The organism is [Clostridium] symbiosum (assembly GCA_036419695.1).
Classification (GTDB): Bacteria; Bacillota; Clostridia; order Lachnospirales; family Lachnospiraceae; genus Otoolea; species Otoolea symbiosa_A.
In genome coordinates this window covers 2,883,433-2,998,775 of sequence record CP143946.1, presented here as the reverse complement: position 1 = coordinate 2,998,775, position 115,343 = coordinate 2,883,433, and the positions used below count along the sequence as shown (strand labels likewise).

The window sequence follows — 115,343 nt, the reverse complement described above, 5'->3', positions numbered from 1 at the left end:
ACGAGTTGGATGAGGGAGAACTTTCCATTCTGCACAGCGAAATCACGAAAATGATGCTGCGCATCCGGGAACAGAACGATGCCCTGAAAAAAGACAAGATCCATCTGGCCGATTCTCTGGCCGATATTGCCCATCAGCTCCGCACGCCGCTGACATCCGCCAATCTCACCCTGTCTTTGATGGAAAACTGCAGGGATGAGGAGGAACGGAAATCCTTTGTGCGCGAAACCGAGGAATTGCTTACACGGATGGACTGGCTGATTACTGCCCTGTTAAAAATATCACGTCTGGATGCGGGAGTCGTAGAATTCCAGAGTGAACCGGTCGATGTAAAAGCCATGCTCAATACCGCGCTCCGGCCGTTTCTCATCTATATGGAGCTGCATGAAATAGAAGTGGAGATGGAGGTACAGACGGGATTATCCATCCGGGGAGATTCCGGCTGGCTTTCGGAAGCAGTCCTGAACCTTCTTAAAAACTGTTTGGAAAGTGTGGGAGATCACGGTAAACTGCAGATTACCTGCACGGAGAATCTATTGTATACCGAAATAACCATCCACGACAGCGGCGCAGGTTTTAAAACGGAAGAGCTGCCCCGTCTGTTTGACCGGTTTTATCGTGGAAAGAGTACAAATAAGGCGGGGTATGGGATTGGCCTGGCTCTTTCCAGGATGATTATCATACGGCAGGGCGGGACAATTACCGCAAAGAACCATCCGCAGGGCGGCGCGGTATTTGCCATCCGTTTTCCTAAGGAATAAATCGAATTCTCATTACCTGTCCAGGAACATAAAATCCCGCCGGCGGGATTCTTGCGCCGCCGCGCGGCGGCAAAAAACAGGCGCTTCCTCCAAAAGGGAAACGCCTGTTTTTTTCGCAAAATCCGGCGTGCCGGATAGATTTGTCCCATCAGCCGGGAGAGGAGCAGGCATAGCGTTGTACAATCAGGTTGCGTACGCGTTGTACGGCCGGGGTGAGGGGCCGGTTCCGATCCCAGGAGAGATAAACGGTCCGGAGGAACTCTTTTCCCTTATCGTCAATCGGAATCGCCCTGACTCGCTCTGTCTTCATGGCTGGTACCTCGGGCAGAATCGATACGCCGAATTTCAGGGCCACATACTGGAGGGCGGCATTACATTCCCGGACCTCGAAAACGACATTGGGGATTACGCCGCGCTGGGTGAATACGTGGTCGAGCTGTTTGCGCAGACTGCTGGCCTTATCGAGCATCACAAGCGGTTCCCTGGCAAAGTCTTCAAAGGTGACATAGGAGCGGTCGGACAGAGGGTGCTCTAAAGGAACGGCGAGGTACAGGGGCTGTTTCATAATCGTGATCGAATCAGCCCATTCATCGCGGTGGGTGCAGAATGCCAGATCCAGTTTTCCGTTCTTTAGCAGGCTGAAAATATCAAAAGAAGTGTCCTCGGTAAAATGAAAACGGATCTGCTGGTTCTCGGGAAGGCGGTATACCTCCTCAACCATGGATGGAATCAGGGAGGACGAGATGGAATGGAAATATCCGAGGCGCACCACAAGCGGTGCGGTGCCGGCCATCTGCTTTAAGGTATTGGTTCCCTCCTCCATCAGCATCAGGGATTTCTGTACATAGGGCAGAAAACGTTCGCCGTAGTCGGTCAGGCAGATTTTCCGGTTCTGCTTCTCAAACAGCTTGACGCCCAGTTCTTTCTCCAGTTCGCTTATGGAGTAGCTGAGGCTTGGCTGAGCGATATGAAGTTCCTCCGCCGCATGTGTATAATGTAGCACACGGGCCAGAGTTTCAAAATATTGTAATTGCAGCAAAGTCATGATGACACCGTCCTTTTTTATGTATCACGCTTATCTCAAAATTCAGAAATTAAATCCAATAAGCGCAGGTTTCTCATTGGATTATATCATAAGCTACATCGGATTTCTACAAAAACCGCCGCCGTCATAGAACCCGTCATAGAACCTCTCTATCAACATGAAAGAATACTGGTATTAGACATGCCCGAATGGAATGGTTATACTGAAAATGATAAAAATGGGGATAATGCGGCCAAAATGCAGAAAAATATCGGCAGATAACGGCCAGGGGAGAAGAGTATATGAGACATTTTAGTGTTTCAGGCTGTTTCCGTAAAATAAAAAACAGCCTGTTTGCGAGGATTTTTATGGGACTGATTCTGCTGTCCCTGGGAATGGTACTGTTTATGGGGTTCTGGATGAATAATATAATCAGCCAGAATTACAGGAAGCAGGCGGCGCTGTCAGGGGTGAGCCGCCTGAAGCAGACGGATGAGGCAATGGAACTGATCATCAATATGCTGGGGCAGAACATGGCCCAGATGATGTGGAGCAATGATTTTATTACCTATATGGTATCTCCCGGGCGTGTCGCTCCGGAACGCGATTACCGGATTGGGCGCCAGCTTAAGTCTATCGGAAGCGGAAGTGAGCTGGTGCAGAGCGCCTGCCTGTATTCGCCCCTGACCGGTGAAATCCGGGACAGTGAATCGATTTTTCAGGCAGAGGAGTTTGTGGACTGGCCCATTCTCAGGGAGCATCTGGAGGAACAGGCGCCGGAATGGCAGAAAATCAGGAGAAAGACCGGTACGATGACCACGACCACGGTGATGTCCAGGGAAGGACGGATCCTGGTTATGCAGGATTTGAACATTGCCTCCCATATCGGGACGCTGGTGTATGAACTGAATGTACAGGCGCTCGGCAGTACGCTGGGGCTTACGGGAGTATCGGGGGAGACGGAAGTTTATATTTATGATGAGAACCGGGAGGCATTTTTTGAGGATCTGCTTTCTTATGACACGATAAACCCGGATTGGGAAAATGACGGGATGTTTATTAACCAGGAAAATCTGGCGGAGGTGGCAGGGCACAGTACCAGGGGATTTTACCGCTATGATTCGCCGGAGGACGGCCGGGTTTATCTGATGCCGCTCGATACGGGAAATCTCTCCGTGAGGGTTATGGATGTCCTGCCCATGTATCTGGTGGCATCGATCGTTTTTCTGGCGCTGAGCATTGTGTTTGATTACTATATCAGCTATTTCATTTATCGTCCCATCAACCGGCTGATGAAGCTGGTGACCCAGGCCGACGGCAGGGAAAAACAGTCGGGAGATACGGAGATCGATTTCCTGGAGGGAGCTTACTGCGATGCGATGGACCAGCAGAGCCAGCTTAAGGGAGTGATTGCCAATATTGCCCCGGAAATCCTGGACTCCATGCTTAAAAACCTGATGGTGGGAAAGGCGATTGAGGAAGAGCGGGTCCGCGAAATTCTGGAAGGAGTGGGCAATCCGATCCTGGTAAACAGCCGCTACCTGGTTCTGGCCTGTAAACTGAGCGAACCCAGGGAGAGAAAAGGAACCGATGTGGAGCTGAACCTGCATCTGCTGTCCATCAAAAAACTGGTAGAAGGGATTGAGATTTCGGATTACCATATTTACGATATCCGCACCGATAAAATGGTCGTGGTGATTGTCATGGGATTTCCGCCGGAGTACCCTGTGGTGGCAATCAAGCGGGAATGTGCGAAGCTGTCCCGGCTTTTGCAGCAGCTCGGGGAGAAGATTCCCTACGGGCTCCAGCTGGAGCGGGGCAGTATTTACCAGAATATCATGGACATCCGTTACGCCTACAAAGAGGCGGTGGGGAAACTTCAGTACCAGCAGTATCTCGACAGCAGTGAGACAGAACAGGAGGAAGAAAACGACGGGGATACAGATCGGATTGTCAACCGCCGTTATTGCCAGGAGAGGACCAAGGCGCTGGTGGAGCAGGCCTCCCAGGGCAACCGGGCGGAGACGGAAAACCTGCTCGGCCAGATTCTGTCCGATTTGAAACGCGATATCACGGATTTAGCGGAATTCAGAAATATGGCCCAGCTTTTTCTGGACGAGCTGACGGAGAAAGTCATAACACTGCCGCTAAATGAGGAGGAGCAGGAACTTCTGGAATCGGTTCATGCGGTGACGGCGCTGAGGGAGCTTTCAACCAGGGAAGAGCTGTCGGCGCGCGTCCTTGAAAATGCCAGGATCGCCGTCGGTCTTCTGCACACCTATAACAAAAAGAACAGCTACCGGTATGTGAAGCTGGCAAAAGAATATATTGCACAAAATTACGCCGACAGCAATCTGTCGCTAAATGACGTATGTGAACATATTGGAATCAGCGCTTCCTATCTGAGTGAACTTTTTAACGAAATCAGCGGGGAGAAATTTTCATCTTATCTGGCCTCCTTCCGGGTAGAAAAGGCCAGACAGCTTCTTCGGACCACCAATGTCACGATCAAGGAGATCGGCTTTTGCTGCGGTTTCAACTCTGTACAGAACTTTATCCGCGTATTTAAAAAATATACGGACCAGACTCCGGGAAATTACCGGGGAGGACAGGATTCATAACCGCAAAGCAACGGTCCGGTACCCTGATATTCACCGAAAATAACAATTCTTCGAATTGGTAACATTTCCCCGGAAACCGTGAAAAATGTGTGCTCTCTACAAAAAAAGTCCGTATACCAGCGGACTTTTTCCTGTTATTCTGACTTTACGGACGGCGGGGACGGGAAAGTTTCAGCCCATCCATCCGCAGAAGGAGCGGCAGCGCCGCAGACCGTAAATAATATAAGGGGAAGTGGAAAGGAGGGTTTCCAAAGTGAAAAAATTTTGGAAATGGTTCGATGAGAATTTTGAAGAATGTCTCTTAATGGTTCTTCTGATTCTCATGACGGCAGTTATGTTTGCACAGATTATCATGCGTTTTGTCTATCGGGAGTCGATGTCGTGGCCGGAGGAATTCTGCAGATTCTCATTTGTTATCTCGGGATTTTTATCAATCGGCTACTGCATACGCAGGGATAAGATGCTGAAGGTGGATATCCTGGTGGGATTTTTCCCGGATTCGGTCAAGAAGATATTTGATCTGGCCGGACGCGTTGTCACCTTGATTTTCTTTACGTATTTTTCTTATTACGGCTATTTTGCAATGATGAATTCTGTGCGGGGCGGTATGAAGAGTCCGGCTATGGAAGTGCCGATGTACGTGCTTTACGGTTCCGTCTTTGTCGGTTCCGTGATAGGCGTCATCCGTCAGATTCAGGATTTGGTGAAATGGTTCTGGAAGAAAGAGAAAAAAGAAAATAAGGAGGTGGCAGAATAATGTTAGGTTTAGTTTTTGGGGCATTTCTGGTTGCCATGGTCCTGGCCCTGCCGATGGCGGTTGCCATGGGGCTGGCGACAGTGATTCCGCAGCTTATTAACAGCAGCTTTCCGGGAAATATGAACTATATTATCCAGGCAATGATTTCCGGGCTTAATACAACTCCGATCCTGGCGGTACCGCTCTTTATGTTGTCGGGAGCCCTCATGACGAGGGGAGGAATCTCAAAGCGTTTATTTGATATTTTTGCAATTATTGTTGGAAAAAGGACGGCCGGCATTCCATGTGCCGTTGTCATCACCTGCCTGTTTTACGGTGCAATTTCCGGTTCCGGCCCGGCTACGGCGTCGGCGGTTGGAACCATGTGTATCCCGATTCTGGTCAGTCTGGGATATGACAAGGTATTTTCGGCGGCTATCGTGGCGACGGCCGGAGGACTGGGCGTAATTATTCCTCCCAGCATTCCGTTTATCATGTTCGGACTGTTCACGGGAGCATCCGTTGGAAACCTGTTTAAGGCGGGAGTCCTTCCGGGCTGCCTGATCGCTTTCGTCATCATGTTTTACTGCTGGTTATACTGCAAAAGAAAGGGTGAGGACAAGGAGAAAATTGCCGCCAATTATGAAGCGCTGAAGGCAAGAGGTTTCCTGAACATCTTTATGGAAGGTTTCTGGGCTCTTCTGACTCCTGTCATTATTCTGGGCGGTATTTACGGAGGCTTCGTCACCCCCACGGAGGCGGCATGTATTTCCGTTATCTATGCACTGATTGTATGCCTGTTTATCTATAAGAGCATCACGTTCAGGGATATTCCGCAGCTGTTTAAGGACGCCATTGCTTCCTATGCGCCGATCCTTATGATGATAGCACTGGCACAGGGATTCAGCCGCGTGCTGATTCTTTTAAAGGCATCCAACGTGATACAGACGCTGATCGGGACGACGATTTCTAATAAATATATGCTGTTTGTCGTTTTACTTTTACTTTTACTGCTCATCGGCATGTTTATGGACGTAGGCCCGGCAGTCATGATTATTGCACCGATTATCATGCCGGTTGCCACTGGATTCGGAATTGACCCGATTCATCTGGGCGTTGTTATGGTTACGGCTCTGGCTGTGGGATTTGTCACTCCGCCTTTTGGAATGAACCTCTTTGTCACCGCTCCGCTGGTGGAAATCCCGGTTGTGCGCCTGGGCGTCAAGACCGTGCCGTTTATCGGCTGTTTCCTGCTGGCGCTGCTTCTGATTACATTTATTCCGGCTATCAGTCTGTGCCTTATATAAAACAATATAAAATTAAATATTCATTTCAGGAGGAATCATAATGAAAAAGAAAATTATTGCAATCACATTATCTGTATCAATGGCGCTGTCCATGGCAGGCTGCGGTGGTTCTGGCAAAGAGAGCTCTGTTACGGCCGGACCGGAGACAGCTGCAAAAGCCGCCAGAGAGAATACGGATTCCGTCACCGCTTCTTCGGGAAATGCTGAGCTTATCGCGATTGCATCGGAAGGACTGAATACAAGCATTGCCTGCGATCCGATTGAACTCTCGCTCGGCTGTTCCGGCACGGTGGACGGTACGGTTATGGGAGACGCCATTTATGCGGCGATCGAGGCGGCAAAATCATGGACGGACGGGAATTTTGTTGTGAACTTCTATCCGGGCGGCCAGCTTGGCGGCGATGTGGAACTGATTGAGGGGGCGCAGATGGGAAGCGTGGATATGTTTACGGGAGCTCCCACCTCCCAGGTCGGCCTGATTCCCGAACTGGCGGTGCTGGATATCGGCGGCCTGTACACGGACGTGGACTCTGCCAATCAGGTTTTATCCAGTTTTAAGGATCAGCTGGAACCATATTACAATAAGGCAGGCCTGCATCTGGCTACAATGTATGCTCCGGACTTCCGTATCCTGTCCAGCAACAAGCCGATTACGAAGGCAGCAGACCTTCAGGGACTTAACATCCGTACCCAGGAGAATAAATATCATATGGCGTTCTGGAAAGAACTGGGAACCAACCCGACGCCTCTGGCCTTTGGAGAATTATATATTGCCCTTCAGCAGGGAATGCTGGATGCGGAGGAAAATCCGTGGGCCTCTATCGTGGGAGCAAAGCTCTGTGAAGTTCAGAAATACATTGTAGAGACAAACCATATTCCATTTGTCAGCACCTACGTAATGAACAAGTCCAAATATGACGGTATGAGCGAGGAGCAGAAGCTTGCCTGCGACCAGTTCGTGCTGTTCTGTGAGAGATATCAGTTAGCAGGAACTGCTGATGACGACGCCAGAATGTCCAAACTGTGCCAGACGGATTACGGCATTGAGGTTACGCCGGTAACTGATGAGATCAGGGAGCTGTACGGTAAGGCATCCCAGGTGGTAATCGACATGATGAAAGAAAACATTGATCCGGCTTTTGTGGACAGCTACGTTGAGGCTGCCAAAGCCGCTGCAAAATAATACATAATTGAGATAAGAGTCCGGTCCGGGGCGGGCAGACGACGGAAATGTTTTAAGATATGCCCAGGGCTGGGCTCTTACTGTGGAAGGCAGGTCAGACAGATGAGAGAAGTAACGGTTGAAAATGGAAAAATCCTTGGAGTGCCCTGCGGGTGGCCAAGCATCACGGCCTTTTACGGAATCCCGTATGCGGCGCCGCCGACAGGGAAGCTTAGATGGAGAGCGCCCGAACCGGCGGCTGACTGGAAGGGGGTTAGGGACTGCGCCAGGGCATCGGCCAGGTGTTATCAGCTAGGAGTTGGAAAAGGAAGCTTTTATGAGAAGGAATTTTATCCCTGTGAGGAGGAGATGAGCGAGGACTGTCTGTATCTGAATGTATGGACGCCTGCGCAGTCTGCCGATGAAAAGCTTCCCGTCCTGTTTTGGATCCATGGCGGGGCGTTTATGACCGGATATGGCCATTCCGCCCATTTTGACGGGGAGCATTTTGCCAGAAAAGGTGTAATTCTTGTTACGGTCAACTACAGGCTTAATATATTTGGATGGATGGTCCATCCGGAACTGGATAGCGAGAATCAGTACGGCATATCGGGAAATTACGGGCTCTTAGACCAGATTGCGGCGCTTCGCTGGGTCAGGAGAAATATCGCTTCATTCGGAGGTGATCCCGATCAGATTACCTTGGCCGGACAGTCGGCCGGGGCGTGCTGTGTGCAGGCGCTGGTGTGCTCCCCTCTGACAAAAGGACTTTATGCAAAGGCGATCATGCAGAGCGGAGGCGGCCTGTCCCCATTTCCAGATATGGAATTCCCAAACCTGAAGAAAGCGGAAGAACGCACAAGCCTGGCCGCTCTCGGAGTCTCTTCAATCGAAGAGGCGAGGGCGCTGTCCGGGGCGGAGCTATTGAAACGGTGGAAAGAGACGATGCCGGGGCCGGAGCTTCAGCGCGGGCCGGTGGTGGACGGATATGTCCTGGAAAAAAGCATGGTGGACTGCTGCAGAGCCGGTGAGACGCCAAAGATGCCCTGCCTGATTGGATATACGGCCATGGAGGGTCTGGTTTTTGCCAGGGACAGAGGCCATCTGGAACAGGTGATGCAGGACGCGCTGGGAGATAAAGCCGGGAATTACCTCGCTCTATGCCCGCAGGACGGCCCGGAATTCGCCGAATACCAAAAAGCCATGGCAACGGAGCTGCTGCAGAGCGCAGCGGAAGGCTTTGCCGAACTGCGGGAACGTCAGGGGAAGGGAGAAACCTTCATTTACAGCCTGGAACGCATGCTTCCGGGGGATGATATGGGACCGTTCCATGCGGCGGATCTGTGGTATGTGTTCCGGACGCTGATGCGTTCCTGGAGGCCATGGGAGGGAGCGGATTACCTTCTCGCCGATGCCTGCAATACCTATTGGGCAAATTTTGTAAAATACGGTACGCCAAATGGAGAGGGGGACAATGCGTTTCCAAAATGGGAGCCGTATCGGGCAAAACAACCTCTGACAATGAGACTGGATCAGCAGATTGAGATGTTTCAGAGACCCGGGAATGCAAGGGTACAGTGCAGGAAAACAGATTTAACCGCAGAATAAACGTAAAAAGATGCTCTTTTTAAAGGGCATCTTTTTTGAGGTAAACAGGATTCCAATAGTTAAAAGTCTATAATCTCCATTCCGAATTCCCTCCGCAGGGAGGCGCACACCCCATTGTGAACCCATCTTGTCAGCGGGTGATCCACGACGCAGAACCCGTGGCCGACACGTGGCGCGACAATGACCTCGCAGGGAACCCCTGCTTTCAGGAGGCGGTTTGCATAGGCCAGCCCGTCGTCGCGGAGCGGATCGTATTCGGCTACGATGATATACGTGGCGGGAAGGTGCTTAAGATCCCGGCAATACCCTGGCATTGCGTAGTAATTGGGCATTCCTCCGTTATATCCGTTGTCATTCAGGTAAATGTATTCCACCGACTCCTCAAAGGAGCCGCTTCCTAACGAGTACTGGCTGTTCTGGATGGTGGAGGTAAAAGTCTCTATAGTCAGAGGAGGGCAGTTGAGAACGCTCATTGTGATCTTCGGTCCTCCGTGGTCACGGGCATACAGGGCCAGACCGGCCGTCAGATTGGCTCCGGCGCTGGTGCCGTGGACTGCAATACGTTCCCTGTCGCCGCCCAGTTCACCGGCGTGTCCGTAAATCCAGTTCAGGGCCGCGTAACAGTCCATGAGGGGAGCGGGGAAGTGGACGTTTTCATTGCAGAGCCGGTAGTCTACGCCGATTACGATACAGGGCGTGTGCTCTGCCAGGTAGATACAGCGGTAATTGTCTATGTCCAGACTGCCGCCGACAAAGCCGCCGCCGTGAATCTCCAGAAGCATCGGGGCGTGTTCCGGCAGATTGGCCGGCGTATAGATGCGCAGGGTGAGAGGATCCCCGTCCGGGCCGTTGATGGTGATGTCCTTCATGGCCATTCCTTCCGGAAGAACATAGCCGCTGATATATTTCCTCTGTTCCTCGCGGGCTTTTTCCTGTTCTTCTTCCGAACCGTTGGCAATGATATCGTATAGATTCAGATGATATTCATAGCCTGGATAGGCGTGTGCATTCATGATAATAACCTCCTGTTTAGCGATTGATTTTGGACGGCGGTCCGGTCCGGGTGGAAATGGCCTGCCGCCATCTGATGAATTCATCTTACTATACCTTTCAACAAAAGGAAATTGACGCTTTTTCCTGTTTGGACAACTGCTTTGGAATTCACAAGAAATGTTAACGATAGTGAAAAATGTTAAACCCTGAAAATTGCAGCCAGGTCATAAAATGTCTATAGTAACGGCAAAAGACGACGTCTGCGCTTTATGGACGGTAACAATAGATTCTCTCTATGAACATGAGAGAATTCCGGTATTAGACTTTTTAAGCCGTGGCAGATATACTGAAATTAACGTAAGGCCGGGTTAACAAAACGGTACGGTTCACTCCGTGTCCAGCAACTGTTAACCGCCTCACAGCAAACGTATTGAACAACTGCACTTAAACTATATAAGGTAAAGGAGAATTACAATTATGGCAAAAGAAGTAACCCCGGAGCAGATCCAGATGATCGAAGAAATGGTAGCACGCGCACGCGTTGCAGCCGACATTATCGCTACATATGACCAGGAGCGCGTTGACCGCCTCTGCCAGGCTGTCGCAGCCGCTGTATGCGATATGAAAGTATGGGCGCCAATCTGTGACGAGGCTGTTGATGAGACATCCCTCGGCGACAAAGTCACAAAGAGAAACAAACGCAACAAAATCAAACTTATCCTGAGAGACTGCCTCCGCGCTAAGAGCGTCGGCATCATCGAGGAGAATAAAGAAAAAGGCCTTGTGAAATATGCAAAACCAGTCGGCGTTATCGCTTCCCTGGTTCCAACCACAAACCCATGTTTAACACCGGCCGGACAGATTATCTACGCAATCAAGGCAAGAGACGTAATCATCTGCTCCCCGCATCCACGTGCTAAAAACGTAACCAACAAGTGTATCGATATCATCCGTGAAGTGCTTGTACGCGAAGGCGCGCCGGCCGACATCATCCAGGGTATCAAAGAACCGTCCATCTCCCTGACCAACGAGCTGATGAAACGCGCAGACCTGATCATCGCAACAGGCGGCCGCCCAATGGTTAAATCGGCTTACTCCGCAGGTGTTCCTGCATACGGTTCAGGCGCAGGAAACGCAACCGTCATCATCGACGATACCTGCAACACACCGGAGCGTCAGAAAGAGGCAGCCAGCAACACACGTATTTCCAAGACATCCGACTTCGGTTCAGGCTGCTCCTGCGACGGAAACCTGGTTATCCATGAGTCCATTTATGATGACTTCGTAAAAGCTCTGGTAGAAGAGGGCGCATACCTTGCCAACGAGGAAGAGGCAGAGATGCTTAAGAAGGTTATGTGGGATGAGACGGGCCACCGTCTGCCGCAGACCGTAGCCATCAGCCCACAGAAGCTGGCTATGATCGCCGGATTCGAGATTCCGGAAGACCGCAAGTTCATCGCAGTAACAGGCGGCGGAATCAATGAGATTGGAAAAGAGTTCTTCTTCTCCAGCGAGAAACTGACCACCCTGTTAAGCCTCTTCAAGTATGAGGGAGAGTTTGAGAATGCCCTGACCATGATGCAGGCCATCTTCAACGTAGGCGGAAAGGGCCACTCCTGTGGTATCTACTCCTTCGACGACGAGCACATCCACAGACTTGGAATGGCAGCTCCTGTATCCCGTATCATGGTACGCCAGCCAAACAACAGAGGTAACTCCGGTTCCTCCACAAACGGAATGCCTCCGACATCATCCATGGGCTGCGGGACATGGGGAGGAAACATTGTTTCCGAGAACATCGCATTAAAGCACTACATGAACACGACATGGGTAGCACGTCCTCTTCCGGAAGATATGCCGTCCAACGAGGAACTGTTCGGTGACTTCTTTAAACCGGGTATGGACGAAGAATAAGTTTCATAGTAACATAAAACAGGGTGCAGAGCGGAGGTGAGCTCTGTGCCCTGTTTTGGAGGAGGAAAATAACAATGCTGCAATTTCACGGAAATGAGAACTATATAGCGTCGGATGAACTGATCCGCAGCGTCAACATAGCGGCTGCGCTTAAAAAACCGCTGTTAATAAAGGGCGAACCGGGAACCGGCAAGACGATGCTGGCTGAGGCAATCGCAAAATCCATGGGCATGGAACTTTTAATATGGAACATCAAGTCCACCACCAAGGCGCAGGACGGGCTTTATGTTTACGATACGGTCCAGCGCCTCTACGACAGCCAGTTCGGTGAGGAGGGCGTGGGCGACATTGCAAAATATATCCGCCTCGGCAAGCTGGGAGAGGCTTTTAAACGGGAAAAACAGGTGGTGCTTCTGATAGATGAGATCGATAAGGCCGATCTGGAGTTTCCCAACGATCTTCTCTGGGAGCTGGACCAGATGGAATTCTATATACCGGAGACGGGGGAGACCATAAAAGCGAAGGTAAGGCCGATTGTCATTATCACATCCAACGCGGAAAAGGAGCTGCCCGATGCGTTCCTGAGACGGTGTATCTTCCATTATATCGCATTTCCCGATGCGCCGATGATGGAACGGATTATTAAAGCACACTATCCGGATCTTGAGGAAACACTGATTGGTGGCGTACTGGATGCGTTTTACAGGATACGCGATATGAAGGGAATTCAGAAAAAACCGGGAACGTCGGAGGTTTTAGACTGGATACAGGCCCTTCATATCGGAGGAATTCCAATCGGCACACTGGAAAAGGAAATCCCCTTTGCGGGCGTTCTTCTGAAGAAAACAGAGGACTTAAAACAGGTGGAGAACCGATATGTTTACTGATTTCTTATACATCCTGCGCGGCTATGGCATGAAAACCGGCTTAAATGAGTGGACCTGCCTGATGGACGCATTGGAGTTAAATCTGAATGAGGCCAGCCTGACGGAATTTTATCATATGGCGCGCTCAATCCTGGTGAAAAAGGAGTCTGATTACGACAGGTTTGATCAGGCGTTTTTAGAGTACTTTAAAAATGTAAAGGAACAGGACTGCCTTCCGGAGGAGCTGGCCCGCTGGCTCTCCAGGGCGATGACGCAGACGCCCTTCGACAGGGAGGAAGCGGATGCGGCCTGGGGAAAGATGGATATTGAAGAGATACGCCGTCTGATGGAACAGAGGCTGGCGGAACAGAAGGAGCAGCATCACGGAGGAAACAAATGGGTCGGAACCGGAGGCACCACTGCGTTCGGCCATTCCGGCTATGCACCGAAGGGAATCCGTGTCCATGGGGCCGGGATGAACAGAAGTGCGTTAAAAGTGGCGGCGGAGCGCAACTATAAGGATTTCCGTGAGGATAAGGTACTGCAGTTAAGGCAGTTCCAGGTGGCGCTCAGGAAACTCAGGCTTTTGTCCAGCAGGGAGGATGGAGCCAAAACGGAACTGAATGTGACAAAGACCATTGAAAAAACCTGCGATCGGGGAGGGCGTCTGGAACTGGTCATGGAGCGGCCGAGAAAGAACCAGACGAAGCTCCTGCTTCTGATGGACAGCGGCGGGTCCATGTGGGCCTATGCCGATATGTGCAACCGACTCTTCCAGGCCGTGAACCAGGCATCCCAGTTCAAGGATTTGAAGGTGTACTACTTTCACAACTGTTTCTATGATCAGCTTTTTACTGAGCCAGGCTGTTCGTGGGATGACAAGATTTCCACGGAGTGGGTGTTCCACAATCTGAAACCGGAATATAAGGTGATTATTGTAGGGGACGCACTGATGGCCCCGTCCGAACTTCTGGAGCCGGGAGGCACTCTTGATTATTACCATGAGAATGAAAAAGAGGGGATTTACTGGCTGAAGGCGCTGAAAAAACGTTTTCCGTCGTCGGTCTGGCTGAATCCATTGCATGAGAAACTCTGGGACTATGATGCCGCTTCCCGGACCATCGGGCTGGTACGCGAATGTTTTCCCATGTTTCAGCTGACGGCGCGCGGCCTGGAGGCGGCGATCAAAGAGCTTAGAAAAGGGGAGGCGTAAATGATTACGCCTCCCCTGAATGTATATACCGTTCTTATGCAAGACTTGTTATAAAGTTGGAGAGCAGATCGGCGGGGAGCTGGCCTGGCGCGGATGCCTTGCCTGCGGTGCCGAAGGTGATGGCGGAACCAAACACGCTGCCGCAGATCCGGCTGATGGCGCCCTGGCGTCCCATGGACATCGTGATGACGGGCGTCTCCTGATGTTCTTCCCTCATCGTGAGCGTGGCGTCGAGCAAGGTCAGTACATCGCGGTTATTCCGGGGCATTACGGCAAATTTGGCAATATCGGCCCCGAGCTGCTGCATCTCACAGAGATGGCCTACAATCTCTTCCTTGGAAGGCGTTGAGGCGGTGTCGTGGCGGGAGGCGATAATCTTCACCCCGGCCCGATGGGCGGCTTCTACCAGCGTTTTCATCGTATCATCACCCCTTGAAAGCTCCACATCGACCAAATCCACGAGGCCGCTCTCTATGGCGGCAAGATTCAGGGCGGTGTAATCCTCCGTGCTGAGTCTCAGCTTTCCTCCCTCTATGTCGGTACGGATCGTGAACAGGACCGGAATCTCCTTAAGCTGCTCGCGAAGATATGCCATGGCCTGAAATCGCACCTGCGGATTTTCAATATTCTGGTAAAAATCCGCGCGCCATTCTACAAAGTCGAAGGGGGCGTTTTCCATTGCTTTGACGGACTGACGCAGTCCATCCAAATTCGTGTCCGTGAGCGGAATACAGATTTTCGGGATTCCTTCTCCGAATACAACGTTTCTGATTTTTACTGAGGCATTCATGGCATCTTCTCCTTATACGCGGCAAAAGCAGGTCTTCCGGGCTTTTCACCGCCACCGATTAAAGGTTTTTAAAATGTTTTGTTACAGTATAAGAGCATTACGGACTTCTGTCAAGAGTTTTTTACTTTAAACTGCTAAAATTTAATGCTTTAAAGCAAAAGTGCGATTTTTTGAGGGATTGTACGACAAAAAATACAATTGAGAGGGGAAAACGGTTACGGTTCACAGCCGTTTTTCAACTATACAGAGGAGAATTTTATGGACGAAAAAAACATCGGAAGCCTGGCGCGCTTTATGGGAGTTTCTCCCCACACGATCAAATACTATGAAAAGATAGGAATTCTGGCTCCAGAACGTGATGAAAAATCCAATTACCGGAGATATCATCTAAATATCTGTACGGATCTGGCCGAATGTATCCGATACCGCAGTATGGGATTTTCGCTGAAGGAACTGGATGTCCTGAGAAAAACAGCAGACAGCAGCCTCCTTGACGAAATGCTTATGGAACGGCTCCACGCGGTGGAGGAAGAGCTTTCAAAGCTGACAGGAATTCGCAGTTTTCTTAAGGAGTATGCGGAGGAATGCAGGCGCGCGGAGGAGGAGCTGGGAGAATGGTATATTGAGCCGTTCCATCGGATCATCTACTGCAGGATGCAGACGGAGAATCTGCTGTTTACGGGGGAGAACCTGGCCACGGACGCCTTAAATATTATGGACTATGCCCCGGAGACAACTGCGGTTGTGACTCTTGACAGAGAATATATGGAGGGTGGGGAAAAGAAGTATTCATGGGGACAGAGCCTGAGCTTTATGGAGAAACAGCCGGTGTTCGAAGAGCACCCGGAATTTATTTCCCTTTCCCCTAAAAAGGTGTTCATCGCCTACAGGCGGTATACGGGGCATTATGTCTCAAATGGGGCGATGGCGGAGGATATTCGAATGATATTCCATGAATATGCCCCCAACTTTCCGGATTCCGTATATGCATTCAGAATCAAGATCACGCGCGGCGGGGACGGTAATGACTGGCACTATTTTAAGATTGTGGTGCCGTTAAAATAAGAGGCCGGTTCATTGGGCCTGTCCTGCTCAACCTGTGAGCAGCTCTCAGGTTGGATGCCCGGAGTTGTGAAAGGGCTTGGATGGAAACGGATAAGAGGCAAAATAAGGGGCATATTTTTGAAAATTGGAAACATAAGCCGGATAAATAGGAAGAAAAAAAGGGAAAAAACGGCTCATTGATGAAAATTCTGCATGAATCCAATCAAAACATGTATGAATCGCACACCCTGAAAGTATTGAGCTGAGAGTAACTTTTACATATAAAATCAACTCAATCAAACTATTTCAGGGAGGAAGCGATATGAAACTGACACCATATCCAGGTTACGAGAATCATTTGAGATCTTATTACAAAGACGGCTCAGAGGAAACAATGAGGGCAAAGAAGGCACAGATAGAAGACATGATGAACTATGAGGTGCCGGAGGGGATGACCATGGAGGACCGCACGATACCGGGAACCGAGGAGGGAACGGAGCTGAGGCTCCGCATCTATAAACCGGCCGGCCTTCCTGCAAAGGCGCCTATGATTATGGACATCCACGGCGGCGGATGGGTCGGGGGAAATCTGGACATTGACAACGGCCGCTGTATTGAACTGGCATGGAGGACTCCGGCCATTGTGGTGAGTGTCGAATACAGGCTGACGACAAAGGAGGTCTATTTCCCGAAACCTCTGATGGACTGCCATACGGCATTTATGTGGCTTTATGAGCATGGCGAAGAAATTGGCGGAGATCCGGAGCGGATCGGGGTGCACGGGACAAGCGCAGGCGGAAATATGGCGGGCGGCCTGGCGCTATATCTGAGGGATAAAAGCGGGCCGAGAGCGGCGCTTACGGTTCTGGTCTGTCCGCAGCTGGCGCTGAGCCTGACCGGAGACACCTCCTTCCAGCAGCTTCCCCAGATTGTAATGCAGTCGGAGAATAAGGCGGAGTGCCCGGAGGCTCTCTATCTGGGAGGATACAATGGGCAGAGGCCGTCCTACTACGCATTTCCGGGAGAGTGTCCGGATCTGCACGGCCTGGGGCCGCACTGCATCGTAGCGGGAGAGTATGACGCGTTCCGGGACGATGCCAGGGAATATGCAGGAAAACTTTTCAAAACAGGGGTACCGTGTGAGATTTTCGTGGCTCCGAGGATGGGGCACGGATTTCTGACGGTGCACCACCCGTTCACGGATCTGGTTCATGAATATATCAGCAGCTCGTTCCGCAGGGAATTCGGCATGATTTCGTGAGTATTTTGAATATAATGGCCATCACGATGATGGCCGCGGTCATTGTTCTAATCCTGACGAAAGTCATTCCAATGAATTTTACTCTGTTTCTCGTGCCGGTGGCGGTTGCCCTGGTTCTCGGATACAGTCCCGTTGAGATCAGCACGATGGTGGTGGAGCAGTTTGCAACGACAATGCGCTCCTCCGGTTATATGCTTATATTCGGCCTGCTGTATTTTTCCATGCTGACTGAGACCGGCATGTTTGACCGGATTGTGGGAAGCATTACCGGACTCATCGGTTCCAGGATGAATGTCGTTATCATCATGATTCTGACCACCGTAATTGCGGCTGTGGGGATGCTGACGGCCAATATCAGCACCTGCTACCTTGTCACCTTTCCGATTATGATGCCTCTTTATAAGAAATACAAGTTCAACCGGGTCCATGCGTTTATCCTGGTTCAGACGGCGCTGGCCGCCATGTGTTTTATTCCGTGGGGCGTCGGGATTGCGATGTCGGCTATGATGGCGGAGTGCGATACGCTTGAGCTGGCTTCGGCCTCCATTCCGTGGGCGCTGTGCTTTATCCCGGTTATTATCGCCCAGTGGGTCTATTTCGCCTGGCTGCATAAGAAAGAAGTGGGGACGCTTGGGCTCCCCGGACAGGGAATGGATGAAAGCGGTGCAAAAGAGGAGAATAAAGGAAAGGAAAACGCCAGACCGAAGCTGTTCTGGATCAACCTGGCAGTTTTTATTGCCGTCATTGTGGCTCTGGCCGTCTTTAAGATACCGGCCTACTTTGTTTTTCTTATTGTGTCCTGCATTACCGCCCTTTTGAATTATCCGAAAACCTTTGCCGATATGTGGAACAGGACGGGAACCATGATATTTAATATCATTCTGATGCTCCTTTCCATCTCCGTCTATATTGCGGTGTTTGCCCAGACGGGAATGGTCGAGTCCTTTGCCCAGTTAATCGTGGGCATTTTCCCGGGAGGAACGGCAAAATATGCGTTTATTGTCCTTCTGGCCGTGAGTGTTCCGGTGATCCGGTTTGTGCCGTATCAGTTGTACAACGCGATGTATCCGCTCCTGATTTTTATCGGGGCCCAGTTTGGATATACGCCGATCGAAATTATCGCGCCCTACGTGTGCAACCTTGCGCTGGCGACCGGTGTAACGCCTGTCAATGCGTCGATTTATGTGGCTGCGCCTCTGCTGGAGACGGAAGTGGACGGCATTGTAAAGAAAGGCGTTCCGATTATGACGGTCACGAACATACTCGTTATGGTGCTGGCGGCTGCAGTTGGAATTTTGAGACTATAAATGGAGAAGAAAAAAGTCCTCTCCGCACAAACAGTTTTTTGTAAGCCGTTTGTGTGGAGGGACTTTTTTTGCATTTTGTCATTTCTTCTTATTTGGGGCAGGTGTACCGCGTAAGTCCGATGCTGTGTTTTCCGTACTCAATCGCTTCGGCAGGGCAGCGGCAGATACAGGCCATGCAATGTGTGCAGTTATTTCCCCATACGGGCCTGCCGTTTTCCAGCCGGATGTTGGTCAACGGACAGACGGCCGCACATTTCCCGCAGGAAATACAAGTATCTGTGGAATAGAACTTTTTGGCGTGGACAAACATCGGATAAAACAGATCATTGACAATTCCGCTGTTCATCTTATCCTTCACCGTCAGGGGAAGCTGAGGGAACGTCCTCCCGCTCTTGACAAAGGCCGCCGCCCGGTCAATTTCCCCTTCCGCCCGGCGGATGATTTCCAATGCCTCTTCTTTGGAAGGAGAGGAGAACATTGCAATGTAATTTTCTGGCATGACGATTTGAAAGCATCCCCGGTAATCCATTTTTATGGAACGGCACAGTTCCCTGAGATATTTTCCCGCATTTCCGACATTCCCCCCACAGGTCATTACAAAATAAACCGCTCTGCTGCCGGGCAGTTTCGTCTTTTCCAGCCATTCCTGAACGATGCGGGGGATTCTCCACGCATAGGTAGGGACTACAATCACCCATGGACTGTCCGTGTGGTTCATTTCCGTGTGCTCCATTGAAAAATCCCGGTTTCTAATTTTCTCAAACAGATTTAAAACCTCATCCTCTGTTTTTTCAGCAATTCTCTTTGCCGCATATTCGCTGTTGCCAGTTCCTGAAAAATATAGAATCATAGTGACGTCCTCCTTATTCTGAATTTATAATTGTGAACTGGTAAGCTTAACACTGCCATAGATTAGGTTGACTAAATCGGCAATATCTTTCCATTGCGTCTCATCCACACTCATATAATAATAGTTTTTTGTTCCTTCCCTACGCATTGCGACAATTCCCGCCTCTTTCAGAATCTGAAGATGGTGGGAGACGGAAGGTCTGGTTAAATGCGTTTTTTGTGCAATTTCACCCACCCGGATGCCCGACAGGTCACTCTCCAGCAGTACAAGCAAAATCAACTGCCTTGTCTCGTCTCCGATCGCAGTAAAGGCATTTCTGCATTTTCGGAAACCTTCTACTATTTTATTAAGTCTTTCCTCACATTCCATAATCACACTCCATTTCATCCGCCTGATGGGCAGCAGGTCTTTTTGCTCCGTGCAGAGCAAAGGTATGAACCCCTCTTATTGTTAACGTTCATTAACCATTATACAAAACAAAAAGGACGGATACAACATTGGTAAAGAAATCGGTTACCATAAACGCCGTATTCTATTTATAATATCTTAATTTTCATCTCCGATTCATTTTTACAGATTTAACAGAACGGGTGATAGGATCAAGGTGTAAGGAGGAATGGATTATGGTATGTATGATTCGCATATTTCAAAATATTGGACTTAGATTGGACGACGCGGTTATGAGGTCCGCCCGTTTGCATCCCTGCCTGTTTGCCGCCGGGGCGCTGATTGGAATTCCGCTTTTTATCCTGGTTACGGTTTTTGCCGTGACATCGGCTGTGATGATACCGGCCGCCCTGCTGCTCGGATGGACATAAGCACATTTATAGAATCTTAATGTGAACCGCATTCGGACTAACACTATTTTTATAAAGCAGATGCTAGAATCTGAACTATCAATCCGGTGCGGAATCCGTGATTGCCGTACCGGCAGCAAAAGGAGGAAGAGATATGATGGATCTCTGTATGGCAGGCATCATTTTAGGAAGTTGTTTTCTTATGAAACGGTTCATCGACTGGTGCGGTTCACAGGTGGAACAGGACGGGAATAAAACGGTCCAAAGTAAAAAAAGGAGAAAATGATATGGTATTTTTAGGATTGATTATCGCGGGGATTGCCGCATATCTGGTTTATGCGCTCGTATATCCCGAAAAACTTTAATACGGAAGTGTGACAGGAGGAAATGAAAATGTTTCAGATAATAATGACACTGCTCCTATATATGGCGCTTGTGGTTCCGGTTGGAATTTACCTGTACCATGTTGCGACAAAGCAGAGGACGTTTGCAGATCCCGTTTTTGACAGAGTTGACAACCTGATTTACAGGATCTGCGGGCTTGGCAGGGAAGAAATGAGCTGGCAGGTCTATGCGCTTAACCTGCTCATGACAAATGCGGTCATGATAGCGGCCGGCTATCTGATATTAAGGCTCCAGGGAATTCTGTTCCTGAATCCGAACGGGATAGACGGGATGGAGGCGACACTGTCCTACAACACGATCATATCATTTATGACCAATACGAACCTGCAGCATTATTCCGGGGAATCCGGTCTGTCTTATTTAAGCCAGATGGCCGTGATTGTCTTTATGATGTTTACGTCGGCGGCCACGGGTTACGCGGCATGCATGGCCTTCTGCCGGGGCATGTCGGGAAGGCCGATGGGCAATTTCTATGAGGATATGGTAAGAAATACAACGAGAATTTTAATTCCCATCTCATTTATCGTGGGAATGCTCTTAATCTGGCAGGGAACGCCGCAGAATTTCCAGTCCAATTTTACGGTGCAGACGCTGGAAGGCAAATGGCAGGATATCGCCACCGGTCCCATCGCGGCCCTTGAATCTATCAAACATGTTGGGACGAACGGAGGCGGTTTCCTGGGCGCCAATTCATCGACGCCGCTCGAAAATCCGACGATTATCACCAATCTCTGTGAGCTTTACTCCATGATGATCCTGCCGGGAGCCTGCGTCATTGCCTTTGGAAATATGATTGCGGACAGACGGAAAAATGATGGGAAAAAGATTTTCTTTGGAAGCCAGGGAAGGACGGTTTTCGCCGCTATGGCAATCATCTTCGTCATCGGGCTTACGCTCTGCTACAGGGCGGAACTGGCCGGTAACCCGGTGCTTCAAAGTGTGGGCCTCGATCAGAGCCTCGGCTCCTACGAGGGAAAAGAGGTGCGGTTCGGCATAGCCCAGTCGGCCCTGTTTACCACGACGACGACCTCGTTTACCACCGGTACGGTCAACAATATGCACGACAGCCTGACACCGTTGGGCGGCCTGGTGCCCCTGTTACATATGATGTTAAACTGTGTGTTCGGAGGCAAGGGGGTGGGCCTGATGAACATGGTGATGTACGTGATATTAGCGGTCTTTATCTGCGGACTGATGATAGGACGCACGCCGGAATATCTGGGTAAGAAGATTGAAGGAAGGGAAATGAAACTGGTGGCGGTCTGCCTCATTATCCATCCGCTCCTGATTCTCGGTTTTTCGGCTTTGGCCGTATCGACGGCGGGAGGACTGGCGGGGATCACCAATCCGGGATTTCACGGACTGTCCCAGGTGCTTTACGAGTACAGCTCCTCGGCGGCGAATAACGGTTCCGGGTTTGAGGGACTTTCGGACAATTCCGTTTTCTGGAATGTTACGACAGGGCTTGCGATGTATTTTGGCCGATTTCCGGCAATCATCCTGCAGCTTGCAATTGCCGGAAGTATCCTTGCAAAACGCAGAGTCAACGAAACGGTCGGGACGCTCAGGACGGATAATGCGGTATTTACAATGATTCTCGTATTTATCGTGTATATATTTGCGGCGCTTACATTCTTCCCGGCGCTTGCGCTGGGCCCCATTGCGGAGCATCTGACAATATGGTTTCCGGGACTCATGTAAATTTCATACATTGTCATACACAGGAACTTAGATTAGGAGGCAGGATTTGATGTCGAAAGTAAAACAGCAGACTACAAAATTCATTACAAAAGAGATATTAAAAAGCTCGGTCGCAGGAGCATTTCAAAAGCTGGATCCCAGGTATATGATGAAAAACCCGGTCATGTTTGTGGTGGAAACGGGATTTCTCATAACGCTTTTACTGTGTTTTATGCCCAACCTCTTCGGGGATGTGGCTCATTCCGGAGGACTTTCCGCGGGAACGCTCCGAATTTACAACGTATTCGTAACGCTGATTCTTTTCATCACCGTATTATTTGCCAACTTTGCGGAATCGGTGGCCGAGGGGCGCGGTAAGGCCCAGGCGGAAACGCTTAAAAAGACAAAGAAGGACACCACCGCCCACCTCATTCTGCCGGACGGTTCCGAGAGGAATGTTTCTGCCTCGGAGCTTAAAAAGGGCGATGTGGTGATGGTGAGGATGAACGAACTGATCCCCAACGACGGCGAAGTGATAGAGGGGATTGCCTCGGTGGATGAATCGGCGATAACCGGTGAGTCGGCCCCCGTCACCCGCGAATCGGGAGGGGATTTTTCTTCCGTTACCGGCGGCACGACCGTGGTTTCGGACTGGCTTAAAATAAGGATTGCTGCGGAGCCGGGAGAGTCCTTTCTGGATAAGATGATTTCCCTGGTAGAAGGGGCGTCCAGGCAGAAAACGCCGAATGAGATGGCTCTCAATACACTTTTAGTCGGTCTTACAATCATTTTCCTGTTTGTCATCGTGGCCCTCTATCCTTTCGCCGTTTACTCTGGGGTCCACATTCCGGTGGCTACCTTGATTGCACTGATGGTGTGTCTGATTCCCACCACGATCGGCGGCCTTTTGTCGGCCATCGGCATTGCGGGTATGGACCGTGTGACGCGTTTTAACGTCATTGCCATGTCGGGCAAGGCGGTGGAGGCCTGCGGCGACGTGGACACGATGATTCTTGATAAAACGGGAACAATCACCTTTGGAAACAGGCTTGCAGCCGATTTCTACCCGGTCTCGGGTGTTTCCAAACAGGAACTGATGGACTTCTCCGTTCTGGCCTCCCTGGAGGACGATACGCCGGAGGGGAAATCCATCGTGGAACTGGGGCGGAAGATGGGTGCTAAGACGGACAAAAATAACGGTGAAAAGATGAACTTCATCGAATTTACCGCCCAGACGAAAATGTCGGGCGTGGATTTAGAGAACGGCGTGAAACTGAGAAAGGGAGCGGGCGAGGCCGTCAGGGAGTTTGTAACAGACAGGGGAGGCGCGGTGCCGCCGGATCTGGGTGGAATCGTGGAGAGTATATCGAAACTGGGAGGTACGCCTCTGACGGTCTGCGTGGACAACCGGATTTACGGAGTGATTTATTTGAAAGACACAGTGAAGCCGGGGCTGGTGGAGCGGTTTGCCAGACTCAGGGAGATTGGAATCAAAACGATTATGTGTACCGGTGATAATCCGCTGACGGCGGCGACAATCGCAAGGGAGGCCGGAGTGGACGGTTTTATCGCGGAGTGTAAGCCGGAAGACAAGATTACCGAGATCAAAAAAGAACAGGCCCAGGGTAAAATTGTGGCAATGACGGGAGACGGCACCAATGACGCGCCGGCCCTGGCCCAGGCGGATGTGGGAATTGCCATGAACTCCGGCACCCAGGCGGCCAAAGAGGCGGCCAACATGGTGGACCTGGATTCCGATCCGACCAAGATTCTGGAGGTGGTGGAGATTGGAAAACAGCTTCTGATTACCCGGGGCTCGCTTACCACATTTTCAATTGCGAACGACATTGCCAAGTATTTTGCCATCATTCCGGCCATGTTCCAGCTTGTGATTCCCCAGATGAATATGCTGAACATCATGAAGCTGACAACGCCTTACAGCGCCATCCTATCGGCTCTTATCTTTAATGCCATCGTCATTCCGGGGCTGATTCCCATCGCGATGCGGGGCGTGAAATATAAACCGATGCGCTCGGAGAAAATGCTTCTGAAGAACATGGGTATCTATGGAATCGGAGGCGTGGCGGTGCCGTTTATCGGTATCAAGCTGATTGATATGATAGTGGCTCCGCTGCTTGCCATATTGGGATTATAGTTATTGTTCACAGCGCAATGCGGTGTGAACAGTAACGGATTATAACAGGAGGAGACAAATATGAAATTATTTTTTACCTATTTAAGAAAAGCGGTGGTATGTACAATCGTACTGGGGGCGCTCTGCACGGTTGTTTATCCGGCGGCCCTGACCCTGGCAGGCCAGGCCATGTTCCCGGTTCAGGCAAACGGCAGCCTGATTAAGGCCGTCATCGGCGGTGAGGAGCGCACGGTCGGCTCAAAGTATGTGGGGCAGCAGTTTGAAGAACCCTGGTTTTTTCACGGCCGTATTTCTTCCGTCGGCTATAACTGTTACACAACAGAGGAAAAGGAGGACAAAAGCTACGGCGGAGTTGCCTCCGGGTCGTTCAACTATGGAAATTCCAATCCCGATTTAAAAACACGGGTGGAGGCGGATCTGGAAACGTTTATGGAGTCCCATCCCGGTGTCGGACAGGAGGACATTCCCGCAGACCTCTTGACGGCCTCCGGGTCCGGTCTGGATCCCCACATTACGGTCCAGGGCGCAAAGGTGCAGGTGGGAGCGGTTTCGAAAGCATCGGGCCTTTCGGAGGAAGAGCTGTATCAGATTATCGAAAACAACACCGAGGAAAAGGTCCTGGGGATATTCGGAGAGGAGAAAGTAAACGTGCTGGGGTGTAATCTGGAAATAGCGGAGAGGATGGGAAAATAAGGGCAGGGCCGATGTGAATTTCCATTCTGTTTATGACCTATTTCTTTTCGATGATATCTAATTGACACACGGTGCGGCGGAGGATATAATTGTCATCGCATTCGAATGGGAAAGAAGGTCTTGCGATGACTCGGGATATGACGGAAGGGAATATTACGAAACACCTGTTACTGTATTCGGTGCCGCTTATATTCAGTGATTTGTTACAGCAGCTTTATCACACGGTGGATTCCGTTGTGGTGGGGCAGTTTAAGGGGAAAGAGGCGCTGGCGGCGATTGGGGCGGCCGGGCCGATTATGAATATTCTGATTTTTATGATTGCCGGAATCACGATGGGAGCTTCTATATTGATGGCGGAGTATTTTGGCGCTAAGAATTATAAGAGGCTCAGGGAAGAGCTGTCAACCTCACTTGGCGCCGGACTGATTCTGACCGTTGTACTGACGGTGCTGTTTTTCGCCGGAAGTGATTTTTTCATACGGCTCACGCGGACTCCGGTGGAAATTTCCGCTTTGGCGGCAAGGTATCTGAGGGTGATTTCCGGTGGACTTATCTTTACGTTTCTTTATAATATCCTGGCGGCGGCCCTTCGGGCGACCGGGGATTCGAAAACTTCGCTCTATGTTTTGATATTCAGCACAGCAATTAATATTTTACTGGATGTCTATTTTGTCAGGAACCTTCAGATGGGAGTTCTGGGGGCGGCCTATGCCACCGTGATTTCGGAGGCGGTTTCATCGGCGGTGCTGCTTATTTATATCTACAGGAAAGTGCCTGCCCTGTGCCTGAAACCTTCGGAAATACGGATTGATCTCCCGCTTTTGAAAAGCACCGTGAATTACAGCTCGGTTTCGGCGCTTCAGCAGACCATGCTTTATCTTGGCCGCTTACTGGTTCAGTCGGGGGTCAATACCCTGGGAGTGGATGCCATTGCAGCCTTTAACGCAGCATCCATCATAGACAGCTATGTGCTGGCGCCCGGGAGCAGTTTTGCTTCGTCGGTAACCACTTTTTCGGCCCAGAACAAGGGCGGCAGGAAATACGACCGCATTCCGAAGGCATTTAAGATTACAATGGTGATAGCCGTCACCTATACGGTTTTTGTCACATTTGCCATTCTGTTTGCCGGACGGCCGCTGTTTGAGATTTTCCTGAAACCCAGCGAGACGAATGCCATTGCAATCGGTCTTGCCTATCTGCGCCCGATGGCCTGTTTTTATTTTATGGCGGGTATCACATACAGTTTCCAGGGATATTTCAGGGGCATCGGAAAGTTGAAATTTACGCTTATGGGTACCCTAATCCAGATGCCGATCCGGATTATACTGACCTACAGCCTGATTGCGGATATCGGTTTGAAATCGGTTGCCGTAGGAACGACATTAGGATGGACCTGCATGATTATTTTTGACATCTATGTATATAAAAAGTATGGAAGTTCCTTCGGACAGGTTCAGCAGAAGTAAGGAGAGCGGAGGAAGGGACGGCGAGAGAGAATGAATCCCTCCGGTGGATATAGGATCCCCGGAGGGATTTTTTGATAAATAGGAAATTACGTCCTATGTATCAAAAAACGCTCCGCGAAGATGCGTATGCCGCGCAGAGGTACATAGTTGCTGAAGCTGCGGCGAGGGGAGTAAATCTTAATGCAATCTTAATACCATCCGCTTATTTCCTTATACGTCTTTTAAAAATAGTCTGATATACTGTAACCGATTAGGATGAAAAATTGAATGGAAAGAAACCGTTACGGTATACGCTCACAGACAGAGGTGATTTTATGGAAGAGACTAGAAGCAGCCCCGAGGAGTTTTTACGCCGAATTAAGAATGAAGAAGAGGCAAAGAGCAGAGGCTGCCTGAAAATATTTTTTGGATATGCAGCAGGGGTGGGCAAAACATATGCGATGTTACAGGCCGCCCATGAGGCGAAGCGGCGCGGCATTGATGTGGCGGCCGGTTACGTGGAACCACATGCCCGCCCTCAGACCGCCCGGCTGCTAAACGGGCTGGAGCTTCTGCCCGCCAGAGAAATCCGTCACGGCGGTATTACGCTGCAGGAGTTTGACCTGGACGCGGCCATAGCGAGAAAACCGCAGCTGATTCTGGTGGATGAGCTGGCGCATACCAATGCGGAGGGCTGCCGCCACCGGAAGCGGTACCAGGATGTGAGAGAACTGCTCAATAACGGCATCGACGTCTATACGACAATCAATGTCCAGCATATTGAGAGCCTCAATGACCTCGTCGCCTCCATCACGGGTATTACGGTAAGGGAGAGAATCCCGGATTCTGTATTTGACAATGCGGAGCAGGTGGAGCTTGTGGATATTGAGCCGGGGGAACTGATTGAACGCCTGAAGGATGGCAAGATTTACCGGAAAGAGCAGGCCGAAAAGGCGCTGGGAAATTTCTTTTCGGTGGAAAATCTCGTTGCCCTGAGGGAAATTGCGCTGCGCAGATGCGCGGACCGTGTCAACCGGATGTCGGAGCAGGCGGGCGGGAGGGTGAACCGGAGCCTTGCCGACGAGCATATCCTGGTATGCCTGTCGGGTTCGCCGACGAATGCGAAAATTATCCGCACCGCGGCCAGGATGGCGGCGGCGTTTAAGGGAAGTTTCACGGCCGTGTTCGTGGAAACGCCGGATTTTGCATCCTCCTCCGATGAAAATAAGGAGAGGCTCAGGCAGAACGCCCGCCTTGCGGAGCAGCTCGGGGCGGCGATTGAAACTGTATACGGGGAGGACATCGCTTTTCAGATATCCGAATTTGCCCGCCTGTCCGGCGTATCGAAAATTGTACTCGGCAGAAGCAGCACGCGCCGCAGCTTTTTACTGGGGCCGCCGCCGCTGACCGAGAGAATTACCAGGATGGCCCCTAATCTGGACATCTATATTATTCCGGATCAGATTGCCCTGTCTTACCGGGCGAGGCATCATTTTTCAAAGAAGCAGAAGTTTTCCATGGGGGAGTTTGCAAAGAGCCTCCTGGTGCTGGCGGCCGCTACGGCAGTCAGTTATCTGTTTGATCTGCTTCAGTTCAGCGAGGCCAATATTATAACCATCTATATTCTCGGCGTGCTGGTGACCGCGGTTGTCACATCACACCGCCTGTACAGTTTGATAAGCTCCGTGATCAGCGTCCTGCTTTTTAACTTTCTGTTCACGGCGCCCAGGTTTACACTTAACGCCTATGATCCGAAGTATCTTGCCACCTTTCCGATTATGTTTATAGCGGCATTTCTGACCAGTTCCCTGGCGGTAAAGATTCAGCGTCAGGCGCGCCAGGCTGCCGAGACGGCTTACAGGACCAAGGTGCTGTTTGACACAAACCGGGCGCTCGGCAATGAAAAAGATCTGACCGGGATGATTTCCGTGACATGCAACCAGTTGACAAAGCTGCTGGACCGGGATATTCTGTTCTATAGAATCCGGAATGGTGGTCTGGCCGACCCGCAGCTCTTTGCCGTCCACAGTGAAACCTCTCTGTCAGCCTATACCGATGAAAATGAGCGGGCAGTGGCCGCCTGGGTTTTCCACAATAATAAGCGTGCGGGCGCGACAACCGGAACACTGGGCAGTGCCAGGTGCCTCTATCTGTCCGTGCGGATGTTGCAGGAGATATTCGGAGTCGTGGGAATCGCAATAGACGGGGAACCCCTCGACGCGTTTGAGAACAGTATCATGCTTTCAATCCTGGGGGAATGTGCCCTGGCGCTTAAGAATGATAAAGTGTCAAAGGAGAGGGAGGCCGCCGCGCTGATGGCAAAGAATGAACAGCTTCGGGCTAATCTGCTGCGCTCCATTTCCCATGATCTGAGGACGCCCCTGACCTCGATATCCGGAAATGCGGGAATTCTGCTTTCCAGTGAGGACTGCATTGACAGGGAAAAACGGCTCAGGCTCTACGAGGATATCTATGACGATTCCCTCTGGCTGATTAATCTGGTGGAAAACCTGCTGTCGGTTACAAGAATCGAGGACGGGACAATGAAACTGCGGCTGACGGCAGAGCTTCTCGATGAGATTATTGCGGAGGCCCTGCGCCATACGGACCGGAGGCGGAGCGAACACAATATCCGGGTCGTATCGGATGATTCCCTCCTGCTTGTGAGGGCGGATGCGAGGCTGATTATGCAGGTGATTATCAATCTGGTGGACAATGCCATCAAATATACGCCCCGCGGTTCGCAGGTCACGGTCGAAACAAAGAAAGTGGGTGAAGCCGCGGTCGTGACCGTGGCGGATACGGGAGACGGCATCTCAGGAGAGGTTAAAGAACATATCTTTGATATGTTTTACACCGCGGGAACCAGGGTGGCCGACAGCCGACGCAGCCTTGGCCTCGGCCTGGCTCTCTGCAAATCAATTATTACGGCGCACGGAGGGACGATTACGGTCACGGACAATGTGCCCCATGGAGCTGTCTTTACATTTACTTTACCACTTGAGGAGGTAACCCTGCATGAATAAACCGTTAATTTTGGTAGTGGAAGACGATGCTGCCGTCAGAAATCTCATCACCACAACGCTGGAGACCCATAAGTACCGGTTTCGGACCGCTGCGACGGGGGAGACGGCCATAACCGAGGCGGTTTCCTATAATCCCGACGTGGTTTTGCTGGATTTGGGACTTCCCGATATGGATGGGATTGATATTATACACAAGATTCGTTCCTGGGCCAGGACGCCCATCATCGTGCTCAGCGCCAGAAGCGAGGATACGGATAAAATTGATGCCCTGGACGCGGGAGCGGACGACTATCTGACAAAGCCGTTTTCCGTGGAAGAGCTGCTGGCCCGTCTGCGCGTCACCTTCCGCAGGCTGAACGACGCGGGAAACGGTTCGGCGCCGGTTTCTGTCTTCACAAACGGTGACATGGAAATTAATTATGCGGCGGGAACCGTTACCCTGAAAAAGGAGGAGCTTCATCTGACTCCGATTGAATATAAGCTGCTCTGCCTGCTGGCGAAAAATGTGGGCAAGGTTCTGACGCATACCTATATTACAAAAGAAATATGGGGAAGCGCCTGGGATAACGATGTGGCATCGCTGAGAGTTTTTATGGCGACTCTGAGAAAGAAGATTGAGGCGGATCCGTCCAATCCCCAGTATATTCAGACGCATATCGGGGTGGGGTACAGGATGTTGAAAGTCTAGGGGGAGAGTCATGGAGTTAAGCAGCGGGCTTCAATGGACATTTGATTCGGAAGCCGAAAAGTATGAAAAAATGCGTCCGGGATACATTCCGGAGTTGTATGAGGATATCTGGCAGTACATTCCAGTCGAACGGTCGAGCCGTGTTGTGGAAATTGGAATTGGCGGAGGGCAGGCGACCTTGCCGGTGCTGATGAAAGGATGCAAAGTGACCGCTGTGGAATGCGGCGGGAATTTGGCGGAGCTGTGCCGTCTTAAATTCAGGGAATTTCCTGAATTTTCGGTGGTAACGTCTAAATTTGAAGAATTTAAGTGTGAAAGTAATTCCTGCGATCTTGTATACTGCGCATCCGCATTTCACTGGATCCCGGAAGAGACGGGATATGAGAAGGTCTATGATATACTGAGAAGCGGCGGTGCCTTCGCCCGGTTTGCCAACCATCCATACATAGAGAAAGGCAGGGGAGGACTCGGGGAAACGCTCCAACAAATCTATTCAGTATACATGCCTGGTTCCTTAAGCCCTGACAAGTACCGGGAGGAAGATGCCTGGAGGCTTGCGGAGACGGCGCGAAAATATGGATTTGACGATATAAGCTGTCGGCTCTATCACAGGACAAGGGTTTTTACGGCAGAAGAATACACTGCCCTTCTCGGCACGTATTCCGACCATATTGCGATTGAAGAACAGAAAAGAAGAAAATTCTTTTCTGAAATAGAACAGGCCATTCAGCATTCGGGCGGCCAAATCACCCTATTTGATACAATTGATTTAGAGCTTGCCCGGAAGCCCTGAGAGGAAAAGAAAATGTGCTCAGCTTACCGCCTTAAATTTAAACGGCATAGCCAATTTTGGCTATGCCTCAAAGTGCAATACGCCATACGTATCCGGGCTTGCCCGATTACCTGATTAGCGCTCAAAGGGGGGAAACTGTATCAGGCGGGACTGGGTAAAGGGTACAGAGTATTGCCGGGACTGTTGATTCATTGACACAGTTATCTTGCCATCATTGGTATCATAAGGAAGATCACTTTTATAAAATCTGTTTTCATTCGTATCTCTTTAATAGTTTAAATCAAATATTTCGGTCACATCCATACGCAACCCTTTAGCAATTGATATCATCGTATTCTGGGTTGGAGAAGTGTCCCCGATCGCAATCTTGTTAAGCGTCGTATGCGATATGCCGGTCATTCGTTCAAGTTGTCGGTAAGTCAAATTTCTCTTGTCCATAATTACCTGTAGTTGGTTCCGTATTTTCACTGTCAAACCTCTTTTTCATGTATCTTTTTTAAGGCGCGCGCTTGTCTTATAACGATAGTATAGCATGAAGTCTGTCAGGAATGTTTTACATTATTTGATAAAGTTCGGTAACATTCGACAAACCGGGAGGGCTTTCCTTTATGCAGCGGGCGCACCAACACCTTTGTTACTGTTCACACCCCAGCTAAAAGCGGCTGTGCTGCGAACAATAACACACACCTTACCTTGTCCGCCGGCTAAAACAGCGCCCCTCTTGAAAAATCCCCCCTGATTCAGTATAATGAACTCATATTGCCGCATCAACGAAACCCAGCGGATACGGAGGCCGCATAACATGGATCAGACTTTTTTACGCCAGCTTAATGAATGGAATCAAAATGAAGAATATCAGAAAATTATAGACTTTATAGAGGCTCTTCCCGAGAAAGAGCAGACCCCGGTCCTGATCAGTGAGCTGGCCTGTGCCTGCAATAACCTGGCCGGTGAGGGAGACAGCGGACTTTTTAAGAAGGCGGTCCGCCTGCTGGAATCGGTCGAGGAAGAACTCGGCGCGGATCACAGATGGAATTTCCGCATGGGCTATGCATGCTACTACTTAAACCGGGATAAGAAGGCCAAATACTACTTTGAAAAGGCTTTGGAGGCTTGCCCGAATGATGCGGATACGATAAACTTTATTGAAGAATGTGAGCGGAACCTTACAATTCCCATCTCCATGAAACCCTTCCGTCAGCGAGTGAAGGAGGGCTGGGATTCGTTTCTTGAAGGGGAAGCCAAACTTCGTGAGATGATGAAGCGCAGGGAACATGGAGAGAAAGTGGCCGGTATGTGCGCCGAGCTGCTTTCCCCGGCTTTTGAAAATATCTGCTTTGAGATGGGATTTAACGGAGAAAAATGCGAACTGTTCCTGACGCCGGATGGAGAACGGTCACGCCTTATTAAGCTCGTTTATTTTAAAGAACATGCGCCGGAAAAATTATTTGAGAACTGGAATATCGGGATTGGAAGACAGCCGTCAAAGGGCTTTGAACTGAGAATGTACGGGCAGGGAGTCAGCACGGAGGACGCGCTGGTCTGGATCGAGGAACTGGATGATAAGCAGATAGGACTTTCCATTTTCTGTGAAAAACTGCTTCCGCTTTTAAAGGAAAATGAAAACCAGGCGTATTCGATGATGGCGATTCTTCTGGATCAGGCAATTGGAGAAATACCAGCAGTCCGCTATATCGGATATCTGGATTTAATCGGGGAACCAGAAGAAGGCGATCCAATCCGGCTGGATCATCTGAAGGAGTACATAGACGGCCGGGGCGACGTCACGGCCGAGGAGCTGTGCGGCTGGTATACGTGTTACACGATGGAGCCAAGTGAGAAAGAGGAATGGTTCCTGAGGGAAGACATCTTTGCAGGAGTCACTACCTGCCCCGAAGTGGTAAGTGGTTATTTCAGCGGTGACGACAGAATTATGGAAGATTTCCATCAGGACGGAGCGGTTCCTGGATTTTTCTTCTATCCCTTAGAGAAAAATGAGCGGAGCAAAGCCCTGGCCCTGCGGGACAGCATAGAGAAAGAGATTGCGGACAAAGCAGGGGATGCCGTGACATTCACCGGAGGCGCTACGGGTACGGAATATGGATACCTGGATTTTGTGGCCTGGGATTTACGGCAGGTTTTAGATGCAGCGGCGGCCGTATTCAGCAGACGAAAGATGGAAGCGGCATTCCACTCATTCCGGAGGGATGTGAGCGGAGTGGGCCTGAGCAGGAAGGGGGACGGAAGATGAGTATTGGACTGACCTTTACTGCCAGGGCGGGAAAAAAAGAGCTTCTTATCAATGAGATAAAGGAACTGGCCGAGAACAGCGGATATGGGCTGGCAGTGAACGATGGCTGGCTGAGAGTTTCGTTCTGTCCCATGGGAGAACTGACGGTGGAGTGGAAGAAAGAAAGCGGCATGATGGGCCGGTGGCTTATCTCGGGCGAATGCTGTTCCACACCGTCGGGAGCCGGATTCCATGCGGCGGCGGTCCGTTTTCTGGATGAACTGGAGAAAAAAGCGCTTAAAAACCTGGAGGTGTCGGATGATACGGAGTACTATGGACACCGTGATTTCGGGCGCATGAAGAGAGAACATTTTTATCCCTGGCTCAATGCGCTGAAAAGACACTGCGCGGAGCGCGGCGGTGAGTACAGCAATTTCTGCCTCTGCTGGGACTTGGAGCAGTATCAGCCGGAAGAGATAAAGGGCAGCGTTATCACGCCGATGGGCCGTTTTGATGTAAAGAAAATGACGGAACAGGTGGAGGTGCATGGCATCGGCTGGCTGGCAGAACGATTTTTTATATGGGATACGGAGGAAAAAGACGCCCTGTATTACCGCAACTGCGCCATTCATTTCCTGTGGGAAGACTGTTACTTCGTCCCATCCGAAAGAAGTGAAGAGGACAGGGCGTGTAATGAAAGGATTCTCGACTGTCTTGAAAGAGCGGCCGAACTGGATCCCAGCATTCCCCTGCCCCTGTCTTCCTACCGTGAAATCTGCGGCCTGGCCGGTAGAAAACCTGTCATCGGGGACGATGCAGAGGAGATGGAGACGGACTTTCCAATCGGATACCGCAAAGGGACGGTGACGCATGCCTTCGGTGATCTGCGTATTACTCTGCCCGGGAACTGCCTGTATGAGTGGGAGGAGTATGAAGACAGGGAAGGCTGCAGCATGTGGTGGAATCCGGGAACGGATGAGCCCGTGTGGCGCGTCAGCGGTTTTAAAAGGAGAGAGGGAAAGGCGGAATTTTCCGAGCGCAGCCTTGAACGGGATATGGAGGAATTTGATATTCCCGGCGGACGGGTCCGCATCGGCTGGAATGAGGAAGAGGAGGACGGACAGCCGTTATTCCAGATGGTCTGTGAGGCCGTTTCCGGTCCATCCCTGTTTCTTATAACGGCTGCTTTTATCAGAGTTGAAGAAAAAGAAGAGATTTATGCCCTGATGAGAAAATTAAAAGCAGTGGAGCATAACGAAGAAGTAAATCATACGGAAAGCTATAACCAATAGAATAGAGAATAGAGAATAGAGAACTGCGGCCTCCAAAGCCGGATTCGGGCAATCGGCGGCAGGAAACAGCATGAAAGGTGAGAAAAATGGAAAAAGAAATTTTATGGTCTGACAGAAAGAGACTCTGGTGCGGTTTACCCTGGACATTTACCGTATACAGCATGTCCGAGGACAGACTTTTTATAAAAAGAGGTATTTTTAATCTGAGGGAGGATGAGGTGCGCCTCTACCGCATAAAGGATTTGGGGCTTGAGAGAAGCCTGCTGCAGCGGATGTTCGGCCTGGGAACCATCCGTATTGTTTCCAGTGATTCAAGCCTCGGGAACTTTGAACTGATCAATGTGAAGAACAGTTCCGATGTCAAGGAGCAGTTATCAAGTCTTGTGGAGGAGGAGAGACAGAGAAAGAAAGTTTCCTCCAGGGAGTTTATCAGCTTTGAACAGGATGAGGAGGACGACGGACTCGATACCGAATAAAAGAGGACCGGAACCTCCGGAATTTCATAAAAAATATGTAAAAGCCCCGCGGGAGACATAAACCACGGGGCTTTTTTTTCTGGGTGGCACGCGAGAAAATGTCTTGCGGGATACATCCATGTGAACAGTAACGGAGGACTTTTGGTGCCTGTTGAGAAAAATAATACTAGTAAACGTTATCATTATCTGCTATAATGGCTTTAAATACAGAAATGTCCGGATTACAAAAGATAACTATGGGAGTCCTGCATAGTGATAAATTAGTTACTGTTCTGCTTATAGCCGGGGAGAACGGCAGCATAAAATTATAGGAGGATAAACAGATGAATATACTTACTGGAATACTGATCCCTTTTATCGGCACTACGGCGGGGGCGGCCTGCGTGTTCTTTTTAAAAGATCAGATAAAACCCGTTATACAGAAAACACTGCTGGGATTTGCCTCCGGCGTTATGGTTGCCGCCTCGGTGTGGTCGCTTTTAATACCGGCCATGGATCTGTCGGAAGGGATGGGAAAACTGGCATTTATTCCGTCGGCGGTCGGTTTCCTGTTCGGAATCGTATTTCTGCTTCTGATGGATAAACTGATTCCCCATCTGCATTTGAACAGCGATGAACCGGAGGGCACAAAGAGCAGTCTGAAAAAGACGACGATGCTGGTGCTCGCGGTGACGCTTCACAATATACCGGAGGGAATGGCGGTCGGCGTGGTATTTGCCGGACTGCTGGCCGAGAACAGCGGCATCACGATGGCGGGCGCCATGGCTCTGTCCATCGGTATTGCGATACAGAACTTCCCGGAGGGGGCGATCATTTCGCTGCCCCTCAAATCCGAGGGTGGCAGCAGCCGTGGAAAGGCATTTTTCCTTGGAATGCTGTCGGGGATTGTAGAACCGGTGGGAGCGGTCCTGACCATCGCTATGTACCGTTTCATTGTGCCGGTGCTTCCTTATCTGCTGGCGTTTGCAGCAGGAGCCATGATTTACGTTGTGGTGGAGGAACTGATACCGGAATCGGCCGAGGGGGAACATTCCAACATGGGAACCATCGGATTCGCGGCCGGTTTTGTGATTATGATGATTCTGGACGTGGCGCTGGGATAAAACATGCCCCGGGATTTCCGCAAAAAAAGGTGAAATCACGCAGGGAAACACATCCTGTATGAACGGTAACATCAGATCCGTTCCTGCATCATAAAGTAGAGTAAAGAAAGAACCGGAGGACTGTCATGGCAACAGTCAGTCTCTGTATGATAGTAAAGAATGAGGAGAAGGTGCTGGGACGCTGCCTCGACTGTGCAAAGGAGATAGCAGACGAGATTATCATCGTAGATACGGGATCAAGCGACAGTACAAAGGAGATAGCATCAAAATACACCGATCAGATTTATGATTACGAATGGAAGGACGACTTCGCATCCGCAAGGAATTTTGCGTTTTCAAAAGCATCCATGGATTACTGCATGTGGCTGGATGCGGATGATGTGATTCAGGAGAGCGAACAAAAGAAAATAAATGAACTGAAGAAACAACTGACGCCGGCAGATTCCGCTGTCATGATGAAGTATGTAACTGCTTTTGACGACAGGGGAAAACCGGCGTTTTTATTTGACCGGGAACGACTTCTCAGGAGAGAGGACGGATATCTTTGGAGCGGCCGTGTGCATGAGGCGATCACGGTCAGGGGAAAAGTCATTTACTCCGATGCAATGATAGAGCATCATTCTATAAAGAAAGAATATAGTGACAGAAACCTGAAAATCTACGAAAAAATGATAGAGGAAGGGGAGGAGCTGGAGCCGCGCCACCAATTCTACTATGGACGGGAGCTGTATTACCATGGGAGAAATGAGGACGCGGCCGGAGTATTCGAGCAGTTTCTGGAAAACGGGGAAGGAGAGGCTTGGCTTGAAAATCTGGTGGACGCCTGCCGGTTCTGCGCCCTGTGCCTTTATGGCCTGGGAAGGGGGGAGGAAGCTCTTAAAAAACTTTTCCATACTTTTTCCCTCGATGTCCCCAGGCCCCAGATTTGCTGTGACATCGGAAAACACTTCCTGGATGCAGGACGTTACAAGCAGTCGGAGTACTGGTACCGTCAGGCCATGCAGACATCCTATGAACCCCTTCCGGGAGCCTTCGTGGAACCGGAGTACCGCGAGTTTGTGCCCGCCATCCAACTGGCCGTCTGCCTGGACCGCCAGGGTAAATACGTGGAAGCCGCAAGATACAACGATTTGGCCGCCTACTACAAACCCGATTCGGAAGCAGTGAAACAGAACAGAATATACTTTGAGGGAAAAACAGCCGGAAAACAGTAAGAATCATTTTTTCATACACCACGTCCCGACTTCGGGTATCGTCCGGGGATTTACCGGCGTGAAGGCGGGGCGTGTGTAAATCGCCGTATAACCTAGGAAATACCTTAATAAGGAAAACATCCGCCTGGCCATGCTGTATGCGATAAACGAATGGTAGCCCGCCCCCTCATTTCTCAGCTAAGAAACTTGCCAAACCCATTTTTTTATGTAATAATAAGACAGATTAATACCAGATCTGGAGGAATATCATGGCAAAAACACAGTATGATGCGGACAGTATTACCGTCCTGGAAGGCCTGGAGGCGGTCCGCAAACGCCCCGGTATGTATATTGGAGGTGTCGGAACAAAGGGCCTGAATCATTTAATATACGAGATCGTGGACAACTCGGTGGATGAGCATCTGGCCGGGGAGTGTAACGATATTTGGGTCACTCTGGAGGCGGACGGCTCCTGTACCGTGCGCGACAACGGCAGGGGAATCCCGGTGGAGATGCACAAAAAGGGAGTTTCAGCGGAAAGAATCGTACTCTCCACCCTCCATGCGGGCGGAAAATTCGATAATAATGCATATAAAACAAGCGGCGGTCTTCACGGAGTCGGTTCTTCCGTGGTGAACGCCCTTTCCGAGCATATGGATGTAAAGGTGTACAAGAACGGATGCATTCACCATGATGCTTATGAGCGGGGCATTCCTGTTGTAAAACTGGAGAATGGCCTGCTTCCCGTTATCGGAAAGACAAGGGAGACAGGAACCAGGATTAACTTTAAACCTGACGGTGAAATCTTTGAAAAGACGCGTTTCAAAGCGGACTGGCTGAAAAGCCGTCTTCACGAGACCGCGTATCTGAATCCCAAATTATCAATTCACTATGAGAATAAAAGAGCAGGGGAAGCGGAGAAAATCACTTACAGCGAGCCGGAAGGCATCCTGGCTTACGTAAAAGAGTTAAACAGCACGAAATCACCGGTCCACGAACCTTTCTATTTTAAAGGGATGTCGGAGAACATTGAGGTGGAGGTGGCATTCCAGTTCGTGGATACATTTGAGGAAAATGTGCTGGGATTCTGCAACAACATTTTCACTCAGGAAGGCGGAACCCACCTGGTGGGATTCAAAACACGTTTTACTACGATGATCAACAGTTATGCCAGGGAACTGGGGATTCTGAAGGATAAGGATTCCAATTTTACAGGCGCAGACACGAGAAACGGCATGACGGCCGTCATTGCAGTCAAGCATCCGGACCCGATTTTCGAGGGACAGACAAAGACAAAGCTGGCCAGCGCCGACTGTACGAAGGCCGTATTCAATGTGACGGGGGAAGAGCTGCAGTTATATTTCGACCGCAATCTGGAGGTGCTGAAGGCAATCATCGCCTGTGCGGAGAAGTCCGCCAGGATCAGGAAGGCGGAGGAAAAGGCCAAGACCAACATGCTGACAAAGTCCAAATTTTCCTTTGACAGCAACGGTAAGCTGGCAAACTGCGAGAGCCGCGATGCAGAGAAATGTGAAATTTTCATTGTCGAGGGAGATTCGGCCGGCGGCTCGGCCAAAATGGGCAGAAACCGCCAGTATCAGGCAATCCTTCCCATCCGCGGAAAGATCCTGAATGTGGAGAAGGCCACAATGGACAAGGTTCTGGCCAATGCCGAGATCAAGACGATGATCAACACCTTTGGCTGTGGATTTTCGGAAGGATATGGTAATGATTTCGATATCAGCAAGCTCCGTTACAACAAGATTATCCTGATGACGGATGCCGATGTGGACGGCAGCCATATCGACACGCTGCTTCTTACTTTCCTTTACCGATTCATGCCGGATCTCATCAACGACGGCCACGTCTATATCGCCATGCCGCCTCTGTTTAAAGTGATCCCGAAGAAGGGGGAGGAGGAATACCTCTACGACGAGAAGGCGCTGGAGCGTTACAGAAAGAAGCACGGGGGCGATTTTACCCTGCAGCGTTACAAAGGTCTCGGTGAGATGGACGCGGAGCAGCTCTGGGAAACGACGTTAAATCCGGAGACCAGAATCTTAAAGCGTGTTGAGATAGAAGATGCCAGGATGGCGTCCGAGATTACGGAGATGCTGATGGGAAGCGAGGTTCCTCCAAGGCGGCAGTTTATCTATGAGCATGCCGATGAGGCGGAAATCGACGCATAAACGGGGGACTTTGGCGGGTGTGCAGCGAATCAGGCTGGACGCGGCCGTGATAATACCCGGAGATAACAGAAAATTGCAGGAGATAGAATAGAGAATGGCTGAGAAGATAATCACAACGGAATACTCGGAAGAGATGCAGCGCAGTTATATGAACTACTCCATGAGTGTCATTACGGCCAGGGCCATCCCGGATGCAAGGGACGGCCTGAAGCCGGTACAGCGCCGCGTGCTTTATGATATGAGCGAGCTGCGTCTGGGGCATGACAAGCCTCACAGGAAATCGGCCCGTATCGTCGGCGACACGATGGGTAAATACCATCCCCATGGGGACAGTTCCATCTATGAAACACTGGTTGTCATGTCCCAGGTCTTTAAAAAGGGAATGCCGCTTGTCAACGGCCACGGCAACTTCGGTTCCATCGAGGGAGACGGAGCCGCCGCCATGCGGTATACGGAAGCGAGACTGGAGAAATTTGCAGAAGAAGTATATTTAAAGGATCTGGACAAGACGGTGGCCTTTGTACCGAACTACGACGAGACGGAGAAGGAACCGGAAGTTCTTCCCGTACGCGTTCCCAACCTCCTGATCAACGGGGCGGAGGGAATTGCCGTAGGTATGAGCACCAGCATTCCGCCCCATAATCTCGGGGAGGTGGTCGATACGGTCATGGCTTATATCGACAATCCGGACAGCACGACAGGAGAGCTTTTAAATATCCTTCACGGCCCCGATTTTCCGACGGGAGGCATTATCGCCAATAAGAGCGAGCTCCTGGATATTTACGAGACGGGAAGCGGACGCATTAAGCTCCGCGCAAAGCTGGAAGTGGAGCTGGGCAAGAGACGTGTGGACAAGGACAAGCTGATTATCACCGAGATACCGTACACGATGATTGGCGCCGGAATCAACAAATGCCTGGTAGACATCGCCGATCTGGTGGAGTCCAAGAAGCTCACCGATGTGGTCGACATTTCCAACCAGTCCAATAAAGAGGGCATCCGTATCGTCTTAGAGCTTAAAAAAGATGCTGACATAGAAAAAATCAAGAATATTCTCTATAAGAAAACAAAGCTTCAGGACACCTTCGGAGTCAATATGCTGGCCATTGCAGGAGGCCGCCCGGAGACGCTCAGCTTAAAAGGTATCCTCAAAAACTATCTGGATTTCCAGTATGAGAATAATACAAGAAAATACAATGTACTCCTGGAAAAAGAGCTGGAAAAGAAGGAGATTAAGGAAGGCCTGATCAAGGCCTGCGATGTGATCGATCTGATTATCGCAATCCTCAGAGGCTCAAAGAACCTGAAAGACGCCAAGGCCTGCCTGATGAACGGCGATATTTCCAACATTAAATTCCGCGTGCCGGGATTTGAGGAGGACGCAAAACAGCTTCATTTTACCGAGAAACAGGCATCCGCAATCCTGGAGATGAGACTGTATAAACTGATCGGCCTTGAGATTATGGCTCTTGAGAAGGAATACAAAGAGACGCTTAAAAAAATCCGGGAATATGAAAAAATTCTTTCCAGCAAGATTACAATGGACGATGTGATTAAGAAAGATCTGGAAGAGATCAAGAAAGAGTTTGCAACGCCGAGAAGAACCCTGATCGAGGACGGCAAAGAGGCGGTCTATGATGAGACGGCCGTGGAAATCCGGGAAGTCGTCTTTATTATGGACCGGTTCGGCTACAGCAAGCTGATAGACAAAGCCACTTATGACAGAAACCAGGAGACGATTGACGGGGAAAATCCATACGTCATTCCATGCCTGAATACCGATAAGATCTGTCTTTTTACGGATACAGGCCTTCTGCACCAGGTAAAGGCGTCCGACATTCCGTACGGAAAGATGAGAGACAAGGGAACCCCAATCGACAACCTGTGCAAATTCGACGGAACAAAGGAACGGCCTATTTTTATCACCAACGCGTCGGCGCTGCTTGGCAGACGCCTGCTCTTTGCAACGAAAGGAGCAATGGTAAAACTGGTTCCGGGCGAAGAATTCGAGACAAATAACCGAATGGTGGCGGCCACAAAGCTGCAGGAGGGCGATATGGTAATCAGTGTCCAGCTCACCGACGGCAAAACGGAAGCCGTCCTGCAGACCACAAACGGTGTATTCCTGCGCTTTGACCTGGAAGAAATTTCGACCCTGAAAAAGAACTCTAAGGGCGTGCGCGGCATCAAACTGGGACGCGGGGAAGAACTGGAAGAAGTCTATCTTCTGGGCGCAGACGGCGAGGCGACCGTGATGTACAAAGAAAAGCAGGTACATTTAAACCGTCTGAAGATAGGAAAGAGAGACGGAAAAGGAAGCAAGGTCAGACTTTAATATAATTTAAGGAAGAACTGCCGATTTCCCGGCACAAGGGTTAAAGTCCCTGGAAATCGGCAGTTCAAATTGACAGTCAGACGGCTGCATGCTTATAAAGCACGCAGCCGTTTTTATGATGAATTCAAATTAGCACCACTCAATCTGGAATGAAACCGCTATCTGGCAAAGGTCAGAGTCAGGTATTGTATTTTCCAGGTACCCTTTACCCGTACGATACGGATTTTGGCATTCCATGTCTGAGTATAGGAGCTTCCGTCCCCGGTGGCATAATCGGCTTTGACAACGCCGAAGAAACGGATATCATCAGGCAACGTCTGCAGCCGTTCCACCTCGATACCGCTGCTTTTCAGACGGCCTCCTTTCGGGTTCGATCTGAAAAAGGTAAGGAAGGTTCCATCCCGAACGGCCATATCAAAGGCCTCCTCCGTCAAATCGGGCCGGTATCTCTGCTTGCAGTGTTCAAGAAACGCTTCCGGTTCCAAGTTCGGGCTGTCGGTGAAAAGTGATTCAATTTCCGAATCAGTGGTAATGCTCAATAAAATATTCTCAGCCATTCTGTCGGGGGTGTGCCTGTGATAGTATAGGCCTGCGGCAGTGGCTAAAAGGCCGCATACCAATATGAGAAAAATCATGATTTTTTTATGTCTGATTATCATCACCCCCCATTTCACAAAAGACCATTTTTTAAAAAGCGTTATTTTTTGTTCAGCAATTTCCTGATACCATTCCTGTTACGATGAAAGGCTGCACATAGATATGATGCACAAGGAAACCGTCAACAAACCGTGAATTATACCTTCTCGACAGGAATCCATATCTCGTTATAGTTGTCATCCGGATTTTCACATGGCGGTGTATACATCTCGATATTATAGTTACCCGCAATCTTATACGCCTTGCAGGACGGCAGCCATTCGCTCCATATCCTTGTATTCACATCCTGCAGTGCATTCGGCAAAGCGCCGCGGCAGGGGAAGACAGCCCATGTAAATGCAGGAATGACTCTTGTTTCATAACCCTCCGGAACCTCATTCCATGGAATGTAATTATCGGCAATCATGTAATCAAAATCTTTCCCCTCATCGTCAAGACATATCCCGAACATTCCGCATACGGTTTTGCACCCGCCGCTTTCCATATGCTCCTTCCAAAACCTGGGAATCTCCTCATAGGAAGTCTCCATATTAAATCTGCGCAACCTTCCCATTACTGTAAACTGTGCCTTTTCGGCAATCCTGTACTCCAACATAGTACCGCCCTCCAATGTGAGTTTAATTTTCAGCGGTGCAAAAGAATTCAGCTTACTTCCTTTTTCTCTTGCTGCGGAAGGACTGATTCCATGAAACTTCGTAAATGCCCTGGCAAAGCTGTCCGGCGAATCATAGCCATATTTTAGTGCGGCATCAATCACCTTGATATCGGTAGAGCAAAGCTCCTGCGCAGCAAGCGTCAGCCGCCGGTTCCTTATATACTCGCCGACCGTAAAGCCGCATAATACATGGAAGATTTTCTGAAAATAAAAACTGGACACATGCGCCTTATCTGCAACTTCATGAATACTGATATCCCCAGTCAAATTCTCTTCAATGTATGCAATCGCATTAGTGATGCCGTCATTCCAACCGTTCATACAATGTCCTCCTTCGTTGTCCGCTGTAACTATATTATATAAACAACAATCCCTGCCTGCCCGACTCTTATTGTCTTCTTCTGTCGGATAGTCCGGCTCATCATCAAACATCAAAATATATCTCTCTTAACAATATTTTACCATCATTCTAACCGCTTGTGTAAACAACATCCGTCATCATAGAAAAAAACGAAAAAATTTCATCCGAGCCCCATAAAAAACGCCTAACATCCTTCCAACCCGGCCTTTCCCAGGCATTCAAAAAAACGTAGTGCCCGCGACAATACCACCGTCCACTTGAAAAAACAGAACAATTCAGCCGCCGCAGGCCAGAGTCAGGAATGGTGATGTAATTGGATAAGCGCGACCTCATCTACTCCGATGGAAGTAACCTCCGGATCATCTGGCAGCTGGAACCGGCTGCCTTCAGCGCTTATTGTAATGAAGATGACGGCAGAGGATACGGAGGCGCAGGTTCAGGCCTGGCTTGCTATGGATGAGAGACGGGATGAGCTGGGCTTAGTCTGTTACCATTGGCGCGGAGCGGGGGCATGAGAGCAACGCTAAAAAACGTTTCCTCATATTTAAAATTTCTTTTCATTCTAAATATTAATTCGATTGCAATCCTTTGCAAATAAAAAATGAATTGTGAAAATAAACCAAAAATCCAAATAAGATTCTGTAGATATTTGACAATTGAAACTTGCGATTACTTGCGATATAATTCAAATAACAGAAAATAACAAGTATAGAACTTGGATAACAAAGTTTAAGTGATCGGGAGGAAGCAGATGGCAGTAATGGGTGTGGATATCGGCACTTCCGGCTGTAAAGCTTCTGCCGTCGGGGCGGACGGGGAGATACTGGCGGGCGCCTACCGGGAGTATACTCCCAAAGCGACGTCAGACGGAGGCCAGGAACTGGACAGCCGGCAGGTGATGAAAGATGCGATGGAGGTGCTGCGGGAGACCGCGGTCCGGTGCGGCGGAGAAAAGATTGAGGCAATCAGCGTTTCATCGCTGGGGGAATCCGTAGTTCCGTTGAGCCGGACGGGAGAGATTTTGGCCGACGCCATCATTTACTCCGATTCCAGGGGAGAGGATGTGGAAAAAGAGCTGGCCGGCCGCGTGGATCGGGAGCGCTTTTTTGAGAAAACGGGATATGCTCCGTCCCGGGTCTCCTCCGTCTGCCGTATCATGTGGCTGAAAAAGCATAAGCCCGAGATATACCGGCAGGCATCGTTTTTTCTCCCGATGAATTCCCTGCTTCTCTTCCTGCTGGGGGCAAAACCGCATATCGACTATACGCTGGCATCCACCACCGAAATGTTCGATATCTGGGAGAAAAAGTGGGATCGGGAGATTTTAAAAGCGGCGAGGCTGCCGGAAACTCTCCTTCCCCCGGCGGTGGAACCGGGAACCGTGGTGGGGACAATCCAGGACGGGACAGCCGGCCGGCTTGGCCTTCCGAGGGGAGTTCTCCTGGTCGCAGGAGGCCATGACCAACAGTGCGTATCCCTGGGGGCCGGGGTAATCAGAGACGGGGATGTCCTGGACGGGATGGGGAGCGTGGAGGCCGTGGGTGCGGTAGCGGGGCGTCCGCCTGATCTGAGACTGCTGGCGAAATACAATCTTTCGGTGGAACCCCATGTGATTCCGGGGAAATATTCCATCTATGGCTGCACGATGACGGCGGGAAGGGCCGTGAAATGGTTTCGGGACTGTTTCTGCCAGGACCTGGTTCTGGCGGCCGTGCAGGAGAGAAAAGATGTCTATGACTTAATGTTTGATATGGTCCCGAGAGAACAGAATAACGTGATCTGGATTCCCTATTTTTCCGGAGCCGGGACGCCGTTTAATGACCCGGAGGCCAAAAGCATCCTATTGGGGGCGGATCTTAAGACCGGCCGCGGGGAACTCTTTGCGGCTCTGCTGGAAGGGATCGCGTTCGAGTTACAGCTCAATCTGGAATGTCTGGAGGCGGCCGGAGTTACCCTGGGGGAAATCCATGCGGTGGGAGGGCTGGCTAAAAACGAGCGATACCTCCGGATGAAAGCGGATCTCATGGGCCGCGATATCGTGACACTTAGCTCCAATGAAGTCGGGACGCTGGGAGCGGCCATTCTCGCTATGAAAGCCGCCGGTGGCTGCCGGACGATGGAAGAGGCGGCGGACGTCATGGTCAAAGTGAAAAAGAGAATCCGCAGGGAGCCGGACCATTTTTCCTATTACCAGAATAAATACGACCGGTATAAAGAAAACCATCCGTGGTATGTCCGTTCGGGAATCGGCCAGCTTCACGTTTCACATAAGAAAATTTAGCTGCGATTCACAGCCGTTCGAGAAAGCGGATAGGTGTGAACCGTGGAAAAATTTATCATAAAAACACCGGGTGATACCGGAAAACCAAAAGCGGCAGATATGCCGCCACAAAAAGGAGGAAAAGATATGAAGAAAATGCTCAACCTGGCGCTCGCTGTTTGTCTGGTCTGTACATCCCTGAGCGGCTGTTCCGCAAAAGAAAGCGGTTCCGCGGCGAAAACACCGGAGACTCCGGCTGCGGATGCTGTGGCTCCCGCGGACACGTCTGCCCCTGCAAATGAGGCGGGTTCCGCCGAAAGCGCCTCGGCGGACAGCGGGAAAAAGATGAAAATCGGCCTGTCGGTCATGGACCTGTCGAACTCTTATTTTGCCGAGTTTTCCAACGGAGCGCAGAAGTACGCGGATGAGAACGGGATCGATCTCGTCATCAACGATCCACAGTCAGACACCCAGAAACAGGTATCTGCAATTGAGAATTTCGTCAGCTCAGGCTGCGACGCCATCATCGTCAGCGCTCTGGACGCAGAGTCCAGCAGAGGCGCTATTGCGGAGGCGGAGGCAGCCGGAATCCGCGTGATCACGGAGACGACATTCATCGAGGAGGCCACCAGCTGCGTGACATTTGAAGAGTATAATTTCGGCTATGCGCTGGGCACGGCGGCAGGCAAATGGATCTCAGAGGAGCTGGGCGGCAAGGCGGAATATGCCATTTTAAACCAGCCGACACTTCCGCAGGTGATCGAGCGTGAGAACGGAATCAGGGCCGGAATTGAGGAGTATGCGCCGGATGCAGAACTGGCGGCCACGGCGGCTGCGAACCTGACTGACACCGGCATGCGCGCGGCGGAGAACATTCTTCAGGCCCACCCGGATGTACAGGTGATTCTGGGCGTAAATGACAGCGGGGCGCTGGGAGCATACGAGGCAGTTATGGCCTCCGGAGTAAACACCGACCACTTCTTTGTCGGCGGCTGTGACGGCGCGTCGGAAGCGCTCTCCAAGATCAAAGAAGGGACGATCTATCGGGCGTCCGCTGGTCTGGAGCTGCCCAATGAGGATATCGGACGCCTCTGCATGGATTATGCGGTCAAAGCGGCGAACGGGGAAAAGCTGGAGAGTATCTATTATCTCGATTGTGTGGCCATCGACGGCTCCAACGTGGATACTTACCTGACCAATTAACCTGCAAGGAAGAGAGGTATGGAAGGCGGTCTGTCGTCCATACCTCGTCATAGGGAGGTGAAAATGTGGCGGTTCCAAGTTTGACGGTCAGAAATCTGACCAAAACATTTCCGGGGGTGAAAGCGCTAAACGACGCCAGCATCGAGTTTTATCCGGGTGAGGTTCACGCTCTTCTGGGAGAGAACGGGGCGGGAAAATCAACTCTGTGTAAAATCCTGTCGGGCGCCTATGGAGCGGACAGCGGAGAGATCTACATAGACGGACGGCAGTATCAGGGGTTCACCCCATCGGAAGCAAAGAAGGCCGGGATCGGCATTATCTATCAGGAATTCAATCTGGTTCCGGCATTGAGCGTATATGAAAATCTGTTTCTGGGGAAAGAAATCCGAAATGGGATCATGCTGAAGCGCAGCGAGATGATCCGGCGGACGAAAGAAGTTTTCGACCGACTGAAGGTTTCCCTGGATCCGGCGCGGCCGGTGGGGGAACTCAGCATCGCCTATCAGCAGCTGGTGGAGATCGGGAAAGCCATCTATGAAAATGCAAAAATCCTGATCATGGACGAGCCGACGGCTCCTCTGACAGGGCAGGAGGTCGGCGTCCTGTTCGAGATCATCCGGGATCTGAAACGCCAGGGAATCACGATTATCTATATTTCGCACAGAATCGAGGAGCTCTTTGAGCTGGCGGAGAAAGTAACAGTTATGTGCGACGGCCGCGTGATCCGCACCCTGAATACGGCCGAGACCACCCGCAGGGAATTAGTCAGCCTGATGGTGGGCCGGGAGCTGGGAGAGAGCTACCCTGAAAAAGGGGATAGCTGTACAGGGGAGACGGCGCTTCAGGTTTCCCATCTGACGACCGGCAAATTAAAAGATGTGTCATTTGAAGTCCGCGCAGGAGAAATACTCGGCTTTGCCGGGTTGGTGGGAGCCGGGCGCACCGAGATTGCCAGGGCGGTTTTCGGAGCGGATGTCCGGACTTTGGGAGAGATTTCAGTGCATGGCCGGCCGGTCCCGATCCGGACGCCGTCCGATGCGATCCGGGCGGGTATCTGCCTGATTCCGGAGGATAGAAAGGGGCAGGGAATTCACCTGCACCTGAGTGTACGGAACAATATCTCGCTCACCAGGGTAAAATCTTTAAGCCGGTTTATGATGGTACAGAGGGGGAAGGAGCAGAAACTGATTGATCAATACATTCATGCTCTGGAGATTAAGACCCCGTCCGACGCACAGTTGACCGACCATCTCTCCGGTGGAAACCAGCAGAAGGTGGTGCTCTCCAAATGGCTGGCGGCTAACTGCAATATCATGATATTTGACGAACCGACCCGCGGCATAGACGTGGGGGCGAAGCAGGAGATTTACCAGCTGATGGCAAATCTGCGCAGGGAAGGAAAGGCGATTATCATGATATCCTCCGAGCTTCCGGAGCTGATTGGGATGAGCGATCGAATTATGGTGATGCACGAAGGGCGGTTGAGCGGCTTCCTGAGCGGTTCAGAGGTGACGCAGAGTGCAATATTGGAACTTGCTTCCGGCGGAAGCAGGGAAAATAGTTTGGGGGTGGAATCTTGAAAGGTAAAAAAATACAATTGTCAACGATCAGCGTGTTTATCATCCTGGCTGCGGAGATCCTGTTTTTTGCGCTGACGGCGGATAATTTCTTCAGCTCGTCCAATCTTCTGAGCGTGGGGCGGCAGGTTTCCATGACCGGTATAGCGGCCGTGGGAATGACCATCCTTCTCCTGGTCGGTGGAATCGATATTTCGGTGGGAACGATGTGTGCGTTTACCGGGGTGGTCTGTACCAAATTAGTGGTGCAGGGGCAGCTGCCGATCTGGCTGGCCGTGATCATCACACTGATGGTGGGCGCGTGCTGCGGCGCCGTCAACGGCTTTATGTGTACATATTTTAAAATCCCGGCTATGATCGGAACGATGGCCATGCAGACCATTGCCAAAGGCGCTGCCTACCTTCTGACGGGAGGGATTCCGATCTACGGCCTGCCCGACAGCTTCCGGGTATTCGGACAGGGGTATATCGGTAAAATCCCGGTGCCGCTCTGCATTATGGTGGCCGTATTTATCCTCGGTTTTGTGCTTCTGGAAAAAACGTATTTTGGACGTCACATTTATGCGGTCGGAGGGAACCAGGAGGCCGCGCGTTTATCCGGCATTAACACCACAAGAGTGCAGATGATCTGCTATATCGCATGCAGCACCTTGGCGGCGGTTGCCGGCATTATCATGGCTTCCCGCGTCAATTCGGGCCAGCCGTCGGTGGGGGTTGGTTTTGAGATGGATGCCATCACGGCTTCCGTCTTAAGCGGAGTCAGCCTGATGGGCGGCGAAGGCCGTATCGTCAATGTGGTGGCCGGCGTTCTGATTATGGGAATTCTGTCCAACGGTATGGTTATGCTGGATTTGACCGAATATACACAGTGGCTGGTTAAAGGAATCGTCCTGCTCTTTGCGGTGGCGGTGAATAATGTTCAGAAAGGGCTGGTGAAAAAACATGCTTAAGACATCGGTTTTTCGTGGAAACCGGCAGTTTGACATCCAGGAAGTTCCAATGCCCCGGGTAGAGCAAGACGGAATCCTGATCCGGGTGGAGGCAGCCGGAATCTGCGGCTCGGATCTCCACATCAGCACGGAGACGCCGCCGTTTCCCGTCGTGCTGGGACACGAAGTGACCGGGACGATAGTGGAGATGGGAGGACGGGCAAATGACGCAATGTACATTTATGGAGGACCGCTAAAAACGGGAGACCGGATTGTCCTCTATCCGACGGTCACCTGCGGACATTGCGCTAACTGCCTGGACTACGGAAACGGCGCCTATTCCGTCTGCGAGAAGCCCTTCGGCTACGGCGACTGGTTCCCCTATCAGGGGGCAGGCGATTATGAGCGCCGGTCAGGGGAGCCGGCCCTGACCGGCGGTTTCTCGGAATATATGTATATCTATCCGGGGACGTATCTGTGGAAAGTACCGGAGTCCATGCCGGCCGAGAGAGCAGTTCTTTTGGATCCTCTGGCGGTGGCGGTCAGGACGGTGGAACTGGCCATGCGCTGCCCCGGCACCATGGAAAACTGCCTGGATGAGACCAGGACGGCTCTGGTCATCGGGGACGGGCCGATCGGGGCTCTGACTGCTTTTTATCTACGGATGCTGGGGACTGGCAGGATCGTGGTGGCCGGCGGCCGGAAGAAGCGGCTTGAGATGTGCGGCCAAATGGCTGAGGCTGATTTACTGCTGAATTACAAGACCCAGAGCCTGGAAGAGCGGAAGGAGAAAATCGGAGAACTGACAGGAGGCAGAGGGGCGGATGTGGTCTTCCAGTGTGTGGGGACCGGGCAGGCCTTCTGCGACGGGATTCACCTCATGAAGCGCCTGGGGACGCTGGTGGAGTGCGGGAACGCTATGAAACCGTCCCCCGTAACCTTTGATCCCTTTGCGGATCTCTGCGCAAAACATGCCACGCTGATTGGGATGACGGTAAACACCCCCCCATGCCTTCCACAAGGCATTCCGGATTCTGTGTGACCGGAAGGAAAAACTGGAGCAGCTCTTTACCTATTCCTGCGGGCTTAAAGGGCTGGCGAAGACGATGGCCGCCTCCTCTTTTGACGGCTATATGAAAGGGATTGTTTATCCGGGGAGAGAATAAGGAGGCGCGAGGAAAAAGGTAGGTGCGCGTAGGAATAGGAAAGTGCCTGAAGTAAAAAGGCGTATGGAAATGGGAGGAAGTCATATGGAAGATAGGATGAAAGCGCTGCGCCTGTATGGGCCGATGGATATGCGGCTGGAGGAACGGCCGGTTCCCTCCTGCCGGGAAGATGAAATGGTCATCCGGGTTCTGGGCTGCGGCATCTGCGGTTCGGATCTGAAAAATTTTGCAGGCGGCCACGAGTGGAACGCGCCGCCCGAGGAGCGGTTTATCGAGACGCCTGTCACGGCGGGACATGAGTTCTACGGTGAAATCGTCAAAAAGGGAGAGAACGTAACGGATTATGAACTGGGGGAACTGATGATTTCGGAGCAGATCATCCCCTGCAAGGAGTGCCGGTTTTGTAAGAATGGCCAGTATTGGATGTGCCAGAATCTAAAAATGTACGGATTCCAGAGGGAGGCGGAAGGGGGATTTGCCCAGTATATGCGGATTCACCGCCGGGGAATCAATCACCATATCCCAAAGCATTTTACAGTGGAGCAGGCGGCTCTAATCGAGCCGTACGCATGCAGTATGCACGCCGTGGAGCGGGCGGGAATCCGCCACGAGGACGTCGTAGTCGTGAGTGGATTGGGAGCGATTGGGCTCGGTATGGTGACGATGGCCCGCCTGGCTATCCCAAAGCTTATCATCGGCCTGGATTTGAGAGAAAACCGGCGCGCCCTGGCTGAAAAATTCGGCGCGGATCTGGTCCTGGATCCGTCCCAGTGCAATGTCGCAGAGGAGATCCTGAAACGGACGGACGGCTACGGCTGCGATGTCTATCTGGAGGCCGCGGGAAGCGAGGCCAGCGTCAGGCAGGGGTTGAAGGCTGTCCGAAGCCTGGGCCGTTACGTCCAGTTCGGTATATTTGCAAAGGACATCATGGCCGACTGGAATATCATCGGGGATGGGAAGGAGATCGATGTTCTGGGCTCCCATCTGGGGCCGGGCTGTTTCGAGGCGGTTATTGCCGGGATAGACAGAGGACTAATCGCGACGGAAGGTGTGGTAACTCATAAATTTGCATTAGAAAAGTGGGACGAGGCATACGCCGCTGCAGTCCATGATCCGTCAGCGATCAAAGTGGTGATGACGCCGAATGCGCGGGGAAGGGGAGAAAAATTATGAATCAGTGCGGAGTAAAAGAATTGTTTCGCAGAGCGAAGGAGGGCTGCTACGCGCTGAACGCGTTTAACTGTGCGGATGTCTGGGATATGAGCGCGGTAACGGCGGCGGCGCAGGAGCTTAGGGCACCCGTGATGGTGGCAATCCATCCTGAGAATTTTACGCAGCTTCCACTGGAGATCTATGCGGCGCTCGGGAGAGAGATGGCGGAGCGCTCGGATGTTCCGGTCATTCTGCACCTGGATCACTGCCAGGACGTCCAGGTTTGTAAAGCAGCGGTAGACTGCGGCTTCCCCTCGGTCATGCTGGACGCCTCGGCTTTGCCGCTGGAAAAAAACATCGCCGCAGTGAAAGAGGTGGCCGAATATGCCCATGCCAGAGGCAGTATCGTAGAGGCGGAGATAGGGCGGATTAAGGGCGTCGGATATGAGGGCGGATATGAGGGAGACGATTATCTTGCCCGGGTGGCGGACTGTGTCCGTCTGGTGGAAGAGACGGGGGTGGATACCCTGGCGGTCGGCATCGGGACAGCCCATGGCTATTATGAGGGGGAACCTCATCTGAGCTTTGAGCGGCTGCAGGAGATCCACCGGGCGATCAGCATTCCGCTGGTTCTCCACGGAGGGACGGGAATCGCCGGAGAAGATGTGCGCCGCTGTATCGCGGAGGGGATCTGCAAGGTAAACGTGGGAACGTGCATTGCCAGCGCCTATATGAACGGAATGAAAGCAGAGCTGGAGCGGTTCGGGGAAAATGCTTTTATCATCGACCTGATAGGGACGGTAAAAGAGGGAATCAAAAAAGAGGTGAGGGAATGGATCCGGACCTGCGGAGGAGACAAAAGAGCATAGGTGGCTCCAGAATTTCCCAGAATCATTGACTCTCGCTACGGCTTCATGATAAAATAAACAACAATAATATGCAATTAAAAATGATGTTGTGACGAAGGGTGATGAAACTTTTGGCTCGAATATTAGCAGAAAAACGGCAGGCACAGATTACTCAGATGCTGGTGGCCGACGGTCATATCAAGATCAGTACGATAGTAAATGAATTTCATGTGTCATCCGAAACTGCAAGAAAAGATCTGATCGCGCTGGAGCAGCGCGGAGTCGCGCGCAAGACCCACGGAGGCGCGGTCGTAGTAGATAATTATTTTACGGGAAGCAATGTGTTTCTCAATCGCAGAATGGAACGAAACATAAGCTCCAAGAGGGCAATCGCCCGGGCCGCTGTGAACCTGGTATCAGACAACAGCACAGTGATCCTGGACTCCGGCAGCACAACATACTGGCTTGCGGAGGAACTGCTCGCAAAGAAAAACATAACGGTAGTGACAAACAGCCTGACAGCGGCGATTCGTCTGGCAGAAAATAAAGTAAATGTACTGGCGCTGGGAGGGGAGGTTTACCCGTCCAACCTGGCCGCCGTAGGGCAGTGGGTGGATCTGTGCCTGGCGGGAATCCAGGCGGATATCGCGTTTATCGGCGCCAGCGCCCTCAGCACGTCCCGCGGTCCCTGTGTGGAGAACTTTCCGGAGGCGCACGCCAAGTGGAAGATGATGGAGAGCGCCGGGAGAAGTTATATTGTCTCAGACAGCAGCAAATTTATGAACAATGCGCTGGTTGAATACGCCGCCTGGGAGCGCTTTGACGGCCTGATCACAGATCGCGGCCTTCCGGAAGAGATATTTAAGGAGTTATCTGCCAAAGTGAATATTGTGTTTGCAGAGGAGTAGAAAATTGCCCTTTTGGCCAATAAACGGAAGGGGTTTTTATCAATGGAAATGTTAATTGGCGGAAAAAAGGCGGCAGGCAGCAACCGGATCGAGATTCTGAATCCGGCGACGAATGAAGTGATTGACACGGTTCCCGCAGCGACGGAAGCGGAACTCGATTTGGCATTACAGTCGGCGACGGAAGGATTTTCAGAATGGTCCTCCAAGACGATTTTAGAACGGAACCGGATTCTCTACCGCTATGCGGCGCTCGTGGAGGAGCACCGGAAAGAGCTTCAGGAGCTCTTGTGCAGGGAGAACGGAAAAAATATAAAGAATACAGAGATGGAATTGGATGCAGTCCACGCCCTGTTTACCGGATATGCGGAGAAAGCGGCCCATCTTTATGGAGAAACGCTGCCGGGGGGCAACCAGATGACCAGTGATTCCAGGGACCTGGTATTTACGCGCTGGGAACCGCTGGGAGTTGTGGTCTGCCTGGTGCCCTTCAATTTTCCGGTGGACTTGTATGCGGAGAAGGCCGCGCCTGCTCTGGCCGCCGGTAACGCGGTTATCATAAAGCCGCCGACGGACTGTCCGCTCACCATCATCAGGCTGGTGGAACTGCTTCATGAGGCGGGCGTGCCGCCGAAGGCAGCTCAGGTGGTAACTGGGCGGGGTGGACTGATCGGAGAAAAACTCGTCTCAGATCCAAGGATTGCGGCGGTTTCATTGACCGGCAGTAACCAGGCGGGGGTGGAGACGTATCGGAGAGCAGCTAAAAACCTGACGAGAGTCTTTCTCGAGCTTGGGGGCAACGACGCTTTTATCGTCAACGAGGATGCGGATCTCAATCTGGCCGTGTCAGAAGCCGTTTTCGGGCGTATGGGAAACTGCGGCCAGACCTGCTGCGCCAGCAAGCGTTTCATCGTCCATCACCTGGTGGAGCAGGAATTCACCCGGAAACTGGTGGAAGCCCTGAAGAAAGTAAAGATCGGCGATCCGATGGACCCGGAGCTGGACGAGGGCTGCATGATCAGCCGAAGCGCGGCCAGACAGGTGGAAGAACAGGTGGCTTACACGGTAAGCCAGGGGGCATCCTGCGTCCTGGGCGGGAAAGTCTATGACGAGGTATATTTCCCTCCGACTGTTCTGACCGGCGTCACGAAAGAGATGGATATTGCCAGGGATCTGGAGATATTCGGTCCCGTATTTCCGATTATCCCGTTTCAGACGATGGACGAGGCGATTGCGATCGCAAATCAGTCCTGCTATGGCCTGATGGGAGCTGTCTTCTCAAAAGATATCAAAACAGCCATGTCGGCAGCCGGCCGGATGCAGTGCGGAGGCGTGGTCATCAACGGGGCCAGTGATTTCCGATCCTCGGAGATGCCGTTCGGCGGATATAAAAAGAGCGGGATCGGGAGAGAAGGGATAGCCGGCACGCTCCGTGAGATGATGCAGGAGAAATCCTATGTGCTGAAACAGGTTTTCTAAGCATGGGTGCTCTATAAGGTTCTCCGGCAGATTCTTCGGCAGCAAAATTTTTACCGGTTTTCAGGCAGATGTAAATGTGATTTTTAGACAGTCCCGTGGATTTTTGCAGGAGATCTTGGTCAGCGCTTTGAAGATTGAAAAGTGGAAAAATGAATAAATAGTGGATAGCTGCATGCCGGGGAAGAGAGGGCGTGCAGCTATTTCGATCTTTATGGGAGGTATTAGTTTAGCTGCAGGAACCGGGCGCCGGATGGCGATAATTCATTACTCCACCCTGCGTCGGCGTTCTCACTTTTCAACTACAGCATTTGACTTTTTTCCCCAATCATGATAAATTTATTAAATAAAATAGCAAAATTACGCGTTGGCTTCTGCCGGAAAGTGACAGGATGGAAAGACAAGACCTTTATATAGAAATCAACAGGGAAATTCAGCAGAATAAAGACGGACTGATAAAGCTGGGACGGGAGCTTTTTAGCTGCCCGGAGCCCGGTTTTAAAGAAGTGGAATCGAATCAGATTCTCACTTCTTTTTTGCGTGGACACGGGATTCCCTGCCGCCCGGATCTCTGTCTGACGGGGATTTTGGCAACGATTGGCTCGGGGGACGGATACCATATCGCCCTGGTGGCCGATATGGACGCTCTGGTGGTGAACGACGGAGAGAAGAGTTATCCCTGCCATTCCTGCGGCCATAGTATCCAGACCGCCGTTATGGCCGGCGTCCTCAAGATGCTGAAGGATTTAAACATAGCGGAGGAGACGGGAGGGCGTATCAGTTTTATCGCCGCCCCGGCTGAGGAGTTTATAGAGTTTGACTACAGACAAAAATTAAAAGAAGAAGGAAAAATCAATTATTTTTCCGGAAAACAGAACATGATAGAACAGGGAGTGTTCGACGATGTCGACTGTGTCCTGACCATGCATGTCAATGGGGAGACGGAAACGCTCTTTGACGTTAACTCCACCCTGGCCGGTTTTATGGTAAAAAAGGCCGTTTTTACCGGACAGGCATCCCACTCGGGCGCGGCCGCGCATATGGGGCGCAATGCACTTCACGGAGCGAGTCTCTGTATGGATGCCGTTGCCTATATGAAAGATCAGTTCCCAGCGGACGCGGGCCTTCAGATCCATCCCGTCATTACGGAGTGCGGAGGCAGCGTCAATATTATCCCGGAGAAGGCGGTCCTGGAAACCTATGTCAGGGCCAACACGCTTGCGGCTCTTCTGGACGCGGGGGAGAAATTCGACCTCTGCGCCGTGCATTCTGCGGCAGCCCTCGGCTTGTCGTGCCGGATTGAAAACAGGACGGGATATATGCCGCTCAAACAGTCCAAAGAGCTGAATGAGATTATTTACCGCCATATGCGGGAGATTTGCCCCGAAGAGAAAATTATTAAAAATGTGGTATCCGGAGCTTCCGGCGATATCGGGGATCTGGGATATCTGCTCCCGGCGGTCCAGTTTGGCTTTTCAGGGATAAGAGGGCGGATCCACAGCAGCGATTTTGCGATTGTGGATGAAGAAAATGCCTATTTACACACGGCAGAGATTGTGATGAAGACCGTCTGCGACATCCTCACCTGCCCCGGTCTGCAGGTGAAAAATGAAGATTTTAAGGAACGCAAAGAGTTTTATCTGAAAAATTGGTTATACAAAGAAATATAGATGAGATAACAGAAGATGAAAAAGCAGTTTGGAGGTGCATTTTGAAAAATGCGCTTATAAGCACATAAACAGTCTAAAACAATAATCAGGAGGAATGACTATGTCAGAACACAACACACCAACACCACACATCGGAGCACAGGCAGGAGAGATTGCGGAAACAATACTTTTACCGGGTGATCCGCTTAGGGCGAAATATATTGCAGACAATTTCCTGACCGATGTAAAACAGTTTAACGCTACGAGAAATATGTTTGGCTATACCGGATACTATAAAGAAAAACGCGTGTCCGTCATGGGAACCGGCATGGGATGCCCTTCCATCGGAATCTACTCCTATGAGCTGATTCATTTTTACGGATGCAGGAACCTGATCCGCGTCGGCACGGCCGGAGCGCTCCGCCCCGAAGTAAAAGTGCGCGATATGGTATTCGGAATGGGAGCCTGCACCACATCCAACTATGTAAAACAGTTCCGCCTGCCGGGCGATTACGCCTGCATCTGCAGCTATGAACTGCTTGCAAAGGGAGTAAAGGCGGCAGAGGCGAAAGGACTTAACTACCATGTGGGTAATGTCTTAAGTTCCGATATGTTCTACAATCCGGATCTTCCTCCCGCAGGGACGACATGGGATAAGATGGGAGTCCTGGCAGTGGAGATGGAGGCGGCGGCTCTCTACAGCAACGCAGCATATGCGGGAGTCAATGCGCTCTGCATTCTGACAATCTCCGATTCCGCAGTGACCGGGGAGGCAACGACGGCCGAGGAACGCCAGACCACATTTACCAATATGATGGAAGTGGCTCTGGAACTGGCATAAACAGGTTATTTTGTACTCCGTACGCAGTAACGGAAATACACGAACAGAAGAATAATAAGGGGAATGACTATGGCAGAGGAAATTTTACGGGTGGAAGACCTGACTAAAATTTATCCGGGCGGCGTTCTGGCTAATTACAATATCAACTTCAGTGTGGACAAGGGAGAAATCCACGCACTGGTGGGAGAGAATGGAGCCGGAAAGTCTACTCTGATGAAGATGCTGTTTGGTATCGAAGAGATCACAAGCGGTAAAGTATTCCTTCATGGACAGGAAGTGCATTTTCATTCCAGTAAGGATGCGATCGAACACGGAATCGGTATGGTCCACCAGCACATGATGCTGGTGCCGTCACTGACCGTTGCAGAGAATCTGGTACTGGGAATTGAACAAAAGAAGGGACTTTTCCTGGATCAGAAAAAAGCGGTGCAGGTGACCGAGGAAATCTCAAAGAAATATAACCTTCATGTGGATGCCACAAAGAGGGTGCGCGACATTTCCATCGGAATGAAGCAGAAGCTGGAGATTTTAAAAACCATGTACCGCGGCGCGAAGATTATCATACTGGATGAGCCTACGGCCGTGCTTGCCCCGCAGGAGACGGAAGAGCTTTTTGAACAGCTTTTAAACCTCAAGAAAGAGGGATACACGATTATCTTTATTTCCCACAAGCTTCATGAGGTGAAATATCTCTGCGACCGGCTGACCGTGTTAAAGGACGGCCGTTCCATCGGTACTTACCGGGTGGAAGACGTGACGGCGGAGGAGATTTCGCGCCTGATGGTGGGACGTGACGTCAAACTGGAATATGATAAGACCCCTCAGGAGTTCGGAGAGAAGATCCTGACGGTGGAGAACTTAAGCTATACCGATAAATTCGGCACGAAGAAGCTGGACGGCCTCTGTTTTTCCTTAAGACAGGGCGAGGTGCTCGGCATTGCCGGCATCGAGGGTAACGGACAGAAGGAAGCGATGGAGATCCTGACCGGCAACATGAAGGCGGACAGCGGCTCCATCCTGTACCGGGGCGAAGACCTCTGCAAAAAGACGATCCGGGAGAACAGGAAGCTGGGCATTGCCCATGTGCCCGAGGACCGCAACTTAAACGGCAGCGCGCCGGAGATGAGCGTGCGTGACAACCTGATTGCGGCCAGCCTTGATAAACTTTCCAAAAACTCGATTCTGGATCAGAAGGCCATAGAAAGCTACTGCGAAAGCTGTGTTGCGGACTTTAAAGTCAAGACGTCCAGCCTCGATATCAGCATCAAGAGCCTTTCCGGCGGCAACATCCAGAAGGCCATTGTGGCGAGAGAGTTTACGGCGGGAGCGGATGTCATCATCCTGAACCAGCCGACCCGCGGCGTGGACGTGGGCGCCATGGAGTTTATCCACAAAAAGATTCTGGAGATGAGGGATGAGAATAAGTCCCTGATTCTCGTAAGCGCCGACCTGGCGGAGTTAAAGGCACTAAGCGACCGTGTGATTGTATTCCATCAGGGAAAGATCGCGGGTGTCCTTTGCGATGTCCCGAATACGACGGAAGAAGAGCTTGGCCTTTACATGCTGGGTCTTAAATCCGATTCCGAAGAGAAGCTTAAGGAGGCGTAAGATGAACAAGAAGAAAAAGTTTGAATGGTATGGAGTGATCCGTGTAACGGCATCCATCCTGATCGCCCTTCTGATAGCGGCCGTGATTATCTTTGCGGTGGCGGACGATCCGTGGACGGCTCTTTACAAATTCCTGCTCGGGCCATTTTCAACAAAAAGAAACTTCTTTAACGTAATTGAGACGATGATTCCGCTTGTATTCTGCGGGCTTGCCATCAATGTCATGCATAAGAGCGGCCTGTTTTCCATGGTGGCTGACAGCTCCTTCTATTTTGCAGGCGTCATGGCGGCGACAATCGCCATTGCCTGTCCGATGCCGAATATCGTGCACCAGATTGTAATCCTCATCGCTGCCACGGCGGTGGGCGGCGTGATTGGTATCATCCCGGTTCTCATCAGGAAAAAGACTGGCGCCAACGAACTTGTAATTTCGCTGATGATGAACTACATCTTTTTTAACTTCGGCTACTGGCTGATCAGAAAGTTTTTCCTGGACACCTCCAACGGCTCATTTTCCATCGGCTTCCAGCCGACGGCGACCCTGGGCAAGATGATGAAAGGGACAAACACCCACTATGGCCTGATTATCATGATTATCGTTGTAATTATCATGTGGATTCTGATGGATAAGTCGAAGTTCGGCCGTGAACTGAAAATCACCGGTTCCAATGAGAACTTTGCAAAATATGCGGGTATTAAAATCGGCGGAGTCGTGATTGGCTCCCAGCTCATCGGCGGTATGCTGGCCGGTCTCGGCGGCGGCGTCGAGATGATCGGCATGTACAAGAAATTCCAGTGGATTACGGCCCAGACCTATGTGTGGGACGGTATTTTAATCAACCTGCTGGCCGGTACAAAACCGCTCATGATACCTGTTTCCGCCTTTTTCATCTCCTATATCCGTATCGGAGCCCTGGTAATGTCAAGAGGCGGCGACGTAGACTCTGAGATCGTTTCCATCATCCAGGGTATCATGATCATGCTGATCGCCTCCGAGCGGTTCCTGTATAAGATGAAGAAAAATAAAGAAGAAAGAGAAGCGCTGCAAAACCAGACGGTGGATGCAGAAGGCGCGATCTAAGGAGGGGAAAAATGGACTTTATAACAAATCTTGATTTTTGGTTTACCGTTCTCCGCGCCACGACACCGGTTCTCTTTGCCACGATGGCGGCCCTGATTGCCAGCCGTTCGGGCGTACTTAATCTGGGACTGGAGGGAGCGATGACAATCGCGGCTCTCTGCGGAGTTTTAGGCAGCGGTTTTACGGGAAGTCTTCTGGTGGGAGCGATTGCGGGCCTTGCGGCGGGAATTGCCTTTACCATGCTGCTCGCTTATTTTGTACAGCACTTGAAAGCCAACCAGGTTATCACCGGTGTGGCGCTTAACCTGGCGGCCAGCGGCGGTTCCGTATTCTGTCTGTATTCCATCACGGGAGATAAGAATGCCAGCAATTCTCTGGCATCATCGGCTTTTCCGGCGCTGCAGATTCCGGTGATCAAGGATATCCCGGGACTGGGCGACGTTCTGTCCGGACATAACAGTTTGACTTATATCGCATTTATTGTTACAATCTTGATGTTCATTATGCTTAAAAAGACATCCTTCGGCATCCATATCAGGGCCGTGGGAGAATCGGAAGAGGCAGCCCGTTCCGTCGGTATTAATGTGAAAAAGGTGCGCTACCAGGCCATGTTTATCAGCGGTTTCTTAGCTTCTCTTGGAGGAATGTACCTGTCCATGGGATATGTAAACCGCTTTACATCCGGTATGGTTGCAGGCCGCGGCTACATCGCGCTGGCCACCAATGCAATGGCGGCCGGCAATGCGCTGATGGGAATGGTCAGCTCCATCCTTTACGGTTTCGGCAGCGGTATTTCCATCTATCTGCAGAACAACAATGTGGATCCGTACCTTATTACGATTATTCCTTACGCGTCCATCATTATTTTCTATGTAATATTCAGTTTCTATTACAAGGTGAAGAGAAAGACCGAGGATTCTTTGTAAAATGATTTTTATATGTTATCTTTATGCTATCTTTGGGAAAAGCGCCCTTTGATATAAAATACTTATTCACACGTTCTAAGGAGGAACATTATGAGAAAATCAATTAAAAAAGCAGCAGCGATTATCCTGACTGCGGCAATGGCAATGTCCATGACTGCCTGCGGAGGCGGCAAAACGGCGGAAGAGACGAAAACGCCTGCAGGAAGTGAAGCAGAGCCGGCAGCAGACGGCGAAACAAAAGCAGCAGACGCAGCGGGAAGCGGAGAAAAGTTAAAAATGACACTCTGCATCGGCCGTAAAAATGACCTTTCTTTCCAGCAGTCCGCCTATGAAGGCGCTATGAGAGTCCAGGAAGAGATGGGCGACAAATTTGAAGTTAACGTTGTTGAGATGGGTGATGACACGACAAAATGGCAGGCAGCTTTCTACGATGCGGCAGACAGCGGCGCAGACATTATCGTGGGAACCGGTTTCCAGAACAAGGAAAACTTTGAGACAATCCCGCTGGAGTACCCGGATACAAAATTCATCCTCTTTGACCAGGATGTAGATTATACTTCCGGTGACTTAGGCAACGTATTAACCGTATTATTCGATTCCAACCAGTCCGGTTTCCTTGCAGGAGCCGTAGCAGCATACTACACAACAGGCGAGAATGCAGCCAACACGGACAAGACCATCGGTTTTGTAGGCGGCACAGAGAGCACCACCGTTAACAACTTCCTCGTAGGCTACGCAGAGGGAGCTAAATACGTAGATCCCGAGACAAAGATTTTAACAGCTTACGTTGGTGACTTTATGGATACTGCAAAAGCAAAAGATCTTGCCAATGCACAGATTTCCGAAGGCGCAGACATCGTATTCCAGGTAGCAGGCGGCGCAGGCAACGGCGTTATCGAAGCAGCGGCAGAGAAAGACGGCGTTATGGCCATCGGCGTAGACAGCGACCAGTACAGAACACTGGAAGGCTCCAACTTACAGGCTTCCGTAATTACATCCAGCTTAAAGCTTCTTGACAACGCATTATTCAAAATCTGTTCCGACTATGTGGCAGATCCTTCCAAAGTTCCGTTTGGAACAACTGTAACATACGGTCTGAAAGATGATGCCGTAGGTATCGTATTCAACGACAACCTGACAAAGAGCATCGGCGAAGAAAATGTTGCCAAGGTAGAAGAAATCCTTGGAAAGATCCAGTCCGGCGAAATCACGGTATCCGATGTTGCCGAATTAACAACCGATCAGGTAAAAGACATTGTGAATAACTAATTTTATATGCAGATGCATCCCGCGGGGTCTGAAAACCCCCCGGGATGTAAATGAGATTTGCAGGAGAAAGCTTCGGAAATGGGGGAAATGACCGTTTGCGGGGCTTTTTTAGTTGAGATGCGAGGACGCCTCTGTAAGACGGCGGACGGGGTGGTGGGTGGTTGTTTATGAGTCTTCAGTCCCGGTTTATAGGTTGTGGTGAGGGGGAATCCGGAGAAAAAAATTCCTGCGGGGACTCGCTCGCGCTTGTGAAGCGCACAGCGGATGCTAGGCTCGAAAATACCTCGCCAAGCACCGGCGGGCTTCAAGGTCACCCTTCGGAAAGTTTTTCTCCTCCTTCCCCGGGCAGGTTATCGATGGGACTGAAGACTCAGCGAAGTGTGTTGCCCCGTCCGCCGGCTTCAGGGGCTGATTGTCTCTTTCGTCAAGTGCGGGGCGGGTATTGTCGCGGCCACTATGAAGTGGTGATATCTTCACAGGCTGATAAGCTTTCAGAACGAAGTACCAGTCTAAAGCCTGTCGGTGCGCCAGACAAACCACTCTAAGAACAATCACCAGACAGTCTCCCAACATTTGAAAGAACGTAGTGGCCGCGATAATACCTCCCCCCTTGAAGAAATAGAACAAATCAGCCGCCGCAGGCCGGGCCGGAATGGTGCGCGACGAACCCCGGCGTCTTCAGTCCCGGGACATAACCTGCCTGTGGGAGGGAAAAAATATTTTTGTGAACAGGTTGTATTCCGCGAGGCGTTTTTTGTGAGTGCAGCGCAGCGTAAGTCACAGAAAACCCGAGGATTGCGGCGCGAAACGGTGTTTTTTACCGTTTCTGTGCATCGCGTAGCGTATTGCTGGGCACGGAGTGAACAGTAATCAAAAAGATTCCGCAGGGAACCTGAAGTTCATCGGCACTTACCGAGGTTTTTTCGAGGTTAGTACCGTTATGCACTTCGAAGAGCGCAAGCGTTTCCCGAAGGAACTTTTTCTGCCCGGATTCCCCACCCGCGACAACCTCCCACCCGGGACTGAAGACTCATCCCCTCCCTCCCACCATTCCGCCCCCCGGCCGTCCCGGCGGCGTTCTCGTTCCTCAACCAAACAACCTGTTGTGCAATCCCCCATTCTTATAGTATAATGAGGTGGGAAATGCAGCCTAACTGAAAATTCCAATAAAGAAAAGAAAGGGCAGAGTATATGCAGGGTATAATCGACAGTCACGCCCATATCTGCGGAGCGCAGCTTTATCCGCGGTGGGAAGAGGTGGTTGCAGGGGCTAAAACGGCAGGCATTGAAAAAATTATGATTGTTTGCACGGAGCTTTCCGAGGCGGAACGGGCGATTCGGATGGCGGAGAGGGATCCCATGTTTGACGTGGCCTGCGCATTTTATCCGAATGATCTTTTAAAGGTTGCGGAAGATGATTTTGTGCGGCTGGAAAGTCTGGTACGCAAGCCGCAGGTTAAGGCGGTGGGTGAGATAGGGATGGATTATTACCCCTATGAAGAAATGGTACCCGCAGATATCCAGAAGGAGGCCTTTATCAGGCAGATCCGGATGGCGAATGAGGTGGATAAGCCGGTGCTGATCCATATGCGCCTGGCAACCGACGATACGAGACGTTATATGAAAGAGAACCTGAAGGTGCCCGGCATTATGCACTGTTACAGCGGCGGCGCCGAAGCGATGCAGGATTTTCTCGATATGGGCATGTATATTTCCTTTTCGGGAAATATTACATTTGAACTGGATGATGAAAGTACACAGAGAGCGGTAAAGGAAGTTCCGCTTGACCGGATTCTGGTAGAGACGGATGCACCGAGCCTGACACCGGCTCCGATGCAGGGAAAAGAGAATGAACCACGGTATATTACTTATGTGATTGAGCACATCTGCCGTGTGAGAAATATGAAAAGGGAAGAATTGATAAGGGCAGTCAATGAAAATTACAGACGCCTTATGAAAGAATAGACAGTACTGTACGGAAGGCCGGAAAGAAAAGAAGCGGTACGGAACAGGTACAAATCGATGATACCCGGACACAGAGAGGAGACAAACTATGATTAAACTGGAACCAAAGAATAAAAAGGAGCTTTTAAAGACGGCCCTCGGCCTTGTAAAAGCCGATCTGGCGGTGACGAACTGCAGGCTTGTGAATGTATTTACGGGGGAGATTTATCCGGCCGTTGTCTATGTAAAAGACGGATTTATCGCACATGTGGAGACGGAAAAGCTGGAAGGACCTTTTGAGGCGGAGGAGATTTATGATGGAAAGGGACGCTATCTGATCCCGGGACTGATTGATTCCCATATGCACATTGAGAGTTCCATGATGACGCCGCGGAATTTTGCCAGGGTTGTGATTCCCCACGGGACGACCACGATCATCCATGACCCGCATGAACTGGCCAATGTCTACGGCGTGGATGCGGTAAAATATATGCACGACAGCGCCGACGATCTGCCGATGCGCCAGCTCGTGGACATCCCAAGCTGCGTTCCGGCTGTGCCGGGCTGCGAGAACGCGGGAGCCGAGTTCTTTGCCGGAGAGATCCGGGAACTGGCAAAGCTTGAGCGGGTGGTCGGCCTGGCCGAAGTGATGGATTTTTATGGAGTGATGAACGGCGACGGCCGTATGATGGATATCATCGAGGCGGCAGAGGAGAGCGGCCTCTACCTTCAGGGACATGCGCCGGGCCTGACGGGAAGGCAGCTTTCGGCCTATCTCTGCGGCGGTCCGAATACCTGTCATGAGACAACCAGGGGCGACGAGGCCCTTGGCAAGCTCAGGGCAGGCATGTATGTGGATGCCAGGGAGAGCTCCATCACAAAGAACGTCAAGGCCATCGTGGAAGGAATTAACGGAATCCGTTTCTACGATACGCTGACTCTCTGCAGCGACGACAGGGAGAGCGATGATCTCCTGCACACGGGCCATTTGAACGCAGTAGTCAGAAAGGCCATTGAATGCGGCATGGATCCGGTGCTGGCCATTAAGAGCGCCACAATCAATACGGCCAGGGAAATCGGCGTATCCCACATCGGAGCCGTGGCGCCTGGCTATACGGCGGATATGGTCCTGACCGAAGACATTAACACTATGTGGGCAGATGCCGTATTCTTCGGCGGAAAGCTGGTTGCCGAGCACGGAAAGCTGACGGTGGAGATCGAGGACCGCGAATACGCCATGGAAAATAGAAATTCCATGAATGCTGGAGAGGTAACGCTGGAGGACTTTATCGTAAAAGCCCCTGTGGAGGGCGGTACCGTAAAAGTCCATGTGATGGAATACCATGATCTTCTCCAGAGCATGACCAGATGTGCGGTGGAAGAACTGGAAGTGAAGGACGGGACGGTCGTGCTGAAAGAGGGCATGGCGTTTGTAGCCGTAATCAACCGTCACGGCAAAGGGACAAAGGCCCTTGGAATCGTAAAGAACTTCGGAAGCAGCGAGGGCGCCATTGCATCCACCGTCTCACATGATTCCCATAACCTGACGATTGTTTATTTCAAACCGGAAGACGCCCTTGTGGCGGCAAAGGAGCTGATTGCAAAAGGCGGTGGAATGACGGCGGTAAAAGACGGAAAGGTTCTCAATACCCTGAGACTGGAGGTCGGCGGCCTTATGACCAGACTGAATGCCGAAGAACTGACAAAAGAGGCGGCAAAGATGAAAGAGACGGAGCGCGGTCTGGGACTTACGGCCCAGGAAAATCCGCTTCTGCGTATCGTTTCCCTGGCGCTTCCCGTTATCCCGGATGTGAAAATGTCCGATTTAGGCCTGGTCTCTGTGGCGGAACAGAAGATTCTTTCGCTGTTCACGTCATAAATCATTGAAATGTTTGTCATGGAAAGACAAATGTATTTTCTTTGCGGAAAAATGTTGATTTTTTCTGCGAATTGGTATAGGATATACGTTAATGTTATGATTCGTTACGCCGCACCGCTCTCCGGGAACCGGCGGACTGTGCGCGCACCGGATCACTGCAGGGAATCCCCGGCATACTAAAGAGGGGCGCCGGTAACTGGAAAGACAGTGGACAGTTACGGGAATCGAATTCGGGAATGAGGAGAATCGCTATGGAAATGAAGAAGAAATTACGTGTAGGCGTTTTAGGCGCAACAGGAATGGTAGGACAGCGTTTTATTACACTTTTGGCTGAACATCCGTGGTATGAGGTAACTGCAGTGGCAGCGAGCCCCAGATCGGCAGGCAGAACATACGAAGAAGCAGTCGGCGGCCGCTGGAAGATGCAGACGCCAATGCCGGAATCTGTAAAAAATATGGTTGTGATGAATGTCAACGAAGTGGAAAAGGTTGCCGCAGCCGTAGATTTTGTCTTCAGCGCCGTTGATATGACGAAAGAAGAGATCCGAGCAATCGAGGATGCCTATGCCAAGGCTGAGACACCGGTTGTTTCCAATAACAGCGCCCATCGCTGGACACCGGACGTCCCGATGGTAGTGCCGGAGATCAATCCGGAACACTTCAAAGTAATTGAATTCCAGAAAAAACGCCTTGGAACAAAGAGAGGCTTTGTCGCTGTAAAACCAAACTGCTCCATCCAGAGCTACGCTCCGGTTCTGACCGCATGGAAAGAATTCGAGCCGTATGAGGTGGTTGCCACTACATACCAGGCAATCTCCGGCGCAGGAAAAACCTTTAAAGACTGGCCTGAGATGGTGGAGAATATTATCCCATACATCGGCGGCGAGGAAGAAAAGAGTGAGCAGGAGCCGCTCAGACTCTGGGGCGAGATTAAAGACGGTGAGATTGTGAAAGCAGACGGACCTGTCATTACCTGCCAGTGCATCCGCGTGCCGGTTCTGGACGGACATACGGCCGCCGTATTTGTGAAATTCAGAAAGAAACCAACGAAAGAGCAGCTGATTGAGAAGCTTGTGAACTTTAAAGGCCTTCCTCAGGAGATGGAACTTCCGAGTGCGCCGAAGCAGTTTATCCAGTATCTGGAGGAGGATAACCGTCCTCAGGTCAAGCTGGATGTCAACTTTGAAAATGGCATGGGAGTTTCCGTCGGCCGTCTGAGGGAAGACACGGTTTATGACTGGAAGTTTGTCGGGCTTTCCCACAACACATTGAGAGGCGCCGCAGGCGGAGCCGTTCTCTGTGCGGAGCTTCTGACAGCCCAGGGATATATTGAGGGGAAATAATATGTATAAAAAAGTAAAATTTGGTGAACTGTCAGACGGAAGAAGCGTGACCCAGTATACGCTGGCCAATAAAAATGGACTTTCCGCATCCTTTCTGGATCTGGGAGGAATCTGGTCCTCCATGCTTGTTCCCGGACGGGACGGAGAGCTGGCGGATGTAGTGCTCGGATACGACACGATCGAGGCGTGTCTGGGTAACGGCGGCCATCTGGGCGAGATCGTCGGGAGAAACGCCAACCGCATCGGAAAGGCAGAGTTTACATTAAACGGAGTGACTTATAAATTGGAGGCCAACAATGGCCCCAACAACCTTCACAGCGGACCCGATTTCTACAGAAACAGAATCTGGGATACCGAGGTGACCGAAGAGGAGGATGGGACGTCCATCACATTTTCCCTCTTAAGCCCCGACGGGGACCAGGGATATCCGGGCAATGCGAGGATTTCCGTAGTCTACACGCTGACGGAGGAAAATGAGCTGAAGATCCGCTACCATATGGTCTGCGATCAGGACACCATTGCCAATATGACAAACCACAGTTACTTTAACCTTGCAGGCCATAAGAGCGGAAGCGCCATGGATCAGCTTGTGTGGATCGATGCGGACCGTTACACTCCTACGGACGATGTGGCCATCCCTTACGGGGAGCTCCGGCCGGTGGCGGGAAGTCCGATGGATTTCACCGTAAAGAAACCAATCGGCCGCGACATCGACGCGGACTGTGAGCAGATCCGGTTCGGCCACGGCTATGACCACAACTGGGTCCTGAATCATGAGCCTGGGAAACTGTCGCTCTCGGCCAAGGCCTGGGATGAAAAGAGCGGACGCGCAATGGAGGTCTATACGGACCTTCCGGGCATCCAGTTCTATACCGCCAATTATCTGGAGCCGGAGATTCCGGGGAAAGAAGGCGTGCTGTACGGCCCACGCCAGGGATACTGCTTCGAGACCCAGTATTATCCCAATGCGGTCAATATGCCGGATTATCCGTCCCCTGTTTTGAAAGAGGGAAAAGAATATAGGACTACCACAATTTATAAATTTATGATAGAATAAATCAGTACATGGATACAGGGATGCAGTAAAGGGCCGTCCGGCAGAAGCTGCAGCCCTGTATTTTTGAGAAAGCCTGGGCATGACGGCCAGTTCAAGCTGGGTGTGGACAATAACATTGCGGAGGATGAAACAGAAAATGGGAGCGACAGAGGGGAAGATAAATAACAGGAAGGTTACGGCTTTAGCTTCAGCCGGACTTATGTTTGTAACGATTGTATGGGGCAGCGCGTTTGTAGTCATGAAAAACTCAATGGACATAATCAAACCGACGTATCTTCTGGCATACAGATTTACGATTGCGACGGCTGGACTTATGATTATTTTCAGGAAACATGTGAAGACAATGACCCGGGCCGATATCGTCTGCGGCACCCTGCTGGGTTTTCTCCTGTTTATCAGCTATTATTTCCAGACCTATGGGCTGAAGTTTACGACTGCCAGCAAGAATGCGTTTATCACGACGCTGTACGTCATAATTGTTCCTTTTCTGCACTGGCTTTTTAATAAAGTAAAACCAACGAGAAATAACATCATTGCCGCCTGTATTGCGGTGGTCGGCCTGGCGCTCCTTTCTCTGAAGGGCGACCTGACGGTCAATTATGGTGACTTTTTGACCTTTATCTGCGGCTTTTGCTTTGCCCTTCATATGGTTTTCATCGATCGGTATACCATGGTTTACGATCCGATTAAACTGACGGTGGTCCAGATGGGCTCCTGCGCCGTGATTTCCTGGCTTATGGCCTTTACGTTTGAGGGCTCCTGTGATTTGAGCGTCTTCGCGGACAGAGGAATGCTTTTATCTATTCTGTACCTGGGACTTGTTTCAAGCATGCTTTGTTTCCTGCTCCAGACCGTGGGACAGACCTATCTGAGCGCAAGCACATCATCGATCCTGCTCTCTTTTGAATCAGTGTTCGGACTGGTGTTTTCGGTGATTTTCCTCAGTGAGCCGGTAACGCCCAGGATGCTCGTGGGATGCGGGCTGATGTTTGCGGCGGCAATTCTGGCGGAGCATAAATCGTCGGGCGGTAAGAAATCCGGGAAACTGAAAAGGCAGGAAGAGGCGGCGGAGGTTTAAACTCCGGCTTTGAAAGTACGGAATCATTACATATATATCTACAGAATGTGGGGAATGGAATGTCAAAATCATTATACATAGCAGAAAAACCGAGTGTGGCCAGAGAATTTGCCAATGCGCTGAAGGTTTCGGGCAGGGCGAACGACGGCTATATCGAATCGGAGAATGCGGTTGTGACCTGGTGTGTGGGACATCTTGTTACAATGAGTTATCCGGAGGCCTATGACATAAAATATAAGAGATGGAGCCTCCAGACGCTTCCTTTTCTCCCAAAAGAGTTTAAATATCAGGTAATTGAGAATGTTGAAAAACAGTTTAAGATTGTAAGCGGCCTTCTGAACCGGGACGATGTGGACACCATTTACGTCTGTACCGACTCCGGGCGGGAGGGGGAGTATATCTACCGTCTCGTGGCACAGATGGCCGGGATTAAGGACAAGAAACAGAAACGGGTCTGGATTGACTCGCAGACGGAAGAGGAAATACTGCGCGGAATCAGGGAGGCAAAGGATTTGTCCGAATATGACAACCTGGCGTCCTCGGCCTATCTGAGGGCCAAGGAAGACTACCTGATGGGAATTAACTTTTCCAGGGCGCTGACGCTGAAATACGGCCCTTCCATTTCAAACTATATGCGCACGGACAGGACCGTTGTGTCCGTCGGCCGTGTAATGACCTGCGTCCTCGGAATGGTAGTGCGGAGGGAGCGGGAGGTCAGGGACTTTGTGAAGACCCCGTTTTACCGTGTCATCGGCACATTCGGCCCGGAGGGATTCACACTCGACGGCGAATGGAAGGCGGTAGAAGGATCCAAATACTTTAACCATCCCTGTCTCTATAAAGAGAACGGGTTTAAGGAACGGAAAGACGCGGAGGAACTGATAAACTATCTCTCTTCCAAAGAACCGATGGAGGGCGTTATCGCAGCCATCGATAAGAAGAAAGAGACAAAGAATCCTCCTCTTTTATATAACCTGGCGGAGCTTCAGAATGACTGCTCCAAGATGTTTAAAATCAGTCCCGACCAGACCCTTAAATCGGTCCAGGAACTGTATGAGAAAAAGCTTGTAACCTATCCGAGAACGGATGCCAGGGTTCTCTCCACCGCGGTTGCGAAGGAGATTCATAAAAATATCGGCGGACTGAAGAATTACGGGCCGTGCGCCGAGTTTGCGAAAGAAGCGCTTGACTTAGGCACCTATAAGGGAATTGCCAAAACGCGGTATGTCAATGACAAGCAGATCACCGATCACTACGCGATCGTTCCGACGGGACAGGGCCTGGGGGCACTTAGAGGGCTTTCGGAACTGAATGCCAGGATTTATCAGGTGATTGTAAGACGTTTCTTAAGTATCTTTTTTCCGCCGGCTGTTTACCAGAAATATTCGGTGGAGATCGTCTCACAGAATGAGCATTTCTTCGCCAGCTTCAAGGTCCTGAAAGATCAGGGTTACCTGAAGGTGGCCGACATGTCGGGCCAGGCCAGGAAAAAGAATGCAAATGCGCAGGATAATTCCGGTGAAGGCGGGGAGACGGCGGGAGCCGGGAAAGAAGAGCAGGCGGGCGAGGTGGTTCTGGATTCATCCAGCCCCGAATTTATCGCAATGCTTGAAAAAATGAAAAAAGGCACTTCTGTATCCCTGGATGCACTGAATATAAAGGAAGGGGAGACTTCCCCGCCGAAACGCTACACTTCGGGTTCCATGATTCTGGCAATGGAGAATGCGGGACAGCTCATTGAAGACGAAGAGCTTCGGGCACAGATAAAGGGAAGCGGCATCGGAACCAGTGCCACCAGGGCCGAGATTCTTAAGAAGCTCTGCAATATCAAGTACCTGTCGCTGAACGATAAAACCCAGGTTATCACACCGACCTTTCTGGGTGAAGTGATTTTTGAGGTGGTGGAAGCTTCGATTAAACAGCTTCTGAACCCGGAACTCACCGCGAGCTGGGAAAAGGGCCTTACCTATGTGGCGGAAGGCAGCATTACCGCCGACGAATATATGGAAAAGCTGGAACGCTTTGTGGCCGGCCGGACCTATAATGCGGTAAGAGCCGCAAACCAGGCCGGCCTGAGGCCGATCTTTGACCAGGTATCGGAAAATTATAAAACCACAGGCTCGGGAAAAGCCGCGGCCAGTAAAAAAACCGGTGCGAAGGCGGGGGCGAAAGCGGCGGATGCCAGGGCGGCAGAAGTGAAAACGGCAGATGGCAAGCCAGCAGCATTGGAAACAGCGGCCGCGATAGAAACGGCAGGGGAGGCCGAAGCTTCAAAAGCAGCACCGGCTGACGCCCCTAAGCCCGCAGTAAATACAGAAGAAACAGACATGACGGTATAACAGTAACAGATTCTAACCACAGGCAGGAAAGAGAGGAACATGACTATGATTCGGGAACAGATGAAGATTGCAGAACTCTATGATTTGACACATACACTTGCAGCAGATTATCTGGAACAGTATGAATTTCCCTGGGATGCACTTCAGGGAATCAGCGATTTTCTGATTCAGCTCGGCGGCAGCCTGGATGAGAGCGAGTATGAGAAACGGGGAGAGAATGTTTGGGTGCATAAAACTGCAAAAGTGGCTCCCACCGCGTTCTTAAACGGCCCGGCCATCGTGTGCAGGGATGCCGAAGTGCGCCACTGCGCCTTTATCCGCGGCAGCGCGCTGATCGGGGAGGGCGCCGTGGTAGGCAACTCCACAGAGCTTAAGAATGTGATTCTTTTTGACAAGGTTCAGGTACCGCACTACAACTATGTGGGTGATTCGATTCTTGGATTTAAGGCCCATATGGGAGCCGGTTCCATCACCTCCAATGTAAAATCCGACAAACTGCTTGTAACTATCCATGCCGCCGACGGTGAGATCGAGACGGGCAGAAAAAAGGTGGGGGCGCTGATTGGAGATAATGTGGAGGTTGGCTGCGGTTCCATATTAAACCCCGGCACCGTGATTGGAAGATGGTCCAATATTTATCCTCTTTCCAGCGTGCGCGGTTGTGTGGATCCGGATTCCATCTACAAGCGCCAGGGCGAAGTTGTGGCAAAAACGGTTTAGTAACGGTAACCTTTATGTTTCGCGGCCGGATGCCCGGGAGGCAGGTGTCCATTAGGAGTGATTTCAGCAGAACATAATGGATAAGGAGGATGTTATGAAAAATTTGGAGATCAGATATCTGGAATGGCTGGCGGAGCTGTATCCCACGATTGGGGCGGCGTCGACGGAGGTGATTAATCTGGAGGCAATCGTGAACCTTCCCAAGGGAACGGAGCATTTCCTGACGGATATTCACGGCGAATACGAGGCATTTTCCCATGTGCTTAAGAACGGCTCCGGGGCCGTGAAACGTAAAATCGACGATGTGTTCGGCAATACGCTGAGCCGTCAGGATAAACAGTCCCTTGCGACGCTGATTTACTATCCGAGGGAAAAGATGAGCCGTATCCTGCAGACGGAGCCTAACCCGGAAGACTGGTATAAAATCACGCTGTACCGTCTGATTGAGGTCAGCAGGAGAGCGGCGAGCAAATACACACGTTCCAAGGTGCGCAAGGCCCTTCCGAAGGAATTTGCCTATGTACTGGAGGAGCTTCTGACCGAGAAGGCGGAGCTGACGGACAAGGAATCTTACTATGATGCGATTATCCAGACGATTATCAGGGTGGGCCGGGCCAAACAGTTTATCATAGCCCTGAGCGAACTGATTCAGCGTCTGATAGTGGATCATCTCCACATTGTGGGCGATATCTATGACAGGGGACCGGGACCTCATATTATTATGGATAAGCTGATGACCTATCACTCGGTGGACATCCAGTGGGGAAACCACGACGTCCTCTGGATGGGGGCGGCGGCCGGTCAGGCGGGCTGCATCGCCAATGTGATACGAATCTGTGCCAGATATGGCAACCTGGATATCCTGGAGGACGGGTATGGTATCAACATGCTGCCTTTAGCCACCTTTGCGCTGAACACGTATGCGGATGATCCCTGTACCTGTTTCCAGTTAAAGGGGAGCAATACCTATGATGCGTCGGAGATGGAGATTAATCAGAAGATGCATAAGGCGATTTCCATCATCCAGTTTAAGGCGGAGGGCCAGATTATCAGGCGTCATCCGGAATTCCATCTGGAACAGCGCAACCTGCTCCACCTGATTGACTATGAAAAAGGGACGATCATGCTGGACGGGAAGGAATATACTCTGTTGGACAGCCATTTCCCAACCGTGGATCCGAAGGACCCATACGCTTTTACGGATCAGGAGGCAGAGATTATGGACCGGCTGGAGAGGGCGTTCCTCAACTGTGAAAAGCTGCAGCAGCACATGAAGTTCCTGCTTGCCAAGGGAAGTCTCTACAAGGTATACAATAATAACCTGCTCTACCATGGCTGCGTGCCTCTGAATGAGGACGGCACATTCAGGGCGGTGGAGATTTACGGGAAGAAGTATAAGGGAAAAGCCCTGTATGACATCCTGGACAATTATGTGAGAAAAGGTTTTGTCTCCATGGACATGGAGGAGAGGGAGCGGGGGCGCGACCTGATGTGGTATATCTGGCTCCATGAGAATTCCCCGCTGTTTGGAAAAGACAAGATGGCCACATTCGAGCGGTATTTCCTGGCCGAGAAGGAGACGCACCGGGAGATTAAAAATCCGTACTATCATTTCCTGGAAAATGAGGACGTGATGGATCGGATTCTCGCGGAATTCGGCCTTGCCAAAGAGGGAGCCCATATTATCAACGGCCATGTGCCAGTCAAATCAAAAGACGGGGAGAGCCCAATCAAATGCAACGGAAAGCTGCTGGTGATCGACGGCGGATTTTCCAGGGCCTACCAGAAAGAGACGGGAATTGCCGGTTACACCTTGATTTATAACTCCTACGGCCTGATTCTGGCGGCACACGATCCCTTTGAATCCACGGAAGCGGCAATTGAGAATGAGAGCGACATCCACTCCGACAGCAAGATGGTCAAGTGGGTTCCGGAACGCAAATGTGTGGGAGACACGGACATTGGAAGGGAACTGAAGGAAAAGATAAAAGACCTGGAAAAACTGCTGGATGCCTACTATACGGGTACCATTGCAGAGAAATTTACCGTTCATTAGACGGCGGGAGTCGTTTTTTATACATTCCTGTCGAAATAAGACGAATCAAGGCGGTTCATTTCGCAGATGGAAAAAAAGCTGCGGGATGGGCCGCTTTTTGATCGCCGGATAGGAAAAACTGCGAATGTTAATAATACATTACATTTGTTACAGAATTAACATATAGATTTAATATATGACGGATATTGTATGCAGTATCCTTCATGTAAGGACAAACTAGTGTAAAGTATCCAATAAAATACAATTAAATCATTGTATTTTTGTGTGAATGTACTATAATGATAGTGAATAAAAAAAAAGTGTATGACACTGAAAAAACATAGGAGGGAATGAGTATGTTAAGTTTTTTTATTTGTCTGGTGCTGCTGGTAGGCGGCTATTTTATCTACGGTAAGATGGTAGATAACACATTTGGTACCGACGACAGGGAGACTCCGGCGGTGAGAATCAACGACGGGGTGGATTATGTTGTCATGCCTCAATGGAAACTATTTTTAGTCCAGCTTCTGAATATCGCCGGCCTCGGCCCGATTTTCGGAGCGCTTCAGGGAGCTTTATGGGGACCGGTTGTCTTTCTGTGGATTACATTCGGTACGATTTTTGCCGGAGGCGTCCACGACTATTTTTCAGGAATGCTGTCCGAGCGTAATGAGGGCGCTTCCATTTCCGAGGTCTGCGGTATCTATCTCGGCGGACTGATGAAGAATGTCATGCGTGTTTTCAGTATCGTTCTTCTCGTAATGGTAGGAACCGTGTTTGCAGTCGGACCGGCCGGCCTGATTGTCACCCTGTTCCAGAACAGCGGAGCCACCGGTATTGTAACCAATAAGGAACTCTGGCTGTGGGTAATCCTGGCATATTATTTCATTGCCACATTTATTTCCATCGATAAGATTATCGGTAAGATTTACCCTGTATTCGGCATCTGCCTGATTATCATGGCAGTCGGCGTCGGCATCGGCATTTTCACAAAATCAGAGTATGTGATTCCTGAAATCTGGACGAATTTTTACAATATGCATCCAGCGGGAACGCCAATCTGGAGCGTTATGTTCATCACCGTTGCCTGCGGCGCTATTTCCGGTTTCCATGCAACACAGTCGCCTCTGATGGCCCGCTGTATGAAATCCGAGAAGCAGGGACACTTTGTATTCTACGGCGCAATGGTATGTGAAGGCGTAATCGCCCTGATCTGGGCGGCCGCAGGCTGTTCCCTTTATTCCGTAACGGGAGGCCTTAACACAGGACTTCAGGAGGCTCTTGCCAACGGCCAGTCCGCGGCAATTTACGACGTATGTAAGAAGACCATGGGAGGAATCGGTATCGCACTTGCCATGCTCGGCGTTATCGCATGCCCGATTACCTCAGGCGACACCGCATTCAGAAGCGCGCGTCTCGTTGTGGCCGACTGGTTCAAGATTGACCAGAAGGCATATATGAGCCGTCTGAAACTTTGTATCCCGCTGCTGGCGGCAGGTGCGGTTATCGGCCATCTGGATTATACGATTGTATGGAGATATTTCAGCTGGACGAACCAGACTCTGGCAATGATCGTTCTCTGGACCGCAAGTATGTACCTCTTTAAAGAGAAAAAGAACTACTGGATTACGGCAGTGCCTGCAACCTTTATGAGCGCCGTGTCCATGACTTATTTCTTCTATGCAAAGGAATGCCTGAATCTCGGCACAACATTTGCTTATCCGGCCGGAATTATTCTGGCGGTTGTATTCCTCGCAGTATTCATGAGGGCTACGAAAAAACAGCAGGCTGCTTAACGGCTGCTGCGCATTAAAGGACACGAATCTAAGAAAAACCGGAGATAAACTATGATTTTTAAGCCAGTGAAGCTCGGCCTTGAGGGCCTGCCGGAGCAGGAGTTGGAACAGGACAGAAAACAGTGCAGAAAATTCGGACCCTGCGGGGTGGGAGAGAGGGCGCTGTACCTGAACAGTTTTTACATAGACAGACGGTACTATATCCCGATCGCCTCGGTAACCCGCGTGTTCAAGCGGGTGGCGATGAGCAAGGGAGGTTTCAGCGGGAAAGGGATGTTTGCCAGTATTCCTTATCTGGTGGTACAGTATGAAGATGGGAAAGAAAAACAGTGTAATTTTAAATACGAAGAGAACGTAGATCGTATGCTGGCCTGCATCGGCAGGGAGCACCCCGAAATCAGGCTGGTGAGTGAGGCAGCTGAGGAACGGCTTAAAAAGAAGGAGCAGGAGCGCGCTGCAAAGCGCCTCCCGGTCCTCCCGGAAGAGGCGAAAGAAGAGCTGGAGCGGCTTCAAAACGCCAGAGAATTTCTGGAGGAGAAGCCGGAGCTTGGCATTGCGCTCAGCCAGGCGGCCAGAAGGAAAAGGGCCTATGAAAACAGCAGCCCCAGCTACAAATGGGTGGCTTTAGCCATCTCGCTTCTGGGAGTCTGTTCCCTTGTGTACGGAATCTATTCACTGATTCATCACGTGGGATTCGCCATCTATTTCACCCTTTTTGGAATGGCGGCTATTTTCCTGTTTTCCAGCGCCAGTATGCTGCCGACTTCAAAGAACAATAAGCGTTTTATCCTGAACCAGGAAAAGCGGGCATTGGAGGAGATGGAGCAGTATCTGGCCACATACCGGGGAAAAGCGTCAGAGACGGCCGGAGGAAAAGCGTTTCCGCTTCCCGCAAGGTATTCACACCCCGTAGTGCTGAAAAGGATGTGTGAAATCATTGCGGAGGGAAGGGCGGAAGACGCCGGCGCCGCGCTTGAGGCGGTGAAAGAAGACCTCAGGGCATTAAACTCCGGGGTGGAAGTGGATCAGGAAGAGTACGAGGAAGTAGTGGCAGTCAAAGCCATGTTTTTAAATGCAGGGTACAGGTAATTAGAATACGGCGAAAGCCGGTAACACAGGACATAAAAAAGAACGGTGCAGCAGATGGCACCGTTCTTTTTCTGTCCTTATTTTGTTCCGAAAATACGGTCTCCGGCATCACCGAGTCCGGGACAGATATAGGCATTTTCATTCAGGCATCTGTCCACATGGCCTACATAAATCTGTACGTCCGGGTGCGCTTCATGGAGCCTTTTAAGGCCTTCCGGAGCGGCGATGATTGCCATGAACTTAATCGTCTTTCCGCCGTGCTCTTTGATAAAGTCTACGGCCTCAACGGCGGAACCGCCGGTAGCCAGCATCGGATCCGTCACAACAATGGTACGCAGTTCGATCGGGCTTGGAAGTTTGCAGTAATATTCGTGGGGCTGATGTGTTACCTCATCGCGGTAAAGGCCGATGTGGCCGACCTTGGCGGAGGGCACGAGAGCCAGGATTCCGTTGACCATGCCAAGGCCTGCACGGAGAATCGGTACAATGGCCAGCTTTTTACCCGACAGCATCGGTGTCATACAAGTTTCAATCGGAGTTTCAACTTCAGCATCCTCAAGAGGAAGGTCCCGGAGAGCTTCATATCCCATAAGCATGGCAATTTCATCGGTCAGGGAACGGAACTCATTAGTTCCCGTCGCTTTATTGCGCAGAATGGAGATTTTGTGCTGAATCAGAGGGTGGTCTAAAATTGTTACGTTTTCCATAGTAAAAACCTGCCTTTTATATTTATAGTGTTTCCAGTTTCAATTTCATCACTGATGCAGTGCGATCCTGCCCGGAGGGCTTTTTTATATCATAGGGGCACTTTCCTATGGTATAAAAAAATATTCAGACAGATGTATTATACACCTGTCTGAATAGGCTTGTCACTATATAAATAGAATTATTTAGATAATTGCTGCAATTTTTAGGAAATTAATGTCAAATCCTGAACCGCTTCCGTTTAACCGTTACTTATTGTCGGGACTGTATTTGATGATGGCGTAGTTCCCGAGTTCGGAGGAGAGCGGAATGCTCACATAGATGACACCCTGTTTCTCGTAGCTGAACACCTCCGGCCAGCTGGCGGCAGGGGTGACGTTCTCGTCCGCCGTATATCCGCCTGAGAAATCGGCCGACTGGAGCTTCTTGAAGTAGTAGTCCGTCGTCTTGTCGGAGCTGTTGATGTAGCTTCTGACAGACTGCTCGTTGCCGGATACGGATTCCAGCTTGTAGTCGCCGGAAGCGATGTAACCGGCCACGGTATAGGCGTCGGTAAAGTCGCTGAGGCGCATGTTCTGGACGGTGTCGAGATCGATTGTATTGGCATAGAAGATCTTTTCTTTCTTCGATGTGGACGGATTCGTTAATTCTCCTTTGTAAGTCACAACGATCCGTTTCAGGTTGGCCGCTTCTACCGTACTTGTTACAGACAGGGTCTGATCCGGGTGAACATCGGCGATAGCCATTGCATTGGTGCGCAGCAGGGCGTTAACCTGTTTCTGCTTTTCGGTGTCCTTCATATTTGATACAACCGGATATTCCACGGTTGCTTTTCCGGATGTTTCTTTTTTCGTCTCGGTCTTTAATGAAAAGCTGCCTGTGGAGTTCTTGGAATCCTCCTTCGTCTCCACGGCCGGTTCCGTGACGGCCTCCGTGGTTTCGGGAAGTGTCTCCTTCTCAACAGCTACGGTTGTATGTAATGACGACAGGTCGACAGCCTCTCTTTTTTTGCAGCCCACAAAGGCCAGGGCGCAGACGGCTACGGTTGCAGCGATAAATAATTTTTCTTTACGCATAAAATCCCTCCTCGTAAAAATTTATTAAGAATGTCGGCAAGTTTGATGATTATTATATTCTGATTTTTCTAATGTGAAAATCGTTCCAGGTGTTTTCCCGACCGCAGTTGTTTGCCTGCAGGAAAATAAAATTGCCTTCTGGGATTATTATACAATATCGTGACGAAAAATGTCAGAAAATATCATTGAATTTTTCTTAATTTTTTAGCGGACGGTTGATTTTGGGTGAATTAATGCCGCGCAAATAAATGTATGAGGGGCGTCTTTATTTCTGTGCGCTTTCTGAACGCAGGGAGGGTCGGGGGGAGAATATACTAATGGTAGGGATTTAGTTGAGATGCGAGGACGCCTCTGTAAGACGGCGGACGGGGGAGTGGGGTGGATGGATGAGTCTTCAGTCCCGGTTTATAGGGTGTGGTGAGGGGGAATCCAGGAGAAAAAATTCCTACGGGGACTCGCTTCCGCTTGTGGAATGCGCAGCGGATGCTAGCTTCGTGAGAAACCTCAGCAAGCACCGGCGGATTCCAAGGTCTCCCTTCGGAAAGTTTTCTCCTTCCTTCCCCGGGCAGTTTGTCGACGGGACTGAAGACTCAGCGAAGTGTATTGCCCCGTCCGCCGGCTTCAGGGCTGATTGTCTCTTTCGTCAAGTAAGGGGGAGGTATTGTCGCGGCCACTATGGAGTCGTGAATCTTTTACCGTAAGAAGGTAATTCGGGTTGAATTCAGAGAAAAATCCAAAGCTATATTTAATGATGAATTAAAAAATTCAATGGTTATTCAAGGATAGGTCAGGCGCTAAAGTTCAGACTCATCAATTGAATACCATGCAGGAGGCATTCTCCTGAAATTCGAGGAAACGTAGTGGCAGCGACAATACCTCCCCCCTTTGAAGGAATAAGAGCAAATCAGCGGCCGCAGGCCGGGGTTCGGGATGGCGACAACCTTCGCGTCTTCAGTCCCGGGGTATAACCTTCCCGTGGGGAATCCGGGAGAAAAAGATTCCGGAGGGAACCTGGGAGTTCATCGGCACTTACCGAGGTATTTCACGAGGTTAGTGTCCGTTATGTACTCCAAAGAGCGCGAGCGTTTCCCGAAGGAACTTTTTCTGCCCGGATTCCCCACCCGCGACAACCTGCAAGCCGGGACTGAAGACTCACACCCTCCCCTCACCATCCCGCCCCCCGACCGTCCCGGCGGCGTTCTCCTTCCTCAACTAAATTATAATTTAAGGAGGAGCTTTTTATGTGGGAAGTATTAAGTAACCCGATTACGGTATCCGTAATCGCACTGTGTGTTTTATGTCTTTTTAAAGTAAATGTCATTCTGTCACTGATTGCGGCTTCACTGATTGCGGGTATGGTCGCAGGGATGAACCCGGGACAGATTATGGGGATTTTTGTGGAGAATCTGGGGGACAATGGGGAGACGGCCATCAGTTATCTGCTGCTCGGGGCATTTGCAGCCGGACTGGCCCGCGTCGGCATTGCCGATATGCTGGCAAAGAAGCTGGCCGGCATCATAAAGGGAAGGCGTTATGTGCTTCTTGCGATGCTGGCAGTCTGCGCCTGTATATCCGGTACGCTGATTCCGATACATATCGCATTTATACCAATCCTCGTTCCGACGATGTTGTCCCTGATGAATGAGATGAAACTCGACCGCCGGGCCGCGGCCTGTGCGCTTGCCTTTGGCCTCGTGACTCCCTACGCCACGCTGCCAATCGGATACGGCCTGATTTTCCATAACATTGTGGCATCTAATATGACGGATAACGGGATGCCGGTCGATACCTTCCAGGTGTGGCACAGCAACTGGATCCTGGCGATTGGAATGGTTGCCGGAATGATTCTGTCGATCCTTTTCTTTTCGAAAAAAAGGGAGTATCAGGATATTGCCGTTGAGAGCATGGCGGTGAACAGTACGGAGGTAGGCACAGGGCAGGGCGTACGCAGTAAAATCACCCGCCAGCAGCTTGTTTCCCTGCTGGCAATCGCGGCAACGGTGGTTGGCCAGCTGATGTATAATTCCATGCCGTTCGGCGCCGTGGCCGGACTGATCGTAATGATTGGCGGAGGAGCCGTGCCGTTAAAGGATGTCGATCAGGTTGTGGATGAAGGAATCCGCCTGATGGGAGTCGTGGCGGTTGCTCTGCTCGTGGCTGCCGGATATGCGGGCGTGGTCAAGGAGAGCGGGGCGGTGGATACGCTCGTCACCTCCGCACTGGCAATCCTCGGAGGGAATAAGGCTTTTTCAGCCGCGGTTATGCTCCTCATCGGCCTTTTGATCGACATGGGAATTGGAACCTCATTCGGGACGGTGCCAATCCTGGCTGTACTCTATGTTCCGCTGTGCGCGCAGCTTGGATTCAGCCCGGCCGCGACGGTTGTCCTGATTTCAGCAGCAGCCGTTTTGGGGGATGCAGGCTCACCGGCCTCCGATACGACTCTGGGGCCTACGGCGGGGTTGAACGCGGACGGCCAGCACGACCACATCTGGGACACCTGTGTGCCGACGTTTATCGTGTATAATATTCCGCTTCTGATATGCGGTTTTATCGGAGTTATGATTTTCTAAAGAGAAAGTGCGCGCAGGCCGTGAATCAGGAGATTGACGGCCTGCCCATTTTTATGTATTATAGGAAAGGGCCAGGAACCTGTTCTCAGAACAGCGGGATTGAGCGGAAAACTGTTATAAGAATAACAAAATAAACGATAGACTATTATAAGTTCAGCTTCTAAGAAAAAATCAATAAAACTAACTGGTAAAGAATGAGGAAAATGGTATATAATAGAATCAGGTTACTTTTTAAAATTACGATGATAGAGTCCGCACAGCGTACTTTTCATTGACGGCAGCGGGCCGTGTGCAGGCCATACGGGTACCTGCCGCAGCAGAATGAGATAAAATCCAGGATATCAAAAGAGCGCAATCAGGAGGTCCATACTATGAAAATGTTATCTATTGCAGAGGAACTGAAGAATAATTCCTACCCCGGCCGCGGAATTATCATCGGCAGATCGGCGGACGGCACAAAAGCCGTAACAGCCTATTTTATCATGGGAAGAAGCGAGAACAGCAGAAACCGTGTCTTTGTGGAGGACGGAGACGGAATCCGCACACAGGCTTTCGATCCATCAAAACTCACCGATCCGAGCCTGATCATTTATGCACCGGTCAGAGTGCTGGGCAATAAGACAATTGTGACAAACGGCGATCAGACCGACACGATTTACGATGGGATGGACATCCAGCTCACGTTCGAGCAGTCACTCCGCTGCCGTGATTTTGAACCGGACGCACCGAACTATACACCACGTATTTCGGGTATCATGCACATCGAGGACAGCGGCTACAATTATGCCATGTCCATCTTAAAGAGTGACAATGGCAGACCCGATTCCTGTCTGCGTTTTACCTATGCATATCAGAATCCGATACCGGGAGAGGGCCACTTTATCCACACCTATATGCAGGACGGCAATCCGCTTCCAAGCTTTGAGGGGGAGCCAAAGAGGATTTCCATTCCCGACGATATGGACGAGTTCGCAGATCTTCTGTGGGAGAACTTAAATCCGGACAACAAGGTTTCTCTTTTTGTGCGTTATATTGATATTGAAACAAGGAAGACACGCTCGAAGATCATAAATAAGAATCAGTAAGACACCGCTGCAGTTCATTTTACTGTAACGCTTAATACAAAGGAGGAAGTTTTAATGAAAGAACTGGAGTTAAAATACGGCTGCAACCCCAACCAGAAGCCATCCAGAATCTATGTGGAGGACGGAAGCGAACTGCCGATTCAGGTGCTGGGCGGCCGTCCCGGATATATCAATTTTCTCGATGCATTCAACGGCTGGCAGCTTGTGAAGGAGCTTAGACAGGCCACGGGACTTCCGGCGGCGGCATCCTTTAAACATGTATCACCGGCCGGCGCGGCGGTGGGACTGCCTCTCGATGAGACGATGAGAAAGATTTACTGGGTGGATGATATGGGAGAGCTGTCACCGATCGCCTGTGCCTATGCGAGGGCCAGGGGAGCGGATCGTATGTCCTCCTTTGGGGATTTTGTCTCCCTGTCCGATGTCTGTGACGCAGACACGGCCCGCCTGATCAAACGCGAGGTTTCCGACGGTGTCATTGCGCCGGGATATACGGAAGAGGCCCTGGAAATTCTGAAGGCCAAGAAGAACGGAAATTATAATGTGATTCAAATCGATCCGGACTATGTTCCGGCGCCTGTGGAGAAAAAACAGGTATATGGAATTACGTTTGAGCAGGGTAGAAATGAGCTTAAGATTGACAGGGAACTTCTTTCCAATATTGTGACGGAGAATAAAGAGCTTCCTGATTCGGCTATAATTGATATGATTGTTTCACTGATCACCCTCAAATACACGCAGTCCAACTCCGTCTGCTACGTGAAGGACGGACAGGCAATCGGCGTGGGCGCGGGACAGCAGTCCAGAGTACACTGCACGAGGCTGGCCGGCCAGAAGGCGGACAATTGGTTCTTAAGACAGGCGCCCCAGGTGCTGAACCTTAAGTTTGTGGACGGCATCCGAAGGGCCGACAGGGACAATGCCATCGACGTGTACATTGGGGACGAGTATATGGATGTCCTGGCGGAAGGCGTATGGCAGAATATATTTAAGGTGAAACCTCCCGTATTCACACGCGAGGAGAAAAGAGCCTGGCTCGATCAGATGAGCGGCGTAACCCTTGGCTCCGATGCATTCTTCCCGTTCGGCGACAATATCGAGCGCGCCCATAAGAGCGGCGTTAACTATATCGCACAGCCGGGCGGCTCCGTGCGCGACGACAATGTGATCGAAGTATGCAATAAATACGGAATCGTGATGGCATTCACGGGAATCCGCCTGTTCCACCACTAGGCAGCCGGAAATGTAATTGCCGATAGGGAAAAGAAAAAGCTGAAAGCGGATAAAAAGTAGTTGCATTTTTCTCACAATTTTGGTAATATAATATTCGCTGACAGCGTAGCCGGCCTGTCGGAATGGCAGACGAGGTGGACTCAAAATCCATTGGTGGCAACACCGTACGGGTTCAAGTCCCGTGGCCGGCACTCCTTGGCAGGGGCAGCCCCGGAATCTTTTTTATAAGGTTCCGGGGCTTTTCTTTTTCTTTTTTACGTTGACAAATGAAATTCGATACACTATAATGCAACTAACTATCTGACAGGAGTGTTCATTATGACAGCAGACCGCCTTACATGTGTAAATTCAACAGGATATACATTTTATGGCTACTGGTACTTTTATTTTGTACCGGTTTTTTTGCTGTGCATGAGCATTCGAGTATAGTCAGAAGCGATCAGTAGCCACACACTGAACAGAAAATGATGAGCCGATGTCTGCATGTGCAGGGATCGGCTTTTTTTATATCATAGGAAAGTGATCCTATGATATAAAAAGCCCTCCGGGCAGGAAGCGCACTCGCGCGAAGATGTAATATGCCGCAAAAGACGGACAGAAAGGAGACGAATCATGGAGCAGAAAATTTTGGATTGCACGTTAAGGGATGGAGGACTGGTTAACCGTTTTTATTTTACGGACGACTTTGTACGCGGGCTGTACCGGGCGAATCTTCTGGCCGGTATCGACTATATGGAATTCGGATATAAAGCTTCTGAAGCGCTGTTTGACCGAAGAGAATTCGGCAAATGGAAATTCTGCCGTGAAGAGGATATCAGGGCCATCGTCGGGGATAATAAAACTTCCATGAAGATTTCCGTTATGGCCGATGTGGGAAGGACCGATTACAGGAAAGACATCCTGAAAAAGGAGGACAGTGTAATCGATATGATAAGGATTGCCACCTATGCGGATAAGATGGATGAGGCGCTCGATATGGAGGAATACTGCCGGGGCTGCGGCTATGAGACGGCGGTTAATATTATGGCGGTTTCGAATAACACCGAGGCAGAGATAGAGGAGGCCCTTGGGAGTGTGAGGGGCAGCAGGGCCGACGCCGTTTACCTGGTGGACAGCTACGGTTCTTTTTACCCGGAAGAGATTGGCAGGCTGACGAGACGCTATATTGAAATGGCTGGAAAGTGCGGCAATGGAAGAGATGGCGGTGGAACAGAAGATGCGGTCCGCAGAGTCGGAATCCATGCGCACAACAACCAGCAGCTTGCTTTTGCCAATACCATCGAGGCGATGAGAAACGGAGCGTCCCTTCTGGACGTGACGGTGAACGGGATGGGAAGAGGAGCCGGGAACTGTTCGACGGAACAGCTTCTGGGATATATGAGGGGATTGGAGCGGTACGATGAGCTGCCGATTATTGAATTTATAGAAGAGCAGGTGCTGCCCCTGAAACAGGCCGGAGTGCTCTGGGGATATGACATTCCCTATCTTCTGACCGGGCAGGGAAGCAAGCATCCTTCCAAAGCCATCGAGTTTGTGGAGAACCACAAAACGGAATACTCCGGGCTGTTCCGTCAGTTAATGGGCGCATAAACACCGCATATTCCTGTTCAATCTCTTGAAAAATCGGGTATAATATTGTATGATATACGAAAATGGGCAGAGCAGGCCTTGAAAGGGCTACGCTCTGCCGTTAAAATGGAGGTGAGGCAGTGACTTGTCAGGAAGCGGAGCATCTGGTGACGCCGTATATTAATGATAAGCTGACCGGCGACGAGATGGAAGAGTTTTTAACGCATATTGAATCCTGCAGGAACTGCCAGGAAGAGCTTGAGATCTACTTTATGGTGGATGTCGGCCTGAAGCAGCTCGATAAAGGAGACGGAACCTTTGACATTGCGGGCGCCCTTGAACGCAGAATCCAGGAATCCTATGCCAGGGTGCAGAGAATGTGGGCATTCCGGACACTTCGCTATGCGGTCAATACACTGTGCGTTATGGCGGTGATTGTGACGGTACTCCTTCAGTTTCGAATCTGGCTTTATTAAATCGACAGAACAGGGTTACCGTTTGACGGCCCTGTAAAAACAGCGCTGCAAGCAGTAACAGGACAGGAGACAATGAAATGAGCAAATTAGTATTAATAGACGGCCACAGCATATTGAACCGGGCTTTTTACGGTGTGCCGGAACTGACCAATTCCAAGGGACTGCATACCAATGCAGTATACGGTTTCCTTAACATTATGTTCCGCGTCATTGAGGACGAAAAGGCCGATCATATTGCGGTCGCATTTGACCTTAAGGAGCCTACGTTCCGCCACAAGATGTATGAGGCATATAAGGGAACGAGGAAACCGATGCCGGAGGAACTGCACGAACAGGTTCCCGTGATGAAGGAAGTGCTGTCTTCCATGGGAATCCCGATTCTGACCCGCCCCGGTTATGAGGCCGACGATATTCTCGGAACGATAGCAAAGCGCTGCGCCGCTCAGGGGGTGGAGGTTTCCATCGTATCGGGGGACCGGGATCTTCTCCAGCTTGCCGATGAGAAAATCAAAATCCGCATGCCGAGGACTTCCAGGGGAGCAACGGAGATTAAGGACTATTATCCGGCCGATGTGAAGGCGGAGTATCAGGTGACGCCGACGGAGTTTATCGACGTGAAAGCTCTGATGGGCGATGCTTCGGACAACATCCCGGGCGTGCCGTCCATCGGTGAGAAGACGGCGACCAGCCTGATTGTAAATTACGGCTCCATCGAGAAGGCATATGAGAACATTGACGAGGTGAAACCTCCGAGGGCCCAGAAAGCGCTGAGGGAGCACTACGATATGGCTCAGATGAGCAAAGAGCTTGCCACTATCTGCATTGACTGTGATATTGAGTTTTCACTGGAAGATTCAGAAATAACCAATTTATACACACCGGAAGCATATCAGTATATGAAGCAGCTGGAATTCAAATCGATTCTCCAGAAGTTTGATGCCGGTGTTTTTTCCACGTCCAAGGTAGAGGAACATTTTAAGACCGTTACGGAATTTTCGGAGGCGGAGAAGATTTTTAAAGAGGCGGCTTTGAAACCGTCGGCCGGAATGCAGCTGATTATAGAAAACGGTGACGTTGCCGCCCTGGCGCTCTGCTATGGGGAGGATCGGATATACAGTATCCCGGCGGCCGGTTTTATAACGGGAGAGTACCTTGCCGATAAGATGGAAGGTCTCTGTACGGAGGTGCCTTCGGTCAGCGTGCTCGACTTAAAACCCCAGCTTCCTTATTTAAAAGGAAGAGACAGACGGGTTGTGGACGGAACCGGCAATGAGAACGGCGGTGAATCCATGTTTGACGCAGGCGTGGCGGGATATCTGCTGAATCCGCTGAAGGATACCTATGATTACGACGATCTGGCCAGGGATTATCTGGATATGACGGTTCCCTCCAGAGCCGATCTCATGGGCAAAACGTCATTTACGGCGGCATTCGATATGATGCCTGATAAGGCGCAGACCTGCATCTGCTACATGGCGTACGTGGCATGGAAGGCGAAGGAGGCTCTCGTAAAGAAACTGGAAGCCGCCGGCATGCGCAAGCTGTTTTTCGATATAGAGATGCCCGTTATCTACAGCCTCTACCATATGGAGGAGGAGGGAATCTGTGTGCGCAGGGAGGAACTCCACGATTACGGCGAGAGACTGGGAGAGCAGATCGGTACGCTGGAACAGGAGATTTACCGGGATACGGAAACGGAATTCAATATCAATTCCCCGAAACAGCTGGGGGAAATCCTCTTTGACCGGATGAAGATGCCGGGCGGAAAGAAGACGAAGACCGGTTATTCCACAGCGGCCGATGTCCTTGAAAAGCTGGCGCCGGAGTATCCCGTAGTCAGAAAGATACTGGATTACAGGCAGCTTACAAAGTTAAAATCCACCTATGCCGACGGCCTTGCCGCTTTCATCCGGGATGACGGCCGGATACACGGCACCTTCAACCAGACGATTACCGCCACCGGCCGCATCAGCAGCACGGAGCCGAACCTTCAGAATATCCCGGTCCGCATGGAGCTTGGAAGGGAAATCAGGAAGGTATTCGTTCCACAGGAGGGCTGTGTGCTCCTGGATGCCGACTACTCCCAGATCGAGCTGAGAGTGCTGGCCCACATGTCGGGGGACGAGCGTCTGATTGAGGCGTATAAAAAAGCGGAAGACATCCATGCCATCACGGCCTCGGAGGTATTCCACGTGCCGCTTAACGAGGTGACGGCGCTTCAGAGGCGTAACGCCAAAGCGGTCAATTTCGGTATCGTATACGGAATCAGCGCTTTTGGTTTAAGCGAGGATCTCAGCATTTCCAGGAAGGAAGCGCTTGAGTATATCAGCCGGTATTTTGAGACTTACCCGGATGTGAAGAAATTCCTCGACCATCTGGTGGAGCTTGGAAAAGAGCAGGGATATGTGGAGACGATGTTCGGCAGAAGACGCCCCATTCCGGAACTCAAATCGGCAAACTTCATGCAGCGTTCCTTCGGTGAGCGTGTGGCGATGAATTCCCCGATCCAGGGCACGGCGGCCGATATCATCAAGATTGCGATGATCCGGGTGGACGGCAGGCTGAGAAAAGAAAATCTGCGTTCCAGACTGGTGCTTCAGGTACACGATGAACTTCTGATCGAGACATGGACGCAGGAGCTGGAAACGGTCCGGAAGATCCTGGAAGAAGAGATGAAGAATGCGGCCCACTTAAAGGTGGAGCTTGAAATAGACATGAAGACGGGGCATTCCTGGTTTGAGACAAAATAGCGTAAGAGATATGGAATGTGGAGGAAGAGTATGAAGGTCATCAGCATCACCGGAGGTGTAGGCTCTGGAAAGAGTGAGGTGCTCCGGATTCTTAAGGAGGAATTCGGAGCCGATGTCATTATAGCGGACAAGGTGGCACACCAGCTTATGGAGCCGGGAAAAAAGGGATACAACCGGGTGCTTGCCGCCTTTGGAAATTCGTTTCTGAATGCCGACGGCAGTATCGACAGGCAGAAGATGGCTGAGCTGATATTTAAAGACAGGGAATCCATCGAAAAGATGAATTCCATTATCCATCCGATGGCATGGAGTGAAATCGAACATGCCATCGCCCACTCCGATAAGGAGATTGTGGTGGTGGAAGCTGCTCTCTTTGATGAGGAGCACAATCACATGTTTGACGAGATCTGGTATGTTTTCACAAATCGGGAGAACCGGATCAAAAGACTCATGGAAAGCCGGGGCTATTCAAAGGAAAAGTGCCTGGAGATTATGGCAAACCAGGTAACGGAGGAGGAATACAGGGCCCAGGCGGATCATGAGCTTGACAACAACGGAACCGTGGAAGAAGTACGTATTCAGATAGAAAACTTATTGAAAGAGGAATAAGACAGATGCGGATGGTAAGTATAGCGAGCGGCAGCAGTGGAAACTGTATTTATGTGGGCAGCGATGAGACCCATATTCTGATAGACGCCGGAATCAGCAACAGGAGAATTGAAAAAGGATTGAACGAAATCGGGGTGTCTGGGAGTGACCTGGACGGAATCCTGATTACCCACGAACACTCGGACCATATAAAGGGACTAGGAGTTCTGGCAAGAAAGTACGGAACGCCGATCTACAGCACAAAAGAGACGCTGGAGGAAATCGGCAATGTGAAAAGCCTGGGTGACTATCCAAGGGAGCTTTTCCATCCCATCTGCCACGATGTGGATTTTCGCATCGGGGATTTGGAGATAAAGCCGTTCCGCATTGATCACGATGCTTCGAACCCCGTGGCCTACCGGGTGCAGAACAACCGCAAATCGGTGGCTGTGGCAACCGATATGGGGCATTATTCCCAGTACATAATCGACCGCCTGCAGGGATTGGATGCGATACTTTTAGAATCCAACCACGATGTGAAGATGCTGGAAGCGGGACCGTACCCATATTACCTGAAACGGCGTATCCTGGGAGATTACGGCCATCTTTCCAATGAGAATGCAGGACGTCTTTTAAACTGCATCCTTCACGACAATTTAAAACATATTTTCCTTGGGCATCTGAGCAAGGAGAATAACTATGAAGAACTGGCATACGAGACGGTGCGTCTGGAAATCAGCCAGGGAGATTCGCCGTATACGGCATCCGACTTCCCAATAACGGTAGCAAAGCGTGACGATATGTCCCCCATTGTTACAATATAGATTCAGTACCACATACAGACAGAAAAGAGGAGGAACCGCTATGAGCAAAATTATTATCACTATCGTTGGAAAGGACAGAGTGGGTATCGTTGCCAAAACCTGTAATTATCTGGCAGAAAACGGGATGAACATTCTGGACATCACACAGACTATCCTGCAGGAATATTTTAACATGATGATGATCGTGGATATTTCCAAGTCCCCGAAGTCATTTGATGACATGGCAAAGGAACTGGAGAAGGTAGGCGAGGAGATCGGCGTTACGATCCGCTGCCAGAGGGAAGAGATCTTTACCAGTATGCACCGCATCTGATGACAGAGGCCGGAGAAAGGACGGAAACAGACACATGATAAATATGTTCGAAGTATTAGAAACCAACAACATGATTGCCCACGAGAAGCTGGATGTGCGTACCATCACCATGGGTATCAGCCTTCTGGACTGTGTAGACAGTGATCTGGCAAAGCTGAATGAGAAGATTTACAATAAGATCACAACTTATGCAAAGGATCTCGTTTCAACCGGAGACGCCATCGGAAGGGAATTCGGCGTTCCCATCGTCAACAAGAGGATTTCCATCACCCCGATCGCCCTGGTGGGAGGAGCCGCCTGCAAAACCTCCGAAGATTTTGTGGAGATTGCAAAGACGCTCGATAAGGCGGCCAAAGAGGTCGGCGTCAATTTTATCGGCGGATATTCGGCTCTTGTATCCAAGGGCATGACACCTGCCGAGGAGCGGCTGATCCGCTCGATTCCGCAGGCTCTTGCAGTCACCGAACGTGTCTGCAGCTCCATCAATGTCGGTTCCACCAAAACGGGCCTCAATATGGACGCGGTAAGACTGATGGGTGAGATTATCGTGGCTACGGCAGAAGCGACCAAGGATAAGGACTCGTTGGGCTGCGCAAAGCTCGTTGTGTTCTGCAACGCGCCGGATGACAACCCGTTCATGGCCGGAGCGTTCCACGGCGTAACAGAGGCGGACGCGATTATCAACGTCGGCGTCAGCGGCCCGGGTGTTGTAAAAACCGCCCTTGAAAAAGTACGGGGAGAGAATTTTGAAGTTCTCTGCCAGACAATTAAAAAGACGGCGTTTAAAATCACGCGTGTCGGCCAGCTTGTGGCACAGGAAGCTTCCAGACGTCTCGGCGTGCCCTTCGGCATCATCGACCTTTCCCTGGCGCCGACTCCGGCTATCGGGGACAGCGTAGCCGAGATTCTGGAGGAGATCGGCCTGGAGCGCACCGGAGCTCCCGGAACCACGGCGGCCCTGGCTATGCTCAACGATCAGGTGAAAAAGGGCGGCATCATGGCTTCCTCCTATGTAGGCGGATTGAGCGGCGCATTTATTCCGGTCAGCGAGGATCAGGGGATGATCGACGCGGTTTCGGAGGGAGCGCTCACCCTTGAAAAACTGGAGGCAATGACATGCGTATGCTCCGTCGGACTCGATATGATTGCGATTCCGGGAGATACAAAGCCATCCACCATTTCAGGAATTATCGCCGATGAGGCGGCAATCGGAATGATCAACCAGAAGACAACGGCGGTCCGTCTGATTCCGGTAATCGGAAAGACCGTGGGAGACACGGCCGAATTCGGCGGCCTCCTGGGATATGCCCCGATTATTCCGGTCAATAAATTCTCCTGTGATGCATTTATCAGCAGGACGGGCCGGATTCCCGCGCCTGTCCACAGTTTTAAAAACTAAGAAGATGGAAAAGATGACGGATAAGAAAGAAGAACTGGCAGAAGCACTGGACTGCTTCTTAAACGGGGAGCTGGAACGCATGATTTTCAGCAATCCCCGCAGCCGTGAACACTATATCAAAATGACGGTGCGTCCCCTGATACTCAAGGGGGCGCTCAAATTTCAGGTGGAAGAATTTACGGAAAAGCAGGCGTTCCAGAAAAATATGGACAGGGATGAGGCGGCGGCCTACCTGCAGAAGCAGCTTAAAGAACTTTACCGGAATGCGGAGGCGGTTTCACGTCTCGGTACGATGAATATTCTGGTGGGAAAGAAGGGAACGGTCACCGTCAAAAAGAAGATGAAGATGGCTCCCGGCCAAAGCGGCGCCCCGGAAGTTCCGGGAACTGTGATCCCGGAGGATCTGGCGGAGCGTCTGTCCGGCCACAACAGAAAGAAGAATTACGTCCTGCAGGAGGGAGTGCCCGTCCCGTTTCTGGCGGAGCTGGGAGTCATGACGCCCGAGGGCAGGGTGGTAAAGTCCAGATACGATAAATTCCGCCAGATAAACCGGTTTCTGGAGTTCATCGAGGATATTCTTCCGAGGCTCGATAAGAACAGGACCAATACGATTATCGACTTCGGCTGCGGCAAGTCTTATCTGACCTTTGCCATGTATTATTATCTGAAGGAGCTGAAGGGATATCCGATTCAGGTGGTGGGCCTGGATTTGAAGAAAGACGTGATTGCGCTCTGCAACAGACTCAGTGAAAAGTTCGGGTTTGACGGCCTTCATTTTTACCACGGCGACATTGCGGGCTATGAGGGGGTATCACATGTCGATATGGTGGTGACGCTTCACGCCTGTGATACGGCCACGGACTATGCGATGGCCAAAGCAGTCCGCTGGGGAGCGGAGGTGATTCTCTCCGTACCGTGCTGCCAGCATGAGCTGAATAAGCAGATTGGCAACGAACTGCTTTCCCCGGTTCTGGAATATGGGCTGATAAAGGAGAGAATGTCGGCGCTCCTCACCGACGGAATCCGCGCGGGCCTTTTGGAACAGGCCGGATACAGGACGCAGATACTGGAATTTATCGATATGGAGCACACCCCGAAGAATATCATGATCCGCGCAGTAAAACAGGGAAAACCGAAAAAAGACGATGGGAAACTGCAGAGGATGATGGAGGAACTGCATGTGGAACCGACTCTCTACCGGCTGTTAAAGGAAGAGGGTGGAGAAGAGGATGAAGCTCGGAATAGAGAACCGTAAAGAGGCAGATTGCAGTAAGTTGAAGATCCAGCAGGCAATTAAATAGAAAACCGACGGAACGCGCCTTTGTGAGGCGCGTTCTTTTGTCATCACTTTTGAGGGAGCAGCGGAGTCCGCCAGCATCGGTGAGCGGGAGTGCCTCCGGTGCTTTATAAAGTCATTGGTCATTCCGCTGATTCAGTACCGCAGACAATAACACCCTGCGTATATTCATTCCTAAAGGTTCCACCCTTAGATGCGCGGATCATCTGGTAAATATGGGCCGCCTCAATTTCCTGCCTGAGCATGGAGAGGGCCGTACCGCCCAGCAGCTTACCGGCATCGGCCAGCTTAGTGATGAGAGGGACAAAAGAGGAGCGTTTAAGGGCGCTTAAGAGAGGAAGGGAGTCCTTTCTGAAACCCAGCACCCTGGCGTATGGGGCATATCCGTTTTCTTTGTAGAGGCCGACATCGGATTCATGCAGATTAAGGATAAGGTGCAGGAGGGCCCGGCTGACCCTGGTGTAAGTTAACTGCCTGGTTTTCAGCTCCTGAATCCGTTCCTCAAAAGATACGGGGGAAAGCGCGCCTTTCCTGATGCGCGCGTCCAGTTCCGGCGTCAAATCGGCGATACCGGTCCAGTCTCCCTTCAGGATCCGGTAGTTTAATATAGAAGAAAAATCATCACTGAAAACGGGCTGTTCCCGGGTTATCATCCGATAGACGCAGGCGGGAACCATGGAAGAGAGCGCATCTGTTGTCACGGTTTCCGGTGAGCCAGGTAAGTACGGCAAGTCTGGTGAGACCGGTAAGTACAGTGGGACCGGTGAGCCTGGTGAGGAGGACGGGACCGGCGGATTCTGTCCGGAGGCGACAATCCGCCGGATCGCCGAGGCGGAGGCCAGACAACGGTCCGGATTTCCAATCCCGCTTCGAACCGCAGTATCGTGATAGGCCTGGCCCTCTCTCCGGATGGTATGGAACCGGAGCGGACTTCCAAGGGCCATCCCGGCTCTGATGTATTCAATCCCGAGGATATTGTTCGGGGAGGCCAAAACGGCCTGATCGTCCGGAGACAGGGAGGAGAGAAGCGCCTGATGCCTCGCTTCGGGATAGGTCATTCCCTGCTTCAGGCACTCCTTCAGCGTCCGTCTGAATTCCTCCGGTTCATCTGCCAGCAGGCCGGCAATTCTTGAGAGGGGAGCGATATCGCCGCACTCGCTGCCGAAGCAGATGGAGTCCACGGCTCCGAGCGCCGTAAACAGGGCGACGCCGTAGGTGGCAAATTCCCTGGCGGAGGCGGTGGAAAAAGCCACCGGCATCTCAAGCACCAGATCGGCGCCCGACGACAGGGCCATGGAGGCGCGGACATACTTGTCATAGATGGCCGGAGCTCCCCGCTGTACATAGCTGCCACTCATCAGCGCGATACAGTAATCGGCGCCGGTCAGTTCTTTTGATTTCCTGATATGGTAAAGATGGCCATTGTGAAATGGGTTATATTCTGTGATGAGTCCAACGATTTTCATGATTTTTTCCTGCTTTTTTGAGTTTTTCTGATGAATCATGTAACCAAATTTTACAATCGCTGTGAACCGTAACGTTGAGATTGCAATAAGACTTATATTGGCCACCTGATTTGGTTACAATTATATAAGAGGAAGGAAATTTCGTAAAGGGTTAAGTACGGTTAAAAAAGAAACAAGCCTGTTAAAAAAATAATTAACCCGAAAATGGAAATTATCTCTTGTATACAATAAACAAGTAGTATATAATGTTAGCAGAATAAAGAACACACACACTTATGAAAGGGGTTTTTTGACCATGGCATTTATTGATTTAATGAAAGAGAAAGCAAAACAGGACAAGCAGACCATCGTTTTACCGGAAAGCAAAGATAAGAGGACTCTGATTGCAGCCGCTAAGATTTTAGAGGAGGGTACAGCAGATCTGATTATGGTAGGTAAAGAGGAAAAGATCCTGGATGGTGCCGGATGGTTGGAAGTAGATCTTACAGGAATCAAGGTGGTAGACCCGGACCTGGATCCGAACTTTGAATCTTATGCAAATACCTTATTCGAACTGAGAAAACATAAAGGGATGACTCTTGAAAAAGCAAAAGAGCTCCTGAAGAACGACTACATCACCTACGGTGTTATGATGGTTAAAGAGAAAGATGCGGACGGCCTGGTAGCCGGAGCATGCCACGCTACGGCGGACACCCTGAGACCGGCTCTTCAGATTTTAAAGACAGCGCCGGGCACGGAGCTTGTATCCGGTTTCTTTATCATGGATGTGCCGAATTGTGAATTTGGCTGTAACGGAACCTTCCTGTTTGCAGACTGCGGCCTGAACCAGGATCCGACTGCTGAGGAACTGGCTGCCATCGCAGATTCCAGCGCCAAGAGCTTCCGCGCCCTGGTAGGTGAGAAACCAACCATCGCAATGCTTTCACACTCCACGAAGGGCAGCGCCCACCATGCTCTCGTTGACAAGGTGATCAAGGCTACCGAGATTGCACACGAGAAATATCCTCAGCTTGACCTGGACGGTGAATTACAGCTTGATGCGGCTATCGTACCGGAAGTAGCCAAGTCCAAAGCAAAAGGAAGCGAAGTGGCAGGCAATGCCAACGTTCTGATTTTCCCGAACTTAGACTGTGGTAATATCGGATATAAACTGGTGCAGAGACTTGCTAAAGCGGAAGCTTACGGCCCAATGCTTCAGGGTATCGCCAGACCGGTTAACGATTTATCCCGTGGCTGCTCTGCGGAAGATATCGTCGGTGTAGTAGCTCTGACCGCAGTACAGGCTCAGATGTCATAATTCCGGCATCCGGGAACCGTTCTGCAATATTAAATGAGATTATGGAAAAGTGAGAGGATAATAAAATGAATATATTAGTAATCAACTGTGGCAGTTCATCTTTAAAATACCAGTTAATCAACTCTGCTTCTGAGGAAGTTCTGGCAAAAGGCCTTTGCGAGAGAATTGGAATTGACGGAAAGCTTACGTACCAGCCGGAAGGCGGAGAGAAGGAGAAATCCGACGTTTCCATGCCGACCCATACGGAGGCAATCGACGCTGTCATCAAAGCGCTGACCAACGAGAAGACAGGCGTTATCAAGAGCCTTTCCGAAGTAGGCGCAGTAGGACACCGTGTCGTACACGGCGGTGAGAAATTCACTTCCTCCTGCATTATCAACGAGGAGTCCTTAAAAGCCATCGAAGAGTGCAATGAGCTTGCTCCATTACACAATCCGGCCAACCTGATCGGAATCCATGCATGTCAGGTACTGATGCCGGGCGTACCGATGGTAGCCGTATTCGACACAGCTTTCCATCAGACAATGCCTGAGAAAGCATTTATCTACGGTCTTCCTTATGAGTACTATGAGAACTACAAAGTAAGAAGATACGGTTTCCACGGAACATCCCACAGCTACGTATCCAAGAGAACGGCTGAGATTGTTGGAAAGCCATACGAAGAGATGAAGATTATCGTTTGCCACCTTGGCAACGGAGCCAGCGTATCTGCAGTTGACTGCGGCAAATCCGTAGACACCAGCATGGGACTTACTCCACTCGAGGGTCTTGTAATGGGAACACGTTCTGGTGACATCGATCCGGCTATCTTAGAGTATGTCGGCAAGAAAGAGAACAAGAACCTTGACGAGCTTATGGAAGTGCTGAACAAGAAATCCGGCCTTCTCGGAATTTCCTGCCTCTCCAGCGACGGACGTGACTTAGAGGATGCCGCTGCGTCAGGCAATACCAAAGCCCAGCTTGCTCTCGACATCTTCGATTACAGAGTAATCAAATATGTAGGCGCTTACGCAGCAGTTATGAACGGTGTGGATGCCATCGCATTTACGGCAGGCATCGGCGAGAACAATAAGGAACTGAGAAAGAATGTGTGTGCGAACCTCAGCTACCTTGGCGTTAAAATCGACGACGAAAGGAACAACGTAAGAGGTGAGGAGAGAATTATCTCTACCGACGACTCCAAAGTGAAAGTTCTTCTTGTACCGACCAACGAAGAGCTTGCAATCGCAAGAGAGACTCTGGCCCTTGTAAAATAATTGATTCAGTTTATAATACCGGACAGGCAGAGCTGCAGGAATTGCGGCTCTGCCTGAACCCGGCTTTGAGAAGAGCGGCAGATGTGGTATAAAATTTGTCGAAAATTTGGAATAATATACAAAATAAGCATTGACAAACAAGAAACCGCTATGTATAATATCATAGTGCGTATTAGGAGATTAGTATGCTGATAAATTTATCTGAACTTTTTACCTGTGAAGGGAAAAGAAAGGTTTATACGGTATCATTCGAACTTGCTTCCATCAAATTCAGCGGCGATGTTTATACGATTTTGAAGGCGGAACCATTTGAACTTGAGATAGCGAATATCGGCGGCAAGAAATTCACGATGTCGGGACAACTTTCCGTTACCGTGGAGGCACCCTGTGCCAGATGCCTTGAGCCTGTATCTTTTGTCTGTGAACTTACATTTGATCGGGAGCTTGATCTCGGCAAGGGGGAGGAACAGGAAGACAGTTTGGATGAAGAGCCGTATTTAAGCGGTTATAGTCTGGATGTAGACCAGTTGGTTTGTAACGAACTGCTACTGAGCTTGCCTATGAGAGTCCTGTGCAGCGAAGACTGCAAAGGGATTTGCAATAGATGTGGAACAAATCTCAATCACGAGACTTGTACCTGTGACACTAGGTCGCTCGATCCACGGATGTCAGTTATCCAGGAGATTTTTAATCAATTTAAGGAGGTGTAACCATGTCTATCTGTCCAAAGAACAAATCTTCCAAAGCAAGAAGAGACAGCCGCAGGGCTAACTGGAAGATGAGCGCTCCAAACTTAGTAAAGTGCAGCAAATGTGGCGCATTAATGATGCCTCACAGAGTATGCAAAGCTTGTGGCTCTTACAATAAAAAAGAGATCATCAAAGTAGAAGACTAATTTTCTGCTGAGCAAGAAAAGCGAAGTCAAGGCCTGTAGGGTTTATATCCTACAGGCCTTGTTTACGTGGAAATAACCGGAAAAACAATGCGGCAAATTTACATCTGACCAGGGAAAAAGCCGCCAAAAGCAGGATTTATAATAACCTGAGAATTGACGGCTTGAATCAGTCCATTGAAAAATAGCGGAGGATAAATGAAAGCGCTATATAATCCACCGCCGCAGGGTCTCCATGAGTATTCCGATATCAATCGGCTTTGCGATATGGTCATTCATTCCCGCGCTGTGGGCCTTTCCGATATCGGATGCAAATGCATTGGCCGTCAGGGCAAGAATAGGAACGGCAGAGGCGTCCCCGCGCTTCAGGGCGCGGATTGTCTGCGTTGCCTTATATCCGTCCATCACAGGCATTTGAATATCCATCAGAATACCGGCATATTCTCCGGGGGCGGAGGCTTCAAACCGATTGACCGCGGTTAAGCCGTTTTCCGCCGTATCAATCAGAAAACCGTGTGTTTCAAGCAGCTCGACTGCGATTTCGCGGTTGAGCTCATTATCCTCTGCCAGCAGAAGCTTCTTACCGGCTAAAGCGGCATCCGCCCGCTCACGCAGGGCGCCCCGGGTATCGGAACGGTCGATTCTGCAGAATTTATGGAAGGTGTGTACCATCTTTGACTTAAACAGCGGCTTGGTGATGAAGGCATCCGCGCCTGCCGCACGGAACTGCTCCTCAATTTCGGAAAAGTCATAGGCGGAAATAATGATAACCGGTGTATCCGTGCCGACTTTTTTCCGAATCAGCTTTAATGTCTCCAAACCGTCGATGTCCGGCATGATCCAGTCCAGGATCACGGCAAAGAAATCATCCGAAGCTTCATGGGCCGCAGCGACACGGCTGACGGCCTCACGCCCGGACAGTACCCAGCTGCACTGCATGCCCAGTTCATTCAGAATCTCTGAGACGCTTTCACAGATAATCCGGTCATCATCCACGATCAAAACCGGCAGCCCGGCCAGCTCGGCGTCATCGTTTTCCGGCTCTTCGCTCAAATCGAAGGTGACGGCAACGACAAACTGGCTGCCCTTTCCCGGAGTGCTTTTCACTTCGATGGTGCCGTTCATCATGCGGACGATATTCTGTGTAATTGCCATGCCGAGGCCGGTACCCTGGATATTATTGATTCTGGCGTCGTCCGCCCGGGAGAAGGGTTCAAAAAGATGGGAGATAAAATCCTCATGCATCCCGATTCCGGAGTCGGTGACGACGAAGGAGTACTGTCCCTTCCCCTTTGCAAAGGAGGGGGTCTCCTGGATACGCAGCTTGATGGTTCCGCCTTCGGGTGTATATTTTATAGCGTTGGAAAGCAGATTTACAAGTACCTGCTGCAGACGTCCTCCGTCCGTCACAACTTTTTCATGGCGGACCCGGTTGGCATTTACCTGCAGTGTCTGATGCTTTTCTGCGACCAGGGGACGGAACACATCCATCACATCTTCAATCAGCTTCGGAAGCGAGACATCTTCTGACGTCAAATCGATCTTTCCGCTTTCAATTTTGGACATATCCAGGACCTCGTTAATCAGATTCAGCAGATGGCGGCTGGCCGTGTTGATTTTTGTAAGGCAGTCCTGTATTTTCTCCGGGGAGTTTAAGTTTGACTGTGCGATGACCGACATGCTTATGATGGCGTTCATAGGCGTACGGATATCATGGGACATGGAGGACAGGAAGTTGGTCTTGGCGTCACTGGCAATCTGGGCTGTCTTACAGGCGTCCTCGAGAACCTGTCTCTGCCGCGCCTGTTCCATCCGTTCCCTGGTCACGTCAAGGCCCACGCTGTAATAGGAGGGGATGCCGTCCCAACTGTCTTCGGCGCTGACAAAGCTGAACGACAGCGCAAGTATTTTGATGTCTCCATGAAATGTGACGATACGTCCCTCTGCGGCTGTAGGCGTATTGCTCACCCTTGAATGATCCATGATATCGGTTATCTCTGCAATGTCGTCCGGATGCACATAGGTACACTGGGAATGGAGTTCCTGTTCAAACTCCTCCTTTGTATAACCGATTAAATCCAGAAAACCGCCGCCGTACCAGAGGATCGTTCTCATATCTCTGGCGTCCACACGCGCGAATCCGCCATGGACGCTGTTAATCAGCGCATCCCGCTCCTGGTCCTTTTTTGCCAGCTTGAACTCTGCGCTGAACGCATCATGGGAGAGTTCAAGACGCGCCCGGTGTCCTTCCCAGTCGATTTCCAGATTACGGATCATAAATGTCCGTCCCAGGGTGGGATTATAAAATTCCCAGTTATAAAATTCTTCCTTACACAATTTATCGTTGGTGCAGAAGGGGCAGGGGGAGGTACGCCCCTGGATTACCTCATAACATTTACGGCCCACCGCTTTCGGCGCAAGCATGCCGAGAACCCCGCAGGAAGTCTGATTCAGGTACAAAAGCTCGTAAGTATCGATATCACTGACATAAGCATTGCCTTCGTATGAATCACTGGCAAAACCGAACGAGAACGAGCGTCTTCTGGAAGTTCTGTGCAGGTGGGTACGGTAACGGGACTTTGGCAGGTATTCGTCTGCATTTAACAAAAGAAAACATACGGGCTGCACCACTTAAGGGAGCCGCGTTTATCCGGAAACAGCGTTCCATATCCCCGGCCGTGTACCCCGGCAGCTGAACAAAACTGACGATCATTTCTTCAATGGAGAGAGATTCGTCTATACGGTCTTTCAATATTCCCACCTGGAGACTGATGTCCCCATCTGGAATTTTAAATTGGCCTGATCTGTTATTTTATCATGTTTATCTTCCCAAACGTCTGAAAATACTGCTTTGCTTATATTCATAATCATTCTGATTGCTATCGGTATAGCAAAGGAGATTATAAATATCAACTGAAACAGCGGCATGAAAATAAACCGGAATAACAGAGAGAATATGGAAGATCACGCAGGGAGGAAAAGGGAGGGAGAAGAAAGGAGGGAGGAATTAAAAAAAAGAAATGAAAAAGGAAGAGTGTGCCGGGACGGTTTAACGGCGGCACACTCTTCCTATATTTATAAGGCCAAATGATTCTGCTAAAGATCCGGGATAAGGAGTCCTTTTGCTTCTTCGATTCCCAGTTGAACCAGTTTGGAGATTGTAAGGCGGAATTCATGAATCATGAGTTCTTCCAGCTTTCCGGAAAAGAGGACGGAATCCTTCTCTTTCAGCGACTGCAGCAGAGCTTTGTAATATGAAATGTAAAAGTCCGTCTGTCCGCCACCGTCTTTCCACATACTGCGCAGACCATATCCCCAGAAGAGCTGCTTTAACAGCTCACCATAGATGGTACGGACTGCCTGACAGGGAGCGAACTGCCTCAGAAGATCCAGGGCGTCGTAGGCAATCGGCTGATACATCCTCCGCGTTTCCATTGTGGCCAGCTGTTCGCTGCCTTTCTGTATTTCCGCTGCATTTAATTCCGGAATTGTAATCTCGGAGACTGCTTTGCAGGACAGGGTTAGAATCTGCAGGCTCTGTGCCATATCCATAAGACGTCTGCGGACCACCGGGTTGGAAAAATCGCAGTTAACGGCCGTCTCATCAAACGAAAGAACCATGGTTCCAATCCGTTTGACGGACTGGACCGCGCCGATGCCGTTGAGAAGGGAGATCGTACGGCGGGCCGTGCTGACGGATACGTTCCTTTCTTTGGACAGCCTATTCAGGGAGGGCAGCAGGGTGTTGGCCGGATAGCGGCCGAGGCTGATATCGATCAGCAAATCCATGGCCAGGGAATAGCATATCTGCGATGCCTTTTTATAAGAATTCCATGTAAAAGAAATTTCCTCCGGTGCCGTCAGCGTAATCCGCTCCTCATAAAAACGGCATAAGGACATGGACAGAGAGTCCTGGGTCCGGCGGATTAGTCCGTGAAGTGAATCCCAGTCCCGGTTAAGGCAGTATTCCAAAGACAACGGCGAAAATTCGTTGACGGCAAAATCATACCATGGATTCTTGGGGACACATAAAAAGGGGGCTTCAAAAAACATGTAGACCTGCCAGAGAAGCCGGGTGAGCAGGTCGTTGCCCAGGGAATCGTATGCCTGCATAATATGGTTAAATGCAATAAAGGGCTGCAGACCGTGGTTTTTCTTCAGTTCCATCATATTGGCATAAATTTCCGAAGGGGCATTTTTCAGGCCGAGCCATTGGGCATTGGTGAAGAGCGGCCGCAGCGATTTACTTAAATCAATCAGGGCGTGCTTTCGAAGAGAAAAGAAAAGCTGGACATTCTCTTCGATTTCCCGATCGCTGTAATCCTTTATTACCGTAGACCCCACGTTTTGGGACAGGGTGACATATCCCTCCCGTTCCAGCTGGAGATAAGCACTGCGTATGGTATCAAGAGATACCAGGAAGTTTTCAGTGTTGTTTTCCATCGTAGGGAGAACGTCGCCAAAACGGTAGGCGCCAAATTGAATATGCGTCTTTAGAACACCATATACGACCTGACACCGTTCCATATCATTTTTCACGTACTCACCTCATTTTTCGATTTCTGATAACGTAACCAGTATACCATGATTGCGGACAGTTTACTACATTAAACCGCTGTAATAACCGGGCCAAATTTCAGGGGAAACTGACGCCGGGCTTTCTATTTTGCCGGTTCGGCCGGCTATAAAAGATTGCTTATCGACCTGTTCTATGTTAAAATAATGTGATACATATATGGACAGAGTTGGGCTTCTCCGGTCTTTCTGACCAGATGGGGGGATAAAGAATGAGAGGTAAGAAAAATTGGGGCGGCTGTGCGGTGTTATTATTAAGTTTCCTTTTACTGGCGGGCTGTAAGAGCCGCAGTTCGGAAGTGAATTATGGCACAGCCGAAGAAGAGCCTGTTGTAATCACCTTTTTCGGCAATAAATATGAGACAGAAAATGTCACGGTAATAGAGGAGATATTATCCGGATTTATGAAAGAAAATCCGGATATCCGTGTGTCCTATGAGAGCCTGAAGGGGGCCGAATACTATGATGCCCTAAGTAAGCGGATGAAAGCCGGTAAAGGTGACGATGTATTCATGGTAAACCATGATATGGTGCTGGAACTTAAGAAAAATGGCCAGCTGGCGGACCTGTCCGGGGTCGGCACGGTTTCCAATTATGCGGACAGTATGCTGATACAGATGGAAGATGAGGGAAAGATTTACTGGATGCCCACCTCGGTATCGGTATTTGGCCTTTACTGTAACATGGATCTCCTGAAGAAGTACGGGCAGGACGTACCGGAAAATCTCGGTGAGTGGGAAAGCGTCTGCAGCAGTTTTACGGAACGTGGAATCACACCCGTGATTGCCAATAATGATATATCCTTAAAAACGCTTGCAATTGGACAGGGCTTTTTCAGCGTGTATCAGGAGAACCGCCAAAGAGAGGTGTTCGAACGCTTAAACACCGGCCGGGAATCACTGAGCACGTATCTTGAACCGGGTTTTTCACTGGCGGAATCATTTATTGCAAGGGGATATATTGATGGGGAGAAAGCACGGAACACGATGAAAACGTCGGATGACCTGATCGAGTTTGCAAAAGGAGAATCGCCTTTTATGCTCACAGGAGCCTGGGCGGCAGGACGGCTTACAGGGATGGAGCCGAAGTTTGATTTTCAGGTATTTCCATATCCTGTGCTGCCGGACGGGACTCTGGCGGTAATTAATGCGGACACACGGCTGAGCGTAAATGCGGAGAGTGAACACCCGGAGGCAGCGGTCAGATTTGTGGAATATTTTACAAGACCGGATAACATACAGAAGTTTGCGGATCAGCAGTGCTCCCTCAGCCCGCTGAAGAACAGCGTGCCCTCTTCTGTGGATGCGCTCAGCCCGCTGATTTCCTGCTATCAGTCGGGCAGGACTGTTATAGGCACGGACGGACTGCTGGATCTTTCGATTTGGAACCTGACGGCGGAGGTATCGAAGAAGCTTCTGTCGGGCGAGACGGTGGAAGAGGCAATGGAATGGATGGATCAGCAGGCCGGGCAGGAAAGGGGTACTCTGCAATGAAGCATGACAGCGGAAAAAGCATAAAGAAAAAAATTGTACTGACGGCAGTCCTGGTTGGCAGCATCCTTGCGTCCGTGACCTTTTTTTTCATACAGGCCGTAAAAAACCAGCTGTGGGACCAGTCAATCAATACAATCATGGAAAGCACCGCACAGGGCTGCACTACGCTGCGCGTGCAGCTGCAGGAAGCATATGAGGGCATGGAGGCTGCGGCTGTATCGAGCCGTGCTTATTCCCCGGAACAACGCAAAGAGCTGGAGACGGCGCTGAGCAGTCCGGTCCGCAAAGACAGGAATGTCGTTCTGTACCTTCCCGATGGAACCTGCATCCCTTCGGAGATACAGCAGGAGGAGGGGGTAAGCAGGCAGATTTGGAGTGGGGAAAAGGAAAACGGGATTATCGATCCGCATATCAGCAGCATAACCGGCGTCAATGTCTTTGATATCTTCGTGAAGACGGTTCTGAACGACGGCACAGAGGCATACCTGGTCAGGGAATACGAGGTGGATGGGATTGTTGACAGCTTTACCCTGTCCTTTTACAATAATGAGGGCTTTTCTTATATTGTGAATGCCGCGGGCGATGTACTGATCCGTCCGCCCCATCCGGGCAGCAATAAAACAATTAAGAATGTGTTTGACATGCTGTCTGACTCCCGCAACAATCCGGAGGAAGTGGATACATTCCGGACAGCCCTTAAACAGGCAGGCACCGGCTGGGCGGTCTTTACCTATCAGGGAGAAAAGAATGTGTTCAGCTTTACGCCGCTGAAGCTTGGGTCGGACTGGTATTTAATCTCCATTATCCCCCAGGATACGGTGAATGCGCAGACCCATGCAATCCTGATGCAGACGCTGGTTCTCGTGAGCATCATCATCCTGGGGCTTTTCATTCTGGTTCTGGTCTATTTCCGTTATATCAACAGGACCAACCGGAGATTACGCAGCCAGGCGGATTATATCGGGCACCTGTATAATGCGGTTCCGGAGGGGATTGCCCTGATTACGGTGGAGAAGCCGCACCGCTTTATCCAGCTCAATAAAGAGGGGCTGCGTCTCCTGGAATATCCGCAGGGAGCCTCCAACGACGCGCCGGAAGGAAAATACCTTCAGGATGTGATCCATCCCGCGGATTATGAAAAGATAGAAGCGCTGTGTGAATCCACGGTCATGGACGGAGGTAAGAATGCCTTTGAATACCGCATGATAAGAACGGATGAAACGATATTCTGGATCGCCGGAATTATTGAAAAAACACGGAATGAAGCAGGGGAGGTCGTTCTGATTGCAACCTTCCATGACATAACCGAGGAAAAATTGGCCGAGGAGATGGAAAAGCAGGAGCGGCGCCAGGAACTTCTGACTCTGGTAGGAGCCATCTCCAATGCATATCCGGTGATTATACGGCTGAATCTCACTCAGGATACGCTGAATTTTGTATATGTGAAACCGGGACTGATGGTGAACCTGGGAGAACAGGAAACATACAGCCGGCTTTTTGAAGATTTTGCATCCGAGATGCACCCGGACAGCAGCCGGGAATTCAAATCGCGTTTTTCACTGGAAGTCCTGAGGGAAAGAATGGGGAAAGAAACGGCAGAGGTGTTCCTGGAAGCAAGGCAGAAGATGCTGGACGGGAAGTATCACTGGATCTCCGTGCAGATTATCCATGTGGACAATCCCTATTCAAAGGATAAACTGGCAATCCTGATATCACGGCGCATCGACGAACAGAAATATGAACAGGAGCAGCAGCGCCTGGCCCTTCAGAGCGCGCTTGACAGCGCCAGGGCCGCAAGCAGTGCGAAAAGCCAGTTTCTGTCCAATATGAGCCATGATATCCGCACGCCCATGAACGCGATTACGGGGATGGCCGCAATCGCAGCCATCCATCTGGAGGACCGGGAACGCGTGATGGAATGTCTGAGAAAAATCAGTCTTTCCAGCAACCATCTGTTAAGCCTGATTAATGATGTGCTGGATATGTCTAAAATTGAGAGCGGAAAGATATCCCTGAGGGAGGAACCTTTTAATTTTGCAGAGCTGGTGGCCGGCTGTGTGGAGCTGGTCCAGTCCCAGGTCGGAGAAAACCAGTTCGAATTCAGGACACAGCTGATGTCTCTCAAGAATGAAAAAGTAATCGGCGATCCTCTCCGGGTCAGACAGGTATGCATCAATATTCTGAGTAATGCAGTGAAATATACCCTGCCGGGAGGCCGCATCACCGTAGAAATCTGGCAGGAGGACATTCCGGGTAAATATTACCGGAACTATGTGTTCCGCTGTACGGATACGGGAGTGGGAATGAACCGGGAATTCCTGGAACGGATCTTCCAGCCCTTTGAACGGATGCAGGATCCGGCCGTCGGTAGGGTGACGGGAACGGGCCTTGGTATGGCTATTACCAAGAATATTGTGGATTTGATGAACGGAGATATCCAGGTGGAGAGTGAGTTAGGCGCCGGTTCCAGTTTCACCGTGACCTTTCCGCTGCGGCCGCAGGATGCCAGGGAGGAAGAGGTTCCGGAGGAATGGCTTGGAGTCCGCAGCCTGGTTGTGGATGACGACAGGCAGACCTGTGAAAATGCGGCGGAATTGCTGCGGAGCATGGGCCTGCGGGCACAGTTTGCCACGGATGGGGCAATCGGGGTCCAACATGTCCTCCGGGCCAATGACACATCCGACCCCTTTGAACTGGTGATACTTGACTGGAAGATGCCGGATATGGACGGTGTGGAGGCGGCGAGGCGTATCCGGAAAGCGGTCGGGCCCGATCTGCCCGTTATTATCCTTACGGCCTATGACTGGTCCGAGATTGAAAACGAGGCGAAAGAAGCCGGGGTGACTGCATTCTTGTCCAAACCCTTTTACCGTTCCAAACTCTGCTATGTTCTGGGGGAGATCCGAGGGGGAAAGGCGCTTAAAAAGCCGGCCCCCGGAGAACAGATGCCGGATTACAGGGGCAGACGGCTCCTCCTGGTCGAGGACAATGAAATAAACCGTGAGATTGCCAGGACGCTGGTGGAGGAGCTGGGCATTACGGTAGAGGAGGCTGTGAACGGCCGGGAAGCGGTGAACACCATATCCAATTCCCCGGAAGGGTATTACAATATGGTACTCATGGATATCCAAATGCCGATCATGGACGGCTATGAGGCTGCAAGGGCGATCCGCAGCCTTGAGCGTGAAGATGTGAAGTCGGTGCCAATCATTGCAATGACGGCCAATGCCTTTGAGGAGGATGTCCGGTCGGCTCTGCGCGCCGGAATGGATGCCCATTTTTCAAAGCCTGTTGACTTTGAGAAAATGAAAGAACTGATGGGACGGTACCTGGCGTAAAGAAAACGAAAAAAATAAGCGATAACATAAAACGACTTTTTCCCTTAATTGGGGGAAAAGTCTGTTTTTTTGCCCGAAAACTGTTATAATGGTAATAATGCCTAAAACTTAAGCTCAACCTGTTTCCATATGGCAAAAAATTACCAAATTATGGAAGGACGGCGGTGGAATGCCGTCATGGAAAAGAGTGGAAGTAAAGATACCAAAGGGGGATAATGATGAAAAAACATGCCAAAATGCTTTTTCCCGTCCTGTGTGGGATACTTGTCGCCGTCAGCCTGATATCGGTCATGAAGATATCGGATATACGGGAATATGGGAAACTGATTAATTATGTCGGGATTGTGCGGGGAGCGTCGCAGCGGGCCGTAAAGCTGGAGATGAAGGGTCAGCCTGCGGATGACCTGATCGGGTACATAGATAGTATTTTGAATGAACTGCTTACGGGGAAAGGCCAGTTTGGCCTTGTCACCGCCAAATCGAAGGATTATAAGGAGGATCTGGCGGTATTGGAAGAGCAGTGGAATGCCGTCAAGGAGGACATTGACGGTGTAAGGGAAGGGAAGCCGGACGGGGCGCTTCTGGAGTCCAGTGAGAAGATGTTTGAGATTGCCAACCAGACCGTTTTCTCCATTGAGGAATTTTCAAGGCAGTCTGCGGACCGTATTACGAAACTGATTATCCTGGCGGCCGCGGTCTGCGGCACAGCGACTGCTGTAGCAAGCTACTACTATATCAAACGGCTGCTGGAACTGAAGCATACGAACAGGGAGCTGAAAGACATTGCCGGAAGGGACGAGCTGACCGGCGCTTATAATACGGAGAGATTCTATTCGGAGGCCAACCGGATTATGAACCGGGAAGAGGATGATAAATTTGCCGTATTGCATGTGGATTTCGAAAACTTCAGATATGTGAATGACGTATTTGGATATGAATACGGCGATCTGCTTCTCAAAAATTATGCGCGTCTTTTAACGGAAAGACTTGGGGAGAATGAGGCATTGGGCCGGCTGATGGCGGATCGCTTCATTATTCTGCGCCATTATGAAAAGAAAGAGGATGCTTTAAACGCCCAGAAGGATGTCGATGATGAGTTCCTCGGCTCCGTGGCGGCGGCATCCAACCATCATCTGATGGCGGTGGCCTGCGGTATATGCTGCAGGGAGGATCTGCCCGGTAAGGCAGACGCTTCCGTTATGGTGAACAGTGCAAGCTTTGCCCAGAAGATTGCCAAGAATACACCGGGAGCTAAATATGCATTCTACGATGAGAAAACTCATCAGAAATTAATAGAAGAAACGAACATTAGATCCCGCATGCAGAAGGGGCTGGACGATGAGGAGTTCGTGGTCTACCTGCAGCCGAAGGTGGGAGTACAGGGCGGAGAGATAGAGGGAGCGGAAGCGCTGGTAAGATGGGATGTCCCGGGACACGGCCTTCTTTCGCCTGGACTCTTTATTCCCGTGCTTGAGAAGAACCTGTTTATCGGAAAAGTGGACCGCTACGTGTTTGAAAAGGTATGCCGCTGGCTGAGAAAGCGCCTCGACTGCGGGGAGCGGGTAATGCCGATCTCGGTCAATGTATCGAAAATCCAGTTTTACAATTCGGATTTTATTAACGCCTACGCCGAGATTAAAAACAGATACGCAATCCCAGACGGGCTGATTGAGATTGAACTGACGGAATCCGTTATCTTTGAACATGAGGAGTACCTGATGGAGATGGTAAGGGAACTGCATCAAAACGGTTTTCTCTGCTCCCTGGATGATTTTGGCTCCGGCTATTCTTCCCTGGGCTTATTGAAAGATTTGTCCATTGATGTGCTGAAAATGGACGGGATAAGTTTTAGAATGAAAATCGACAAGAGGTTATAAAGCCTCTGCCGATTTTCTTTTTTTATAGGAAACAGCAGAAAAGAAGAGCGTGCAGAGTGTAAAAACTCTGACACGCTTATTTTTTTACCATAAAAAGCGAATGAGGACGGAAAGGAGCATAGAACATGGCAAAACGAAAGTATAAGCGTCTGCATTATGAGGACAGGCAGACCATAGAGGCTATGAGTAAGCAGGGCAGCAGTGTAAGTGATATTGCAGAGGCACTGGGAACGCATAGGGACACAATTTATAGGGAGTTCAAACGCTGCAACGCCACACTGAAAACCTACACGGCGGCAGCAGGGCAGCAGGCGTTATAAACAAGAATAACAAAAGAGAGGTAAGACACATGAAAAAAGTAGATTTTAATAAATTGCAGGCAGGCGACTTAGTAGAAGTGCCACGCACACAGTTTGCACCTATGCGTAGAGGCTGGAATGGCTGGTTATTCAGTGAGGCAGTAGTAATAAGAAAGGGCGTAGGAAGAAAAAGCAAAAAGAATGTAGTCGTAGTGGAAATGAGAACACCAGCAGGAAAGAACAGCTACGGGACTATAGAGGCTACATTTTACGCAGAGAATGTTTTTACTACGCCAGCAGCAAAGAACGCAAGAAACATTTTGAAGAAATACGGAATAGAGGACGCAGAGAGCTTTTACAAATTCATTGAGCGGGACGACGTAACGGGCTGCGATTGGATAAGGTTTTTAATAGAAAAAGGCTTTTTATTTAATGAGTAGGCGGCAGCAGCCGCCACGAGTGCCGTTAGTTCAGCGGTTAGAGCAGCCGCTTCATAAGCGGCAAGTCGTGGGTTCAAATCCCACACGGCACATTGTGTAGCAGGCATGGCGAGCCTGCGGCAGAGGGCAGCAGGCTAATAGCTGCAATCTGTATACCGTGGAAAAATAGCGGCGGTCATACCAGCCAGAAAGTATGTGGACAGTCAACAGGTTTTCAGCTGCTTTTTAATGCGAAAAGCAGCCCGCACGGTAAAACCAAACGCCAGAACAGGAGAGCGGCACACATGGAAAGACAGAGAGCGCCGCCGAAAGGAAGAGAGGCAGAGAATGGCAGCAGAGGCATTGATAGTAGAGGACGCATACCAGAGAGGCTATGCAGATGCCATAGCAGATATGCGAAAGAAAAAAGAACAGAGGCGGCAGCGGGAGCAGGCAAAGAAAGCCCGCCGCTGGTATTTCATTAAGCAGAAAGCCTACGGGCTTGCAATGCTGGCAGTTACCGTGCTGGCGGTATGGGCGACAGAGGGCGACATAACAATAGCGGTTATTACCGTACCGCTGGGGCTTATGTGCCTTTTCAGTAAAAAAATGATGATAGTAGACGACTACTATTTTGCTACAGAAGAGAGGGCAATACATGGACGAAAAAACAATACAGCGTATTAAAAAGCTGCAAGCACTGGCAGAGCAGGGCGTAGGCGGCGAGAAAACGACAGCGCAAAAGAAACTTGCAAAGCTGCTTAAGGATAACGGTATAAATTCCTTAGACGAACTGCAAAAGGAAGAGTATGAATATACGATATTTTCCTACAACGGAAAGCACGAAATAAAACTGCTGCGGCAGTGTATGTATAAGGTCATGGGTGCTAAATCTGACAGAACAGCATACAAGCCATACGGACGGCGGCAGAAAATCGGCATATATTGCACGAAAGCGCAGAAAATCGAAATAGAGTTAGAGTTTGAATTTTATAGAAATGTATTTTATGAGGAATTAAGCACATTTATGGACGCTTTCATACAAGCACAGCAGATTTTCCCAGAAGATGCACCAACAGGAGACTACGACGAATTTAACGAAAGAGATATGAAAATAGCGTTTATGGCTACTGGGATAGAACGGCGTAGCAGGGCTGCAATGATAGAGGAAAGCGAGGCGGGAAATGAGAAAACGAAAACGACAAACAGTTAAGAAACTGATACAGTGCGTAGCCATTATAGCGGCAGGAGTGCTGGCAATCATTTTGTTTATGCTGGCTATCTGGTACAGAGGAAAGAACAGCGAGCCAGTAACAGACGAACAGGTAGCAGCGCAGATGCAGCAGGCAGAGCCGCTGGTTATTGAAACACCAGAGGCAGCCGCAGAGGGCAGCATAAGAGTATACGACTATGACGGCTGCTGTATTTATGCCTACTACGGCAAAATTCAGATAAACAACGACGGTAAGGACGGCAAGGACATTGACGTAGAGGCAATAGGATACTTAGAGGGCTACCAAGAACATAAAGAGGAAAGCGGGGCGGGAGAATGAGCCACAGATATTACAGCCCTTTACGCCCGTTATCACTGGGAACATTTCCAAAGCCGCAGGGAAACGAGATTTTACATATAGAAAATTTTGAGGAACGGCAGAACGTACCAGAGATAGCACGGCAGGCGTGGGGATACATTGAGTATAAAGAGGCGCTTACAGAAATAGAGGCGGCAGCTTATGAGCTGATACCGTCAAACTGCATTTCTGAAATGGAAAACATAGAGGCAAGGAGATAAAAGCAATGAGCGAGGTATATATACGCAGCCAGAATAAAGAAAAGCTGTATAGACTGGGCGGTAATTACGCCAGCGTAGAGTATGGAGAGTACGAGGACATAAAGAAAAAGAGAGGCGGCGCAGAGGCAGACAAAAAGCGCCACGTAATTTGCATAAGTGACGGGTGTTTAGAGGAAATCGGAGAGTATGCCACAAAAGAGCGCTGCTTAGAGGTTCTGGACGAGATACAGAAAGCGTGCGTAAGCTATCTGTTTACGGCTGGCGGTGCAGCCATAGTAAGGGGCGGCATGGACGTACAGCCGTTTGCAGCAGTAATACCGAGGCTGTACGAAATGCCGGAGAAATAGGAGAGGCAGACAGTGACAGTAAAGGAATTTATAGGCACGCTGGAGAGTTCAGACCGCCTGCGCATTATCGAGGGCGGGGGCAGACGTTTACGTAGGGTATCTGGCAGCGTTCAAACCGTTTGCAGACCATGAGATAAGCGAGGAATACCGAAAATACAGCGAGCATGAGGTAAAGAAGTTTAGGGCAGTGCCAGAGATAACGCACAGACGCTGGAAAGAGCTGGGGCTTATGAAACCATTAGAGCCAGACCAGACAGCACAGTATAAGTTTAGTGATTTGCAGATGTCGCTTTACTACACCATTTACATATAAGAAAGGAAAGGGCAGGAAGTATGACAAAGAAAAAGCCAGATTTTTTACGGGATTTAGATACTGCAATCATGGACGAGCTTACAGGCGGCGGTATCAAGGGAAATGCAGCGGGACTGGTAGGAACGCTTACACAGATTAAGGAAATTAAGCAGCTATGCGGGCTGCCGTTTTGTGGTTATATGGCAAAGCTGGAAACGGTAAGACCAAGCGGCGTGCCGGACGAGGTAACAGTAGTATTTGCAGAGGACGTACCATACAGGGCTTGCAACGGCATAGAATTTGACGTTATGCAGGAATTTGTAGAGGGCAGCAGGCTTTTACTGACAGGTAAGGCGCAGACGCTTAAGGACTTCCAGAGCGGTAGGCTGCTGGTATATATTCTGGCAGATTTTGTGGCGGTATCGGAAAAGGCATTAGAGCAGGACGAGGCAGCAGTAAGAGGCGTTATAGCGAATAAGCCAACGTACAGAGAAACACCGAGAGGTAAGCGCATTACTGATATTACGGTAAAGGTAAGAAATGAGCTTACAGGCGGCAACTGCTATTTACCGTGCATCTGCTGGCAGGAACAGGCAGACGAGGCGGCGCAGTGGCAGCAGGGCGACACTGTAGAGCTGCTGGGACGGTATCAGAGCCGCCAGTATGAAAAGGTGCTTGACACAGCCACAGGAGAAAGAGAACAGCGCACAGCTTACGAGGTATCAGTACGGCTGATTAGAAGAAAGGAAGAGGAAGAAAATGAGTGTTGAACATATCGGCAAGGGTTATGTAAAAATATGCGTGAGTGAGGAAGAGTTAGAGAACAGCATAGCTGGGCTTAGCCAGTTAAAACCTGTTTTGCAAGCGCAAGTAATGAAAGGGAACGGGAGAAACACAGAGCAGGGGCTTATTGACGCAGCGGAGTTGGGAAAACATTTTGATACAGCGATAGACGCAATGACAATGCTTTTGGCAGGGTTCAAGGAAGAGAGTGAGGCACAGAATGAAAAGTAAAACAATTTTAGGAGCAGACGGTACAACAAAAATGCGGCAGATTACAGTAGGGATACACGGAAAAGGCGGCGAGACAGGCATAAAGGCAGTAATGCTGCTTACAGCTTTGATAAATGATTTAAAGCAGTGCAAGACACCGCAGGAAGTATATGACGGATATTTACAAATTACGGGGTACTGCAAATGCTGCGTTGATTGTGATTTTATTGAAGAAAAAGACGCAGACGAACTGATGCACTTAGCGGCATATCTGGCAGGGAATGAACAGGCACGGACAGAGGCACAACAGAAAGCGGGTAATTAGGTATGAAAAAAGTTTATATATGCAGCCCGTACAGGGCGAAAGACGGCGCAGAGCTGGACAGAAACATAGATTATGCACAGCAGCTGACACGGCAGGCATTAGAGGCGGGCTTAGCGCCTATTACGCCGCATTTATATATGACGCAGTGCATGGACGATAAAAAGCCGGAAGAGCGGGCAAGAGGCATGGCTGCGGGGCTTGCATTGCTGAAAGGCTGCGATTTTGTTATTGCTGGCGTGAAATACGGCATAACAGAGGGAATGGACAGAGAAATACATACAGCAAATATGCTGGGGATTACGGTTATAGATGCAAACCAGATTAAGCGGCATCTGGAATATGAGGAAAAGCGACAGGAGCGGGCGGCAAGCGATTACGCAAAGCTGCACAGCTGCGAGTTTTGCAAGGGCAGCAAATTATATAGCTGCACGGGCTACGATTGCAGAGAGCCGTACAGACAGGCTTATGACTATGCCTTAAGCCGCATAAGAGAGCGGCAGGAAACATGAAAAAATAAAAGCGCCTACGGTGGGGAAACACCATAGGCGCTAAGCTATACAGCTTTGAAATACTATAAAAATTATAAGCTATGTATGGCGCAAAGTCAAGAAAATTAACGGGCAGGCAGCCCGTTTTAACACTTGATAAAAGTATTAACGAACCGACAGAGAGGTAGATATATGCCATACGTAGAGAGGGTAACAAAAGCGGGGAATACGATAGAGATAGAGAGGTACTTTACCAGCAGATACAAAAAGAAAGGTATCAGCAGAGGGGATAAGGTAAAGCCAACAAAAGAAGAGCAGGAGAAAGTAAACACCAGACAGGCAGAGAGAAAGTTAAGGATACTCATAAATGCGAACTATGGCTATGGGGACTACCATTTAGTGCTTGACTATATCCGCAGGAAAGGAGAGCCGGACAGAACGCCGGAGCAGATGCGGCAGGACATAGACGTATTTTTGAGGGAGTGCAGAAAGGAGTACAGAAAAGC

At 50.5% G+C, this 115,343-nt stretch carries 95 protein-coding genes, 2 tRNA genes and 1 pseudogene (2 of these 98 only partly in view); 85 read left to right on the top strand and 13 right to left on the bottom strand.

Translation table 11 applies throughout. The features are described from left to right. On the top strand, positions 1–761 hold the 3' portion of the coding sequence (locus tag V3C10_13725; protein WVP60373.1) for a HAMP domain-containing sensor histidine kinase. The gene continues 232 nt to the left of window position 1, outside the view; 761 of the gene's 993 nt are visible here — the last part of the coding sequence; the start codon falls outside the window, past its left edge; the stop codon is at positions 759–761. 148 nt (positions 762–909) lie between these two features. Here V3C10_13725 and V3C10_13720 read toward each other — a convergent pair whose 3' ends face one another. Continuing rightward, positions 910–1,806 carry a LysR family transcriptional regulator gene (locus tag V3C10_13720; GenBank protein ID WVP60372.1) on the bottom strand — a complete coding sequence of 299 codons (897 nt, stop codon included), beginning with the start codon at positions 1,804–1,806 and terminating at the stop codon, positions 910–912. Positions 1,807–2,087: 281 nt separating this feature from the next. On the opposite strand from V3C10_13720, the gene V3C10_13715 reads away from it, so the two are divergent. The 5 genes from V3C10_13715 (at position 2,088) to V3C10_13695 (ending at position 9,219) form a co-directional block, all read left to right on the top strand. Continuing rightward, positions 2,088–4,406, top strand: a complete 2,319-nt coding sequence (locus V3C10_13715) for an AraC family transcriptional regulator (GenBank protein WVP60371.1) — start codon at positions 2,088–2,090, stop codon at positions 4,404–4,406. Positions 4,407–4,659: 253 nt separating this feature from the next. After that, positions 4,660–5,163, top strand: a complete 504-nt coding sequence (locus V3C10_13710; GenBank protein ID WVP60370.1) for a TRAP transporter small permease — start codon at positions 4,660–4,662, stop codon at positions 5,161–5,163. After that, positions 5,160–6,449: a TRAP transporter large permease gene (locus tag V3C10_13705; GenBank protein WVP64631.1), complete on the top strand. Its 1,290-nt coding sequence runs from the start codon at positions 5,160–5,162 to the stop codon at positions 6,447–6,449. The genes V3C10_13710 and V3C10_13705 overlap by 4 nt, the downstream gene beginning before the upstream one ends. A gap of 40 nt (positions 6,450–6,489) precedes the next feature. Then, positions 6,490–7,632, top strand: coding sequence for a TRAP transporter substrate-binding protein (locus tag V3C10_13700; protein ID WVP60369.1), 1,143 nt, complete (start codon positions 6,490–6,492; stop codon positions 7,630–7,632). A gap of 102 nt (positions 7,633–7,734) precedes the next feature. Next, positions 7,735–9,219 carry a carboxylesterase family protein gene (locus V3C10_13695; protein WVP60368.1) on the top strand — a complete coding sequence of 495 codons (1,485 nt, stop codon included), beginning with the start codon at positions 7,735–7,737 and terminating at the stop codon, positions 9,217–9,219. Between the two features lie 59 nt (positions 9,220–9,278). Here the strand turns inward: V3C10_13695 and V3C10_13690 are convergent, their stop codons facing one another. After that, on the bottom strand, positions 9,279–10,232 hold the full coding sequence (locus tag V3C10_13690; protein WVP60367.1) for an alpha/beta hydrolase: 954 nt from the start codon (positions 10,230–10,232) through the stop codon (positions 9,279–9,281). Between the two features lie 457 nt (positions 10,233–10,689). Here V3C10_13690 and V3C10_13685 point away from each other — a divergent pair, with 457 nt between their 5' ends. The 3 genes from V3C10_13685 (at position 10,690) to V3C10_13675 (ending at position 14,205) form a co-directional block, all read left to right on the top strand. Then, complete coding sequence (locus tag V3C10_13685) at positions 10,690–12,126, top strand: aldehyde dehydrogenase family protein (GenBank protein ID WVP60366.1); 1,437 nt, start codon at positions 10,690–10,692, stop codon at positions 12,124–12,126. A gap of 74 nt (positions 12,127–12,200) precedes the next feature. Next, complete coding sequence (locus tag V3C10_13680; protein ID WVP60365.1) at positions 12,201–13,013, top strand: MoxR family ATPase; 813 nt, start codon at positions 12,201–12,203, stop codon at positions 13,011–13,013. Continuing rightward, complete coding sequence (locus V3C10_13675; protein ID WVP60364.1) at positions 13,003–14,205, top strand: VWA domain-containing protein; 1,203 nt, start codon at positions 13,003–13,005, stop codon at positions 14,203–14,205. The genes V3C10_13680 and V3C10_13675 overlap by 11 nt, the downstream gene beginning before the upstream one ends. Before the next feature lie 34 nt (positions 14,206–14,239). Here the strand turns inward: V3C10_13675 and aroD are convergent, their stop codons facing one another. Beyond that, positions 14,240–14,995: a type I 3-dehydroquinate dehydratase gene (aroD, locus tag V3C10_13670; protein WVP60363.1), complete on the bottom strand. Its 756-nt coding sequence runs from the start codon at positions 14,993–14,995 to the stop codon at positions 14,240–14,242. 258 nt (positions 14,996–15,253) lie between these two features. Here aroD and V3C10_13665 point away from each other — a divergent pair, with 258 nt between their 5' ends. The 3 genes from V3C10_13665 to V3C10_13655 all read left to right on the top strand — a co-directional run bounded on the left by V3C10_13665 (position 15,254) and on the right by V3C10_13655 (position 18,607). Next, positions 15,254–16,060, top strand: coding sequence for a MerR family transcriptional regulator (locus V3C10_13665; GenBank protein WVP60362.1), 807 nt, complete (start codon positions 15,254–15,256; stop codon positions 16,058–16,060). Between the two features lie 301 nt (positions 16,061–16,361). Then, entirely contained in the window at positions 16,362–17,300 is a 939-nt protein-coding gene (locus V3C10_13660; protein WVP60361.1) for an alpha/beta hydrolase, read from the top strand. After that, the gene (locus V3C10_13655) at positions 17,297–18,607 is read left to right on the top strand and encodes an SLC13 family permease (GenBank protein WVP60360.1); all 1,311 of its coding nucleotides are present in this window, start codon (positions 17,297–17,299) and stop codon (positions 18,605–18,607) included. The genes V3C10_13660 and V3C10_13655 overlap by 4 nt, the downstream gene beginning before the upstream one ends. An 88-nt stretch (positions 18,608–18,695) precedes the next feature. On the opposite strand, the gene V3C10_13650 is transcribed toward V3C10_13655, so the two are convergent. Both V3C10_13650 and V3C10_13645 read right to left on the bottom strand, forming a co-directional pair. Further along, complete coding sequence (locus V3C10_13650) at positions 18,696–19,457, bottom strand: EFR1 family ferrodoxin (GenBank protein WVP60359.1); 762 nt, start codon at positions 19,455–19,457, stop codon at positions 18,696–18,698. Between the two features lie 24 nt (positions 19,458–19,481). After that, positions 19,482–19,832 carry a metalloregulator ArsR/SmtB family transcription factor gene (locus V3C10_13645; protein ID WVP64630.1) on the bottom strand — a complete coding sequence of 117 codons (351 nt, stop codon included), beginning with the start codon at positions 19,830–19,832 and terminating at the stop codon, positions 19,482–19,484. Positions 19,833–20,080: 248 nt separating this feature from the next. On the opposite strand from V3C10_13645, the gene V3C10_13640 reads away from it, so the two are divergent. From V3C10_13640 to V3C10_13600, 9 genes are all read left to right on the top strand, one after another. Continuing rightward, positions 20,081–20,275 carry a hypothetical protein gene (locus V3C10_13640; GenBank protein ID WVP60358.1) on the top strand — a complete coding sequence of 65 codons (195 nt, stop codon included), beginning with the start codon at positions 20,081–20,083 and terminating at the stop codon, positions 20,273–20,275. Between the two features lie 133 nt (positions 20,276–20,408). Further along, entirely contained in the window at positions 20,409–20,540 is a 132-nt protein-coding gene (locus V3C10_13635; GenBank protein ID WVP60357.1) for a hypothetical protein, read from the top strand. Positions 20,541–20,647: 107 nt separating this feature from the next. Next, a complete protein-coding gene (kdpA, locus tag V3C10_13630; protein WVP60356.1) occupies positions 20,648–22,360 on the top strand; it encodes a potassium-transporting ATPase subunit KdpA in 1,713 nt (570 codons plus the stop codon). A 49-nt stretch (positions 22,361–22,409) separates the two neighbouring features. Next, a complete protein-coding gene (kdpB, locus tag V3C10_13625) occupies positions 22,410–24,494 on the top strand; it encodes a potassium-transporting ATPase subunit KdpB (protein ID WVP60355.1) in 2,085 nt (694 codons plus the stop codon). Positions 24,495–24,554: 60 nt separating this feature from the next. Continuing rightward, positions 24,555–25,187, top strand: coding sequence for a K(+)-transporting ATPase subunit C (gene kdpC, locus V3C10_13620; GenBank protein ID WVP60354.1), 633 nt, complete (start codon positions 24,555–24,557; stop codon positions 25,185–25,187). A 125-nt stretch (positions 25,188–25,312) separates the two neighbouring features. Then, positions 25,313–26,653: an MATE family efflux transporter gene (locus V3C10_13615; protein WVP60353.1), complete on the top strand. Its 1,341-nt coding sequence runs from the start codon at positions 25,313–25,315 to the stop codon at positions 26,651–26,653. 314 nt (positions 26,654–26,967) lie between these two features. Then, positions 26,968–29,658, top strand: a complete 2,691-nt coding sequence (locus V3C10_13610; protein ID WVP60352.1) for a sensor histidine kinase KdpD — start codon at positions 26,968–26,970, stop codon at positions 29,656–29,658. Further along, positions 29,651–30,346, top strand: a complete 696-nt coding sequence (locus V3C10_13605) for a response regulator transcription factor (GenBank protein ID WVP60351.1) — start codon at positions 29,651–29,653, stop codon at positions 30,344–30,346. The genes V3C10_13610 and V3C10_13605 overlap by 8 nt, the downstream gene beginning before the upstream one ends. A 10-nt stretch (positions 30,347–30,356) precedes the next feature. Then, positions 30,357–31,139 (top strand): class I SAM-dependent methyltransferase, encoded by a 783-nt coding sequence (locus tag V3C10_13600; GenBank protein ID WVP60350.1) that lies wholly within the window; start codon positions 30,357–30,359, stop codon positions 31,137–31,139. A 267-nt stretch (positions 31,140–31,406) separates the two neighbouring features. Here the strand turns inward: V3C10_13600 and V3C10_13595 are convergent, their stop codons facing one another. After that, on the bottom strand, positions 31,407–31,577 hold the full coding sequence (locus V3C10_13595) for a helix-turn-helix transcriptional regulator (GenBank protein ID WVP64629.1): 171 nt from the start codon (positions 31,575–31,577) through the stop codon (positions 31,407–31,409). 364 nt (positions 31,578–31,941) lie between these two features. On the opposite strand from V3C10_13595, the gene V3C10_13590 reads away from it, so the two are divergent. From V3C10_13590 to V3C10_13560, 7 genes are all read left to right on the top strand, one after another. After that, entirely contained in the window at positions 31,942–33,390 is a 1,449-nt protein-coding gene (locus tag V3C10_13590) for a tetratricopeptide repeat protein (GenBank protein ID WVP60349.1), read from the top strand. Then, positions 33,387–34,661 (top strand): hypothetical protein, encoded by a 1,275-nt coding sequence (locus tag V3C10_13585; GenBank protein WVP60348.1) that lies wholly within the window; start codon positions 33,387–33,389, stop codon positions 34,659–34,661. Before V3C10_13590 ends, V3C10_13585 begins: the two co-directional genes overlap by 4 nt. Before the next feature lie 86 nt (positions 34,662–34,747). Further along, positions 34,748–35,137: a PH domain-containing protein gene (locus tag V3C10_13580; protein WVP60347.1), complete on the top strand. Its 390-nt coding sequence runs from the start codon at positions 34,748–34,750 to the stop codon at positions 35,135–35,137. A gap of 323 nt (positions 35,138–35,460) precedes the next feature. Continuing rightward, complete coding sequence (locus V3C10_13575) at positions 35,461–36,240, top strand: ZIP family metal transporter (protein WVP60346.1); 780 nt, start codon at positions 35,461–35,463, stop codon at positions 36,238–36,240. A gap of 125 nt (positions 36,241–36,365) precedes the next feature. Then, entirely contained in the window at positions 36,366–37,454 is a 1,089-nt protein-coding gene (locus V3C10_13570) for a glycosyltransferase family 2 protein (GenBank protein WVP60345.1), read from the top strand. A 248-nt stretch (positions 37,455–37,702) separates the two neighbouring features. Then, positions 37,703–39,622, top strand: coding sequence for a DNA gyrase subunit B (locus tag V3C10_13565; GenBank protein ID WVP60344.1), 1,920 nt, complete (start codon positions 37,703–37,705; stop codon positions 39,620–39,622). 94 nt (positions 39,623–39,716) lie between these two features. Continuing rightward, positions 39,717–41,957, top strand: a complete 2,241-nt coding sequence (locus tag V3C10_13560) for a DNA topoisomerase (ATP-hydrolyzing) (GenBank protein WVP60343.1) — start codon at positions 39,717–39,719, stop codon at positions 41,955–41,957. Positions 41,958–42,115: 158 nt separating this feature from the next. On the opposite strand, the gene V3C10_13555 is transcribed toward V3C10_13560, so the two are convergent. Then, a complete protein-coding gene (locus V3C10_13555) occupies positions 42,116–42,616 on the bottom strand; it encodes a hypothetical protein (GenBank protein WVP60342.1) in 501 nt (166 codons plus the stop codon). Positions 42,617–42,750: 134 nt separating this feature from the next. After that, complete coding sequence (locus V3C10_13550; GenBank protein ID WVP60341.1) at positions 42,751–43,590, bottom strand: AraC family transcriptional regulator; 840 nt, start codon at positions 43,588–43,590, stop codon at positions 42,751–42,753. 791 nt (positions 43,591–44,381) lie between these two features. On the opposite strand from V3C10_13550, the gene V3C10_13545 reads away from it, so the two are divergent. From V3C10_13545 to V3C10_13425, 25 genes and pseudogenes are all read left to right on the top strand, one after another. Continuing rightward, entirely contained in the window at positions 44,382–45,911 is a 1,530-nt protein-coding gene (locus tag V3C10_13545) for an FGGY-family carbohydrate kinase (GenBank protein ID WVP60340.1), read from the top strand. A gap of 126 nt (positions 45,912–46,037) precedes the next feature. After that, positions 46,038–47,093 (top strand): sugar ABC transporter substrate-binding protein, encoded by a 1,056-nt coding sequence (locus V3C10_13540; protein WVP60339.1) that lies wholly within the window; start codon positions 46,038–46,040, stop codon positions 47,091–47,093. Positions 47,094–47,158: 65 nt separating this feature from the next. Continuing rightward, positions 47,159–48,673 carry a sugar ABC transporter ATP-binding protein gene (locus tag V3C10_13535; protein WVP60338.1) on the top strand — a complete coding sequence of 505 codons (1,515 nt, stop codon included), beginning with the start codon at positions 47,159–47,161 and terminating at the stop codon, positions 48,671–48,673. Then, a complete protein-coding gene (locus V3C10_13530; protein ID WVP60337.1) occupies positions 48,670–49,620 on the top strand; it encodes an ABC transporter permease in 951 nt (316 codons plus the stop codon). Before V3C10_13535 ends, V3C10_13530 begins: the two co-directional genes overlap by 4 nt. A gap of 49 nt (positions 49,621–49,669) precedes the next feature. Then, complete coding sequence (locus V3C10_13525) at positions 49,670–50,641, top strand: alcohol dehydrogenase catalytic domain-containing protein (protein ID WVP60336.1); 972 nt, start codon at positions 49,670–49,672, stop codon at positions 50,639–50,641. Between the two features lie 208 nt (positions 50,642–50,849). Next, entirely contained in the window at positions 50,850–51,938 is a 1,089-nt protein-coding gene (locus V3C10_13520; GenBank protein WVP60335.1) for an alcohol dehydrogenase catalytic domain-containing protein, read from the top strand. Further along, complete coding sequence (locus V3C10_13515) at positions 51,935–52,786, top strand: class II fructose-bisphosphate aldolase (protein WVP60334.1); 852 nt, start codon at positions 51,935–51,937, stop codon at positions 52,784–52,786. Before V3C10_13520 ends, V3C10_13515 begins: the two co-directional genes overlap by 4 nt. Before the next feature lie 110 nt (positions 52,787–52,896). Further along, positions 52,897–53,673 (top strand): DeoR/GlpR family DNA-binding transcription regulator, encoded by a 777-nt coding sequence (locus V3C10_13510; GenBank protein WVP60333.1) that lies wholly within the window; start codon positions 52,897–52,899, stop codon positions 53,671–53,673. A gap of 42 nt (positions 53,674–53,715) precedes the next feature. Beyond that, positions 53,716–55,149, top strand: a complete 1,434-nt coding sequence (locus V3C10_13505; GenBank protein WVP60332.1) for an aldehyde dehydrogenase family protein — start codon at positions 53,716–53,718, stop codon at positions 55,147–55,149. Positions 55,150–55,538: 389 nt separating this feature from the next. Further along, positions 55,539–56,816, top strand: coding sequence for an amidohydrolase (locus V3C10_13500; protein WVP60331.1), 1,278 nt, complete (start codon positions 55,539–55,541; stop codon positions 56,814–56,816). 100 nt (positions 56,817–56,916) lie between these two features. Beyond that, positions 56,917–57,636, top strand: a complete 720-nt coding sequence (gene deoD, locus V3C10_13495; GenBank protein ID WVP60330.1) for a purine-nucleoside phosphorylase — start codon at positions 56,917–56,919, stop codon at positions 57,634–57,636. 69 nt (positions 57,637–57,705) lie between these two features. Beyond that, complete coding sequence (locus tag V3C10_13490) at positions 57,706–59,244, top strand: ABC transporter ATP-binding protein (protein WVP60329.1); 1,539 nt, start codon at positions 57,706–57,708, stop codon at positions 59,242–59,244. A 1-nt stretch (position 59,245) separates the two neighbouring features. Continuing rightward, entirely contained in the window at positions 59,246–60,325 is a 1,080-nt protein-coding gene (locus tag V3C10_13485; protein WVP60328.1) for an ABC transporter permease, read from the top strand. 11 nt (positions 60,326–60,336) lie between these two features. Beyond that, a complete protein-coding gene (locus V3C10_13480; GenBank protein WVP60327.1) occupies positions 60,337–61,251 on the top strand; it encodes an ABC transporter permease in 915 nt (304 codons plus the stop codon). 90 nt (positions 61,252–61,341) lie between these two features. After that, entirely contained in the window at positions 61,342–62,520 is a 1,179-nt protein-coding gene (locus V3C10_13475; protein WVP60326.1) for a BMP family ABC transporter substrate-binding protein, read from the top strand. A gap of 1,191 nt (positions 62,521–63,711) precedes the next feature. Next, the gene (locus V3C10_13470) at positions 63,712–64,485 is read left to right on the top strand and encodes a TatD family hydrolase (protein WVP60325.1); all 774 of its coding nucleotides are present in this window, start codon (positions 63,712–63,714) and stop codon (positions 64,483–64,485) included. 88 nt (positions 64,486–64,573) lie between these two features. Next, entirely contained in the window at positions 64,574–66,343 is a 1,770-nt protein-coding gene (gene ade / locus V3C10_13465; GenBank protein WVP60324.1) for an adenine deaminase, read from the top strand. 257 nt (positions 66,344–66,600) lie between these two features. Beyond that, positions 66,601–67,686, top strand: coding sequence for an aspartate-semialdehyde dehydrogenase (asd, locus tag V3C10_13460; protein WVP60323.1), 1,086 nt, complete (start codon positions 66,601–66,603; stop codon positions 67,684–67,686). 1 nt (position 67,687) lies between these two features. Further along, a complete protein-coding gene (locus V3C10_13455) occupies positions 67,688–68,743 on the top strand; it encodes an aldose epimerase family protein (protein WVP60322.1) in 1,056 nt (351 codons plus the stop codon). 136 nt (positions 68,744–68,879) lie between these two features. Beyond that, on the top strand, positions 68,880–69,821 hold the full coding sequence (locus V3C10_13450) for a DMT family transporter (GenBank protein WVP60321.1): 942 nt from the start codon (positions 68,880–68,882) through the stop codon (positions 69,819–69,821). A 59-nt stretch (positions 69,822–69,880) separates the two neighbouring features. Continuing rightward, positions 69,881–71,875, top strand: a pseudogene (locus V3C10_13445) (DNA topoisomerase). 330 nt (positions 71,876–72,205) lie between these two features. Continuing rightward, entirely contained in the window at positions 72,206–72,880 is a 675-nt protein-coding gene (locus V3C10_13440) for a UDP-N-acetylglucosamine pyrophosphorylase (protein ID WVP64628.1), read from the top strand. 94 nt (positions 72,881–72,974) lie between these two features. Beyond that, positions 72,975–74,936 (top strand): fructose-1,6-bisphosphatase, encoded by a 1,962-nt coding sequence (locus V3C10_13435; protein ID WVP60320.1) that lies wholly within the window; start codon positions 72,975–72,977, stop codon positions 74,934–74,936. 335 nt (positions 74,937–75,271) lie between these two features. Beyond that, positions 75,272–76,711, top strand: coding sequence for a carbon starvation CstA family protein (locus V3C10_13430; GenBank protein ID WVP60319.1), 1,440 nt, complete (start codon positions 75,272–75,274; stop codon positions 76,709–76,711). 51 nt (positions 76,712–76,762) lie between these two features. Then, complete coding sequence (locus tag V3C10_13425; GenBank protein ID WVP60318.1) at positions 76,763–77,800, top strand: ATPase P; 1,038 nt, start codon at positions 76,763–76,765, stop codon at positions 77,798–77,800. A gap of 77 nt (positions 77,801–77,877) precedes the next feature. On the opposite strand, the gene upp is transcribed toward V3C10_13425, so the two are convergent. Next, entirely contained in the window at positions 77,878–78,507 is a 630-nt protein-coding gene (gene upp, locus V3C10_13420) for a uracil phosphoribosyltransferase (GenBank protein ID WVP60317.1), read from the bottom strand. Positions 78,508–78,753: 246 nt separating this feature from the next. Continuing rightward, entirely contained in the window at positions 78,754–79,581 is an 828-nt protein-coding gene (locus tag V3C10_13415; protein WVP60316.1) for a hypothetical protein, read from the bottom strand. A gap of 1,241 nt (positions 79,582–80,822) precedes the next feature. Between V3C10_13415 and V3C10_13410 the strand changes: the two genes are divergently transcribed. The 12 genes from V3C10_13410 to V3C10_13355 all read left to right on the top strand — a co-directional run bounded on the left by V3C10_13410 (position 80,823) and on the right by V3C10_13355 (position 93,646). Further along, a complete protein-coding gene (locus V3C10_13410; GenBank protein WVP60315.1) occupies positions 80,823–82,154 on the top strand; it encodes an SLC13 family permease in 1,332 nt (443 codons plus the stop codon). A 371-nt stretch (positions 82,155–82,525) separates the two neighbouring features. Beyond that, entirely contained in the window at positions 82,526–83,239 is a 714-nt protein-coding gene (locus V3C10_13405) for an IMP cyclohydrolase (protein WVP60314.1), read from the top strand. A gap of 54 nt (positions 83,240–83,293) precedes the next feature. Beyond that, positions 83,294–84,472 carry a phosphoribosylaminoimidazolecarboxamide formyltransferase gene (locus tag V3C10_13400; protein ID WVP60313.1) on the top strand — a complete coding sequence of 393 codons (1,179 nt, stop codon included), beginning with the start codon at positions 83,294–83,296 and terminating at the stop codon, positions 84,470–84,472. Between the two features lie 108 nt (positions 84,473–84,580). Beyond that, positions 84,581–84,663 (top strand) — tRNA-Leu (locus V3C10_13395). 421 nt (positions 84,664–85,084) lie between these two features. After that, a complete protein-coding gene (locus V3C10_13390; GenBank protein WVP60312.1) occupies positions 85,085–86,062 on the top strand; it encodes an aldolase catalytic domain-containing protein in 978 nt (325 codons plus the stop codon). Positions 86,063–86,181: 119 nt separating this feature from the next. Then, positions 86,182–86,517: a zf-HC2 domain-containing protein gene (locus tag V3C10_13385; GenBank protein ID WVP60311.1), complete on the top strand. Its 336-nt coding sequence runs from the start codon at positions 86,182–86,184 to the stop codon at positions 86,515–86,517. Between the two features lie 77 nt (positions 86,518–86,594). After that, complete coding sequence (polA, locus tag V3C10_13380; protein ID WVP60310.1) at positions 86,595–89,267, top strand: DNA polymerase I; 2,673 nt, start codon at positions 86,595–86,597, stop codon at positions 89,265–89,267. Between the two features lie 30 nt (positions 89,268–89,297). Next, positions 89,298–89,876 carry a dephospho-CoA kinase gene (coaE, locus tag V3C10_13375; GenBank protein ID WVP60309.1) on the top strand — a complete coding sequence of 193 codons (579 nt, stop codon included), beginning with the start codon at positions 89,298–89,300 and terminating at the stop codon, positions 89,874–89,876. A 5-nt stretch (positions 89,877–89,881) separates the two neighbouring features. Further along, complete coding sequence (locus V3C10_13370) at positions 89,882–90,679, top strand: MBL fold metallo-hydrolase (protein WVP60308.1); 798 nt, start codon at positions 89,882–89,884, stop codon at positions 90,677–90,679. A gap of 40 nt (positions 90,680–90,719) precedes the next feature. Next, a complete protein-coding gene (locus V3C10_13365) occupies positions 90,720–90,992 on the top strand; it encodes an ACT domain-containing protein (GenBank protein WVP60307.1) in 273 nt (90 codons plus the stop codon). Between the two features lie 34 nt (positions 90,993–91,026). Then, positions 91,027–92,391, top strand: a complete 1,365-nt coding sequence (locus tag V3C10_13360) for a PFL family protein (protein WVP60306.1) — start codon at positions 91,027–91,029, stop codon at positions 92,389–92,391. A 13-nt stretch (positions 92,392–92,404) separates the two neighbouring features. Then, entirely contained in the window at positions 92,405–93,646 is a 1,242-nt protein-coding gene (locus V3C10_13355) for an SAM-dependent methyltransferase (protein WVP60305.1), read from the top strand. A 164-nt stretch (positions 93,647–93,810) separates the two neighbouring features. Here the strand turns inward: V3C10_13355 and V3C10_13350 are convergent, their stop codons facing one another. Further along, positions 93,811–95,154 (bottom strand): nucleotidyltransferase family protein, encoded by a 1,344-nt coding sequence (locus V3C10_13350; protein ID WVP60304.1) that lies wholly within the window; start codon positions 95,152–95,154, stop codon positions 93,811–93,813. A 295-nt stretch (positions 95,155–95,449) separates the two neighbouring features. Here V3C10_13350 and pta point away from each other — a divergent pair, with 295 nt between their 5' ends. From pta to rpmF, 4 genes are all read left to right on the top strand, one after another. After that, positions 95,450–96,451: a phosphate acetyltransferase gene (gene pta, locus V3C10_13345; GenBank protein ID WVP60303.1), complete on the top strand. Its 1,002-nt coding sequence runs from the start codon at positions 95,450–95,452 to the stop codon at positions 96,449–96,451. Between the two features lie 65 nt (positions 96,452–96,516). Then, positions 96,517–97,707, top strand: a complete 1,191-nt coding sequence (locus V3C10_13340) for an acetate kinase (GenBank protein ID WVP60302.1) — start codon at positions 96,517–96,519, stop codon at positions 97,705–97,707. A gap of 185 nt (positions 97,708–97,892) precedes the next feature. Further along, the gene (locus V3C10_13335) at positions 97,893–98,417 is read left to right on the top strand and encodes a DUF177 domain-containing protein (protein WVP60301.1); all 525 of its coding nucleotides are present in this window, start codon (positions 97,893–97,895) and stop codon (positions 98,415–98,417) included. Between the two features lie 2 nt (positions 98,418–98,419). Then, on the top strand, positions 98,420–98,602 hold the full coding sequence (gene rpmF / locus V3C10_13330) for a 50S ribosomal protein L32 (GenBank protein WVP60300.1): 183 nt from the start codon (positions 98,420–98,422) through the stop codon (positions 98,600–98,602). Between the two features lie 204 nt (positions 98,603–98,806). Here rpmF and V3C10_13325 read toward each other — a convergent pair whose 3' ends face one another. Continuing rightward, entirely contained in the window at positions 98,807–101,158 is a 2,352-nt protein-coding gene (locus V3C10_13325; protein WVP64627.1) for a response regulator, read from the bottom strand. 537 nt (positions 101,159–101,695) lie between these two features. Next, a complete protein-coding gene (locus V3C10_13320; GenBank protein ID WVP60299.1) occupies positions 101,696–103,138 on the bottom strand; it encodes a GntR family transcriptional regulator in 1,443 nt (480 codons plus the stop codon). 248 nt (positions 103,139–103,386) lie between these two features. Between V3C10_13320 and V3C10_13315 the strand changes: the two genes are divergently transcribed. From V3C10_13315 to V3C10_13240, 16 genes are all read left to right on the top strand, one after another. Beyond that, on the top strand, positions 103,387–104,667 hold the full coding sequence (locus V3C10_13315) for an ABC transporter substrate-binding protein (protein WVP60298.1): 1,281 nt from the start codon (positions 103,387–103,389) through the stop codon (positions 104,665–104,667). Further along, entirely contained in the window at positions 104,664–108,005 is a 3,342-nt protein-coding gene (locus V3C10_13310) for a response regulator (protein WVP64626.1), read from the top strand. The genes V3C10_13315 and V3C10_13310 overlap by 4 nt, the downstream gene beginning before the upstream one ends. Positions 108,006–108,220: 215 nt before the next feature. Then, positions 108,221–109,882, top strand: coding sequence for an EAL domain-containing protein (locus tag V3C10_13305; protein ID WVP60297.1), 1,662 nt, complete (start codon positions 108,221–108,223; stop codon positions 109,880–109,882). Positions 109,883–110,007: 125 nt separating this feature from the next. Continuing rightward, positions 110,008–110,202 (top strand): helix-turn-helix domain-containing protein, encoded by a 195-nt coding sequence (locus V3C10_13300; protein WVP60296.1) that lies wholly within the window; start codon positions 110,008–110,010, stop codon positions 110,200–110,202. Positions 110,203–110,231: 29 nt separating this feature from the next. Continuing rightward, positions 110,232–110,621, top strand: coding sequence for a hypothetical protein (locus V3C10_13295; GenBank protein ID WVP60295.1), 390 nt, complete (start codon positions 110,232–110,234; stop codon positions 110,619–110,621). Between the two features lie 19 nt (positions 110,622–110,640). Continuing rightward, positions 110,641–110,713 (top strand) — tRNA-Met (locus tag V3C10_13290). 235 nt (positions 110,714–110,948) lie between these two features. After that, on the top strand, positions 110,949–111,287 hold the full coding sequence (locus V3C10_13285; protein ID WVP60294.1) for a hypothetical protein: 339 nt from the start codon (positions 110,949–110,951) through the stop codon (positions 111,285–111,287). Then, positions 111,259–111,813: a hypothetical protein gene (locus tag V3C10_13280; GenBank protein ID WVP60293.1), complete on the top strand. Its 555-nt coding sequence runs from the start codon at positions 111,259–111,261 to the stop codon at positions 111,811–111,813. Before V3C10_13285 ends, V3C10_13280 begins: the two co-directional genes overlap by 29 nt. After that, positions 111,785–112,153 (top strand): hypothetical protein, encoded by a 369-nt coding sequence (locus V3C10_13275; GenBank protein WVP60292.1) that lies wholly within the window; start codon positions 111,785–111,787, stop codon positions 112,151–112,153. The genes V3C10_13280 and V3C10_13275 overlap by 29 nt, the downstream gene beginning before the upstream one ends. After that, positions 112,150–112,392, top strand: coding sequence for a hypothetical protein (locus V3C10_13270; protein WVP60291.1), 243 nt, complete (start codon positions 112,150–112,152; stop codon positions 112,390–112,392). Before V3C10_13275 ends, V3C10_13270 begins: the two co-directional genes overlap by 4 nt. A gap of 5 nt (positions 112,393–112,397) precedes the next feature. Then, the gene (locus V3C10_13265; GenBank protein WVP60290.1) at positions 112,398–112,739 is read left to right on the top strand and encodes a long-chain fatty acid--CoA ligase; all 342 of its coding nucleotides are present in this window, start codon (positions 112,398–112,400) and stop codon (positions 112,737–112,739) included. Positions 112,740–113,072: 333 nt separating this feature from the next. Then, positions 113,073–113,801: a single-stranded DNA-binding protein gene (locus V3C10_13260; GenBank protein WVP60289.1), complete on the top strand. Its 729-nt coding sequence runs from the start codon at positions 113,073–113,075 to the stop codon at positions 113,799–113,801. Next, positions 113,791–114,045 (top strand): toxin PIN, encoded by a 255-nt coding sequence (locus V3C10_13255; protein ID WVP60288.1) that lies wholly within the window; start codon positions 113,791–113,793, stop codon positions 114,043–114,045. The genes V3C10_13260 and V3C10_13255 overlap by 11 nt, the downstream gene beginning before the upstream one ends. Continuing rightward, positions 114,035–114,349: a hypothetical protein gene (locus V3C10_13250; protein WVP60287.1), complete on the top strand. Its 315-nt coding sequence runs from the start codon at positions 114,035–114,037 to the stop codon at positions 114,347–114,349. Before V3C10_13255 ends, V3C10_13250 begins: the two co-directional genes overlap by 11 nt. A 2-nt stretch (positions 114,350–114,351) precedes the next feature. Next, entirely contained in the window at positions 114,352–114,858 is a 507-nt protein-coding gene (locus tag V3C10_13245) for a hypothetical protein (protein WVP60286.1), read from the top strand. A gap of 171 nt (positions 114,859–115,029) precedes the next feature. Continuing rightward, positions 115,030–115,343: the 5' end (the start) of a hypothetical protein gene (locus V3C10_13240; protein ID WVP60285.1), read on the top strand. The gene runs 454 nt beyond the window's last position; only the first 314 of its 768 coding nucleotides appear in the window; it begins with the start codon at positions 115,030–115,032; the stop codon falls past the right edge of the window.

Excerpts from the sequence above, each read along its gene's own strand:
- asd (WVP60323.1), top strand. The coding sequence starts at position 66,601 with ATGAAGAAGAAATTACGTGTAGGCGTTTTAGGCGCAACAGGAATGGTA.
- V3C10_13315 (WVP60298.1), top strand. The coding sequence starts at position 103,387 with ATGAGAGGTAAGAAAAATTGGGGCGGCTGTGCGGTGTTATTATTAAGT.
- V3C10_13490 (WVP60329.1), top strand. The coding sequence starts at position 57,706 with ATGGCAGAGGAAATTTTACGGGTGGAAGACCTGACTAAAATTTATCCG.
- kdpA (WVP60356.1), top strand. The coding sequence starts at position 20,648 with ATGTTTCAGATAATAATGACACTGCTCCTATATATGGCGCTTGTGGTT.
- V3C10_13615 (WVP60353.1), top strand. The coding sequence starts at position 25,313 with ATGACTCGGGATATGACGGAAGGGAATATTACGAAACACCTGTTACTG.
- V3C10_13660 (WVP60361.1), top strand. The coding sequence starts at position 16,362 with ATGAAACTGACACCATATCCAGGTTACGAGAATCATTTGAGATCTTAT.
- V3C10_13270 (WVP60291.1), top strand. The coding sequence starts at position 112,150 with ATGAGCCACAGATATTACAGCCCTTTACGCCCGTTATCACTGGGAACA.
- V3C10_13455 (WVP60322.1), top strand. The coding sequence starts at position 67,688 with ATGTATAAAAAAGTAAAATTTGGTGAACTGTCAGACGGAAGAAGCGTG.
- V3C10_13585 (WVP60348.1), top strand. The coding sequence starts at position 33,387 with ATGAGTATTGGACTGACCTTTACTGCCAGGGCGGGAAAAAAAGAGCTT.
- V3C10_13690 (WVP60367.1), bottom strand. The coding sequence starts at position 10,232 with ATGAATGCACACGCCTATCCAGGCTATGAATATCATCTGAATCTATAC.
- V3C10_13295 (WVP60295.1), top strand. The coding sequence starts at position 110,232 with ATGAAAAAAGTAGATTTTAATAAATTGCAGGCAGGCGACTTAGTAGAA.
- ade (WVP60324.1), top strand. The coding sequence starts at position 64,574 with ATGATTAAACTGGAACCAAAGAATAAAAAGGAGCTTTTAAAGACGGCC.
- V3C10_13335 (WVP60301.1), top strand. The coding sequence starts at position 97,893 with ATGCTGATAAATTTATCTGAACTTTTTACCTGTGAAGGGAAAAGAAAG.
- V3C10_13565 (WVP60344.1), top strand. The coding sequence starts at position 37,703 with ATGGCAAAAACACAGTATGATGCGGACAGTATTACCGTCCTGGAAGGC.
- V3C10_13450 (WVP60321.1), top strand. The coding sequence starts at position 68,880 with ATGGGAGCGACAGAGGGGAAGATAAATAACAGGAAGGTTACGGCTTTA.
- V3C10_13635 (WVP60357.1), top strand. The coding sequence starts at position 20,409 with ATGATGGATCTCTGTATGGCAGGCATCATTTTAGGAAGTTGTTTTCTT.
- V3C10_13425 (WVP60318.1), top strand. The coding sequence starts at position 76,763 with ATGATTTTTAAGCCAGTGAAGCTCGGCCTTGAGGGCCTGCCGGAGCAG.
- aroD (WVP60363.1), bottom strand. The coding sequence starts at position 14,995 with ATGAATGCCTCAGTAAAAATCAGAAACGTTGTATTCGGAGAAGGAATC.
- V3C10_13680 (WVP60365.1), top strand. The coding sequence starts at position 12,201 with ATGCTGCAATTTCACGGAAATGAGAACTATATAGCGTCGGATGAACTG.
- V3C10_13350 (WVP60304.1), bottom strand. The coding sequence starts at position 95,154 with ATGAAAATCGTTGGACTCATCACAGAATATAACCCATTTCACAATGGC.
- V3C10_13605 (WVP60351.1), top strand. The coding sequence starts at position 29,651 with ATGAATAAACCGTTAATTTTGGTAGTGGAAGACGATGCTGCCGTCAGA.
- V3C10_13550 (WVP60341.1), bottom strand. The coding sequence starts at position 43,590 with ATGAACGGTTGGAATGACGGCATCACTAATGCGATTGCATACATTGAA.
- V3C10_13720 (WVP60372.1), bottom strand. The coding sequence starts at position 1,806 with ATGACTTTGCTGCAATTACAATATTTTGAAACTCTGGCCCGTGTGCTA.
- V3C10_13430 (WVP60319.1), top strand. The coding sequence starts at position 75,272 with ATGTTAAGTTTTTTTATTTGTCTGGTGCTGCTGGTAGGCGGCTATTTT.
- V3C10_13475 (WVP60326.1), top strand. The coding sequence starts at position 61,342 with ATGAGAAAATCAATTAAAAAAGCAGCAGCGATTATCCTGACTGCGGCA.
- V3C10_13365 (WVP60307.1), top strand. The coding sequence starts at position 90,720 with ATGAGCAAAATTATTATCACTATCGTTGGAAAGGACAGAGTGGGTATC.
- coaE (WVP60309.1), top strand. The coding sequence starts at position 89,298 with ATGAAGGTCATCAGCATCACCGGAGGTGTAGGCTCTGGAAAGAGTGAG.
- V3C10_13610 (WVP60352.1), top strand. The coding sequence starts at position 26,968 with ATGGAAGAGACTAGAAGCAGCCCCGAGGAGTTTTTACGCCGAATTAAG.
- V3C10_13250 (WVP60287.1), top strand. The coding sequence starts at position 114,035 with ATGAAAAGTAAAACAATTTTAGGAGCAGACGGTACAACAAAAATGCGG.
- V3C10_13540 (WVP60339.1), top strand. The coding sequence starts at position 46,038 with ATGAAGAAAATGCTCAACCTGGCGCTCGCTGTTTGTCTGGTCTGTACA.
- V3C10_13305 (WVP60297.1), top strand. The coding sequence starts at position 108,221 with ATGATGAAAAAACATGCCAAAATGCTTTTTCCCGTCCTGTGTGGGATA.
- V3C10_13700 (WVP60369.1), top strand. The coding sequence starts at position 6,490 with ATGAAAAAGAAAATTATTGCAATCACATTATCTGTATCAATGGCGCTG.
- V3C10_13515 (WVP60334.1), top strand. The coding sequence starts at position 51,935 with ATGAATCAGTGCGGAGTAAAAGAATTGTTTCGCAGAGCGAAGGAGGGC.
- V3C10_13685 (WVP60366.1), top strand. The coding sequence starts at position 10,690 with ATGGCAAAAGAAGTAACCCCGGAGCAGATCCAGATGATCGAAGAAATG.
- V3C10_13580 (WVP60347.1), top strand. The coding sequence starts at position 34,748 with ATGGAAAAAGAAATTTTATGGTCTGACAGAAAGAGACTCTGGTGCGGT.
- V3C10_13525 (WVP60336.1), top strand. The coding sequence starts at position 49,670 with ATGCCCCGGGTAGAGCAAGACGGAATCCTGATCCGGGTGGAGGCAGCC.
- V3C10_13355 (WVP60305.1), top strand. The coding sequence starts at position 92,405 with ATGACGGATAAGAAAGAAGAACTGGCAGAAGCACTGGACTGCTTCTTA.
- V3C10_13410 (WVP60315.1), top strand. The coding sequence starts at position 80,823 with ATGTGGGAAGTATTAAGTAACCCGATTACGGTATCCGTAATCGCACTG.
- polA (WVP60310.1), top strand. The coding sequence starts at position 86,595 with ATGAGCAAATTAGTATTAATAGACGGCCACAGCATATTGAACCGGGCT.
- V3C10_13415 (WVP60316.1), bottom strand. The coding sequence starts at position 79,581 with ATGCGTAAAGAAAAATTATTTATCGCTGCAACCGTAGCCGTCTGCGCC.
- V3C10_13695 (WVP60368.1), top strand. The coding sequence starts at position 7,735 with ATGAGAGAAGTAACGGTTGAAAATGGAAAAATCCTTGGAGTGCCCTGC.
- rpmF (WVP60300.1), top strand. The coding sequence starts at position 98,420 with ATGTCTATCTGTCCAAAGAACAAATCTTCCAAAGCAAGAAGAGACAGC.
- V3C10_13650 (WVP60359.1), bottom strand. The coding sequence starts at position 19,457 with ATGATTCTATATTTTTCAGGAACTGGCAACAGCGAATATGCGGCAAAG.
- V3C10_13440 (WVP64628.1), top strand. The coding sequence starts at position 72,206 with ATGATTCGGGAACAGATGAAGATTGCAGAACTCTATGATTTGACACAT.
- V3C10_13590 (WVP60349.1), top strand. The coding sequence starts at position 31,942 with ATGGATCAGACTTTTTTACGCCAGCTTAATGAATGGAATCAAAATGAA.
- V3C10_13470 (WVP60325.1), top strand. The coding sequence starts at position 63,712 with ATGCAGGGTATAATCGACAGTCACGCCCATATCTGCGGAGCGCAGCTT.
- V3C10_13665 (WVP60362.1), top strand. The coding sequence starts at position 15,254 with ATGGACGAAAAAAACATCGGAAGCCTGGCGCGCTTTATGGGAGTTTCT.
- pta (WVP60303.1), top strand. The coding sequence starts at position 95,450 with ATGGCATTTATTGATTTAATGAAAGAGAAAGCAAAACAGGACAAGCAG.
- V3C10_13520 (WVP60335.1), top strand. The coding sequence starts at position 50,850 with ATGGAAGATAGGATGAAAGCGCTGCGCCTGTATGGGCCGATGGATATG.
- V3C10_13360 (WVP60306.1), top strand. The coding sequence starts at position 91,027 with ATGATAAATATGTTCGAAGTATTAGAAACCAACAACATGATTGCCCAC.
- V3C10_13600 (WVP60350.1), top strand. The coding sequence starts at position 30,357 with ATGGAGTTAAGCAGCGGGCTTCAATGGACATTTGATTCGGAAGCCGAA.
- V3C10_13545 (WVP60340.1), top strand. The coding sequence starts at position 44,382 with ATGGCAGTAATGGGTGTGGATATCGGCACTTCCGGCTGTAAAGCTTCT.
- V3C10_13280 (WVP60293.1), top strand. The coding sequence starts at position 111,259 with ATGGACGAAAAAACAATACAGCGTATTAAAAAGCTGCAAGCACTGGCA.
- V3C10_13405 (WVP60314.1), top strand. The coding sequence starts at position 82,526 with ATGAAAATGTTATCTATTGCAGAGGAACTGAAGAATAATTCCTACCCC.
- V3C10_13560 (WVP60343.1), top strand. The coding sequence starts at position 39,717 with ATGGCTGAGAAGATAATCACAACGGAATACTCGGAAGAGATGCAGCGC.
- V3C10_13245 (WVP60286.1), top strand. The coding sequence starts at position 114,352 with ATGAAAAAAGTTTATATATGCAGCCCGTACAGGGCGAAAGACGGCGCA.
- V3C10_13275 (WVP60292.1), top strand. The coding sequence starts at position 111,785 with ATGAGAAAACGAAAACGACAAACAGTTAAGAAACTGATACAGTGCGTA.
- V3C10_13285 (WVP60294.1), top strand. The coding sequence starts at position 110,949 with ATGGCAGCAGAGGCATTGATAGTAGAGGACGCATACCAGAGAGGCTAT.
- V3C10_13370 (WVP60308.1), top strand. The coding sequence starts at position 89,882 with ATGCGGATGGTAAGTATAGCGAGCGGCAGCAGTGGAAACTGTATTTAT.
- V3C10_13570 (WVP60345.1), top strand. The coding sequence starts at position 36,366 with ATGGCAACAGTCAGTCTCTGTATGATAGTAAAGAATGAGGAGAAGGTG.
- V3C10_13255 (WVP60288.1), top strand. The coding sequence starts at position 113,791 with ATGAGTGTTGAACATATCGGCAAGGGTTATGTAAAAATATGCGTGAGT.
- V3C10_13715 (WVP60371.1), top strand. The coding sequence starts at position 2,088 with ATGAGACATTTTAGTGTTTCAGGCTGTTTCCGTAAAATAAAAAACAGC.
- V3C10_13400 (WVP60313.1), top strand. The coding sequence starts at position 83,294 with ATGAAAGAACTGGAGTTAAAATACGGCTGCAACCCCAACCAGAAGCCA.
- V3C10_13265 (WVP60290.1), top strand. The coding sequence starts at position 112,398 with ATGAGCGAGGTATATATACGCAGCCAGAATAAAGAAAAGCTGTATAGA.
- V3C10_13555 (WVP60342.1), bottom strand. The coding sequence starts at position 42,616 with ATGATAATCAGACATAAAAAAATCATGATTTTTCTCATATTGGTATGC.
- kdpC (WVP60354.1), top strand. The coding sequence starts at position 24,555 with ATGAAATTATTTTTTACCTATTTAAGAAAAGCGGTGGTATGTACAATC.
- V3C10_13435 (WVP60320.1), top strand. The coding sequence starts at position 72,975 with ATGAAAAATTTGGAGATCAGATATCTGGAATGGCTGGCGGAGCTGTAT.
- V3C10_13505 (WVP60332.1), top strand. The coding sequence starts at position 53,716 with ATGGAAATGTTAATTGGCGGAAAAAAGGCGGCAGGCAGCAACCGGATC.
- V3C10_13260 (WVP60289.1), top strand. The coding sequence starts at position 113,073 with ATGACAAAGAAAAAGCCAGATTTTTTACGGGATTTAGATACTGCAATC.
- kdpB (WVP60355.1), top strand. The coding sequence starts at position 22,410 with ATGTCGAAAGTAAAACAGCAGACTACAAAATTCATTACAAAAGAGATA.
- V3C10_13390 (WVP60312.1), top strand. The coding sequence starts at position 85,085 with ATGGAGCAGAAAATTTTGGATTGCACGTTAAGGGATGGAGGACTGGTT.
- V3C10_13500 (WVP60331.1), top strand. The coding sequence starts at position 55,539 with ATGGAAAGACAAGACCTTTATATAGAAATCAACAGGGAAATTCAGCAG.
- V3C10_13575 (WVP60346.1), top strand. The coding sequence starts at position 35,461 with ATGAATATACTTACTGGAATACTGATCCCTTTTATCGGCACTACGGCG.
- V3C10_13300 (WVP60296.1), top strand. The coding sequence starts at position 110,008 with ATGGCAAAACGAAAGTATAAGCGTCTGCATTATGAGGACAGGCAGACC.
- V3C10_13480 (WVP60327.1), top strand. The coding sequence starts at position 60,337 with ATGGACTTTATAACAAATCTTGATTTTTGGTTTACCGTTCTCCGCGCC.
- V3C10_13675 (WVP60364.1), top strand. The coding sequence starts at position 13,003 with ATGTTTACTGATTTCTTATACATCCTGCGCGGCTATGGCATGAAAACC.
- V3C10_13640 (WVP60358.1), top strand. The coding sequence starts at position 20,081 with ATGGTATGTATGATTCGCATATTTCAAAATATTGGACTTAGATTGGAC.
- V3C10_13595 (WVP64629.1), bottom strand. The coding sequence starts at position 31,577 with ATGGACAAGAGAAATTTGACTTACCGACAACTTGAACGAATGACCGGC.
- deoD (WVP60330.1), top strand. The coding sequence starts at position 56,917 with ATGTCAGAACACAACACACCAACACCACACATCGGAGCACAGGCAGGA.
- upp (WVP60317.1), bottom strand. The coding sequence starts at position 78,507 with ATGGAAAACGTAACAATTTTAGACCACCCTCTGATTCAGCACAAAATC.
- V3C10_13340 (WVP60302.1), top strand. The coding sequence starts at position 96,517 with ATGAATATATTAGTAATCAACTGTGGCAGTTCATCTTTAAAATACCAG.
- V3C10_13485 (WVP60328.1), top strand. The coding sequence starts at position 59,246 with ATGAACAAGAAGAAAAAGTTTGAATGGTATGGAGTGATCCGTGTAACG.
- V3C10_13310 (WVP64626.1), top strand. The coding sequence starts at position 104,664 with ATGAAGCATGACAGCGGAAAAAGCATAAAGAAAAAAATTGTACTGACG.